77 protein-coding genes, 3 tRNA genes and 1 pseudogene (1 of these 81 cut by a window edge) are annotated in these 88,485 nt (G+C 54.2%); 35 read left to right on the top strand and 46 right to left on the bottom strand.

Annotation, left to right across the window (positions count from 1 at the left end):
* Positions 1 to 20: 20 nt before the first annotated feature.
* Positions 21 to 1,141, bottom strand: a protein-coding gene (locus JWF83_RS18220; protein WP_413647867.1) for an IS3 family transposase whose coding sequence is annotated in 2 segments (ribosomal slippage) — positions 21 to 883 and positions 883 to 1,141 — 1,122 coding nt in all. Because the reading frame shifts where the segments join, the coding sequence is not laid out codon by codon here.
* Between the two features lie 248 nt (positions 1,142 to 1,389).
* Between JWF83_RS18220 and JWF83_RS18215 the strand changes: the two genes are divergently transcribed.
* Positions 1,390 to 1,599, top strand: coding sequence for a helix-turn-helix transcriptional regulator (locus JWF83_RS18215; RefSeq protein WP_249481675.1), 210 nt, complete (start codon positions 1,390 to 1,392; stop codon positions 1,597 to 1,599).
* A gap of 223 nt (positions 1,600 to 1,822) precedes the next feature.
* Here the strand turns inward: JWF83_RS18215 and JWF83_RS18210 are convergent, their stop codons facing one another.
* Positions 1,823 to 2,431, bottom strand: a complete 609-nt coding sequence (locus JWF83_RS18210) for a DUF1062 domain-containing protein (RefSeq protein ID WP_413651813.1) — start codon at positions 2,429 to 2,431, stop codon at positions 1,823 to 1,825.
* A gap of 729 nt (positions 2,432 to 3,160) precedes the next feature.
* Here JWF83_RS18210 and JWF83_RS18205 point away from each other — a divergent pair.
* The 6 genes from JWF83_RS18205 to JWF83_RS18180 are packed head-to-tail and all read left to right on the top strand — an operon-like array spanning position 3,161 to position 12,170.
* A complete protein-coding gene (locus JWF83_RS18205) occupies positions 3,161 to 3,385 on the top strand; it encodes a helix-turn-helix domain-containing protein (protein ID WP_040077403.1) in 225 nt (74 codons plus the stop codon).
* Positions 3,385 to 5,700, top strand: a complete 2,316-nt coding sequence (gene hsdR / locus JWF83_RS18200; protein WP_413651812.1) for an EcoAI/FtnUII family type I restriction enzme subunit R — start codon at positions 3,385 to 3,387, stop codon at positions 5,698 to 5,700. The genes JWF83_RS18205 and hsdR overlap by 1 nt, the downstream gene beginning before the upstream one ends.
* Before the next feature lie 3 nt (positions 5,701 to 5,703).
* Positions 5,704 to 7,506: an AAA family ATPase gene (locus JWF83_RS18195; RefSeq protein WP_413651811.1), complete on the top strand. Its 1,803-nt coding sequence runs from the start codon at positions 5,704 to 5,706 to the stop codon at positions 7,504 to 7,506.
* A gap of 2 nt (positions 7,507 to 7,508) precedes the next feature.
* Positions 7,509 to 8,987, top strand: coding sequence for an N-6 DNA methylase (locus JWF83_RS18190; RefSeq protein ID WP_413651810.1), 1,479 nt, complete (start codon positions 7,509 to 7,511; stop codon positions 8,985 to 8,987).
* Between the two features lie 2 nt (positions 8,988 to 8,989).
* On the top strand, positions 8,990 to 10,135 hold the full coding sequence (locus JWF83_RS18185; protein ID WP_413651809.1) for a restriction endonuclease subunit S: 1,146 nt from the start codon (positions 8,990 to 8,992) through the stop codon (positions 10,133 to 10,135).
* 16 nt (positions 10,136 to 10,151) lie between these two features.
* Positions 10,152 to 12,170, top strand: coding sequence for an ATP-binding protein (locus tag JWF83_RS18180; protein WP_413651808.1), 2,019 nt, complete (start codon positions 10,152 to 10,154; stop codon positions 12,168 to 12,170).
* Positions 12,171 to 12,558: 388 nt separating this feature from the next.
* On the opposite strand, the pseudogene JWF83_RS18175 reads toward JWF83_RS18180, so the two are convergent.
* Together JWF83_RS18175 and JWF83_RS18170 are read right to left on the bottom strand one after the other, a co-directional pair.
* Positions 12,559 to 13,844 (bottom strand): annotated as a pseudogene (locus JWF83_RS18175) (tyrosine-type recombinase/integrase).
* 200 nt (positions 13,845 to 14,044) lie between these two features.
* Positions 14,045 to 14,129, bottom strand: a tRNA-Leu gene (locus JWF83_RS18170).
* 24 nt (positions 14,130 to 14,153) lie between these two features.
* Here JWF83_RS18170 and JWF83_RS18165 point away from each other — a divergent pair.
* The 3 genes from JWF83_RS18165 to JWF83_RS18155 all read left to right on the top strand — a co-directional run bounded on the left by JWF83_RS18165 (position 14,154) and on the right by JWF83_RS18155 (position 16,380).
* Positions 14,154 to 14,288 (top strand): hypothetical protein, encoded by a 135-nt coding sequence (locus tag JWF83_RS18165; protein WP_413651807.1) that lies wholly within the window; start codon positions 14,154 to 14,156, stop codon positions 14,286 to 14,288.
* A 131-nt stretch (positions 14,289 to 14,419) separates the two neighbouring features.
* A complete protein-coding gene (locus JWF83_RS18160) occupies positions 14,420 to 14,935 on the top strand; it encodes a DUF2501 domain-containing protein (protein WP_413651806.1) in 516 nt (171 codons plus the stop codon).
* Between the two features lie 167 nt (positions 14,936 to 15,102).
* Entirely contained in the window at positions 15,103 to 16,380 is a 1,278-nt protein-coding gene (locus JWF83_RS18155; protein WP_413651805.1) for a DUF445 domain-containing protein, read from the top strand.
* Positions 16,381 to 16,448: 68 nt separating this feature from the next.
* Here JWF83_RS18155 and JWF83_RS18150 read toward each other — a convergent pair whose 3' ends face one another.
* Positions 16,449 to 17,615, bottom strand: coding sequence for an ABC transporter ATP-binding protein (locus tag JWF83_RS18150; protein WP_413651804.1), 1,167 nt, complete (start codon positions 17,613 to 17,615; stop codon positions 16,449 to 16,451).
* Between the two features lie 196 nt (positions 17,616 to 17,811).
* Between JWF83_RS18150 and JWF83_RS18145 the strand changes: the two genes are divergently transcribed.
* The 7 genes from JWF83_RS18145 to JWF83_RS18115 are packed head-to-tail and all read left to right on the top strand — an operon-like array spanning position 17,812 to position 24,477.
* Complete coding sequence (locus JWF83_RS18145) at positions 17,812 to 18,528, top strand: GntR family transcriptional regulator (RefSeq protein WP_413651803.1); 717 nt, start codon at positions 17,812 to 17,814, stop codon at positions 18,526 to 18,528.
* Positions 18,525 to 19,478: an alpha/beta hydrolase gene (locus JWF83_RS18140; RefSeq protein WP_413651802.1), complete on the top strand. Its 954-nt coding sequence runs from the start codon at positions 18,525 to 18,527 to the stop codon at positions 19,476 to 19,478. The genes JWF83_RS18145 and JWF83_RS18140 overlap by 4 nt, the downstream gene beginning before the upstream one ends.
* Positions 19,479 to 19,533: 55 nt before the next feature.
* Complete coding sequence (locus tag JWF83_RS18135) at positions 19,534 to 20,751, top strand: ABC transporter substrate-binding protein (RefSeq protein ID WP_413651801.1); 1,218 nt, start codon at positions 19,534 to 19,536, stop codon at positions 20,749 to 20,751.
* Positions 20,752 to 20,808: 57 nt separating this feature from the next.
* Positions 20,809 to 21,720, top strand: coding sequence for a carbohydrate ABC transporter permease (locus tag JWF83_RS18130; protein ID WP_413651800.1), 912 nt, complete (start codon positions 20,809 to 20,811; stop codon positions 21,718 to 21,720).
* The gene (locus JWF83_RS18125; protein WP_413651799.1) at positions 21,720 to 22,550 is read left to right on the top strand and encodes a carbohydrate ABC transporter permease; all 831 of its coding nucleotides are present in this window, start codon (positions 21,720 to 21,722) and stop codon (positions 22,548 to 22,550) included. The genes JWF83_RS18130 and JWF83_RS18125 overlap by 1 nt, the downstream gene beginning before the upstream one ends.
* Before the next feature lie 17 nt (positions 22,551 to 22,567).
* Positions 22,568 to 23,455, top strand: coding sequence for a sugar phosphate isomerase/epimerase family protein (locus JWF83_RS18120; RefSeq protein WP_413651798.1), 888 nt, complete (start codon positions 22,568 to 22,570; stop codon positions 23,453 to 23,455).
* A complete protein-coding gene (locus JWF83_RS18115) occupies positions 23,452 to 24,477 on the top strand; it encodes a Gfo/Idh/MocA family protein (RefSeq protein ID WP_413651797.1) in 1,026 nt (341 codons plus the stop codon). The genes JWF83_RS18120 and JWF83_RS18115 overlap by 4 nt, the downstream gene beginning before the upstream one ends.
* Positions 24,478 to 24,551: 74 nt before the next feature.
* On the opposite strand, the gene lptG is transcribed toward JWF83_RS18115, so the two are convergent.
* Together lptG and lptF are read right to left on the bottom strand one after the other, a co-directional pair.
* On the bottom strand, positions 24,552 to 25,628 hold the full coding sequence (gene lptG / locus JWF83_RS18110; RefSeq protein WP_413651796.1) for an LPS export ABC transporter permease LptG: 1,077 nt from the start codon (positions 25,626 to 25,628) through the stop codon (positions 24,552 to 24,554).
* Entirely contained in the window at positions 25,628 to 26,728 is a 1,101-nt protein-coding gene (gene lptF, locus JWF83_RS18105; RefSeq protein WP_413651795.1) for an LPS export ABC transporter permease LptF, read from the bottom strand. The genes lptG and lptF overlap by 1 nt, the downstream gene beginning before the upstream one ends.
* A 265-nt stretch (positions 26,729 to 26,993) precedes the next feature.
* Between lptF and pepA the strand changes: the two genes are divergently transcribed.
* The 3 genes from pepA to JWF83_RS18090 all read left to right on the top strand — a co-directional run bounded on the left by pepA (position 26,994) and on the right by JWF83_RS18090 (position 31,943).
* On the top strand, positions 26,994 to 28,505 hold the full coding sequence (gene pepA / locus JWF83_RS18100) for a leucyl aminopeptidase (protein ID WP_413651794.1): 1,512 nt from the start codon (positions 26,994 to 26,996) through the stop codon (positions 28,503 to 28,505).
* Between the two features lie 112 nt (positions 28,506 to 28,617).
* A complete protein-coding gene (locus JWF83_RS18095) occupies positions 28,618 to 29,082 on the top strand; it encodes a DNA polymerase III subunit chi (RefSeq protein WP_413651793.1) in 465 nt (154 codons plus the stop codon).
* A 5-nt stretch (positions 29,083 to 29,087) separates the two neighbouring features.
* Positions 29,088 to 31,943 (top strand): valine--tRNA ligase, encoded by a 2,856-nt coding sequence (locus JWF83_RS18090; RefSeq protein ID WP_413651792.1) that lies wholly within the window; start codon positions 29,088 to 29,090, stop codon positions 31,941 to 31,943.
* 41 nt (positions 31,944 to 31,984) lie between these two features.
* On the opposite strand, the gene JWF83_RS18085 is transcribed toward JWF83_RS18090, so the two are convergent.
* Complete coding sequence (locus JWF83_RS18085) at positions 31,985 to 32,911, bottom strand: M48 family metallopeptidase (RefSeq protein ID WP_413651791.1); 927 nt, start codon at positions 32,909 to 32,911, stop codon at positions 31,985 to 31,987.
* 100 nt (positions 32,912 to 33,011) lie between these two features.
* Positions 33,012 to 33,326 carry a hypothetical protein gene (locus tag JWF83_RS18080; protein WP_413651790.1) on the bottom strand — a complete coding sequence of 105 codons (315 nt, stop codon included), beginning with the start codon at positions 33,324 to 33,326 and terminating at the stop codon, positions 33,012 to 33,014.
* A 494-nt stretch (positions 33,327 to 33,820) separates the two neighbouring features.
* Here JWF83_RS18080 and JWF83_RS18075 point away from each other — a divergent pair, with 494 nt between their 5' ends.
* The gene (locus JWF83_RS18075) at positions 33,821 to 34,324 is read left to right on the top strand and encodes a GNAT family N-acetyltransferase (protein WP_413651789.1); all 504 of its coding nucleotides are present in this window, start codon (positions 33,821 to 33,823) and stop codon (positions 34,322 to 34,324) included.
* 57 nt (positions 34,325 to 34,381) lie between these two features.
* Here the strand turns inward: JWF83_RS18075 and mpl are convergent, their stop codons facing one another.
* Positions 34,382 to 35,737 (bottom strand): UDP-N-acetylmuramate:L-alanyl-gamma-D-glutamyl-meso-diaminopimelate ligase, encoded by a 1,356-nt coding sequence (mpl, locus tag JWF83_RS18070; protein WP_413651788.1) that lies wholly within the window; start codon positions 35,735 to 35,737, stop codon positions 34,382 to 34,384.
* 167 nt (positions 35,738 to 35,904) lie between these two features.
* Between mpl and fbp the strand changes: the two genes are divergently transcribed.
* Positions 35,905 to 36,903, top strand: coding sequence for a class 1 fructose-bisphosphatase (gene fbp / locus JWF83_RS18065; protein ID WP_413651787.1), 999 nt, complete (start codon positions 35,905 to 35,907; stop codon positions 36,901 to 36,903).
* 725 nt (positions 36,904 to 37,628) lie between these two features.
* Here fbp and JWF83_RS18060 read toward each other — a convergent pair.
* Complete coding sequence (locus JWF83_RS18060) at positions 37,629 to 39,191, bottom strand: methyl-accepting chemotaxis protein (protein WP_413651786.1); 1,563 nt, start codon at positions 39,189 to 39,191, stop codon at positions 37,629 to 37,631.
* A gap of 167 nt (positions 39,192 to 39,358) precedes the next feature.
* On the opposite strand from JWF83_RS18060, the gene JWF83_RS18055 reads away from it, so the two are divergent.
* Together JWF83_RS18055 and JWF83_RS18050 are read left to right on the top strand one after the other, a co-directional pair.
* Complete coding sequence (locus JWF83_RS18055) at positions 39,359 to 39,775, top strand: lysozyme inhibitor LprI family protein (protein WP_413651785.1); 417 nt, start codon at positions 39,359 to 39,361, stop codon at positions 39,773 to 39,775.
* A gap of 65 nt (positions 39,776 to 39,840) precedes the next feature.
* On the top strand, positions 39,841 to 40,290 hold the full coding sequence (locus tag JWF83_RS18050; protein WP_413651784.1) for a DUF441 domain-containing protein: 450 nt from the start codon (positions 39,841 to 39,843) through the stop codon (positions 40,288 to 40,290).
* Here JWF83_RS18050 and JWF83_RS18045 read toward each other — a convergent pair whose 3' ends face one another.
* The 4 genes from JWF83_RS18045 to JWF83_RS18030 are packed head-to-tail and all read right to left on the bottom strand — an operon-like array spanning position 40,291 to position 45,327.
* Positions 40,291 to 40,908 (bottom strand): ANTAR domain-containing response regulator, encoded by a 618-nt coding sequence (locus JWF83_RS18045; protein ID WP_413651783.1) that lies wholly within the window; start codon positions 40,906 to 40,908, stop codon positions 40,291 to 40,293.
* Positions 40,905 to 42,074 (bottom strand): transporter substrate-binding domain-containing protein, encoded by a 1,170-nt coding sequence (locus JWF83_RS18040; RefSeq protein ID WP_413651782.1) that lies wholly within the window; start codon positions 42,072 to 42,074, stop codon positions 40,905 to 40,907. The genes JWF83_RS18045 and JWF83_RS18040 overlap by 4 nt, the downstream gene beginning before the upstream one ends.
* Before the next feature lie 44 nt (positions 42,075 to 42,118).
* Positions 42,119 to 43,834, bottom strand: a complete 1,716-nt coding sequence (locus JWF83_RS18035; RefSeq protein WP_413651781.1) for a nitrilase-related carbon-nitrogen hydrolase — start codon at positions 43,832 to 43,834, stop codon at positions 42,119 to 42,121.
* Complete coding sequence (locus JWF83_RS18030; RefSeq protein ID WP_413651780.1) at positions 43,834 to 45,327, bottom strand: purine-cytosine permease family protein; 1,494 nt, start codon at positions 45,325 to 45,327, stop codon at positions 43,834 to 43,836. The genes JWF83_RS18035 and JWF83_RS18030 overlap by 1 nt, the downstream gene beginning before the upstream one ends.
* Before the next feature lie 386 nt (positions 45,328 to 45,713).
* Between JWF83_RS18030 and ppa the strand changes: the two genes are divergently transcribed.
* A complete protein-coding gene (gene ppa / locus JWF83_RS18025; RefSeq protein ID WP_413651779.1) occupies positions 45,714 to 46,244 on the top strand; it encodes an inorganic diphosphatase in 531 nt (176 codons plus the stop codon).
* Positions 46,245 to 46,334: 90 nt separating this feature from the next.
* On the opposite strand, the gene JWF83_RS18020 is transcribed toward ppa, so the two are convergent.
* The 3 genes from JWF83_RS18020 to tamA are packed head-to-tail and all read right to left on the bottom strand — an operon-like array spanning position 46,335 to position 52,191.
* A complete protein-coding gene (locus tag JWF83_RS18020) occupies positions 46,335 to 46,682 on the bottom strand; it encodes a gamma-glutamylcyclotransferase (RefSeq protein ID WP_413651778.1) in 348 nt (115 codons plus the stop codon).
* A gap of 2 nt (positions 46,683 to 46,684) precedes the next feature.
* The gene (gene tamB / locus JWF83_RS18015) at positions 46,685 to 50,455 is read right to left on the bottom strand and encodes an autotransporter assembly complex protein TamB (RefSeq protein ID WP_413651777.1); all 3,771 of its coding nucleotides are present in this window, start codon (positions 50,453 to 50,455) and stop codon (positions 46,685 to 46,687) included.
* The gene (gene tamA, locus JWF83_RS18010; protein ID WP_413651776.1) at positions 50,452 to 52,191 is read right to left on the bottom strand and encodes an autotransporter assembly complex protein TamA; all 1,740 of its coding nucleotides are present in this window, start codon (positions 52,189 to 52,191) and stop codon (positions 50,452 to 50,454) included. The genes tamB and tamA overlap by 4 nt, the downstream gene beginning before the upstream one ends.
* A 490-nt stretch (positions 52,192 to 52,681) precedes the next feature.
* Between tamA and JWF83_RS18005 the strand changes: the two genes are divergently transcribed.
* Complete coding sequence (locus JWF83_RS18005; RefSeq protein WP_413651775.1) at positions 52,682 to 54,013, top strand: hemolysin family protein; 1,332 nt, start codon at positions 52,682 to 52,684, stop codon at positions 54,011 to 54,013.
* Between the two features lie 57 nt (positions 54,014 to 54,070).
* On the opposite strand, the gene JWF83_RS18000 is transcribed toward JWF83_RS18005, so the two are convergent.
* A complete protein-coding gene (locus tag JWF83_RS18000) occupies positions 54,071 to 54,277 on the bottom strand; it encodes a DUF1107 domain-containing protein (RefSeq protein WP_017801078.1) in 207 nt (68 codons plus the stop codon).
* Positions 54,278 to 54,604: 327 nt separating this feature from the next.
* On the opposite strand from JWF83_RS18000, the gene JWF83_RS17995 reads away from it, so the two are divergent.
* The gene (locus JWF83_RS17995) at positions 54,605 to 55,162 is read left to right on the top strand and encodes a YtfJ family protein (protein ID WP_413651774.1); all 558 of its coding nucleotides are present in this window, start codon (positions 54,605 to 54,607) and stop codon (positions 55,160 to 55,162) included.
* 70 nt (positions 55,163 to 55,232) lie between these two features.
* On the opposite strand, the gene cysQ is transcribed toward JWF83_RS17995, so the two are convergent.
* Both cysQ and fklB read right to left on the bottom strand, forming a co-directional pair.
* Positions 55,233 to 55,979 carry a 3'(2'),5'-bisphosphate nucleotidase CysQ gene (gene cysQ / locus JWF83_RS17990; protein WP_413651773.1) on the bottom strand — a complete coding sequence of 249 codons (747 nt, stop codon included), beginning with the start codon at positions 55,977 to 55,979 and terminating at the stop codon, positions 55,233 to 55,235.
* A gap of 340 nt (positions 55,980 to 56,319) precedes the next feature.
* The gene (fklB, locus tag JWF83_RS17985; RefSeq protein ID WP_413651772.1) at positions 56,320 to 56,940 is read right to left on the bottom strand and encodes an FKBP-type peptidyl-prolyl cis-trans isomerase; all 621 of its coding nucleotides are present in this window, start codon (positions 56,938 to 56,940) and stop codon (positions 56,320 to 56,322) included.
* 256 nt (positions 56,941 to 57,196) lie between these two features.
* On the opposite strand from fklB, the gene JWF83_RS17980 reads away from it, so the two are divergent.
* Positions 57,197 to 57,889, top strand: a complete 693-nt coding sequence (locus JWF83_RS17980; protein ID WP_413651771.1) for a LysM-like peptidoglycan-binding domain-containing protein — start codon at positions 57,197 to 57,199, stop codon at positions 57,887 to 57,889.
* A gap of 56 nt (positions 57,890 to 57,945) precedes the next feature.
* On the opposite strand, the gene rplI is transcribed toward JWF83_RS17980, so the two are convergent.
* From rplI to rpsF, 4 genes are read right to left on the bottom strand one after another with little or no spacing between them, the layout of a single operon-like run.
* Positions 57,946 to 58,398 carry a 50S ribosomal protein L9 gene (rplI, locus tag JWF83_RS17975; protein ID WP_413651770.1) on the bottom strand — a complete coding sequence of 151 codons (453 nt, stop codon included), beginning with the start codon at positions 58,396 to 58,398 and terminating at the stop codon, positions 57,946 to 57,948.
* Between the two features lie 39 nt (positions 58,399 to 58,437).
* On the bottom strand, positions 58,438 to 58,665 hold the full coding sequence (gene rpsR / locus JWF83_RS17970; RefSeq protein ID WP_000135199.1) for a 30S ribosomal protein S18: 228 nt from the start codon (positions 58,663 to 58,665) through the stop codon (positions 58,438 to 58,440).
* Positions 58,666 to 58,669: 4 nt separating this feature from the next.
* Positions 58,670 to 58,987 (bottom strand): primosomal replication protein N, encoded by a 318-nt coding sequence (gene priB / locus JWF83_RS17965; protein WP_413651769.1) that lies wholly within the window; start codon positions 58,985 to 58,987, stop codon positions 58,670 to 58,672.
* 6 nt (positions 58,988 to 58,993) lie between these two features.
* Positions 58,994 to 59,389 (bottom strand): 30S ribosomal protein S6, encoded by a 396-nt coding sequence (gene rpsF, locus JWF83_RS17960; protein WP_413651768.1) that lies wholly within the window; start codon positions 59,387 to 59,389, stop codon positions 58,994 to 58,996.
* Between the two features lie 359 nt (positions 59,390 to 59,748).
* On the opposite strand from rpsF, the gene JWF83_RS17955 reads away from it, so the two are divergent.
* Positions 59,749 to 59,955, top strand: coding sequence for a hypothetical protein (locus JWF83_RS17955; protein ID WP_413651767.1), 207 nt, complete (start codon positions 59,749 to 59,751; stop codon positions 59,953 to 59,955).
* Positions 59,956 to 60,005: 50 nt separating this feature from the next.
* On the opposite strand, the gene yjfP is transcribed toward JWF83_RS17955, so the two are convergent.
* The gene (yjfP, locus tag JWF83_RS17950; RefSeq protein ID WP_413651766.1) at positions 60,006 to 60,755 is read right to left on the bottom strand and encodes an esterase; all 750 of its coding nucleotides are present in this window, start codon (positions 60,753 to 60,755) and stop codon (positions 60,006 to 60,008) included.
* Between the two features lie 90 nt (positions 60,756 to 60,845).
* Here yjfP and bsmA point away from each other — a divergent pair, with 90 nt between their 5' ends.
* Positions 60,846 to 61,172 (top strand): biofilm peroxide resistance protein BsmA, encoded by a 327-nt coding sequence (gene bsmA / locus JWF83_RS17945; protein WP_413651765.1) that lies wholly within the window; start codon positions 60,846 to 60,848, stop codon positions 61,170 to 61,172.
* Here the strand turns inward: bsmA and JWF83_RS17940 are convergent.
* The 15 genes from JWF83_RS17940 to nnr form a co-directional block, all read right to left on the bottom strand.
* Positions 61,146 to 62,774 (bottom strand): isovaleryl-CoA dehydrogenase, encoded by a 1,629-nt coding sequence (locus tag JWF83_RS17940; RefSeq protein WP_413651764.1) that lies wholly within the window; start codon positions 62,772 to 62,774, stop codon positions 61,146 to 61,148. The genes bsmA and JWF83_RS17940 overlap by 27 nt on opposite strands.
* A 114-nt stretch (positions 62,775 to 62,888) precedes the next feature.
* Complete coding sequence (rlmB, locus tag JWF83_RS17935; RefSeq protein ID WP_413651763.1) at positions 62,889 to 63,626, bottom strand: 23S rRNA (guanosine(2251)-2'-O)-methyltransferase RlmB; 738 nt, start codon at positions 63,624 to 63,626, stop codon at positions 62,889 to 62,891.
* A 67-nt stretch (positions 63,627 to 63,693) separates the two neighbouring features.
* Entirely contained in the window at positions 63,694 to 66,171 is a 2,478-nt protein-coding gene (rnr, locus tag JWF83_RS17930) for a ribonuclease R (protein WP_413651762.1), read from the bottom strand.
* Between the two features lie 16 nt (positions 66,172 to 66,187).
* Entirely contained in the window at positions 66,188 to 66,634 is a 447-nt protein-coding gene (gene nsrR, locus JWF83_RS17925; protein WP_413651761.1) for a nitric oxide-sensing transcriptional repressor NsrR, read from the bottom strand.
* 222 nt (positions 66,635 to 66,856) lie between these two features.
* A complete protein-coding gene (locus JWF83_RS17920) occupies positions 66,857 to 68,155 on the bottom strand; it encodes an adenylosuccinate synthase (protein WP_413651760.1) in 1,299 nt (432 codons plus the stop codon).
* Between the two features lie 123 nt (positions 68,156 to 68,278).
* Positions 68,279 to 68,479 (bottom strand): DUF2065 domain-containing protein, encoded by a 201-nt coding sequence (locus JWF83_RS17915; protein WP_413651759.1) that lies wholly within the window; start codon positions 68,477 to 68,479, stop codon positions 68,279 to 68,281.
* A gap of 72 nt (positions 68,480 to 68,551) precedes the next feature.
* On the bottom strand, positions 68,552 to 69,556 hold the full coding sequence (gene hflC, locus JWF83_RS17910) for a protease modulator HflC (protein ID WP_413651758.1): 1,005 nt from the start codon (positions 69,554 to 69,556) through the stop codon (positions 68,552 to 68,554).
* A 3-nt stretch (positions 69,557 to 69,559) separates the two neighbouring features.
* Positions 69,560 to 70,822: an FtsH protease activity modulator HflK gene (gene hflK, locus JWF83_RS17905; protein WP_413651757.1), complete on the bottom strand. Its 1,263-nt coding sequence runs from the start codon at positions 70,820 to 70,822 to the stop codon at positions 69,560 to 69,562.
* A gap of 68 nt (positions 70,823 to 70,890) precedes the next feature.
* Positions 70,891 to 72,171 (bottom strand): ribosome rescue GTPase HflX, encoded by a 1,281-nt coding sequence (gene hflX / locus JWF83_RS17900; RefSeq protein WP_413651756.1) that lies wholly within the window; start codon positions 72,169 to 72,171, stop codon positions 70,891 to 70,893.
* An 86-nt stretch (positions 72,172 to 72,257) separates the two neighbouring features.
* Positions 72,258 to 72,569, bottom strand: a complete 312-nt coding sequence (hfq, locus tag JWF83_RS17895; protein ID WP_413651755.1) for an RNA chaperone Hfq — start codon at positions 72,567 to 72,569, stop codon at positions 72,258 to 72,260.
* 103 nt (positions 72,570 to 72,672) lie between these two features.
* A complete protein-coding gene (gene miaA, locus JWF83_RS17890) occupies positions 72,673 to 73,623 on the bottom strand; it encodes a tRNA (adenosine(37)-N6)-dimethylallyltransferase MiaA (protein WP_413651754.1) in 951 nt (316 codons plus the stop codon).
* The gene (mutL, locus tag JWF83_RS17885; RefSeq protein WP_413651753.1) at positions 73,616 to 75,481 is read right to left on the bottom strand and encodes a DNA mismatch repair endonuclease MutL; all 1,866 of its coding nucleotides are present in this window, start codon (positions 75,479 to 75,481) and stop codon (positions 73,616 to 73,618) included. Before mutL ends, miaA begins: the two co-directional genes overlap by 8 nt.
* Before the next feature lie 64 nt (positions 75,482 to 75,545).
* Positions 75,546 to 77,225 carry an N-acetylmuramoyl-L-alanine amidase AmiB gene (gene amiB, locus JWF83_RS17880; RefSeq protein WP_413651752.1) on the bottom strand — a complete coding sequence of 560 codons (1,680 nt, stop codon included), beginning with the start codon at positions 77,223 to 77,225 and terminating at the stop codon, positions 75,546 to 75,548.
* On the bottom strand, positions 77,222 to 77,698 hold the full coding sequence (gene tsaE / locus JWF83_RS17875; protein ID WP_413651751.1) for a tRNA (adenosine(37)-N6)-threonylcarbamoyltransferase complex ATPase subunit type 1 TsaE: 477 nt from the start codon (positions 77,696 to 77,698) through the stop codon (positions 77,222 to 77,224). Before tsaE ends, amiB begins: the two co-directional genes overlap by 4 nt.
* Complete coding sequence (nnr, locus tag JWF83_RS17870; protein ID WP_413651750.1) at positions 77,695 to 79,218, bottom strand: bifunctional ADP-dependent NAD(P)H-hydrate dehydratase/NAD(P)H-hydrate epimerase; 1,524 nt, start codon at positions 79,216 to 79,218, stop codon at positions 77,695 to 77,697. Before nnr ends, tsaE begins: the two co-directional genes overlap by 4 nt.
* Between nnr and queG the strand changes: the two genes are divergently transcribed.
* Positions 79,217 to 80,356, top strand: coding sequence for a tRNA epoxyqueuosine(34) reductase QueG (gene queG / locus JWF83_RS17865; protein ID WP_413651749.1), 1,140 nt, complete (start codon positions 79,217 to 79,219; stop codon positions 80,354 to 80,356). The genes nnr and queG overlap by 2 nt on opposite strands.
* Positions 80,357 to 80,669: 313 nt before the next feature.
* Here the strand turns inward: queG and JWF83_RS17860 are convergent.
* The 4 genes from JWF83_RS17860 to JWF83_RS17845 all read right to left on the bottom strand — a co-directional run bounded on the left by JWF83_RS17860 (position 80,670) and on the right by JWF83_RS17845 (position 83,552).
* A tRNA-Gly gene (locus JWF83_RS17860) sits at positions 80,670 to 80,745 on the bottom strand.
* A 39-nt stretch (positions 80,746 to 80,784) separates the two neighbouring features.
* Positions 80,785 to 80,860: transfer RNA gene (locus JWF83_RS17855), tRNA-Gly, on the bottom strand.
* 264 nt (positions 80,861 to 81,124) lie between these two features.
* Positions 81,125 to 82,441, bottom strand: coding sequence for an LLM class flavin-dependent oxidoreductase (locus JWF83_RS17850; RefSeq protein ID WP_413651748.1), 1,317 nt, complete (start codon positions 82,439 to 82,441; stop codon positions 81,125 to 81,127).
* 37 nt (positions 82,442 to 82,478) lie between these two features.
* Positions 82,479 to 83,552, bottom strand: coding sequence for an iron-containing alcohol dehydrogenase family protein (locus JWF83_RS17845; RefSeq protein WP_413651747.1), 1,074 nt, complete (start codon positions 83,550 to 83,552; stop codon positions 82,479 to 82,481).
* A gap of 379 nt (positions 83,553 to 83,931) precedes the next feature.
* On the opposite strand from JWF83_RS17845, the gene purB reads away from it, so the two are divergent.
* From purB to JWF83_RS17825, 4 genes are read left to right on the top strand one after another with little or no spacing between them, the layout of a single operon-like run.
* Complete coding sequence (gene purB, locus JWF83_RS17840) at positions 83,932 to 85,314, top strand: adenylosuccinate lyase (RefSeq protein WP_413651746.1); 1,383 nt, start codon at positions 83,932 to 83,934, stop codon at positions 85,312 to 85,314.
* Positions 85,311 to 85,865 carry a GNAT family N-acetyltransferase gene (locus tag JWF83_RS17835; protein WP_413651745.1) on the top strand — a complete coding sequence of 185 codons (555 nt, stop codon included), beginning with the start codon at positions 85,311 to 85,313 and terminating at the stop codon, positions 85,863 to 85,865. Before purB ends, JWF83_RS17835 begins: the two co-directional genes overlap by 4 nt.
* Before the next feature lies 1 nt (position 85,866).
* Positions 85,867 to 87,027: an amidohydrolase gene (locus JWF83_RS17830; protein WP_413651744.1), complete on the top strand. Its 1,161-nt coding sequence runs from the start codon at positions 85,867 to 85,869 to the stop codon at positions 87,025 to 87,027.
* A complete protein-coding gene (locus JWF83_RS17825; RefSeq protein ID WP_413651743.1) occupies positions 87,024 to 88,349 on the top strand; it encodes an MmgE/PrpD family protein in 1,326 nt (441 codons plus the stop codon). The genes JWF83_RS17830 and JWF83_RS17825 overlap by 4 nt, the downstream gene beginning before the upstream one ends.
* Here JWF83_RS17825 and JWF83_RS17820 read toward each other — a convergent pair.
* Positions 88,339 to 88,485, bottom strand: partial view of a molybdopterin-dependent oxidoreductase gene (locus tag JWF83_RS17820; RefSeq protein WP_413651742.1) — the 3' end only. The gene runs 2,157 nt beyond the window's last position; 147 of the gene's 2,304 nt are visible here — the last part of the coding sequence; its start codon lies beyond the right edge, outside the window; its stop codon occupies positions 88,339 to 88,341. The two genes, JWF83_RS17825 and JWF83_RS17820, sit on opposite strands and share 11 nt — an antisense overlap.

Below are 88,485 nucleotides of genomic sequence, written 5' to 3'. Positions count from 1 at the left end.
CCCAGTATTAGATACAACCTTCAGTTAGTAATGTCGGTTGGTTTTTCTTCATGTTTCCCGTTTCGCCAGCATGCTGCAAATTCAAACGGCGTCTGGTAATTCAGCGATGAATGAGGTCTGGACTCGTTATAGTCCTGCCGCCAGTCACTAATGATTTTCCGGGCATGAAGAATATCGCTGAACCAGTGCTCATTCAGACATTCATCGCGAAAGCGTCCGTTAAAACTCTCAATAAACCCGTTCTGTGTTGGCTTACCCGGCTGGATGAGTCGCAGTTCTACGCCATGCTCAAAAGCCCACTGATCGAGCGCACGGCAGGTAAACTCCGGGCCCTGATCGGTTCTTATCGTTGCCGGATAGCCACGAAACAGCGCGATGCCGTCCAGAATACGCGCGACCTGAACGCCTGAAATACCGAAAGCAGCGGTGATCGTCAGACACTCCTTCGTGAAATCATCCACGCAGGTCAGGCACTTAATCCGGCGGCCGCTGGCAAGTGCATCCATGACAAAATCCATCGACCATGTCAGGTTCGGCGCATCCGGGCGGAGAAGCGGAAGCCGCTCAGTCGCCAGACCCTTACGGCGTCGCCTGCGTTTTACACCCAGACCGTTAAGATGATAGATGCGGTAAACCCGCTTGTGGTTGACGTGAATGCCCTCCCGACGCAATAACTGCCAGATGCGCCGGTAACCAAACCGGCGACGTTCAAGTGCCAGCTCTGTGATACGCAGAGATAGCTGCGCGTCAGCAGCCGGACGCTGAGCCGAATAACGGCAGGTTGAAAGGGACAGACCAGCCAGCCTGCAGGCACGGCGTTGCGACAGACCCGTTGTCTCACACATGACTTCCACGGCTTCCCGCTTCTGGTCTGTCGTCAGAACTTTCGGCCCAGAGCCACCTGAAGCGCCTCCTTATCCAGCATGGCTTCAGCGAGCAGCTTCTTGAGGCGGGCATTCTCCTCTTCAAGTGACTTGAGCCGCTTCACTTCGGGGACTTCCATGCCGCCAAACTTCTTGCGCCAGGTGTAGAAGGTAGCGTCTGAAATAGCATGCTTGCGGCAGAGTTCCCGGGCCGAAACCCCGGCTTCGGCCTCGCGGAGAATACTGATGATCTGTTCGTCGGAAAATCGTTTCTTCATGGGGATGTCCTCATGTGACTTATGAAGACATTACTAACATCGCGGTGTATTAATCAACGGGGAGCAGGTCACGGTCACTATCACTACGGAGCCAGTGAGGTACCGCCACCCAGTGGACTGGGGCGTCCTCGCACGGTGTAACACACGATCTGCACTTTTTTACGTATCAATCCATTGATGTGGAAGGGCTGGTGGTAACGAGCAATCAACCACCAACTCAGGATAATCCCACAATGGAAGACAGCATTATGACAGAACAAATTTCTTTGCTTGATGACCAACTAGTGGATATGCGGTTCATTACGAAGCTAACGGGGCTTACTGATAAATGGTTTTATAAGATGATTAAAGACGGACTGTTCCCGAAGCCAATTAAGCTGGGCCGCAGCTCCCGCTGGAAGAAAAGCGAAGTCGAATTATGGTTACAGCAACGCATTGTCGATTCACGCAGCCAATGATACAACCCATTCAATTAAGTTACGCCTTTCCCAATATACCTATCGTTTAAAGCAGCATTCTGGCCTAAAACAATTCACGCGATATTATTTATCAAGCTTAATCGCGACGGCTCTCAGTTCAGATTCTGAAAAACAGAAGCCCCACCCTTTCCCTGGCCTATCCGTCATTATGTTCAACCGCTGCCGCACGGGCGTTTATTACATCAGGGTGAGCTTCATATTTTTAACGATACGTCAGATCGATCCTTCGCCGAGCATATAACGTTTCCGAAGACAGCTGAAAGTTATATTCCACTGCCTTCAGCTTTCTCGATTTGAGCATCTTCATCGTAACGCCGTAAATCTGCCTTGCTTCCACCCTTCTCTGAATTTCACCAGTGCTCAGCATGAGCTGATGCTTCAAAATCGACAGCAGGCTGACCTGAAATGAACGGAAGATCCTGACACTAACGCGGAACCGCTGGTGGGTGGTGATGCTTACCGGCCAGCGCTCCTGAACGGTAAAATCAGGCCAACCCGATAGCTCCGCATTGTTCCGCTTCAGCATCGCGATATCACTTGCAAAGTGCTGTACCGTGGCGGCATCGTTTGTCATTAGCCGATGATAAAGCTGACGGTCGATTTTGCTGACGTGCAGGCGCGAAAACAGGGAGATATTCCAGGTGTAATCACAGTGTGTGCATTTATAGATACTCCACACGTCCAGCACCTTCTTTTGCGAATTAACCCGAAATGCACCTGACGGCGTGAAGTCCCGTTTAATGTTGCATGAAGGGCAGCGTTTCGCAATCCGCTGATACCCCACAGGCGTGACAACCCATGTGACTTTCATAACGTACCTTTTTTAACCCATACAAAACCAGATCCGTACTGAACGGACCATGAATGTTTATGTATGAAAAATATTTAAGAGATATTTTTCAGGGGGTTAAAAAAAGATTTCCAACGTTACAATCCTGTAGATGGTCAACGAGATAAGTCGAGACTATCAAAATGGCGCTTATCGGGTAAATGAGTTCAATCAATATTCATGGTGTTACAGCAGGGGGTTATTGCTCTGACCCGCTAAAGACCGTGCAGTAAGTTTGTATGTTTAGCAGACAATCAACTGACTGAAGGAGCACATGATGACACAGCACGAGCGGTTTTATCAGGCCTGTGCAATGGCGATGTATTCACCCTATGCACATAATGACAATAATAACGTACTGCTGCGACCGAAGCGGTAATCTAAAACACTGGTCAAAGGCGATACAGGGTTTCCTAGATTGCTGGCAAAAAGTCGGGCACAAAAGCAGACAAAACATTACCTGACGGTAATGCCAGCCAGGGAATTTCCAATCTAAATGGTTATCAGCAGGTGGCCCTTAAAAGGAATTCCACATTGGATAAGCCAACTCGACAATCTCCAATATGTGTCATTTCTTTACCAGATCAATTGTTACTAATGTCAAAAAACGAAATTTGAACGGCAAAATTCAACTTCAACTCACAAAATACTATGTAAATCAGCAAGTCGTGGTATTATCTTGCGTTACCCCCTATACCCAGAGTCACAGCCATGATCCGCTGCCACCTCGCCAGAATGATGGGCGAACACAAATTGCGCATTGCAGACGTTGCCAGGGAAACTGGGCTCAGCCGCGCCACAGTGACCTTGCTCTATAAAGAGACGGCACAAAAGGTAGATCTAAATGCCATTAAGCAGATCTGCGTACTGTTTGATTGCACTGTTGGTGAGCTATTGGAATTGATACCAAGCCCAAATGACCAAGGAGCGACCTAATGGCCTCTGAAGCAGATACTCGAGCGAACTATATTGATCCAGCTTTGGTTTCAGCTGGTTGGCTATCGAGCAACATCAGCCGGGAGCATTACTTCACCGACGGTAGAAAGATGGCAGGTGGTGTGCGTGGGCGGCGTTGTTTTGTGGATTATCTGCTTCATAAAGACAGTCGCTATTTGGCAGTGGTGGAAGCTAAAAAAGAATCCGAGCATCCTACGAAAGGCCTGCAACAAGCCATCGACTACGCTAAGAAGCTTTGCGTTCGTTTCGTCTATTCAAGCAACGGTAAGCAAACCTACGAATTCGATCTGGAAACAGGCAAAGGCGACTATATTGAGTTCTATCCAACACCTGTAGAGCTAGAAAAACGCTATACAAGTGAAACTACGGGATTAAGTCAAGAACTAAGAAACATCCCGTTTCACTTGGAAGGAGCAATGCAACCACGTTATTACCAAGAACTGGCAGTCCATTCCGCTACAGACGCAATCGGTGAGGGTAAATCCCGAATCTTGCTCACACTAGCTACTGGCACTGGTAAAACATTCATTGCCTTCCAAATCGTTCATAAAGTATTTCAGGCTCGCTGGAACCGCGACAACCCCGGTTCGCGCAGACCGCGCATTCTGTTTCTGGCCGATCGTAATATCCTTGCTGACCAAGCCATTAACACCTTCAACTCCTATGAAAAAGATTTGATTAAAATTAATGGGGAGGAAGTTCGCAAGCGCAATGGCGTGGTGCCCACCAACGCACACATCTTTTTTGCGATCTATCAGGCGATTGCGGAACGGGAAAACATTGATGGCTACTATAAAGCCTATCCCAAAGATTTCTTTGACATGGTATTGATTGATGAATGTCACAGAGGTGCTGCCAATGAAGCAGGTTCCTGGCGAGCCATTCTTGATCACTTCAGTAGCGCTGTGCATTTGGGTTTGACTGCCACACCAAAACGCACAGACAATGTGGACACCTATGAATATTTTGGCCAGCCTGCCTATGTGTATTCACTAAAGGATGGTATCAACGACGGTTTTCTCACACCATACCGGGTTAAGCGCATTAGAACTAATTTGGATGAATTAGTTCTCACCAATGATGATGTAATCATCGAAGGTGAATCTAGTCAAGATTTATATCAGGTCGAAGATTACGACCGCAAAATCATTGTAGATGAACGCACTGAGTTGGTTGCGAAAGCAATTTTGCAAAACATCAACCCGCTGGATAAAACTATTGTCTTCTGTGAAAACCAAAATCATGCGCTGACCATGCGCGACATGATTAATAAAAACAAATCAGTTAAAGATCCGCATTACTGTGTACGGGTCACCAGTGACGAAGGCAAGATCGGTCGCGAACTGCTGGAAAAATTTCAGGACAATGACAAAAACATCCCTACCATTATTACCTCATCACAAATGCTCACTACCGGCGTTGATGCCCGTAACGTACGCAACGTAGTGCTGGATCGAACCATAGACTCAATGGTGGAGTTCAAACAGATTGTTGGTCGTGGTACTCGAGTGTTCGACGGTAAAGACTACTTCACCATCGTGGATTTTCGTGGTGCGACTAATAACTTCTATGACGAAGAATGGGATGGCGAGCCCCAAGCCCCCGAGCCGGGTGGCACCAGAGAACCTACGCCGCCACCCTATTCACCCGAGCCACCAGTAGGCGGCGACAGGCCAGAACCCGAACCAGGCGAGCCACACCCACGACTGAAAGTAAAACTAGGTAAGTACCGTGAGTTCAAGGTCATTGATATAGAAACCCGCTATATCGACGAGAATGGTAAGCCTCTCTCGATTCAGGAGTTTGTCGAACGGCTAATTCAACAATTGCCAGGGCTATTCAAAAGCGTCGATGAACTCAGAGACATCTGGTCAGACCCAGACCTACGCGAACAACTGCTGGCCAAACTGATACAAGCCGGCTTTGACAAAGAGCAGCTATCCGCACTGCGTCGAATGTTCGAGGCCGAAGACTGCGACATATTCGATCTACTAGCATTTTTAGCGTTTGAACAACCCATGGCTACACGCAGATCCAGAGCTGAGGCTGTACGGACTAATAACGCCTTTTTTGATCAATACAAAGAGGCAAAGGCCAAGCAATTCCTGCATTTTGTCCTGAAACGCTATGAACAAGACGGCACTACAGAGTTGGCGCGTGAGCGCCTGCCAGCCCTAATTGAACTATCCGGCCTCGGCACCACCAAAGATGCTTCTATGGCATTTGGCGGCAAACCTGCGCAATTGCTCGCCGCATTCAAACAACTACAACACCAGCTTTACCAAGTGAGCTAACCAATGGAACTGAACTTAAAGCCTAACCCATTACATCAGCAAGCACAGACCCTACGCATTGATAAAGTTGCGACGCTGATAGGTGAAAACGGCTCCGGCAAATCCAGTATTTTACAGTCAGTTTTTGAACAACGATTAGCAGGAAAAGACCATGGGAATCTCAAGGTCGTGTGTTTCTCTTCCGGCCAGAACGAAAGCTACTCGGCAAAGTTCAGTGCCTATCTAAATAGAGAGCGGAAAGCCGGTCGAGGATTGAGCCTTGAGTGTTTTTATTATGATAAATCTTGGTCTAAAATATTGATTTTTTTGGCCACCACAATCAAGCGTAAAGGAAAAGTTCGGGCTTTTTTGGCTGAACGTAATTATGTTGCTGAGACTGTGATTGAGGAAGGAAGTGATCGAGAAAAAGACGATCTAAGCACAACCTTGAAATGCACCTTTAAGGTTGATAAAAACTACATCGCACGTGTGCAAGATGCACTTAGTCGTGAAGAACGTGGTGAATCGGACACACTGCGTGCAACGCCATACTTTCGTTCACTGGAAAGCTTTATTACTAACCTGATTTCCCGTAACTATGAGTTCGAAGAGCCCCTTCGAAAGCAAACCATCAATATCACAGCCAATGGGTTAATCCAGGTTTCTTTCGACTACCCTAGGCAAGTTCTGGCTGGGGATGACGAAGCCGGTGCGTCTGACGCTCAAGCCATGGCAACCAGTTGGGACCCGGAAGTGGCCTTTTTTACTCAAGCCGCCGATAACAACTACTTTATCGATAAGTCACGTTGCAAGCTGGTATTCAACAGCAGTATCGAGCTGGATCAGCTCAGCGATGGCGAATACCAGCTCCTGTTCCTGTATGCGCTAATTGACCTTTTCGACTCTGACAGCACCCTGTTCTTATTCGACGAGGCGGACTCCCATCTTCACTATAAAAATGTTGAAAAACTTTGGGCTCTACTGCACGGCATAAAAGGGCACGCCATCACCACCACACACCTACTCGACTCCATTTCGGCCAAAGAGAATCGTATCGAACACCTGAAGGTCGTGGAAAAAGGTCGGGTCAGCGAAGACAATAAGGTCAAACAGTTGATCAATCGCTTGAGTGTGCTTTCGCGTGCAAAATCCGTTGAGTTTGAGGTATGTGGCAAGCTACCAAATATAGCGTTGTTAGATGATTACAACGACTGGGTTATCTTCACCAAACTTGCCGCCCGAAAAGGCTTGGACGTATCTCTATTGGCGCACGTTCACGCCATTGGTAAGCCATCCAGTCGTAACGATGATAATGAGCAAATCGGAAAAGCCAAAATCGACTGGACTCAATCGCTAAGTAAAGCAGAAACAGAGTTTGAGACACTAAACGTTTTTCTTGTATGTGACCGTGACAATTCAAACCCACGCTGGCATGAAAATGGTGTGTTGCTAATGGGGGCTCCAAGGGAAGAAGTTAGTAGAATACGCTGGCCGGGAAATAGACGTATTCAAACTTTCTTGCTTGCGTGGCGCAGACGTGAAATCGAAAATTACCTACTGTCCTTCAGCGCCCTGACACATTTTGGCGTCATAGGTGCAATAAACAATAATCAGCTCGGTCAAGATTTACATTTGAGGGATGGAGATCCAGGGGATAATGACGGGATCAGAGTGCTTGATGTCAAACAAGTCGTTAATCCATTGATAGAAACTCAAGGTATTGGCAAAGATTTAACCAAAATTGAGTTCTATGTAAATCAAATGAAGCCAGCCGAAATCAGCGAAGACATCACTAATATGTACAATTTTATTATCGGAAAACTCTAACCATGTCACTACAACAAAAAATTGGCCGCATTACCGACATTCTGCGCCGTGACGATGGTATCAGCGGTGCCATGCATTACACAGAACAAACCTCTTGGGTATTATTTCTAAAGTTTCTCGATGATTACGAGTCCGAAAAAGAAGATGAAACGATATTGTCCGGCAAAGACTATCAACCCGTACTGGATAAGGAACACCGCTGGACAACCTGGGCTTGCCCAAAAACTGCCGATGGTAAGCTGGATTTGGCGCGTGCTAAAACAGGAGATGACCTGACCGATTATGTGAACAGTCAGCTTTTCCCTTACCTGAAAAGCTTCGCCAACGTAACAGTAAATGGCGTAAACCCAAAATCCTTCACCTACAAAATTGGCGCGATATTTCAATATCTGGATAACAAAGTGGCCTCTGGTCATACTCTGCGCGAAGTGCTGGATATTGTGGATAGTCTGAACTTCCAGTCTGAGTCCGATTTATTCGAGCTCTCATTGGTCTACGAAGGCTTATTGCAAAACATGGGCGATGCTGGTGGCTATGCGGGTGAGTTTTACACCCCTCGCCCTGTAGTGCGAGCTATGGTGCAAGTGATAGACCCCAAGCCCGGTGAGAGCATTTACGACGCGGCGGCAGGTTCATGCGGTTTTTTGGTTGAAGCCTTTGAGCACCTGAAGAGCAAAAAGAATGAACTCTCCACCGAGCAATGGGATTTCATTCAGCGCAATACTTTCTTCGGCTATGAAAAAACCTCGCTGGCCTATGTCATGGGTATGATGAATATGATCCTTCATGGCATCGAATCACCCAATCTGTTCCGTGGTAACACCTTGACCCAGAATATTCGCGATATTCAGGAAAAAGACCGTTACAACATTATTCTGGCCAACCCGCCGTTTGGCGGCAAAGAAAAGTCGCAGATTCAGCAAAACTTTCCCATCCAAAGCAACGCCACCGAGCTGCTGTTTTTACAGCATTTTATGAAGACCCTGAAAAGCGGCGGCAAGGCGGCGGTTGTAGTGCCAGAAGGTGTCTTATTCCAAGCCAACAGTGCATTTAAACAGGTAAAACAAGAGCTGCTTGAAAACTTTAACCTACATACCATTTTAAGTTTGCCTGCTGGGGTTTTTTTGCCGTATTCCGGCGTAAAAACCAACGTGCTGTTTTTTGAACGCAGCGGCTGCACCAGCGATGTTTGGTATTACGAGTGCGAACCAGAGCAAAAACTCACCAAAAACAAACCGATCACCGATGATCACCTGAAAGAGTTTGTTGCGCTTTATAGCAGACGGGAAACCACAGAGAATTCGTGGACGGTTTCAGCCAGCAAGTTGACAGAAGAGTATGATCTATCTGCCAAAAACCCAACCAAACAGAAAGATGCCGAACACTTAGCGCCAAAAGATATCCTTAAGAAAATTCGCACCAAAGAAAAACTGGTATCTGGTCTGCTGGATGAAATTGAAATGCTGCTGGCGGAGAAATAACCATGGAACAGATTGAAGTTAATGTTCCAAACGGCTGGAGTTGGAAAAAATTTGAGGATGTTTGTGTCCTTAAGAGAGGCTATGACCTTCCAACACATGCAAGGTCGGTAGGTAATATCCCTTTATATAGCGCAAACGGTGTCACTGATTACATTGATCAGTTTAAAGTTGAGGGACCTGGAGTTATTACTGGGCGAAGCGGTACGATCGGTAAAGTGCATTTTGTTGAGAGTGATTACTGGCCACTCAATACAGCACTGTATGTGCAGAAGTTCAATGGAAATTATCCACGCTTTATAAAATATCTCCTTGAATTCTTTGATTTAACTCGTTTTTCATCTGGGGCAGCAGTACCTACTCTAAATCGAAACTCTTTTAGTTCAGAGTTGGTATGTACACCAGACAGCATCGATGAACAAAAACGCATCGTCGAAAAACTCGATGCACTACTCACCCGCATCGACACAGCCATTAAGCTTTTAGAGGAAAGTATTGTACAGGCTGATGCTCTATTGAAGAACGGTCTTTCAGAAATATTTAAAACGCTAAAATTAAATCATCAGGTCGTACCTCTATCCTCTGTTGTGATGATAAATAGTGGAATTGCGCTACCAACTGTTTTCAAGAATGGTTTTAGTAATGGTGAAATTCCATTCTTTAAAGTTGCTCAAATGAACAACCATCATGAGAACATGATTGGGCCGGAGATCACATTTAATCAACAGATTTCTAAAGAACATAAAATAAAAATCTTCCCTAAAGGTAGTACACTCATACCTAAAAGGGGAGGTGCCATTTTGACCAACAAAAAAAGGATGTTGTTAGAGGACGCCTCTTATGACAGTAACATCATGGGCCTAAAAGCAGATGAATCCAAAATCAGGGATGATTACCTTTTCGCGTTTATGCGCACTATCGATTTAGCTAATTTCGTCGATGCAAGTACAATTCCACAGGTAAATAACAAACATATTGACCAAATGCAAATTCCATTGGCATGCTTGCTGGAACAAGCCACGACAGTTGAACGAGTAAATTCACTCGTAAAGAAAACTGAGCGATTAAATATTAAGATTCAGAGCCAATTAAAGGATTTGTTTTCTTTGAAAAGTTCGATTCTTGATTCTGCATTTAAAGGCAAGTTATAAATAAATGGAGTGAAAGATGAGTTTACAAACCAACTTGCAAGGTCGCTTACGTAACACCTCTTTACCCAAGAGTCACGGCCTTATGCCAGTATTTGAGGCGGTAGTAAACTCCATTCACTCTATTGAGGAAATGGATGATGCTGTCGACGGAAAAATTGTTCTATGCATTAATCGTGCCACTCAAGACAGTCTGGATTTAGATGCAAAATTGCAACCACCAATTATAGGATTTACTATAACCGATAATGGATGTGGTTTTGACGAAACTAATTTTAAGTCATTTGAAACCCTCGATTCTGACCATAAAATTAACAAAGGGTGTCGGGGTGTTGGCCGCCTGATGTGGCTGAAAGTTTTTGATCTGGTCGAGGTGGAAAGCCATTTTTTCGATATTGATGGTGAGCTTAAAAAGCGCATATTCCGCTTCAACGATAAATCGGGAGTTCATAGTGAAAAAGTTGTAGAAACCACATCTAATAAACCCGGCACCCTTATCAAGCTGGTTGGTTTTGATGAAACTTTTCGAAAACAAGTTCCTGTAAAAGGTCACTCCATAGCCAATCAGCTGCTTGAACATGTGCTCTGGTATTTTGTGCGGCAGGGAAGCGCCCCAAAAATACTTTTAGAAGATGCGAACGAGGTGTTTGACCTTGATCATCTGCTCGAAGAACATATGCATGCCAGCGCATTTCTCGAAACAATTACAATTCGTGACCACCAATTTGAATTAACTCATATCAAATTTCGTGCATCCATTAACAAAAAACACCAGTTAGCACTATGTGCAGCAAATAGACTCGTTAAAGAAGAGTCCATTCAGGGAAAAATTCCAGGCCTATACGGAAAAATTTCTGACATTTCCGGTGAATTTACTTATACCTGCTATGTATCATCCGACTATCTTAACCAGCACGTGCGCAGTGAGCGTACCTCGTTTGATATTGCTGAAGATGTTGAGGACATGCTCAACGAAGTAAGCTTCAAAGATATTAGAGAAGCCGTGTTGATTCGTACCAAAGAGTACCTGCAAGATGTTCTGGCAGAAAACGTGTCGGCTGGCCGCAGACGAGTGGATGATTTTATCGACAATCATGCTCCACGCTATCGCCCCATTGCCAATTATGTTGCAGAAGAATTTTTGATCGTTGACCCAGAAAAATCAGATAAAGAACTGGAGTTACACCTGCATGCTCAGTGGTATGAGGTGGAGCGTCAGTTGGTGAGCGAAGGCCATGACATCATGCTGCCTCAAAATAAGGAGCACGTTGAAGAATATAAAGAACGGTTAGGCGACTATCTACGTAAAGCAGGGGACCTTAAGAAATCAGATCTTGCCAATTACGTTTCACACCGCAAGGTTATTATCGACCTGTTACAAAAATCTATTGAGCGGCTAGAGGACGGAAAGTACGCCCGTGAAGATATGATTCACGAACTAATCATGCCTATGCGCAAGGATTCCGTCGAGGTTTTCCTAGACTCTTGTAACCTGTGGCTAATCGATGAGCGCTTGGCATTTCATAACTATTTGGCTTCTGATAAAACGCTCAATTCGATGCCAATCACCGGCAATGAATCAACCAAAGAGCCAGACTTGCTCAGCCTAAGAGTATTTGATAATCCACTTCTTGTTAACGATCAGATCAGCTTTCCACTTGCAGCCATTACAGTAATCGAAATCAAACGCCCCATGCGTAATGATATGCGAGAAGGTGAAGATAAAGACCCTATTGATCAGGCGCTCAGTTATTTAGAGCGGATACGCGAGGGTAAGGTAACTACAAAATCCGGTCGCCCAATTCCGGGAAATAATGATATACCGGGCTATTGTTATGTACTTTGTGACCTTACTGAATCCATGCACCGGCGCTGCCGTCGAGCAAATCTACGGATCACATCTGATGGGATGGGCTATTTCGGTTATAACGAACCTTCCCATGCTTATATCGAAGTGATTAGTTTTGACCAATTAGTAAAAGCGGCCAGAGAGCGTAACCGGGCATTCTTCGACAAACTTGGATTGCCTTCCTCTTAGGATTGGTAGGGGGGTGAGCAATAGAATTTGCTGAATTGCTAATGTCAAACCGCACTGTTGGTACAGGATTACAAACTCTTGCATCCAGCTTTATTGAAATATTAGCCTTCAGCAATCGATATTTTGAAGCAAAAACTATGAAAAATTGAATTATTGCATTTCCCATAGTTAGATTTAGGCCTGAATTATCAATTTTTCCAAAAAATGACTTCATGCCTGAGCCACACCGCCTATGACTACAACTTATTGTAATAAGAAAATAAAATGTGAGGTGGAGATCGATGTCGCACAATATCGATCTTTATCAACCACAAAATCAAAAAGACGCTTAGCCATCTTTACGGCCAAGCGTCCTTTTATTTAGCTTCCCAACTTTACGAAGTAAATTTTACAGAGCGGAACTATCGCTCTGTCGATTCACTCTATCAATCTTCGAAAAATCAAACGGGCTAACCCCCTTCTCCCGATTCGCATCCAGATAATCTGCCCACCACTGCAGCATCAACCTGCGCTCTCCAAGATGTTCCGCCTTATGAATGTAAGCCGCCCGCACAAAGTTTCGTTCCTAGTGACTCATCTGCCGCTCTACCGCGTCCCTCGACCATAATCCCGATTCAATTAATGAACTACACGCCATCGTCCTGAATCCATGCCCACAGACTTCCGTTTTCGTGTCATAACCCATCACTCTCAGCGCCTTGTTCACCGTGTTCTCACTCATCGGCTTACGCGGATCGTGATCGCCAACGAAGATCAGCTCTCGGTTCCCATTCATGCTTTTGATATTTTCCAGAATAGCTAAGGCCTGACGCGATAAGGGAACAAGATGCGGCGTCTTCATCTTTGAGCCACGCTGAGAATATTTAACACCTTCCAGTAGCTCACGCTCTCCCGGAATCGTCTACATAGCCGTTTCAAAATCCACTTCTGTCCAGCGAGCAAAACGTAGCTCACTCGATCGGATGAAAACTAGCAAAGTGAGTGCCACGGCCAGCCTAGCTAACGGTCTGCCGGAGTAGTGATCAATGCGATAAAGTAATTCAGAAATGCGATTAAGCTCTGGCGCAGCACGATGCTGTCGTTTAGCCGTAGCTACTGCACCGGCTATCTCTTGTGCAGGGTTATAATCGATTAAACCGCTCTGCACGGCAAATCGCATAATTGCTGTTGTTCTTTGTTGTAGACGTGCCGCCACCTCAAGACATCCAGACATCTCTACGGCTTTAATGGGAGTGAGTAAATCTCTGGTCTTTAGCTCAGCAATATTCCGCTTACCTATAGCAGCAAAGAGATTATCTTCCAGACTTTTCAATACACGAGCACTATGCGATGCCGACCATTTCTGATTGCTGGCGTGCCAGTCTCTGGCGACCACTTCAAACGTTATCGCTTCCTGCTCTTGTTCTACCTTGACGACTTTCTTATTTTCGCTGGGATCAACGCTGTTAGCTAAGAGCTTACGCGATTCGTCCCGACGTGCCCTGGCATCCGCCAGCGAAACTTCAGGATATTTCCCCAACGCCAGCATCTTCTCTTTGCCGCCGAAACGATAACGAAGCCGCCAGTACTTTGAACCGTCAGGATGAACCAGCAATACCATGCCGTCACTGTCTTTCAGTTTATAGGTTTTACTTCAGGCTTGGCCGCACGAACCTTCACATCACTCAGAGCCATGATGAGTATCCTTTCAAGGGTTCTGTGTGGGTACAAACAAATCGAGCCGGGATATATCCGCAGTTGTACCCACATCAGTAAGTTGAAGTAGATTGGATCAGGTTGATTTAGGTTGAATGAAAAGCGGAGCAACACCTTGCGGATACTGAATTTCAGACACAAAAAAAGCCGCCCTTAAGCGACTTAATTTTCATACCATTTGGTGCCGAAGGCCGGAATCGAACCGGCACGCCTTGCGGCGGTTGATTTTGAATCAACTGCGTCTACCGATTTCGCCACTTCGGCACGAAGAGGTACGCGGAAAACGTTGTGGATTATACCGTTACCCAAGGTCTGCGCAACCTTAATCCTCCGGGTTGCGATCTGAGTGCTGAAAAAAACAGCGCCACCGTGCGTGCCACCACACTCTCCCGGCTTTCCGCCTGCGCTGCGGATGCAGATTAATCCCAATTCAGCCCATTTCCCGTAAGGCAAATCCTGCAGCCGGAACTTCTGCACATCGGCAAAGTCCGAAGGTCACTAATGTCAGATGTTTTGCAGTTTTTACCCATAATAAAGTAAACAGGGGTTTTCCAATGAAGCATACCACTCAGCGGGTGTTACTGGCTCTGAGCATCTCTTCAGCACTGCTGGCAGGCAATGCCGCTGCGGCCAGCTGGCAGGATCAGCTGAATAGCGCGGCAACGCAGCTCGGACAGCAGAACAACAGCAACAGCAACACCACCAGCAACGCTTCACAAGGCGGTATGTCGCTCTCTTCCCTCTCCGGTCTGTTAACCGGTGGCGATAAAGCGGTCAGCGCCAACAGTATGACCAACGCCGCCGGGGTGCTGGAATACTGTGTGAAAAACAATGTGGTGGATAACAATGTCTCCGCGGTTAAAAACCAGGTGCTGAGCAAACTGGGTATCGATACCCAGCAGGAGAAAACCAAACAGACCGATTATCAGCAGGGTCTGATGGGCTTGCTGAATACCGGTAACGGTCAGCAGCTGAATCTGAAGAGCCTCGGCGATACCGAACTCGGCAAAAAGGTGAAAACCAAAGCCTGTGATGTGGTACTGAAACAGGGTAAAAACTTTATCAGCTAACCGCCCTGCGCTGGCATAGTGGGTCAGCCATTGCTGGCCCGTTTCCCCTTATCTCTGCCCTTTTCCCGCTATCCACCCGCTATTCCTGTCGCAGGTTGCTATTCTTATTCAGGTTAATCTATTACACCAGGCAGTATCACGGAGGCCGGAAGCGCTAAGCGATATTTATGGATAAAGAGAGCGAGTTAAAAAAAATAAAACGTATCGCCCTGCTGTTGTTGTGTACTGCAGCGGGCGTATTTATCACCACCCTGTTCTTTCCCGCCAATTTCTGGGTCAGTGGGATTAAAGCGATTGCCGAAGCGGCGATGGTCGGCGCGCTGGCCGACTGGTTTGCGGTAGTGGCGCTGTTTCGTCGGGTGCCGGTGCCGTTTATCTCGCGCCATACGGCGATTATTCCGCGTAACAAAGACCGTATCGGCGAGAATCTTGGCCGCTTTGTGCAGGAGAAATTCCTCGATACCCAGTCGCTGCTGGCGCTGATCCGCCGTCACGATCCGGCGCAGATTATTGCCAACTGGCTGAATACGCCGGGTAATGCGGAACGGCTGGGGCGCCATCTGTTGCAGGTGATGCGCGGCTTTCTCGATCTAACCGATGACGCGCGCATTCAGCGCTTTATCCGTCGCGCGGTGCATAAGGCCATTGATAAGGTCGATCTGACGCAGTCCGCCGCCATGCTGCTGGAGAGCCTGACCAAAAATAACCGTCATCAGGAGCTGCTGGATGCGGCGATTGAACAGGTACTGCAGCTGATTAACAAACCCGGAACCCGTGAGTTTATCGCCATGCAGCTGGTGCGCTGGCTAAAGCGCGAGCATCCGCTTACCGCCAAAATGCTGCCGACCGAGTGGCTGGGCGAGCACAGTGCTGAGCTGGTGTCGAATGCGGTGAACTCGATCCTTGATGATGTCGGTCAGGATCGCGGTCATGAGCTGCGGCTCGGTTTTAACCGCGCGGTTGAGCGGCTGATCGACAAACTAAAGCAGGATCCGGAGATGGCGCAGCGTGCCGAGAGCATCAAGTCCTATCTGAAAGAAGATGCAGCGCTGAATAACTATATCGGCGAGCTGTGGGGCGATCTGCGCGGCTGGCTAAAAGAGGATTTAAGCAGCGATAACTCCGCGGTGCAGGCGAAGATCACCGCCGCCGGTCGCTGGTTTAGCGAAACGCTGATTAACGATGCCAGTCTGCGCGCGTCGCTGAATCAGCATATGGAGCAGGCGGCCAGTACCGTGGCGCCGGATTTTGCCGCCTTTCTTACCCGCCATATCAGCGATACGGTAAAAAGCTGGGATGCGCGCGATATGTCACGTCAGATTGAAGTGAATATCGGCAAGGATCTGCAGTTTATCCGCATTAACGGTACGCTGGTTGGCGGTACCATTGGTTTGATCCTTTATCTGTTGTCGCAGTTGCCGATATTGATCCCGTTATTGAAATAGGGATGGGCGGCATTAATGCCGCCCGTACGGTTGGGATTGCGTGATGCCGGGATTACAGTTAGTGCAAATTATTGCGGTATTCCGTGCGCATTTTGCAGCGGGCTGTATTCGGCGCTGTAAAGAAACGGGTTACTGATGCGGTCGTCAGGCCGTTCAAACAGCACATTATTCCCCTGCTGATCAAACAGATGGATCTGCGTCGGATCCAGCGACAGCTCGACAAAGTCCCCCGGCTTGCTGACGCGGCCCGGGGTCAGGCGCGCAGTGACCTCCTGGCCTTCAACATGGCACAGCGCCAGGGTATCCGAGCCTAACGGTTCAATCACGTCCGCCAGCGCCGGTAGCGGAATACGGTTATTGCGCAAGCCAAAACGCGGCGGCTCCAGATGCTCCGGACGTATCCCCATTAACAACCGGCTGCCGGGCGCCGCCGACACCGATTTCAGCGGGATTTCACAGCGGCCAAACTTCAGTAACGGCCCGTGCGGATGGGCGACCACCTCCACCTGTAACATATTCATCTGCGGCGAACCGATAAACTCGGCGACAAACTTATTCACCGGCTGGTTATACACCTCCATCGGCGTTCCCACCTGCTCAATACGCCCTTCGCGCAGGATCACCACCCGATCCGCCAGCGTCATCGCCTCTACCTGGTCGTGGGTAACGTAAATGGTGGTGGTCTTCAGCAGCGCATGCAGGCGTTTAATCTGCACCCGCATATCGACGCGCAGTTTGGCATCAAGGTTGGAGAGCGGTTCATCAAACAGAAACGCGCGCGGCCGGCGGATAATCGCCCGCCCCATCGCCACCCGCTGGCGCTGGCCGCCGGACAGCTGGCCGGGTTTCCGCGCCAGCAGCTGGGTGAGTTGCAGCATGCTGGCCACTTCATCCACCCGCTGACGGGTATCCTGCGGGTCGTTATTTTTCATCTTCAGACCAAAAGCGATGTTCTCAGCAATGGTCATATGCGGATACAGCGCGTAATCCTGGAACACCATCGCAATCTCACGTTCGCTGGGTTCAAGGTGATTCACCACTTCATCGCCAATACGCAGCAGGCCGCCAGAAATCTCCTCCAGTCCGGCAATCATCCGCAGCAACGTGCTTTTACCACAGCCGGAAGGGCCGACAAAGGCGACAAACTCGCCATCATTAATCTGCAGGTCAATGCCGTGGATCGCCTGAATGTGATCGTAACGTTTAACGATTTTTTCCAGTGAAATTGTTGCCATGGATGTTGCCTCATAGTCCGGGTCATGGCCGGGATACCGCACTCTTCCAGACGACCACGCAGAGTTAGGGTGTGTGAAGGCCGGTTAATCAGAAATTTTCCCGCGCCGGTCACATTTTCGAAACTGCGTATTGCATGTTTTTTGTTCAGACGTATAAATATCGTTATCGATAACGTTAAACAAGTGTTAATGAAAAATGGCGATTGAAACTTTTAACCTCAGCACACTTCCGGGAAAAATAGTCGATATTGGCCGCCGAAGCAGCGTGCTGTTCGAGCTGTTGCAGCAGGAGATCGTGCTGGGGGTGTTGCCGCCGATGACGGTGGTACTGGAGCTGGAACTGGCGCAGCGCTTTGGCTATAGCCAGAGTACCGTGCGTGAAGCGCTGCTGGCTCTGCAACAGGAAGGTCTGGTTCATCGCCAGCCACACCGGGGAACCCAAATTTCGCCCTGCACCGAACAGGAAGCGATTGAGATGATCCATATCCGCCATGATATCGAGTGTCGCGGCGTCACGCGGATACTGGAGATGACGGAAAAAGCACGCGGCCAGCTGCGTGAATTATTACTGAAAGATATTGAGGCGATGGTCAGGGCGGCGCGCGATCAGGATGAGTATCTGCTCTCCTGCTATGACCGCGCCTTCCATCTGCGGCTGTACAGCTGTGCCCAGCTGCCCAATGTCGAGCCGATCCTTAAGCGCTGTCTGGTGCATAACCATCGCTACAAAATCCTTAACTGCGGCGGCGATGTGTCGCGTCTGCACGCCAGCGCCGAACGGCACTACCTGCTGATTGATGCCATTGATAGCGGCGATCGCGAGACGCTGGTCTCGTGCCTGTCGCACCATATCCGTACCGCAGTGAACTTCGGCCCGGACCTGACGCAACCGGAAGTGGGGCAATCCGCATGATGCCGCTCGCCATGCTGTCGCCGGAGATGGCCGCGCTGCTGGCAGAGCTCCAGCAGCAGGATGCCGGATTAGCCGATCCCACCACCCTGCCCGCCGCTCAGGGGCGCGCGCAGTCGGAGCAGAGTAATGTCCGCTGGAATCAGCAACTGCCGCCAATGGCGGAAGTGACGCCCTTCAGCGTGAGCGACGGCCGGTTGCCCGCGTTATCCGGTACTCTCTATACGCCGGAAAATGCCGGCGCCGGGGCGATTATCTATGTCCATGGCGGCGGCTGGGCGTTCTGCAGTGCGGCCACCCACCAGCGCAGCGCCAGGCTACTGGCGCAGCTTAGCGGCGTACCGGTGTTGCTGTTTGATTACCGACTGGCGCCAGAGCATCCATGGCCTGCCGGGCTGGAAGATACCCGGCGGCTGTGGCAACAGCTGACCAGCGGTAAGCTGTTCCCGCATCTCGATCGCCATAAGCTGGCGCTGGCCGGTGACAGCGCCGGGGCCAACCTGGCGCTGGCGCTAATGCTGGCGCAACAACCTGACGACATCCGTCCGGTGTGCGGCCTGCTGTTTTATGGCGTCTATGGCGCCGACTTTACCACCGCCTCTTACCGCCAGTGCGCCAACGGCCCGGGGCTGACGCGTGAAAAAATGCAGCGCTACTGGCAGTGGTATCAGCCCGATCATCAGCAGCGTCTGCACCCGCTGGTGACCCCGCTGAATGCCAGCGATCAGGCGCTAATGGCGCTGCCGCCGCTGTGGATGAATGCCGCACAGGTCGATCCGCTACGCAGCGACAGTGAAAATCTGGCGGCGAGGCTGCATCAGCTTGGCCGTCGCGACCGGTTACAGATCGTTCCCGGCGTGGTGCATGGCTTTATGCAGATGACGCTGCGTCTCCCCGCCGCCGTAACGGCTCATAAGGAGGCAGCAGATGCCTGGCATAACCTGACCCGATAACTCTCCCTGACCCTACAGCTATCCTGCAAACCTAAAATATAATCAGGAGCAAAGCATGAAAAGAGTAATGTCATCGCTGGCATTAGCGCTATCCCTGTGCCTGTTAAACCCGCTGGCGCAGGCCGCAACCGTGCATTACTGGTATCACTTCGATAATGCCGATAACACCATGACGGATTTAATTGCCCGATTTGAAAAACAGAATCCCGATATCCGGATCGCGGCGGAGAATATTCCGTGGAACAGTTATTACGATAATCTGTATACCGCGCTGGTCGGCGGCAGCGCGCCGGATGCCGCGATGGTGAAAACCTTTGCCCTGCCGCGCCTGCAGCAGATGGAGGTGCTGGAACCCCTTGATGACTATATTAATCAATGGGACGGCAAAAATAACCTGCTGGAGAACACGGTAAAAATTGCCCGTGGCGGCATGGATAAACACTATTTTTTGCCGGTGCAATATATCGTCTCCTATCTCTATTACCGTACCGATTATTTTCAAAAAGCCGGGCTGACGCCGCCGAAAACCTGCGACGATTTTTATGCCGATATGAAAAAGCTGACGCAGGATACCAATGGCGACGGTAAAACCGATATTTACGGTTTTGGTTTTCGTGGCGGCGTTGGTGGCCAGGATATGTGGGCGCCGTTAATTATGCCGTATGGCGGTGAATTTAAAGCCGGCGGCCTGACCAAACCCGCGGTGTTACAGGCCAGCCAGCGGATTGTTGATGCCTGGAAAGCCCGGCTGTTTCCCCCTTCCGCCACTACCGATGGCTTTAAGGATGTGATCGGCGCCTTCAAGGCCGGTAAAACCGCCATGACCATCCACCATATCGGCTCCGCCAACGATCTGAATGCGGTGCTGGGCGATAACGTTTCCGCCGTACCGCTGCCGGTCTGTAACGGCAAACGCTGGGCGCCGATCGCCGTTGAATCCAACGCCATCTTTACCACTGCCGCGGATAAAGCGGCCACCTGGAAATGGATCGCCTTTCTCTCCAGCGCGGAAAACAATGCGCAGTTTAATCGCGCCACCGGTCAGCTGCCGGTGACCAAAAGTGATACCCAGGCGTGGCATGGCCACCCGAAACGTTTTCTGGATGCCACCGTCAACTCGCTGCCGGACGCCGAGGACTATCCCAACACGCCGCAACTCTCGGATTTTGTCAATACCGTCTGGCCGGTGAATATGCAGCAGGCGTTGTTAGGGCAGATCAGCGTTGAGCAGATGAACAGCAAAATCGAGACGCTGTTTAGCGCGCAACCGTAAATTTCCCCGCGCCGCCCGCGGGCGGTGCCGTCAACGACCCTGAGGTGCATGATGGTAATGGAAAATTCACTCGCTCCGCCGCAGTTGCGCAGATCGGCCCTCGCCCGGCGGGTACTGCCCTACGCCCTGCTGTCGCCCGCGGTGCTGATCACCCTGGCGATTGTGTTTCTGCCGATGGTGCAGGCCACCTGGATGAGCTTTCACGACTATGTGTTATGGAAGCCAAAGGCCGCCACCTTCACCGGCCTGCATAACTGGGTGAAAATGTTCGACGATGAGGTGTTCTGGACCGCACTGAAACATACGGCAATCTGGATTGGTATCACCATTCCGGCGCAGTTATTACTCGGGCTGGTCACCGCCCTGCTGCTTAATCAGCGGTTTTTCTGGCGACCGCTGGCACGCGCGCTAATTATTATCCCGTGGGCGCTGCCCAGCGTGGTGATCGCGCTGATGTGGGCGTGGATTTATGATGCTAACTACGGCGTGCTGAATGATTTTCTGCTGCGCATGCAGATCATCAGTTCCTCTATCTCCTGGCTGTCGAACCCGGATACCGCGCTGTATGCGGTGATCCTGACGCTGACCTGGCAGGGCTTTCCGTTCTTTACCGTAATGATTCTGGCGGCGTTACAGTCGATTCCGCACAGCTATTACGAGGCGGCGTCGCTGGATGGCGCCAGCCACTGGAAACAGTTCTGGCATATCACCCTGCCGGGCATCTCCGGCGTGCTGCTCACCGCGGTATTGCTGCGCATTATCTGGGTGGCTAACTCGATTGATGTGATCTTTGTGATGACCGGCGGCGGTCCCGGCTATGCCACCTATACCCTGCCGCTCTACTCATTTATCAAAGCGCGCACCAATCTCGACTTCGGTTACGGCTCGGCGCTGGCGGTAAGCTTTACCCTGATGCTGCTGGTACTGGTGGTGATCTACCTGCGGCGTACCATGCGGAGGGTCGCATAATGGTGAGAAATAAATCGCTGCCGCGCCGCCTGCTGACGGTGGATCTGCCGATGCTGCTGATCCTCGCGTTTACCCTCGGCCCGTATATCTGGATGTTTTTCACCGCCATTACGCCGAAAAACCTGCTGTTCAGCCGTGGGCCGGGGATTAGCCAACCGACGCTGGAGAACTTTATCAATCTGTTTTCCCGCGTCGGCTTTCTCGACAATATGCTGCACAGCGCGATTATCGCCGGCGGCACGGTGGTGCTCGGCCTGCTGCTGAGTATTCCCGCCGCTTACGCCTTTTCGCGCTTTAACTTTCGCGGCAAACGTCTGCTGCTGATGCAGTTCCTGGTGATCAATATGTTCCCGGTGGTACTGCTGATCCTGCCGCTGTTTGTGTTGATGAAACAACTGGGGCTGCTGGACTCGCATCTCGGGCTGATTATCGCGAACTCCACGGTCGCCATTCCGTTCTCCATCTGGATGATGACCAGCTATATCAACGGTATTCCGCGTTCGGTGGATGAAGCGGCGATGACCGACGGCTGCAGCCGCCTGCAGGCCATGTGGAAAGTGGTGCTGCCGCTCTGTACGCCGGGAGTGATCGCCACCGGTATTTACATCTTTATTACCGCCTGGAACGAATATCTCTACGCGCTGACGCTGGGCGGGCGTAACGTCAAAACCATTACCGTCGCCATTCAGAAGCTGATTGGCGAGTATCAAATCGAATGGGGTCTGCTCAGTGCTGGCGGCATTATCGGCGCGTTACCCGCTACGGTGCTGTTCCTGATCGTGCAGAAACGTTTAATCAGTGGCCTGACACAAGGGGCCGTCAAAGGCTAACGGCTCGGGAGAAAACAATGAATAATCCGGTTGGCATAATCTCAATGCAGTTTGTCCGCCCGTTTCGCATGGAAAATCTGGCGCTATTCAGCCAGATACGCGAGCTGGGGTTTGAATTTGTCGAGCTGCTGGTGCCAGAGCCAGAGGATCAGCTTAACCTCGACGTCGTACGGCTGGCGCTGGCGGATAGCGGCCTTGATGTGGTGCTGGCGGCGCGCGTTAATTTGCAGCGCAGCATCTCCAGTGAGCTGACGCAGGCGCGTCAGGGCGGCGTGGACTATCTGCGCTACTGTATCGAGTGCGCTGAGCAGCTGGGGGCAAAGATCGTCGGCGGACCGTTGTACGGTGAGCCGCTGGTGTTTGCCGGTCGCCCGCCCGCCCCGGCGAACGATGCGCAGATCGCCCGGCGTCTTCACCATACGGTTGAAGGCCTGCAACAGGTGACGCAGCAGGCGCGGCACAGCGCGGTGACGCTGGCCCTTGAGCCACTGAATCGCTTTGAAACCGATATTGTCTGCTCTGTCGCCCAGGGGATTGAAGTGGTGGATGCGGTGGATAGCCCGGCGCTCGGTCTGCTGCTGGATACCTTTCATATGAATATCGAAGAGAGCAGCCTGCCGGCGGCGATTCGCGCCGCCGGTTCACGCATCGTGCATTTCCAGGCGAACGAAAACCACCGTGGCTTTCCCGGCACCGGCCATCTGGACTGGACCGCGATAATGCATGCGCTGCATGAGGTTGATTATCGCGGCCCGGTCTCGCTGGAGCCGTTCCGGCGCGATGACTGGCGCGTCGGGTTACCCATCGCCCAGTGGCGTGCGCCCCATGAAGATGAATCAGAAAAGTTACGCGCCGGTCTGGCGCTGGTGAAATCCTCTTTAACGCTGGCGGGAGTCGCAGGATGAGCTTCAAAATTGGCTGGGTCGGCTGTGGCCGACATGCAACACAGATGCTGCTGCCGCAGCTGGCGCCGAATAACGTGACCTTAGCCGCCGTCTGCGATGTGAATCCGCTGGCGGCGCAGGCCGCCGCCACCCACTACGGCGTCAGCGCGGTGTATAACGATTATCGGCAACTGCTGGAGCATCCGGGTCTGCATGCTATCGGGATGGCGGTCGGGCCGGAGCTGCATCAGACCATCGCCATTGCGGCACTGCAGCGCGGTTTACCGGTGTTTATTGAGAAACCGCCCGGCGGCAGCGCCAAAGCCGCCAGAGAGATCGCCGCCACGGCGCATCGTGCCGGCGTGCCCGCCTATGTTGGCTTTATGAAGCGCTATTCCACCGGCAATAAAATCGCCGGCAATATTCTGCGCAGCGGCGATTTCGGTCCGATCCTCGGCTTTCAGGGCAACTATCTGACCGCCCCCGGCTACTTTAGCGGCGCGGTGGATTACAGCAGCTTTTACCTGCATCACTGCGTGCATTATATGGATTTAATGCCGTGGCTGGTGGGGGCAGAGATCAGCGACCTGCAGGCGCGCGCCTTTGAGCACCAGCCGGGGCGGCTGCTGGCGCATCTGAATATGACCTTTGCCAACGGCGCGCTGGGAACGCTGGTGATGGGCACCGTGCAGTCGCGCGGTACGCCGATGGAGAACATCACGGTGATGGGCGATCATCAGCGTATTGAAGTGAATAATGTTATCAATGTCGCCTGGCATCGCGATCCGCCATTTAAAGCTGAGGATGATGCGGCACGACTGGATAACAGCTGCGATACCCTGTGCTGGAGCCCGAACTTTACCGCGGCCGCCAACGAAGATCACAAAGGCTATCATGCGCTGTTGCGCGATGTGTTTCGCGGTATGAAGGGGAAAAGCAGCCAGGCGCCGACCATTGAAGATGGCGCGCAGGCGATGCTGAATCTGGAAAGGATGATTGTCGCGATTGAGCAGCAGCTGCATAACCCGTCGCTTAGTCATTGATACCGGCGGCATTACGCCTGGTGTAAATCATCGGTACGGGCGGCATTTATGCCGCCCATACCGTGGGTTGCCCGTTAGCGCCGCTTCAGCAACATGTAGATGCTGACCGCCAGGAACGCCGCGCTTGGCAGCACTGCGCCGAGGAACGGCGGCATGCTGTATACCAGACTTAGCGGGCCAAAGATCTGATCGAGAACGTAGAACACAAAGCCAAAACTGATGCCGGTCACTACCCGCACGCCCATTGAGACACTGCGCAACGGGCCAAAGATAAATGACAGCGCCATCAGCATCATTACCGCCACCGACAGCGGCTGGAAGATTTTGCTCCACATATTCAGCTGATAACGCCCGGCTTCCTGGCCGCTCTGCTTAAGATATTTCGAGTAATTATACAGCCCGCTAATCGACAGCGCATCCGGGTCCAGCGCCACTACCCCCAGTTTGTCCGGGGTCAGATTGGTCTTCCACTCGCCGCTGACTGTCTGGCTGCCGGTCACCTGCAGCGGATTGGTCAGATTGGACTCATCCACCTGCGACAACTTCCACGCCTTTTTTTCCGCATCATAAGTGGCGGAAGCGGCATAGCGTACGCTCTGCAAACGACGCTGGTCGTTAAATTTATAGATACTGATGCCGCCCAGCTCGTTGTCGTCTTTAATCCGCTGGATAAAGATAAAGTTATTGCCATCTTTCGCCCACAAGCCATTCTGCGTCGACAACAGTGAGCCGCCGACCAGCTGCTGCGCACGATAGTTACGCGCCATCTGCTCGCCATTCGGCGCGACAAATTCGCCGATCACCATGGTAAGGATCACCAGTGGGATGGCGGTTTTCATCACCGAAAGCGCAATCTGCAACCGGGTAAAACCCGACGCCTGCATCACCACCAGCTCACTACGCTGGGCGAGAGTGCCAAGGCCGAGCAGCGCGCCGAGCAGCGCCGCCATCGGGAAGAAGATCTCAATGTCTTTTGGCACGCTCAGCAGGGTAAAGATACCGGCGCCCAGCGCGGTATAGGCGCCTTCACCGGTTTTACGCAGCTGGTCAACGAATTTAATAATGCCGGAGAGCGACACCAGCATAAACAGCGTCATCATGATGGTGTTGAAGATGGTTTTACCGATATATCTGTCGAGTACGCCAAACATTACACGCTACCTCCCTTATTGAAGCGTGCACGGATGCGGCGCATTGGCACCGTGTCCCACAGATTGAGTACAATTGCCAACGCCAGATACAGCAGGTTAACCGCCCACATCCACAGCGCCGGATCCAGACGCCCTTTCGAGCCATTGGATTTTAAGGAGCTCTGCAGCAGGAAGAAAATCAGATACAGCAGCATCGCCGGCAACATTGACAGCACCCGCCCCTGACGTGGATTGACCACGCTGAGCGGCACCACCATCAGCGCCATGATCAGTACCGAGAAGATCAGCGTCAGACGCCAGTGCAGTTCGCTACGAAAATCCGCGCTGGTGGATTTCAGCAAATTGTCAAAGCTCGCCTGCGCCGAGTCATTCGGATCGATCACCACCTCTTTATAGCCAACAATCGCCTGGTAGTTCTCAAAATCCGTAATGCGGAAATCACGCAGTAAAGCGGTGCCTTCAAAGCGCGTGCCTTTATCCAGCGTCACCACCTGGGAGCCGTCATGACGTTGTTGCATATGGCCGCTGTCAGCCAGCACCACGGAAGGGCGGGCATTGCCGCTGGGGCGTAGCTGGGCAAGGAACACGTGGCCGAACTGGTCGCCTTTGACGTTCTCAATAAACAACACGGAGTTGCCGTCGCTGGACTGCTGGAACTGCCCTGCCGCCAGCGCCGCGGCGCCGGGGTTAGCTTTAGCGTTCTGCGTCACTTCGCTTTGATAGCGTGACGACCAGGGGCCCAGCCAGATAACGTTTACCGCCGCTACCAGCGAGGTAAACAGCATCAGAATCATCGCCGCCTTCACCAGCACGGTTTTGCTTAAGCCGCAGGCATGCATTACCGTAATTTCGCTTTCGGTGTACAACCGGCCAAGCGTCATTAAGATGGCAAGAAACAGACTCAATGGCAGAATAAGTTGTGCCATTTCCGGCACGCCAAGGCCTAACAATGTCAGAACTAAATTTGTCGGAATTTCGCCATCCACTGCGGCTCCCAGGATCCTGACTAACTTCTGACAAAAGAAGATCAATAGCAGGATAAAGAGGATTGCCAGCTGGCTTTTGAGCGTTTCCCGAACCAGATATCTAATGATAATCACGCTTAGTACGCCTGTGAAAACTTGTCTTTTTGCAGGAAAATCGATAGTTTCAACGCTTGTTCGCCATTTTTTCTCATCAATGGCCGTCGTCATAGCTAATATTGTATGACACAAGCGTTTAGATGACACAAAAAACCACCATGGTCATCGAAACTCAATCTGACGTCCGTTTACTAAACGTCGTTACGCAACGGCCTTAAAAGTTACGAAAGCGCTACATTCTAGCCGTAGCCGACGCCGTTGTCTTTAAGATTCAGGAGAGTACATGGAGTTCAGTGTAAAAAGCGGTAGCCCGGAAAAACAGCGCAGTGCCTGTATTGTCGTTGGCGTCTTTGAACCGCGTCGGCTGTCACCGATTGCTGAACAGCTCGACAAGATCAGTGATGGCTACATCAGTGCCCTGCTCCGCCGTGGCGAACTGGAAGGCAAAGTGGGCCAGACACTACTTCTGCATCATGTGCCGAATATCCTGTCTGAGCGTATTTTATTGATTGGCTGCGGTAAAGAGCGCGAACTTGATGAGCGCCAGTACAAGCAGGTGATCCAGAAAACCATCAACACCCTGAACGATACCGGGTCGATGGAAGCGGTCTGTTTTCTGACCGAACTGCACGTTAAAGGGCGTAATACCTACTGGAAAGTGCGCCAGGCGGTGGAGACCTCGAAAGAGTCGCTGTACAGCTTCGACCAGCTGAAAAGTAATAAGATCGAACCGCGTCGTCCGCTGCGTAAGATGGTGTTTAATGTGCCAACCCGTCGCGAACTGACCAGCGGCGAGCGCGCTATCCAGCATGGTCTGGCGGTGGCTTCCGGCATCAAAGCGGCGAAAGATCTCAGCAATATGCCGCCAAATATTTGTAACGCCGCGTATCTGGCGTCGCAGGCGCGCCAGTTAGCCGACAATTACAGCAAAAATATCACTACCCGGGTGATCGGCGAGCAGCAGATGAAAGAGCTGGGTATGAACGCCTATCTGGCGGTCGGCCAGGGTTCGCAGAATGAGTCGCTGATGTCGGTGATTGAGTACAAAGGTAATCCGGATCCGGACAGCAAGCCGATTGTACTGGTGGGTAAGGGCCTGACCTTTGACTCCGGCGGCATCTCGATTAAGCCGGCGGAAGCGATGGACGAGATGAAATACGATATGTGCGGCGCCGCCTCGGTGTATGGCGTGATGCGCATGGTGGCGGAACTGAATCTGCCGCTCAACGTGGTGGGGGTGCTGGCTGGCTGTGAAAACATGCCGGGTGGGCGCGCTTTCCGTCCGGGCGATGTGCTGACCACCATGTCCGGTCAGACGGTAGAAGTATTAAATACCGATGCGGAAGGTCGTCTGGTACTTTGTGATACCCTGACCTACGTCGAACGTTTCGATCCGGAAGTGGTTATCGATATCGCCACCCTGACCGGCGCCTGCGTGATCGCCCTCGGCCATCACCTTAGCGGCCTGATGTCGAACCACAATCCGCTGGCCCATGAGCTGATTGGCGCCTCGGAACAGGCGGGCGACCGCGCATGGCGTCTGCCAATGGCCGATGAGTATCAGGAGCAGCTGGAGTCCAATTTCGCCGATATGGCCAATATTGGCGGCCGTCCGGGCGGAGCGATTACCGCTGCCTGTTTCCTTGCCCGCTTTGCGCGTAAGTATAACTGGGCGCACCTGGATATCGCCGGTACCGCGTGGCGCTCCGGGAAAGCCAAAGGGGCAACCGGGCGTCCGGTCGCGCTGCTGTCGCAGTTCCTGTTAAATCGTGCCGGCCTAAACGGCGACGATTAATGCGCGCGAAGGGGCGCATTAATGCGCCCCCTACGGTGTTTCAGATACCCCGTGTTTACAGAGGCGGCAGTGATGCCGCCGATTGCTGGTTAAACAGATTCAGGCATCACCCATGAAAAACGCGACCTTCTATCTGCTGGAAACCGATACGCCGGTTGACGGACTCAATGCTGTTGAAGCGTTAGTGTGCGAACTGGCGGAAGAGCGCTGGCGCGCCGGGAAGCGTGTACTGATCGCCTGCGAAACGGAACAACAGGCCATTAAGCTGGATGAAGCCTTATGGCAGCGTCCCTCCAGCGCCTTTGTGCCGCACAATCTGGCTGGCGAAGGGCCGAAATATGGCGCGCCGGTAGAGCTGGCATGGCCGCAGCGACGGGGTAACTCGCCGCGTGACCTGCTTATCAGCCTGCTGCCGCAGTTTGCAGATTTTGCCACTGCTTTCCATGAAGTGATAGACTTCGTTCCTTACGAAGATTCTCTCAAACAGCTGGCGCGCGACCGCTATAAAGCTTATCGCAGCGTCGGATTCCACTTGAATACGGCAACGCCGCCTTTGCCCAGAACGACAACGACATAGCAGAAATGGAAAAAACATATAACCCGCAAGATATCGAACAGCCGCTTTACGAGCACTGGGAAAAGCAGGGCTACTTTAAACCGAATGGCGATACCAGCCAGGAGAGCTTCTGCATCATGATCCCGCCGCCGAATGTCACCGGTAGCTTGCATATGGGTCACGCCTTCCAGCAAACCATCATGGATACCATGATCCGCTACCAGCGCATGCAGGGTAAAAACACCCTGTGGCAGGCCGGTACCGATCACGCCGGTATCGCGACACAGATGGTGGTTGAGCGCAAGATCGCCGCTGAAGAGGGCAAAACGCGCCAGGATTACGGTCGCGATGCGTTTATTGAAAAAATCTGGCAATGGAAAGCCGAATCCGGCGGCACCATAACCCGCCAGATGCGTCGTCTGGGTAACTCCGTGGACTGGGAGCGCGAGCGCTTCACCATGGATGAAGGTCTGTCGAATGCGGTGAAAGAGGTGTTCGTTCGCCTGCATAAAGAGAACCTGATTTATCGCGGCAAACGCCTGGTGAACTGGGACCCGAAACTGCGCACCGCGATTTCCGATCTGGAAGTGGAAAACCGCGAGTCCAAAGGTTCCATGTGGCATCTGCGTTATCCGCTGGCTGACGGCGTGAAAACCGCCGACGGCAAAGATTACCTGGTGGTCGCCACCACCCGTCCGGAAACCGTGCTGGGTGATACCGGCGTAGCGGTCAATCCGGAAGATCCGCGTTATCAGGATCTGATTGGTAAATTTGTCGTGCTGCCGCTGGTTAACCGCCGGATTCCAATTCTTGGCGACGAACACGCCGATATGGAAAAAGGCACCGGCTGCGTGAAAATCACCCCGGCGCATGACTTTAACGACTATGAAGTGGGTCGTCGTCACAAGCTGCCGATGATCAATATTCTGACCTTTGACGGCGATATCCGTGAAACCGCTCAGGTTTACGATACCAACGGCGAAGAGTCTGCGGTATATGACGGCACGATCCCGGCAGAATTCCGCAATCTGGAACGTTTTGCCGCGCGTAAAGCAATTGTCGCCGCCGTTGATGCTCTGGGCCTGCTGGAAGAGATCAAACCCCACGATCTGACCGTACCTTACGGCGACCGTGGCGGCGTGGTTATCGAACCGATGCTGACCGATCAATGGTACGTGCGTACCGCGCCGCTGGCGAAAGTGGCGGTAGAAGCGGTTGAGCAGGGTGATATCCAGTTCGTGCCTAAGCAGTACGAAAATATGTACTTCTCCTGGATGCGGGATATCCAGGACTGGTGTATCTCGCGTCAGCTGTGGTGGGGACACCGTATTCCGGCCTGGTATGATGAAGCGGGCAACGTTTACGTCGGTCGTAACGAAGAAGAAGTGCGCGCGGAAAATAGCCTTGGCGCCGATATTGCTCTGCGTCAGGACGAAGACGTGCTGGATACCTGGTTCTCCTCCGGCCTGTGGACTTTCTCCACGCTGGGCTGGCCGGAAAACACCGAAGCGCTGCGTACTTTCCACCCGACCAGCGTGCTGGTCAGCGGCTTCGATATTATCTTCTTCTGGATTGCGCGCATGATCATGCTGACCATGCACTTTATCAAAGATGAAGACGGCAAGCCGCAGGTACCGTTTAAAACCGTCTATATGACCGGTCTGATCCGCGACGAAGAAGGACAGAAAATGTCCAAGTCGAAGGGTAACGTGATCGATCCACTGGATATGGTTGACGGTATCTCGCTGGAAGCGCTGCTGGAAAAACGTACCGGCAATATGATGCAGCCGCAGCTGGCGGAGAAGATCCGTAAGCGTACCGAGAAGCAATTCCCGAACGGCATTGAACCGCACGGCACCGATGCGCTGCGCTTTACCCTGGCGGCGCTGGCGTCGACCGGTCGCGATATCAACTGGGATATGAAGCGCCTGGAAGGTTATCGCAACTTCTGTAATAAACTGTGGAACGCCAGCCGCTTTGTGCTGATGAACACCGAAGATCAGGATTGCGGCCAGAACGGCGGCGAAATGGTGCTGTCACTGGCCGATCGCTGGATCCTCGCGGAGTTCAACCAGACGGTGAAAGCCTATCGTGAAGCGCTGGATAGCTATCGCTTTGATATCGCTGCCAATATTCTTTACGAATTCACCTGGAACCAGTTCTGTGACTGGTATCTGGAGCTGACCAAGCCGGTAATGAACGGTGGTTCCGCAGCGGAACTGCGCGGCACGCGCCATACGCTGATTGAAGTGCTGGAATCGCTGCTGCGCCTGGCGCACCCGATTATTCCGTTTATCACGGAAACTATCTGGCAGCGGGTGAAAGTGCTGAAAAACATCAGCGACGACACCATTATGCTGCAGCCGATGCCGGCGTTTGACGCGGCGAAGGTCGATAGCGCGGCGCTGGCCGATACCGAGTGGCTGAAGCAGGCGATTATCGCGGTACGTAATATTCGTGCCGAGATGAATATTGCGCCGGGTAAATTGCTGGATGTGCTGTTGCGCGGCGCCAGTGCGGAAGAACAACGCCGTGTAACCGACAACCGTAGTTTCCTGCAGACGCTGGCGCGTCTGGAGAGCATCACTCTGCTGCCTGCCGATGACCAGGGTCCGGTTTCCGTGACCAAACTGATTGACGGCGCCGAGCTGCTGATCCCAATGGCCGGTCTGGTGGATAAAGCCGCCGAACTGGATCGTCTGGCGAAAGAAGTCACCAGGCTGGAAGTCGAGATTGACCGCATCGCCGGTAAACTGTCGAACGAAGGTTTTGTGTCACGCGCGCCGGAAGCGGTGGTAGCGAAAGAGCGTGAGCGCATGGAAGAGTGCGAACAGGCTAAAGTGAAATTGATTGCACAGCAGGCGGTTATCGCCGCGCTGTAATCTGTCAGCATCGTGACCGGGTTCGCCTGGTCACGATGTAATTAATGCCCTTCCGCCTCGCGGATAGCTTCAATTCTTAATGGCATATCGCTATCGCTGCTCAGCCAGTGCGGCAACGCCAGCCCGCGACTCCGCGGCCCCCCTTGCTGGCGAATTAATTCATAGATGTTTGCCATCGCTTCCAGCGAGCGTCCCTGCGCCTGCATTTGCATCATGGTCCACTGATCGGCATCACGCTCCATCGCCCGCGTAAAGTGCATCTGGTGCAGAAAAGACGCCTGCTTTAATAACTTATCGTCGATTCCACTGATATCGCCGATCAGCCACATATAGCACAGTGAGAACAGCGAAGAACGCACCAGCAAGCGCATTGGGTGATGCCAGTGATGATGCGCGATTTCATGCAGCATCATTGCCGCCAGCGCATCATCCCCCGGCGCCAGCTTTATCAGCTGGTCGCAGAGGATCAGGTTGCCATCCGCCAGCATAAAGGCGCCAGGCGCGCCGGGACACTGCATCAGCGTCAGCCGGACTGGCACCGCCCCGCGCGGCGAGGTTGCCGCCAGCACCACGGAAAACAGCCGACTGACCCGCTGCTGCTGCGCAGCGGGAAGCTGACTGTCCTGAAAACCATTCTGCCGCAGCAGATGCAGAGTCTGCCGGCCGATCTGCTGTTCCACATAGTCGGGGATCAGCAACGCCAGATAACGAATGGTCAGAGGCTTTAAGACGCCGATATACAGTACCATCAGCAACAGCGTCGCCAGCAACACGGCAAACACGCTATGCTGATGGCGCTCGAAGCTACGCAACCAGCCAAGACGCCGGTGTTCCGCCACCCACTTACGTAATCTGGCGTCATCTTCAGGAACAAAGCGGCTGCCATCAGCAAAGATAATGGTCAGCGGAATAGTGCCTGACGCGTCCGACAGGGTGACCTCTTTCAGCCGAAAGCGGGTCTCTGCCACCGGGAGATGCAGCGCAAAATGAGACGGATGTAAGCTGAGGCAGGCAGCCTCGCGAGCGACCCGTCCGGGGGGCTGATAATAGCCGCGCAGATGCACTGACTCAGATCCCGCCGCTAAGGGTGAAACTCAGCGCAACATCTTCCGTTACGGCGGCGTGCTGCGAATCTGAGTTAAGTTGAATATTACCCCGGCAACGGCGGTTTCCGGACAGATAATAACCCTGCCCTATCGCCAACCCGGAGATAAAAAGTAATCCGCAGGAAAATATTATCATAAAGTCAAATATCACCCTGATGTTCTCTTCCAGTAACAGGTTATTTATCATCTTTATCTCACCGCTCAAAACGCCGGCAAAAAATAGTAAAGAAAACGGCAATCCATTCAATATCATTTTTATATAAGTTTTCTTTCTCAAATTTGCCTTAAGGTAAAATCACTGATTACCATATTTTCGCCATGGCAATAAGACGGAGGGAACAGCTTCCCTTCGCCATTAAATCCAGTCTAATCAAATAAATAATTATCACAACCACGCCAGAGACGAGAAGATAGTTTCCTGGGTTACAATATTCACCGTTCTGTTAACTCACCAGCGTGAAAGATATTTCACAAAAATTTCCGTTAAATAAACCAATTCATAGACCATGTATTCAGAAATTAATTTTTCATAAATTCTATTTATGAAAAATGATGCCGTCAGAAAACGGCTGGCCGGAGGGTGGTTATTATTTATGCGTATATTTAAACATGGACGCCAGCCACGAACAATATGTAATTTCATTAATGTCCGGGCAACGGCTGACAACGCTGGCGCGGCGAATTAATGCACCAGGATACGCAACAGCATTGCATCCACCGCGCGGCGATGTTATTACACTCCTTCATCAACATTTCTATTGAGTGAGCAGCATGATAACCGCAACTCAGGCTGGCGTTCGGGTACGCCCGATTACGCCGACAGATAATCCACTTATCGCCCGGGTGATCCGCGAGGTTTCCGCCGAATTTGGCCTGACGGCGGATAAAGGCTATACGGTATCCGACCCGAATCTGGATCGCTTGTTCGAGCTCTACAGTGAAGCCAACAGCGCTTACTGGATTGTCGAACTTGATGGTGTAGTGGTCGGCGGCGGCGGCATAGCGCCGTTGCTCTGCAGCGAACCCGATATCTGTGAGCTGCAGAAGATGTATTTTTTGCCTGCGGTACGCGGTTTGGGTCTGGCGCGCACGCTGGCGCTACAGGCGCTGGACTTTGCGCGCGAACGGGGATTTAAACGCTGTTATCTGGAGACCACCGCTTCACTGACGCGCGCCATTAAACTGTATCAGCAGTTGGGTTTCCGCCATATCGATGGCCCGATGGGTTGTACCGGACATGTTGACTGCGAAGTGACCATGATGCTGGATCTGTAGGGGCGGCAAAGCGGCAGCGACCGTAAGGGCGGCATTAATGCCGCCCTGGCAACCGGCTTACTTCTGTAACCGGTCCAGCAGCTTCTGGTGAATACCACCAAAACCACCGTTACTCATCACCAGCACGGTATCGCCGGGCTGCGCCACTTTGGCGACCATCTCCACCAGCGCGTCGACATCGGAGCTCCAGTGCGCCGGCTGCATACAGGCGTCGGCAACTTCAGAAACCTGCCACGGGATATGGTGCGGCTGTAGCAGAAACACCTCATCGGCACGGGCTAAAGCGGGTGCCAGATCATCCTTGCTAATGCCCATTTTCATGGTATTGGAGCGTGGCTCCAGCACCGCCAGGATGCGTGCGGTACCGCCGACTTTGCCACGCATCGCCGCCAGCGTCGCCAGAATCGCCGTCGGATGATGGGCAAAATCGTCGTAGACTTTAATGCCGTTGCTTTCCCCACGCAGTTCCAGACGGCGGCGCGCATTGATAAAGTTATTCAGCGCCGCCGCGGCATCTTCCGGCCGCACGCCGACATGGCGCGCAGCAGCAATCGCCATCAGGCCGTTATGCATATTGTGTTCACCCACCAGCGACCAGTTAACCTCAGCCACCGGGGCGCCGTCGAGCCACACTTCCCAGCGGGAGGCATCGGCTGACAGCTTCTTCGCCTGCCAGGCGCCGTTTTCACCCACATGCTCCTGTTCGCTCCAGCAGCCCATCGCCATCACCTGTTTCAGATGCGGATCATGCTCTGGCAGAATAATTTTACCCTGCCCCGGCACAATACGGATCAGATGGTGGAACTGCTTCTGAATCGCCCGCAGATCGTCAAAAATATCCGCATGATCAAATTCCAGATTATTCAGAATCAGGGTACGCGGGCAGTAATGGACAAACTTTGAGCGTTTGTCAAAAAATGCACAGTCATACTCATCCGCCTCAATAACGAAGAATGGGCTTTTTCCTAAATTTGCCGAAACGTCGAAATTTCCCGGTACGCCACCGATAACAAACCCCGGTTCCATGCCGCAAGCCTGTAAAATCCATGCTGCCATGCCTGCGGTGGTGGTTTTGCCGTGGGTTCCGGCTACCGCAATCACCCAGCGGTCACGCAGGACAAAATCATGCAGCCATTGGGGTCCGGACAGGTAAGGGATGTTGCGTTCCAGCATCGCTTCCACACAAGCGTTACCGCGGGTCATGGCATTGCCGACAATCACCAGATCGGGGGCGGGATCAAGCTGACTTGCATCATAACCCTGAATTAAATCAATGCCTTGCTTTTCCAGCAAAGTGCTCATTGGTGGGTAGACGTTCGCATCGGAACCGGTCACTTCATGTCCAAGCGAACGCGCGAGCATCGCCAGACCGCCCATGAAGGTACCGCAAATACCGAGAATATGAATACGCATAAAAGGTCCGTTACTTTAGAGTTCGGCGCACAGTTTAGCGCCGAGTCACGCCGGAAGAAATGGATTTGGACTATGGTCTTTGTTGTTCAATCGGCTAAACTGCGTACGAATACGTTAGCAGCGCGTCAAACATGCTGCTACTCAACCGCAGATTCAGGGATTGTGTTATGAAAACGTTAGGCGAATTCATAGTCGAGAAGCAACATGACTTTCCTCACGCCACAGGGGAACTGACGGCACTTCTTTCCGCGATTAAGCTGGGTGCTAAGATCATCCACCGTGATATCAATAAAGCCGGTCTGGTCGATATTCTCGGGGCCAGCGGCGCAGAAAATATCCAGGGCGAACAGCAGATGAAACTCGATCTGTTTGCCAATGAAAAACTGAAAGCAGCGCTAAAAGCACGCGGCATTGTTGCCGGTATCGCCTCTGAAGAAGAAGACGAAATCGTTATCTTCGAAGGGGTAGAAAACGGCAAGTACGTGGTATTAATGGATCCACTGGATGGCTCATCCAATATCGACGTTAACGTTTCGGTTGGGACCATCTTCTCTATCTACCGTCGCATTACCCCACCAGGTACGCCGGTCACCGAAGAAGATTTCCTGCAGCCGGGCAGCCAGCAGGTTGCGGCGGGCTATGTAGTTTACGGTTCTTCCACCATGCTGGTGTATACCACTGGTTGCGGTGTGCATGCCTTTACTTACGATCCTTCGCTCGGCGTGTTCTGTCTGAGCCAGGAACGGATGATGTTCCCGGAGAAGGGTTATACCTACTCGATTAACGAAGGGAACTATATCCGCTTCCCGCAGGGCGTGAAAAAGTATCTGAAATTCTGTCAGGAAGAGGATAAGGCGACCAATCGGCCGTACACCTCACGTTATATCGGTTCGCTGGTGGCAGATTTCCACCGTAACCTGCTGAAGGGTGGTATCTACCTCTATCCAAGCACCGCCAGCCATCCGCAAGGTAAGCTGCGCCTGCTGTATGAGTGCAATCCGATGGCGTTCCTCGCCGAACAGGCAGGTGGTAAAGCCAGTGACGGCGCCCGTCGCATTCTCGATCTGCAACCGGAAACGCTGCATCAGCGCAGCCCGTTCTTCGTCGGCAATGACGCGATGGTTGAAGACACGGAACGTTTCTTACGCGAGTTCCCGGACCAGTAGGGCGGCGTAAATGCCGCCCTGGGGTAGGGGAGCCATTTATGGCTCCCGTCCCGATGGCGACAACGGTGCAAACCATTGATACGGGCGGCATAAATGCCGCCCCTACAGAAGAATATCTGCCTCCTGATGTAGGGGAGCCATTTATGGCTCCCGTCCCGATGGCGACAACGGTGCAAATGATTGGCACGGGCGGCATTAATGCCGTCCCTACGGGAAAATATCTGAACCCCCGGATGTAGGGGAGCCATTTATGGCTCCCGTCCCGATGGCGACAACGGTGCAAATTATTGGCACGGGCGGCATTAATGCCGTCCCTACGGGAAAATATCTGCCCCCCCCCCGGATGTAGGGGAGCCATTTATGGCTTCCGTCCCGATGGCGACAACGGTGCAAATTATTGGCACGGGCGGCATTAATGCCGTCCCTACGGGAAAATATCTGCCCCCCCCCCGGATGTAGGGGAGCCATTTATGGCTCCCGTCCCGATGGTGACCACGGTGCAAATGATTAGCACGGGCGGCATTAATGCCGTCCCTACGGGAAAATATCTGCCCCCCCCGGATGTAGGGGAGCCATTTATGGCTCCCGTCCCGATGGTGACCACGGTGCAAATGATTAGCACGGGCGGCATTAATGCCGTCCCTACGGGAAAATATCTGCCCCCCGGATGTAGGGGAGCCATTTATGGCTCCCGTCCCGATGGCGACAACGGTGCCGCCCTGCGGTTACGCACTCTGTAGTTTAAATACCGCCATGCTTTCCACCAGCTGCTGCGACTGTTCTTCCAGTGACTGCGTTGCTGCCGACGCCTGTTCGACCAGTGCCGCGTTCTGCTGCGCCACTTCATCCATCTGCGTTACCGCCAGATTAACCTGCTCGATACCGTGACTCTGTTCCTGGGAAGCACTGGAAATCTCTTTCATCAGGGTGGTTACGCGCATCACTTCACTGGAGATCTCATCCATGGTCTCACCGGCTTGGGTTGCCATCTGGTTGCCTTCGCCGACCCGGGTCTGCGATTCTGCAATCAGCACGCGGATCTCTTTCGCTGCGTTGCCGCTCCGCTGTGCCAGTTCGCGGACTTCGGTTGCCACCACCGCAAAACCACGCCCCTGCTCACCAGCGCGCGCCGCTTCCACGGAAGCGTTCAGCGCCAGAATATTGGTCTGAAAAGCAATGCCATCGATAACGCTGAGGATATCGGCGATCCGCGATGAGCTGCTGGAGATCTGCTGCATCTTCTCGATAACGTAGCACACCACTTCAGCGCCGCGATCGGCGGTATCCGAAACGCTGCGCGCCAGCTGATGCGCGTTGCGGGCGTTGTCGGCATTCAGTTTCACCGTGGCGGTCAGTTGCTCCATACTGGCTGCCGTTTGCTCCAGTGACGCCGCTGACTCTTCCGTGCGCGCTGACAGGTTGAGATTGCCGGCGCTTAACTCACGGCTGCCCACCTCAATTTGCAGGCTGGCATCGCGCACCCGGCTGACCGACTCCTGCAGCGAGATCTGCATACTGTCTAAGGCGAAATTCAGCCGCCCCAGTTCATCGCAACCACCTGCCGGCACCGTTTGCGTCAGATCACCGGCCGCCACATGCTCCAGATGCGCCACCGCGTTATCCAGTGGTCTTAACAGCAGAGTACGCAACACAAACCACGCCATCACCACCAGCGCCACCGTCAGCAGACAGCAGAAAGCGATAAGCACTTTCATGCGGATTTCATTTCTCGCCGCTTCTGCCAGCCGGTCGGCGCTCACCTGATTGGTAAATTCACCAAAGGCCGCCACCGAATCGCTTAATTTGATGGTCAGCGCGGTAATATTCCCTTCCAGCACTGCGTAGTAGGCATCCACATCCTGCTTATGCAGAGCGTCCACCATCGGTGTAATACCGTTATCCATATAGTCCTGATAATTACGCAGTACCGTGTCGGCCAGAGTTTTAGCATGCGCGGTAACAGTACCGGCATCAATAAAGCGTTTCATATCAACCCGGGACTGATCCAGATAACCCATGGCACGCTTAACCTGCGCCGCCGCGTCATCTTTTAATCCAATTTCCATTTTACGAACAGCCAGCGCGGCCACAACACGTACACGTAACAGATTGCTATTACTCAGGTATAAACTATTCTGTTCGATACCCTGAATACGGTTAATCGCATCCAGAGATTGAGTTCCTTTGTTAATTGCGGTTATGCCCATGATGCTGACGACCAGCAGCAGAAGCGTCATTAAAGCCAGTAAAACCAGTAAAGCAGTACGAATTGAGATTTTGTTTAGCATGAGGTATTCCTGTTGCGGAAAAGGCAAAACTCCAGAAGCCTAAAACGCTAAGGTTATCGGTAACTCAGTGCTCAAACTTTATGCTGGCTAATGCTATTTTTATTGACCCCCGCCAACCGATAAAACATGCTTAATCGATATTGTTATGAGTCATGGCGGGAAAAGTAATGAAAAAATTACTGGTGATGATCAGCTTGTTGCTGCCTGCAAGCGGGCTGGCGGCGAATAACGTTATCGACAACGAGCTGGCAAGCTGCCTGAACCGCAATTCGTCCACCGTCGGGATGGCGCAATGTTATGACGCCGCCATGCAATCCTGGGACCAGGAAATGAACCGACAGTACAGCGCAGTAATGAAAAAATTAAACAATCAGCAAAAAGCCAAATTACGTGATGCGCAGCGCAACTGGCTAAAATATCGCGACAGCTGGCTGGAAGCGGCGCAAGCATGGTATCTGGCGGAACAAGGCACCCTCGCCGGCCTCTCCACAGCGGCGCAGGCGGTGCAACTGGTGAAGGGGCAGGCGCTGATGCTGAAATCACTTAATCAGGGGAGTTGTGCGAATCCTGATGATTGTCAGTGAGATACAGTGATAAGGTAACGGGGGCGGCACTTACCCGCCCTTGTTTACTTTTTCCGGAGCCACAGATGGCCGCGTACTCGTCGTTAATTATCCTGATTCTGCTCGGTGGGCTAAGTTTCTTTGTGCATAACACCGCTGTCACCGTGTCGATTCTGGTACTGCTGTTGATCAAAATCACCCCGCTGTCGCAGTTCTTCCCCTATGTGGAAAAACAGGGGATTACCCTGGGCATTATTATCCTGACCATTGCGGTCATGGCGCCGCTGGCCAGTGGTTCACTGCCCTCCAGTACCCTGCTGAAATCGTTTCTCGACTGGAAATCACTGCTGGCAATCGCGGTGGGGATTTTTGTCTCCTGGCTGGGTGGCCGTGGCGTCTCGCTGATGAGCAGCCAGCCGACCATTGTCGGCGGTCTGTTGATTGGCACCATTATCGGCGTATCGCTGTTTCGCGGCGTGCCGGTCGGCCCGCTGATCGCCGCAGGCATCGTCTCGCTGTTTCTGATTAATAAATAGTCAGGCGTCTGGCGTACTGAGCAGGGTTTTCGCCAGCGCCAGATAACCCTGACGATTCGCCAGCAAATCGATACTGAAGTGCTCAACGGTTTTTTGCTGCTGCATCGCCATGCTGCGTAGCAGGCTCCAGGCGCTCTCTTCATCCAGCGCCAGACTCTGCATCAGGTATAACTGGGCCGAGAACAGAAAGCGCCGCGCTTTCAGCCGCTCATTCTGACGTTGTAGCTGCGCGGTCAGCTCCTGCTGGCGGGCGTCAAACGCCAGCGCCAGCGTAATAGCAGTCATCACGCCGTCGAAACGCACCGGCTTGCGCAAATAACCGGATATTTGCTGATCAATAATCCACTGCAGACGCGATGGCGTCTCCATGGTGGTCAGCACAATTTTCGGTAATTCCGGCCAGGGCAGACGGTGCGTCGGATGGAACAGCTGCGGATTATCGCCATCAAACAGAATCATCTGCTGGCCGTCAAACGCCGCAGGAGGCGGAAAGTCGTCGTGAAAACCAGCCTCTACCCCGAGACGGGCAAACTGTTGCTGTAAATGCTGCGCATCGCGTCCATTACAGCCAATGGCGCATACCTTCAGACCACGCATACGCAGTTTAGCCCGACTCATCTGGCGCTGCCCTCTTGCGCCAGCAGCGCCAGATCAACCCAGGTTAACCAGGGATCCGGTTTCACCGCCGCCGGAGCCTGCCAGAAAGTTTGCAGTACCCCCTGTTCACAGCGCGCCATATGCGGCGTCAGCCAGGCATGGTTGTTATCGGCATCAATACGTACGCGCCCTGCCGGGCCGACGATCTCATCCTGCCATACCGCGGCGCGTACGCCATCCACTTCGTCGCTGCCGCTGCGATCAATGGCGCGCGCCAGAAATTGCCCCGCCAGCCACGCAGCCTGCGAATCGACCGAAGGCGAACTGTTTTCGCCAAAACGCTGACGATAGCGGTTAAGAAAACGCCGGTTCTCCGGAGTATCGATCGACTGAAACCAGACTGAAGAGACCAGATAACCCTCCAGGGCATCGGCGCCAATCAGTTTCACTTCGGGTTCACACAGTGTCAGGCTGAGTTTGATCAGGCTGTCCGAGGCAAGGAAAGGATGTTGCTGCGCAGCGGCGTGCCAGGCGTGGTAGAAACGGTAAGCCGAGACGCCGACCAGCGTCGCCAGCACTACTTTCGGCCGTTTGGCGATAATATCCTCGATAATCGCCTGCACCTCGGTCTCCCCCAGCGGCAATAACTGGCTGGCGACCAGTTCACCGCCTACCGGCTCGATCACTTCGCGGGTAATGCGATCAATTTCCCATGACCAGACATAGTTGGAACCGACATGGTAAATCTGCGGCTGATGGTGCGCCAGCAGCCAGCTCAGCATCGGGATCACGTGCTGATTAGGTGCAGCGCCGAGGTAAATAACGTTATTACTGCTTTCAAAACCTTCATAGCGCGCCGAATGCCATAGCAGGGCATTCGCCCCCTCAATCAGCGGCAACATCACCTTACGCGATGCCGAGGTGTAGCAGCCGACAATATGCCGCACGCCATGGCGATACAGCAGATCGTGGCAATATTCGTAATACTTATCCAGCGAACCGCCGGGATCGTAGACCACCGGCGCCAGGGTGAAGTTAAATGCCGGATCGGCATTGATCTCTTCAATCGACAGCATAATGCCATTGACCATTTCACGGCCAATTACCCCGTAATCACCGGAAACCGAGTAGAGAATACCCACCGGGATTACCGTTTTCTTATCGCAGGTATCGCCGTTTAACTGCATCTTGCTCTCCTGAAATGCGGCCCGCAGGCCGCCATTATGCTGATTCATTCCGTGCGCGTCGCTAGCAGTGCAGTGTAGTAGTGTGGCTGGCGCATCAGCACCAGATCTTTACGCCGTACTACGTGGGTCGGATATGGCGTGCTGCTGTCACCGGTATCGATGGTCAGGGTCGCCATCCCCTCCGCTTGCAATACTTTTGCTTCGCTGCGCGGGAAAGCAAAGGTGTCGGGGCCATAAATGCCGCTGATGCCGAAGCTGCCGGTTAACGCATCGCAGCTATTGGCAAATGCCAGCCACAGGTTATTCTCCCCGGCACGCACGCGCGGCAACAGGCAGTGCAGCGGATCGGCGCCGGTCGGGATCGGATAGTTATGCCCGATGGTCGTGCCGCTATGGGCCAGCGGCAGTGGCTCAGCGAGCGCCGCCGGACAGGCGATCAGATCGCAACCTTCCAGAGCCAGAATACGACCCGCTTCCGGGATCAGCAAATCTTCCCCCAGCAGCAGGCCGACGCGCCCGCACGGCAGATCTGCGCTGATCCAGCGCTCACCCGCCGTCGCCCACTGCCGATCGGCGAGGTTCAGATGGATCTGGCGGTAATTGGCTATCACGCCCTGTGGCCCCACCAGCAATGCGCTGTTATAGAAGCGATCCCCTTCCTGCTCAATCCAGCCGCTGAGCAGAGTCATATCCAGTGCCATCGCCAGCTGCAGGAAAGCAATAACCGCCGGATGACTGGCGCTAATCGCCTGTTCACGCCCGCCGCCGCCGGTTAACGCCTTCTCCGGAAACACCAGCAGTTCCGCGCCGGCGGCTTTCGCCGCCTGCGCCATTTCACGCATCTTTTGCAGGTTAGCTTCCGGCTGACCGCGCGGAGTAAACTGCGCCACCGCCACGTCGGAGCGCTTCCCTTGCGGCAGCGGATTCATGCCGTATAAGCCAAAGAAATCGCCGGGATTCCAGCTAAAGGTGTTGGTCATCAGCCGCTGATAGAGCTCCGGCCGACGTTTCGCCAGCGTCGGGTTATGCTGCGGCAGCTGAATTTCCGCTGCCACAATGCCATCCCCGCTGTCGCGCGCCGCCAGCAACCGGCCATCGCCATCCACCACGCAGCTGCCGCCACTGAACTGCACGCCGCGCTCCCAGCCCCAGCGGTTACTTTCAATCAGCGCGCAGCCGTTTTCCCATGCGCGCGTCAGCCAGTAAGGCGCTGGCGTGCGTTCCGCCAGCCAGTTACTGATATGGCAGATAATCTGCGCGCCGCCGACCGCCGCCAGCCGGGCGGTTTCGATAAAGTGGATATCCATGCAGATCAGCAATGCGATATTGCCAATCGGCGTGGCAAACACCTGATGCCCAAGGTCACCATTCGCCGCCCATTTCGGCTCTGAAATATAGGGATGGGTCTTGCGATGCACGCCAATCACTCCTGCCGGGCCGATCAGTACCGCACTGTTGTAGTAAAGACCGGTGGCGGCATCCTCCTCCGGCATTCCCAGCACCAGGTAGCAGTCGTGCTCCCGCGCCAGCGCGCTAAAGCGCCGGCAGGTCTCTCCGGCCACCGTTTCCACCCACGGCGCCACCTCTTCACGGTCGCGCCAGCAGTAACCGGTGGTGCCCATTTCCGGCATCACAATCAGCCGCGCGCCTCCCTGCGCCGCCTGCGCCGCCAGCGTCAGCAGCTGGCTGATATTCTCTTCTTTACGAAACTGCGTCGGTTCAAACTGAATCGCCGCTACCTGCAGGTGAGTCTCCGTCATTATTCAGCTTCCTTGTTCAGTTGCGGATTAAGTTGCGGTTTTGGACCACTGTAAGCATCAGACGGGCGCCAGCGGGTTGGCATATCGGTCGGGAAGGTTTTGAAGTAGTACTGCCCGCGGGTGGCGACACTGATAATCACGTGGATCACCGGCCCCACCAGCATGGCGATAAACGATGCGTAGACCATCGGATAAACGCCCAGCACTCCTGCGGCGCCAACCGCCACCGCCACTAACAGCGCGATAGTGCCTGACGGATTCCACATGCGCAGATACTCTTTGCGGTACTCAACAAAGTCGCTGGGCGCCAGTTTGAATAGCTTGCGGCAGATAAAGTAGTCAGCAAGGATGATAAACACCCAGGTATTGGTCAGAATGCCGGTAATTGACAGGAAAGTGCCGGTATATTGCAGGATATTAAACACATAGAAGACAACTCCCAGCGCCCACACCAGCACCATCCACCACTGCCGTCCCGGACGGTAGTTAAACGCCATATCCATGGTGTTCGACAGCGCAATCGACCCGGAGTAGAGATTCAGCACGTTAATGCGGATCTGGGTAATAATCGCAAATAGCACGCCGGTCAGGGCGATAATCAGCGGGAAGACAAAGCCCGGATCCAGCGCCAGCGCCCAGGCATCCCCCTGCGCGATATGCGGCATCAGGGTGTAAGCCATAAAAGCGCCGAACAGCATCACCACCACAATCGGGATCAGCATGCCCAGCATAATGGTGGCGGTGCCTTTATGCGTCACGCCAGGTTTGGCAAAGCGTCCATAGTCGGTCGCCATCAGGCCCTGAAAGACAATCTGTCCGTTAGCCATGTTCATCACCAGCCACAGCGCATTGCTGTCCACTTCCCCTTTCGCCTGCCAGCCGGAGAAACCTACCGGCTGATAGTGATGAGTCAGTTGCCAGATACAGAAACCAAACAGCAGGATAAAGATTGGTACCCCCCAGGTTTGCAGGAACTGCATCGAGGACATGCCTTTCCAGACAAACCAGATGGCGGCCAGACCGGTGACGGCGAAAATCGCCACGCCAGCCGGTGAATTCACCGCCACCCCGGCATAGTTGGCAATCGCATGCGACACGATGGTGCCTTCAAACAGGAAGTAAAAGATAAAGTTGATGGCGTAGATCAGCGAGGTAAACGCCGAGCCCATATAGCCGAAACCAAGGCCACGCGTCATCAGGTTTAGCGACAGCCCCTCCTTACTGGCCAGTTTCATAATGCAGGAGCCGATAAGGGTGGCAAACACCACCATATAGCCGATCGGCAGCAGCAGCGTTGGCCAGCCGACCTGATAACTCATATCCGCGCCAAGGCTAAACCAGAACATGGCGGTAGAGTTGCCCAGCAGAACCAGGATGATGGCCGGGATCGGCCAGCGGTAATGGGTGGGAACGCGGCCAACCGCATAATCCTCTACCGCTTCAGCTTCGGTAATATCCTGTGGTCCCTGGAACCACTCTTGCAGTTTTCCCATGATGACTCTCCAAAAATGAAAAAAGCCCCGCCGACTCTGAGAGTCGACGGGGCTTCTTTGCCTGATGATAAATTGTATGCGCCCTGCATCGCACAGCGCTGATTGTCTGACCGCAGCAGGCGACGTTGCCTGTATCAGCCGGGGCTGACTATAGCGGTAATTAACCACAGCAAACTCTGTGCCAGTTCTTTGCCAGCTGATTTTGCGGGCTTTTCAGCTGCAGAAGAGGCGGACCGGCCCGGGCTGCGCACCATCAGGGTGCAACGCTGCACCACTCAATGGTATGAGCATGGAGCATTCTGAAAGCAGAAAAAGAGGGAATACTTTCATAACCAGTTGGCTATAATAGCCGTCACTCGACTTAAGACTATATGAAGGAATACGAGATGAGTTTGAACCATGTTCCAGCGGGTAAAGACCTGCCAGAAGATATCTATGTGATCATCGAGATCCCGGCAAACGCCGATCCAATCAAATATGAAGTGGATAAAGAGTCTGGCGCGCTGTTCGTTGACCGTTTTATGTCTACCGCCATGTTCTACCCGTGCAACTATGGTTATATCAACCACACTCTGTCTCTGGATGGTGATCCGGTTGACGTGCTGGTACCAACCCCATATCCACTGCAGCCGGGCTCAGTTATTCGCTGCCGTCCGGTTGGCGTGCTGAAAATGACCGACGAATCCGGTGAAGATGCGAAACTGGTTGCGGTACCACACACCAAGCTGTCCAAAGAGTACGATCACATCAAAGATGTGAACGACCTGCCGGAACTGCTGCGTGCACAGATCACTCACTTCTTCGAGCAATACAAAGCGCTGGAAAAAGGCAAATGGGTGAAAGTTGAAGGCTGGGATAATGCTGCAGCGGCTAAAGCTGAGATTATCACCTCTTTCGAACGCGCTAAAAATAAGTAAATCACCCCCGACCAGCGGGGCGGCGGCATCTGCGTCGCCCGTCTGACCGATAAAAAAACACCGCTCAGTGAGCGGTGTTTTTTTTTACTGTTAACTGACAGAATCGCGCTGCAGCCAGTCGCCACTTTCGATACGCCGTTTGTCGGCAACGGAACGCTGATAGACATACAGCCAGGCACTACCGTACGGCGTCTGCACTAGCTGACGCTTATACTCACCGCCCCTGGTACGCAGGGCATCCAGCTCGCCCAGCGTGCTGGCATCAATCCGGTAAACTTCACAATAAACATGGCCCGCTCCTGCCACCACGCCAGGGTAATGTCCAAGGCTGTAAAGCTCATAGCCTTCGATCTGATGATCGCCGAGCCACTGGCCGTTGGTCATCCAGTGACTGTTACCCTGCTTGCGCCGTAAACTGCCATAGACAATTATTCGCATTGCTAAAACTCAAACTGATAGAGCACATCTAATGCCTGGTCAATGCCAGACACCGCTTCCAAATAGAGTTTGGGCATAAGGCGATAACGCAAGGTTAAAGTCGCCAGTGAATCAAATATGCCAACACCATATTTTACTTGTAGACCCGGCAGCACATAGCCACTGACCTGCACCTGCTGGCTGTCGCCAACACCTGCGGTATCAAGCGCCAGATTGCTGACGCCGAATGTCTCGCCGATTTTACCCACAACCTGACCACTTTGTGCAACCCCTAAACCAACCAATGCTGAAGTTAGCGCGTTACCATCGCCCTCGGTTCCCAGACCCTGACCGCGTAACAGGTAGGATAATGCCTCCTGCTGCGACATGGCTGGATCGGAGAATACCTCTGCTTTTGGTTCGTCGGCAAGGCCGGTGACGCGTAAACCGGCAGTAACATCATCTTCCGTGGCCTCCGGATTACGGATCGCTTCGAGGTTCAGATAGGGCTGGTCCGGCGGCCCGGCAAACTGCAACTCCCCTTTGCGCACAATCAGATCCTGTCCGTAAGCATGGAAACGGCCATCCAGAACATTGATCTGGCCATTCAGTCCCAGCCCGCGCTTATCCTGCACCAGCTTCAGATCGCCATTCAGTCGGGCTTTCAGACCAAAGGCGCTGAGGCGCACATTATCGCCAATATGAATCACCAGATTGCTGTTAATCGGGATGGCGGTCGATTTGTCGGCAATCGGCTGCAAATTCTCATCCAGCAGCACCTCATCAGACGAGACGCCAACCGCGCTCTCCGGTACTTCCTGCACCGTGATACGCGCCCAGGGAATATCGACCCGGCCATCAAGATTAAACATCGACGGCGTCGCCTGGAACACCAGGTCCGGTGACACATCCATCCGCACCATCGGCGGTACGGTGACGCGCACTTTGTCCCCCTTCGCCGCCACTCTGGCGCGCCAGTTGTCGAGCTGACTCCAGTCGGCGTCGCCATTCAGGTTAATCTGCCCCTGTGAGGTCTGAATCAGTCCCTCCAGCGTCGAGCTCATGCCGTTAAATAACATCGTCAGGTTGGCGCTGGTGAGATCCACCGGCATAAAGTTACCTTCAACATCCACATTACGCAGCGCCAGCTGGCCAAACACCTGCGGCCGTTGCAGATTCCCGCCGAGTCGCAGGCTGGAATTGAGCACCCCGCTAACCTTTTCCCCCTGCATCAGCGCCGGATTGAACATCGCCAGCGACAGATCGGTAATATTGACGTTGCCGGACAGCGTTCGCCGCCCCTGCGGATCGGCAATTTGTACATTGCCGTCCAGCTGACCGTTATTGGCGATGCGGATCAGCCAGTCAAGCTGGGCACGACCATTACGCAACGCCGCATTCAGCGTCAGCGTATTAAAGGCTACCGGCAGGGTATTACCGTCGACATCCTGTTCTACCCTGACGCCATTGCCTTTCAGCGACACCCGTCCCTGCGGCAACCCACCGTCTGCGGTCCAGCTCATCTCGGCATCGCCGTTAAAAACGCCGCTCAGTTTCGTTGCATCGGTGAGGAAGGGTGTTACCATCGCCAGGTCAAAACGGTTTAACACCACCCGCGCATGACCGGCGGGACCGGCTTCTACCGGTTGCGGCACACAGAGTTCAGCATTCGGGTTCAGCCAGCAGTGCGCGCCGATAGTGGCGGTCTGGCGGCTGTTGAGATAGTCGATGCTCATCGCCCGCGACAGACGCCACTCACCGACCGGGGTATCAAAGCGGGTGTTGTTCAGCGTGCCTTTCCAGCGCTGCTGCTGGCGATCAAAGCTGCCAGTCAGCGCCAGCTGGCCGGAAACCGGCTCGCCCTGCAGATTCAGCTTCAGCTGGTGCTGCAGCTCATTACCTTCCGCATTCAGCGTCAGCAGATTAATCGCCAGCGCATCCTGTTTCAGTTGCTCGACGCGCAACTGAAGTTTGCCGGCAATCTGATCGCCGGAGTGGATATCGCCGTCAAGCTTCACCCGACCGATGCGCATCTGCTGCCAGCGCAGGCCGCTGGCGGTCAGATCGGCCAGCAGCTGCGGCGTCTGCAGCTTGCCGCGCGCCTTAATGCTGCCTTTCGCCACCCCGCCCAGCCCCGGCAACGCGTTATCCAGATGCTGCGCATCTATATCCGCATCCAGATTCAGCGTCTCGCCGAGCGTGCCTTTCACATTGACATTGTTGCGCCCCAGCACCAGTTTGATGCCGGGAATATTCCACTGGTTATAGCTGTTGCCATACAGAGAACCATCAGCCGTGACTGCGTTCTGCTTCACATTGCCGCGCAGTGCCAGTTCCGGCACCCGCAGCTGCCAGCTGCCGCCATACAGGCTGCCGCGCGTGGTGATTTTACCCTCCAGCTTCGCCGGCCAGTCAGGGTACTGTCTGGCGGTATTGATGCCAGACAGCTGCAACTCGCTGCGCCAGCTAATCGCTTTGCTCCAGTCGACCACTGCGCTGAGGTCAGCAGTGCCCTGTAGCGCCGCCAGCCGCAGCTTATCAAGGGTAAACTGCTCAATATTGCCTTTGCCGTCGAGGCTGATCGCGGCCGGAGGGATCGACTCCCCTTTAACGGCAGTTCGCAGGGACATCACATAGTCGGTCGCTTTGCCGCTAAATTTGAAGTTGAAATCATCCGCCTGATACTGCACCGCGCCGGTCAACGGCCAGCGGAACTGGGGACTGGTCAGGGTCATCTCCAGCGGTAAACCCGCCTCGGCCAGCCGGGTTTGCGCCGCTATCTGCGCCTGGAGCGGACCGGAGAGATTAAGCGCCAGTGTCAGCCGATCGCGCATGCCGCCGCCAAGGTTGAGTTTAATTTTCTCCCCTTTTAGCGGGTCGATATTCAGTATGCTGTTAACGGTAAAGTCGACCGGCCAGCTATCGCCCAACTGCGCCTGACCGCTGGCATTCAGCTGCCCTTGCGGCGAATCCACTGCCAGCGTTTCCAGCCGCAGCAGGCGTTCTTCGGTTCTGGCTTTGATCCGCAGGCGATTGACCACAATCTCACTGTCGCCGGTGATACGCAGCTGCTCGCCAACAATCTCCTGCACCTCGACATCCAGCGGCATACGGAAATCCGGCAGATCCGGCAACAGCGGTTTGGCAAACATGGCGCGCAGGCTTTCACCCAGCGGCGCTTCTTCGGCCTGCGGCGGCGTCGCTTTCGGCTGCGCCAGCTGCCGATCCGCGACTTGCGCCGCCTTCGGCAGCGCCACCAGCAGGCTCTGAATATGGGTTGGCGTTAAGGTCATGGCGCGACCCTGCCAGTTGATGCCGGTGGAGAAATCCAGCAATGAAATAGTGGTATCGTCGATCTTCACGTTGATGTTTTGCAGCGCCAGATGACGTAACCTGACCGGATACGGCGTCGAGAGGTCGCCGTTTCCACTCTGCTCCTCTGGCTGCGGCGCTGCGGCTGGCGGCATTTTCTTGCTGTCGACCACCAGGTTAACGTCTTTCAGCGACAGATCGTTGACGCAAAACGCCGACTGTTTCAGACACCCCAGTTGCACCGCGAGGTGGAATTCACCGGCGTTCAGCGTGAGGCCGGGCATTTCATACCGGATGCCTTTGAGCGTCAGATTGCGCCAGCCGCCTGCGACCTGTTTGATCTCAAGGCCCGGCACCCAGCGCGCGGCGCCATTAAGCAGCAGATGTAAACCGCTGGTGGTGCCAATTAAAAATGCCACGCCGCTCAGCAACAGCAGCATAAAAATCAGGATGCCAGTCAGAACCTTTTTCCAGCGACTCATAATTCAGGCCCCAGGCCAACGTAAAACTGCACTCCATGCTCCTCTTTATCGCCTATCGGACGGGCAATATCGAATTTGATCGGTCCCACTGGCGACTGCCAGCGCACGCCAAAACCGGCGCCGGTTTTAATGTCACTCTGCTTAATGTCATTCACCGCTTCACCGGAGTCGACAAACACCGCACCCCACCACTTGCCTGACACATTGTATTGATACTCCAGCGAACCGGTCGCCAGTTTCGAGGCGCCGGTCAGCTTGCCGTCAGCATCGCGCGGCGAGATACCTTTGTATTTATAACCCCGAATGCTGCGGTCGCCACCGGCGAAGAAACGCAGATCCGGCGGTACGCTTTCAAAGTCGTTGGTCTCAATCCAGCCGAGATTGCCGCGCGCGACAAAGCGGTGTTTGTCCGCCAGGGTGCGGATCCAGACGTTTTGCGCCTGCACTACGGCGAAATCGACATCCGAACCCCAGCTGGTATCGGAAACGTCCAGCGAGTAGCGCTGGGAATCTCCCCAGTTCGGCATCAGGCCGCCGCGTGAACGGGTGCGGTTAAGGCTGACGCCCGGATAGATCAGCATGGTGGTGTTGGTGACGCTGGCCTGGGTAAAGTGGTCAAGGCTCCAGCGCAGGTTAATCGCTTTCTGCCAGCCGCTGCTGTTTTCCCAGTAGCGTGATACCGCGAGGGTCGAGGCGTCGGATTTGGTGTCATTAAGATCGGTGCGCTTTACGCCGCCCTGCAGCAGGTAGTACTGCTCCAGCGGGCTCTTCAGCAACGGCATTTTATAGCTGAAATCCAGCTGCTGTTCCGGCGCGGAGATATTGGCGCTGGTGGTCAGACTCTGACCACGCGAGTTCACCCACGGTTTTTTCCATGTCGCCTTAACCCGCGGACCAACGTCGGTGGAGTAGCCGAGACCGGTTTCAATGGTGTTTTCCGTGCGCGGCGTCACCACGCCACTCAGCGGTAAGATTTTGGTTTTGCGCGCCTTATCAAAATCGGGCGCGACCACCACCGAATTAAACCAGCCGGTGGCCGACAGCCGCCGGTTCAGCTCCGCCAGATCGCGCGAACTGTAATAGTCGCCCTTTTTGAACGGCACCAGGTTTTGCAAATACTCTTCGCGGATCTGCGAGCCTTCAAAACTAACGTCGCCAAAGCGGTAACGCTGACCGCTGTCATAGTCGATATCCCAGAACGCTTCGCGGCGTTCCACTGAGACACCCAGCTGGCTTTTACGGAAATCACCGTCAAAGTAGCCGTTGCGCAGGGCAAGATTGGTGAGGTTACTTTTGAAGCTGTCGTATTTACCGTGATTAAGGATGGTACCGATGGCCGGTTTGCCGTCGTGCACCAATTTCTGGTAGTCCTCATCATGGCGCGCATCACCGCGCAAAATTACCGTCGTACCGGCGATTTTCACCGGTTCACCCGCCTTAATGCGGGCAATTAACACCGGGCGTCCCCCCTGCGCAGGCGCAGGTCGCGACTCAAAATCGATCTCCGGCTCATAATAGCCCAGCGCGCTTAGCCCCTCTTTTATCGCATTCGATACCCTGGCGCGGAAACGTCCATCAGCGGAGATCTCATCGCTGCTGATGGTCGAAAGGCGCGCCCTGACGTTTTTCTGTAAATCCCCTGATAAACCTTCAACCTGTAAGCGGACAGTCGCAGCCTGGGTCACAGGCGCGGCAATCAGCAGACAGTAAATGCAGTACACATGAATTCGTGGCACGCTTACTCCTGTTTCTCTTGCCAGCCCTAATTCCTGATGGGCAAATGGTTTTCTGAATGGCAAACCTCTGTAAAACAGCAGGCATTGACGCCCCCCCCAACCATTGTCGGTAAAGTTTACACCGAAAAAAAACAGCGAATTTCAATCAGCAGTTAACAGGAGTGTAACGTGGCAGAGCTATTAGACAAGGTTGAAAGTCTCGCTTTAAGTGATGTTTTGCGCGCAAAATAACATTATCGTCTATTTTTTCAGCATTCTTCTAACCACTAGCCGCCTGATATCGGCTGCTGCTATAATGCGCAGCGAAGGCCAGACGTTTAGCCTTGATATATGGATTCTGCTCCGACGCTTTGTGTTATGTTGTCGTCGTACTGACGCAGACATTTTTGGCATGGATAGCCTTGCCCCAATGATATGTACATGATGTACACAAACGCCCGCGCTACACCCAAGCCAAAAATGACAAGAGAAACAAACCTACGGAAACCCTATGTTAGATAGCATGCTTGTCATACTAGCGCTTATTGCAATCAGTGCCTTTTTCTCCCTGTCAGAGATTTCGCTGGCTGCCGCCCGCAAAATCAAACTTAAACTGTTGGCCGATGATGGCAATATCAACGCGCAACATGTGCTGAAAATGCAGGAAACGCCCGGTATGTTCTTTACCGTGGTACAAATTGGTCTGAACGCCGTCGCCATTCTCGGCGGTATCGTCGGTGATTCGGCTTTTTCTCCGGCATTTCGCAGCCTGCTGATTCGGGTGGTCTCGCCGGAACTGGCCGATCAGCTGAGCTTTATCTGCTCGTTTACCCTCGTTACCAGCTTCTTTATTCTGTTTGCGGATTTAACGCCAAAACGTATCGGCATGATTGCGCCTGAAGCCATTGCGCTGCGCATTATCAATCCGATGCGCTTCTGCCTGTTTATCTGCCGCCCGTTGGTATGGTTCTTCAACGGCATGGCCAATATGATTTTCCGCCTGTTTAAAATCCCGATGGTGCGCAAAGACGATATTACCTCTGATGATATCTATGCGGTGGTGGAAGCCGGTGCGCTGGCCGGGGTGCTGCGTAAGCAGGAACACGAGCTGATTGAGAACGTGTTTGAACTCGAATCACGTACCGTGCCCTCGTCGATGACTTCACGCGAGAACATTGTCTGGTTCGATCTGCATGAAGATGAAAACAGCCTGAAAGAGAAAATCGCCCGCCATCCACATTCGAAGTTCCTCGTCTGTAACTCAGATATTGACCATATTGTGGGCTATGTCGATTCAAAAGAGTTGCTGCTGCGGGTACTGGGCAATCAGAGTATGGCGCTGAACAGTGGCGTGCAGATCCGCTCCGCCCTGATCGTGCCGGACACCCTGACGCTGTCGGAAGCGCTGGAGAGCTTTAAAACTGCCGGTGAAGATTTTGCGGTGATTATGAATGAATACGCGCTGGTCGTGGGGATTATCACCCTGAATGACGTGATGACCACGCTGATGGGCGACCTGGTTGGCCAGGGGATGGAAGAGCAGATTGTCGCACGTGACGAGAACTCATGGCTGGTAGAGGGCGGTACGCCGATTGACGACGTGATGCGCGTGCTGCATATCGACGACTTCCCGCAGTCCGGCAACTACGAAACCATCGGCGGCTTTATGATGTATATGCTGCGCAAGATCCCGAAACGTACCGACTTCGTCAAGTTTGCCGGTTATAAGTTCGAAGTGGTGGATATCGACAGCTATCGCATCGATCAGCTGCTGGTGACGCGCCTCGTTGACCGTCCGCCATCGGCGATTACCCTGCCGAAAGCGGTTGAGGTGGAAGAGTAAAAATGTAAAGGGAGCCATTAATGGCTCCCTTACGGTGTTCCGGTAAACCTGCCGCGCTTAATTAAATTCGGTCTGCAAACGCAGCACCTGGCGGTTAACTTCCGACATCACACTGAAATGCTGTCTATCCCTGATCCGCGGAAGCAGGATTTTGCCCTTATCAAACTCAAACGCCCCCACATCCTTGATATACAGCCTTCCTCTGAACAACGTTTTGACGTACTTCGCCACTTGTAATGGGTTGTAACGCTGGAATATTTTCATTCTTTATAACTCCTGAGGGTTAAATCCTTCACTACGCTCCGCCGTTGCCAAATTCGGTACGAACTATTGAAGCGCAAATTGCCGATAAACTATAGAACACCTTTTCCTTCCATGGTTCCGAAAATTGAATCTTTTTACTGAGCTGACATAACATTACAGAATAGTCTGTTATTTACGTCATGTTATTCAGTATAAACCTTCAGTTATCGGGGATTTGTGCTATCAGCCGCAAAGCTGACAGTCCAGGGCGACAGATGCATCATCCATGCTTATTATTGCAGGAACATGACCAGGAGGTCGGATCACCTCTGCTCAACCGGAGTCACTATGACAACTGCCCGCTATCTTGCCATCACGCTCTCGCTGTTAATGCCGCTGACTGCCGTCGCCCATAATTTTGTTGAAGGGCAGCGCGTGACGCCCGTGGGCATTGCCGACCGGGGAGAACTGGTTTACCAACATGAAGAGTTTAGTTATAAAAACTGGAATAGCGCCCAGCTGACCGGAAAAGTACGCGTTATTCAGCACATTGCTGGCCGGTCGTCAGCTAAAGAGAAAAATGCCGCCCTGATTGAAGCGATTAAGGCAGCGCAATTCCCGCATGACCATTATCAGACCACCACGCTGGTCAATACCGATGATGCGATTCCCGGCACCGGGATGTTTGTCCGCAGCAGCATTGAGAGTAATAAGCAGCAGTATCCGTGGTCGCAGTTTATTGTCGACAGCCGTGGCGCCGCGAAAAAGGCCTGGCAGTTAGACGACGGCGGCTCGGCGATTGTGGTGCTGGATAAACAGGGGCAGGTGCGTTTCGCCAAAGATGGCGCGTTAACCCAGCAGGAGGTGAAGCAGGTGATTGCGCTGCTGCATCAGTTACTGAAATAATTTTGCCGCGGTTTAGGCGGCATCCGGGCGGAATAACCCCCGCCCGCAGCATTGATGCCGCCCCAGGCTATCAGAAAATCGATACGCGAAAACCAGGGTTTAAAAACGATTCACGCGGCGTATAGTTCAGCGGCTGACCTTTCCAGTCATGAACATGGGCGCCCGCGGCAATCGCCACCGCATGACCGGCACCGGTATCCCAGATATTGGTCGGTCCAAAACGCGGATAGAGCTGCGCTTTACCTTCCGCCACCAGACAGAATTTCAGCGAAGAACCAATCGCGGTGGTCTGATGCTCACCCATCTGTTTCAGATACTCTTTCAGTTCCTCATCAGAGTTGGCGTGCGAGCGGCTGATCACCACCAGCGGCGGACGGGCATCACGCACATGAATAGCCACTTTGTGGCCGCCCTCTTCTTTCCACGCTTTGCCTTCCGCGGCTGAATACATCACGCCAATCGCCGGCGCATACACCACGCCCAGAACCGGTTTGCCCTTCTCGATCAGCGCGATATTGACGGTAAATTCGCCATTACGTTTAATAAACTCTTTGGTGCCGTCCAGCGGGTCGACCAGCCAGTAGCTCTGCCAGTGCTGACGCACCTCCCAGGCAGGCGGATCCTCTTCCGACAGAATCGGCAGATCCGGCGTCAGGGCAGCCAGTCCCTGCACAATAACTTTATGCGCCGCGATATCCGCAGCAGTGACCGGAGAGTCATCAGACTTGTGAGAAACGTCAAGCGGTGCCTGGCTATTATAAACCGTCATAATAGCCGCGCCCGCGTCACGTGCCAGCTGGCAAATTTGCTGTAACATTCTTCACCTCATAGTTTGATTCGTCATGGCGATACCGCTGGCAAGAGCCTGCACCAGATAAGTACCGCTTTATTAGATCATAGCAGTTTGTCACCACCCGCCCGCAAAGTCAGCTAAATCTGGTCTTATTGCCATAACATAATAATTTAATATCAATAGCATAATTGAATGCGCCACGGCGGACTCCCGGTTTACAGCTTACAGGATAACGCCAATCTGCAGGGCAAAGTTACCGTAAAGGATATCACTGAAACCACAGGTAAATGGGTGCCGGAGATGCGTAAAACGGGGAGCGGAGATACGAGGATTTAGCAGGGGCGGCATTTCGCCGCCCACACCGTTACAGAATTTCTAACAGCTCAACTTCAAACACCAGGGTGCTCAGTGGCGGGATAGAGGCGCCAGCGCCACGCTCGCCGTATGCCAGGTTGTGAGGGATCACCAGCTCCCATTTGGAGCCCACTGGCATCAGGGTCAGTGCTTCGATCCAACCGGCGATTACGCCGCTGACCGGAAATTCAGCCGGTTCGCCACGCTGTACCGAGCTGTCAAACACCGTGCCATCGATCAGCTTACCGGTGTAATGCACACGTACGCGATCCTGACGCGATGGAATCGCACCTTCGCCCTGCTGAATCACGCTGAACTGCAGGCCTGACTCGGTGCTGCTGACGCCTTCACGCTGCAGGTTCTGTTCAAGGAACTTCTGACCTTCCACAGCCATTTCCTGCTGGCGTTCGCGACGAACCGCATCCGCACGCTCGTGAACTTCGCGCAGCGCACGATGAACCACATCAACAGGTACCGCGGGAGCATTCCCTTCCAGCGCATCGCGCAGGCCGGCCAGCAATGCTTCTGGCTGCAGACCCTGCAGTCCGGACTCCAGCAATTGCTGGCCAACCTGTAAACCGATACCGTAACTTGCTTGCGCTTCGACGCTGTCAAAAGAAGGGGTTGTCATGGATTTTCCTTTCATCATTGATAAAAACTGAAGGCAGAGCATAACAGCGCAAGGCGTGAGGGTAAAATCCCGTGTATCGGTGGATGACTTTTGCGCCAGAAACAGAAACAATAGCCACTCATCTAATTAATAACGCCCATAGCGTCACGTATCTGACTGGTTCTTTACACATCAAACAGTTAGCAGACTATGATAGAAATTCGCTATTTCTGATGTCTGAATACGGATGTCGTCTGGGGTTAACGAGGTTATTTACATGGGGAGAATTGCCCCCCGGCAAAGGAAACGCCTGCCGTTTTACCATCCGGTACTGAAGATGTGGATGGCAAGCCGCAGACCATCATCAGCACCTGATGCGCCACCGGCGCCGCAGGAGGATGAAATGATGCCAGAAGGAACATCATTACGCAGCAAGCTGTCTGCCCGCAAAATCTGCAGCAAGCTGTTTGCCGGCAAAATCTGGCGTTTCGTAGATGACGCGCGCTGGATGGATCCGCTGCCGACCTTACATCGCCGCGGCATTGTGCTGGCGCTGCTGGTGATGCTGCTGGCAATTCTCTGGCCCGCCCCTCAGTCCAACATCCCGCAGCCGCCGGTGCTGCAAAGCGGCAGCGCCGATGTTCCGCTACAGGCAGAAATCTATAATAACGACAGCACGACAACACCGGCCAGCAAACCGAATTCAGCGGGAGAGTGGCGCAGCTATCAGGTGGCATCCGGCCAGACCATGGCGCAGCTATTCCGGGATAATAATTTGCAGGTGAATGATGTGTTCGCGATGGCGCGCGTTGAAGGCGATGATAAGCCGCTCAGCAATCTGCATACGGGTCAGAATGTCAAAATACGGCAAGATGCCAATGGTGTGGTGACCGGATTAACGGTGGAGACCGATAACGGTCCGGTGCTGTTTACCCGTCAGACGGATGGCACCTTTATCCGCGCGCAGTAATTGCCTGGAAACAAAAACGCCGGCACAAGGCCGGCGTTCTCGCATCACTGAATCAATTAAGCTTCAGCAACGATAATCACGGTCAGTTTCGCGAATACTTCGCTGTGAACCTGGAAGTCCACTTCGTGCTCACCGATAGTACGCAGAACGCCGTTCGGCAGACGAACTTCGCTCTTCGCCAGATCAACGCCAGCTGCAGTTACAGCATCAGCGATATCACGGGTACCGATGGAACCGAACAGTTTACCTTCGTCGCCTGCTTTAGACGCGATGGTAACATTGCCCAGCGCATTGATTTTCTCAGCGCGTGCATTAGCTGCAGACAGAACGTCAGCCAGTTTGGCTTCCAGTTCTGCACGACGTGCTTCAAAATATTCAACGTTTTTCTTGGTAGCAGGAACAGCTTTACCCTGTGGCACCAGGAAGTTACGAGCGTAGCCCGCTTTAACGTTAACCTGATCACCCAGGCTGCCCAGGTTTGCTACTTTATCAAGCAGAATAACTTGCATTACCTTATCCTCTCAAAGTCGTTAATGGACAGTGGCCAATTACTGATGACGATCAGTATATGGCAGCAAAGAAAGGTAGCGCGCGCGCTTGATAGCACGAGCCAGCTGACGCTGGTATTTGGCGCGAGTACCGGTGATACGGCTCGGTACAATCTTACCGCTTTCAGTGATATAGTTTTTCAGCGTTGCGATATCTTTATAATCGATCTCTTGAACGCCTTCCGCGGTGAAACGGCAGAACTTGCGACGACGGAAATAACGTGCCATTTGGCTAGTCTCCAGAATCTATCAATTCAATCTGCTCGGCATGTAACACAATCTTACTCAGGCCATTGCGCCCTTGATGGCAACTAATGAAACCTTCGACGATGAGTTGCGTGCCGACCGTTATACTTTGAGTAATGACCTGATGTGTCTTGCCACTTAAAATGATCGGCATACGACACCAGGCTTGCCGGATAAATCCAGCTTCTTCCTGCTGCGAGCGGTGCTCAAGCACAAACTGGCAGTGTGGAATACCTGACGGGCTGGTTTTTCGAACCGGTGTCTTGCACACAGTGCCAGACAGGCGCAGCCGATTGACCGTCACGGTTGATTACTCTTCAGAATCCCCAGCATCTGCATCATCAGAGGTTTCGTTAGCAAAATCTTCACGACGCTCACGGCGCTCGTCTTTCGCTTTAACCATCGGAGATGCTTCGGTAACCGCGTGCTTAACGCGCATAACCATGCTGCGGATAACGGCGTCGTTGAAGCGGAAGTTAGTTTCCAGCTCATCGATCACTTCCTGCGGAGCTTCAACGTTCAGCAGAACGTAGTGTGCTTTGTGCAGTTTGTTGATCGGGTAAGCCAGCTGACGACGGCCCCAGTCTTCCAGACGGTGGATCGTGCCTTCTGCACCAGTGATAGCACCAGTGTAACGCTCGATCATGCCCGGAACCTGTTCGCTTTGGTCAGGGTGAACCATAAAAACGATTTCGTAATGACGCATCGAAATTTGCTCCTTACGGATTATTCAGCCTCCTGTCAGGGTCAGCCGTGGCCCATGGAAGCAAGGAACGTTGTTTAAGTACGGCTGAAAAATTGACGCGTAATCATACTGGCGCACCCCAGGAAACTCAAGGAAGAACGTGAATTAAATATTACCGGGGATGTGAAAGCGCTAAGCGATTTGTGCTTAATCAGTTATTTCATCAGGTTAGGGCAGGAAGGTTCAAAATTTATGATGACCATCATCAGAGATGATCACTTTTTAAATTCGCTACAGGGCCTAAACTATAAACAGTGAAATTAAACGGCCCTGACCAGCGGTCAGGCGCAATAAGTCAGTACTGTACTGTGGAGTCGATTATGAAAAACATCGCAATCGCCACTTTACTCGGTCTCTTCCTGTCTACCACCGCCCTTGCCAGCAACACTGACTGTGCGCAGCAGATTAGAAGTAACAGTAGCAAAGCGGCATCAACTTATATCTATATTAACCGTATCGCCACGCCGACCGGTAGTCCGGCCAGCGCTGATGTCTCCGCCGCCCGGCAGTTATCGCAGCAGTTGTGATTTTGGCGGCGTAACGGCCGGAACTGTCCGGCCTTTTTATGGCCGCGGATTTACAGATGCTGGTTAAAAAACGCCACGCCCGCACTTAACGCCAGCGGCGTAATCCGGTGTCCGACACCGGCTTCGGTTAAAAAGGTCAGATGACTGTCAAGAGAGGCCTCACGCAGTGCGCGTGCCAGCCGCACGGTTTCTGCCGCCGGCACCACATCATCCGCCTCGCCATGCCACAACAGCAACGGACGATTAGCCAGCGACGCCAGCTGATGGCTGACATCATAGGCGGCCAGCGGCGCCAGCCGCTGCGCTAAGCGCTGCTGTTGCTCCGGGGTATCGGCCACCAGCGGTGGAAACAGCGTCTGACTGAGTGACATAAAATACCCCGACCCCATCAGACAGGCCACGCTGTTAATTTGCGGGTAGCGCGCCATCGCCCCCAGCGCCGTCATTCCGCCCATTGAGGCGCCGGCGACGGCAAAGCGCCCGTCAGCCACCAGCCCGCGTTCACGCAGCGCGGCTTCCAGCGGCGGCAACTCATCAATACTGCTGCGCAGGATTTCCCAGAAATGGCCTAGCCGCTGTTGCGCATCGCCGTTATAACGCGAACCATGCTGTGCGGCATCGGGCAATAGCACGCGAAAACCAGCCTGCGCCAGCGCAACGGCAAACCATGAGTACACCTCTTTTGATGAGGTGAAACCATGATAAAACACAATGGTGGGTAACGGCTGCCGCCACTGACCTGCCGGCACCGCATGCAGACATTCAATGCCCGCAACGCTCTCCGTCACAATCTCAATCATTCCGCCTCCGTTCCGCGTATTTGCACTAAAAGGATAACCGCAGCAGCGGGATGGCGTAAACTGTTGTTATTCCCGTTCGGAGCTTGCCTGATGCGCATAACAATCACTTTTCTTCTGACGCTGTTGCTGACTGGCTGCAGTGTATGGCAAACCACCCCACAGGCGCCTCCTGCGGCAACCTCACAGGCGCAGGAGATCAGCCGGGCACAATCTATCGGTCTGACCAAAGTGGGCACCATCAGCGCCACAGAGCGTGGTTCGCCGGATGATGTGCAGCGTGCCATTGCGGCGAAAGCCAATGCCGCCGGCGTGCCCTACTATCAGATAATTATGGTCAGCGAAACCGTGGTGCCCGGCATGTGGTACGCCACCGCCGTGCTGTTTACTGGCTCAGCCGCCGGTCGCGCGCAACAGTAAGCGTGTCGTGACATCCTCGCTGAGCGGAGTGACCCCGCGCGCATCGAACATCTGACGACACCAGGCATCCGCCAGCGGCGGTTCGAGAAACCTCAGCACCTGAACCGCTGTCGCCAGATGAAACAGCCGCGTGGTGATATCGCGCGCCTGCGCCTCATGCACTTTCCCGAGGCGTAATTTCAGCTGCCGCCAGTGGCGATCAACGTGGCGATTCACTCCCCTTACCGTGTCAAACTGCTGGCAAAGCATCTCCATTACCCCCGGCTGCTTCGCCAGTACCCGCAACACATCAAGGCACATAACGTTACCTGAGCCTTCCCAGATACTGTTCACCGGCATCTCGCGGTACAGACGTGGCAGTTCGCTCTCTTCGCAGTAGCCAATCCCGCCGAGCGTCTCCATCGCTTCGGCCACAAACGGAATACCGCTTTTACAGATGACATATTTTGCCGCCGGGGTGAACAGGCGACAAAACGCGCGTTCGGCCTCATGCTGCGGCGTTGACCAGGCGCGAGCCAGCCGCATTAACAGAGCCGTCTGCCCCTCCAGCTGTAGCGCCTGCGCACTCAGCAGCTGGCGCATCAGCGGTTGATCGACCAGATTTTTACCCATCACCTGACGCTGATGGGCATGGTATAGCGCGACCGACAGCGCGCGCCGCATCAGGCCATGGCTGCCCAGCGCGCAGTCAAAACGGGTATAACCGCCCATTTTCAGGATCTGGCGGACGCCATCCCCCTCTTCGCCCAGCAGCCAGCCGCTGGCATCGCTGAACTCCACTTCACTACTGGCGTTCGAGCGGTTACCCATTTTATCTTTTAAGCGCTCAATGCGAATGGCATTACGGCTGCCGTCCGGCAACAGACGCGGCATAAAGAAACAGCCGAGGCCGCCTTTACTTTGCGCCAGGACCAGATGGGCATCGCTTTGCGGCACCGAGAAAAACCATTTATGGCCGGTCAGCCGGTACGCTTCGCCATTGCCGCGTGCGGCGATCGGCTCGGCACGGGTGGTATTACTCAGTACGTCGGTGCCCCCCTGTTTTTCGGTCATCCCCATACCAATCAGCAGTCCGCGCTTCTGCTCACCGGGTTGCTGATGGGGATCGTAACGGTCTGACAACAGCCCCGGCAGCCAGTGGTGAAATAGCGCCGGCAGGCTCTGCTGTAATAACGGGATGGCGCCAAAAGTCATGGTGACCGGACACAGGGTGCCGGCCTCCACCTGTGCATGCTGAATAAAACGCGCCGCGCGCGCCACCAGTGAGCCTGGCCGGGCATCGGGCTGCCAGCCGAGGTTATGCACCCGATTGGCGCACAATCCCTGCATCAGCAGATGCCAGGCAGGATGAAAGCGCAGTTCGTCAATGCGTTCGCCACAGGGATCGTAGCGCAACAGCTCGGGCGGGCTGGCGTTTGCCAGACGTCCCAGTTCGAGGGATTCCGCGCTGCCCAGCTGTTGCCCCACCGATGCCTGTAATTCCACATCCCACTCCGCTCCTTCGCGGATCAGCGCTTCACGCAGCGGCGTATCGGAGAGAAACAGGTTGCTGTTATTCAGCGGGCGTGGCTGATTAAAAACCGTATGGGTGCTCCAGGACATATTTTCTCCAGCGGACGGCATCAATGCCACCCTGATGGTGTAAGTATGTAGCCGGTAAGAAAATATGCCTGAAACGGCAGAGAATTTCGGGGCATTGGTCACGCCCCGGAGAGATTACTTAACGCTGCGTTGACGTACCGCTTCAAACAAGCAGATACCGGTGGCAACCGAGACATTGAGTGAAGAGACACTACCCGCCATCGGAATGCTGATCAGCTCGTCGCAATGTTCACGCGTCAGGCGACGCATGCCTTCACCTTCCGCGCCCATCACCAGCGCCATCGGGCCGGTCATCTTGCTCTGGAATACGGTGTGGTCCGCTTCACCTGCGGTGCCGACAATCCAGACGTTGGACTCCTGCAGCAAACGCATGGTGCGCGCCAGGTTGGTCACGCGGATGAGCGGAACATTTTCCGCCGCGCCGCTGGCCACTTTTTTCGCCGTGGCATTCAGCTGAGCAGAACGATCTTTCGGCACGATAACCGCATGCACACCCGCGGCATCGGCGCTACGCAGGCAGGCGCCGAGGTTATGGGGATCGGTGACGCCATCGAGGATCAGTAACAATGGCTGATCCAGCCCGGCGATCAGATCCGGCAGATCGTTCTCCTGGTACTGGCGACCTGGCTTCACATTCGCCACAATCCCCTGGTGCACTGCCCCTTCGACTTTACTGTCCAGCCACTGGCGGTTTGCCACCTGAATGACAATACCCTGCGCTTCCAGCGCTTTAATCAAAGGTTGCAGGCGACGGTCATCACGTCCTTTCAGAATAAAGACTTCCAGAAAACGCTGCGGATCGGTGTCAAGCAGCGCCTGCACGGCGTGAATCCCAAAAACAATTTCACTCATGTATTAAACCTGATAATTAAAATTCTGCATTGCGGGCGGCATCAATGCCGCCCGGGGGTTTCAGAGGTTATTCACTAACCGGGGTTTTCTTTTTCGCCCGCTTCGCTTTGGTGGCGGCGGCGATTTTACGGGTTTTATCCGACGGCGCTTTGGCTTTTTTCTCTTTTTTCACCTTGTCATCGTCGCTTTTCGCTTTCGCCGCAGCGGGTTTGGCCGCGCCATCTTTAGCGCCGCGGAAAGCAGCATCCGGTTCGAAATTGGCCCCTTTACGCATTTCACGACGACGGTTGCCGCCGTTCTTTGGCGCGCTATTTTTGCTGCGATCGCGTTCGGTTTTACCGGCGCCGCGCACTTTACGCTGGCTGGAGATCAGCGCGAAATCAATTTTCCGCTCATCCATATGCACCGCTTCCACCCGCACTTCAACGGTATCGCCCAGACGATAAGTCTGGCCGCCGGACTCGCCAATCAGGCGTTGTCCTACCGCATCAAAGCGATAGTAGTCATTATCAAGGGTCGAGACATGCACCAGACCGTCGATAAACAGATCGATCAGCCGCACAAAGAAGCCGAAACCGGTCACGCTGGCGATCACGCCGGTAAAGGTCTGGCCAACCTGATCCTGCATAAAGTCACATTTCAGCCAGTCAGCGACATCACGCGTGGCTTCATCGGCACGACGCTCTGCCATCGAGCAGTGCTGGCCCAGTTGCAGCATCTGGTTAAGTTCATAGTGATAACCACCGTTTGGCGTGGTATTGCCGGTCAGAGTGCCCTGCTCCTGCGCCAGCAGATACTTAATCGCCCGGTGCAGCAGTAGATCGGGATAGCGGCGGATCGGCGAGGTAAAGTGGGCGTAAGACGCCAGCGCCAGGCCGAAGTGGCCACGGTTTTCCGGATCGTATACCGCCTGCTTCATCGAGCGCAGCAGCATGGTTTGCAGCATTTCACTATCGGGACGGTCGGCAATCTGCGTCAGTAGTTCCGCGTAGTCAATCGGCTGTGGCTTCGCGCCGCCCGGCAGCGTCAGTCCCAGCTCATTCAGCACGCTGCGGAAACCGGTAATGCTGTCGTCGCTTGGACGATCGTGATCGCGGAACAGAGCCGGTTCGTTATGCTTCTCAACAAAACGCGCCGAGGCGATGTTAGCCAGGATCATGCACTCTTCGATAATTTTATGCGCATCGTTACGCACCGTATGCTCAACGCGTTCAATACGGCGTTCGGCGTTAAAAATAAATTTCGCCTCTTCCGTTTCAAACGAGATACCGCCGCGCAGGGTACGTGACTGTTCCAGCACTTTATACATGCTGTACAGCTCTTCGAGATATGGCACCTGCGTATGGTACTGCTCGCGCAGCGACTGTTCGCCATCGAGGATATGCCAGACCTTGGTGTAGGTCAGACGGGCATGTGAGCGCATTACCGCTTCATAGTGCTTATAGCTGGTGAGCTTGCCCTGGGCGGAAATGGTCATTTCACACACCATACACAGGCGGTCAACCTGCGGATTAAGCGAGCACAGGCCGTTTGACAGCACTTCCGGCAGCATCGGCACCACTTGCGACGGGAAGTAGACCGAAGTACCACGGTTAACCGCTTCGGTGTCCAGCGCCGTACCAGGACGGACATAATAGCTGACATCAGCAATCGCCACCCATAAACGCCAGCCGCCGCCACGTTTTTTCTCACAATAGACCGCGTCATCGAAGTCGCGCGCATCTTCACCGTCAATGGTGACCAGCGGCAGGTCGCGCAGATCCACACGCCCTTTTTTCGCTTCTTCCGGCACTTCTTCGCTCAGTATCGCCACTTCGGCGTCCACCGCCAGCGGCCAGACATGCGGGATCTCATGAGTACGCAACGCCATATCCACAGCGAGGCCGGTGCCCATATTGTCGCCCAGCACTTCAACAATCTTACCAATGGCTTTGGTCCGGCGCGTTGGCCGCTGCATCAGCTCGACCACCACCACCGACCCCATCCGCGAGCCGAGAATCGCCTCTGGCGGGATCAAAATATCAAAGCTCAGACGGCTGTCGTCCGGCACCACAAATCCGGCGCCGGCATCGGTAAAGTAGCGGCCAACAATCTGGCTGTTGCGTGGCTCAAGCACCCGTACCACACGCGCTTCACGACGACCTTTACGATCCGCGCCCATCGCCTGCGCGAGGATCACATCGCCGTGCATGCACATCTTCATCTGTTCGGCGGAGAGATAGAGATCGTCTTTCTGCCCTTCAATGCGCAGGAAGCCGAAGCCATCGCGATGACCAATAACTTTGCCGCGCAGTAAGTCGAGACGTTCCGGCAGCGCGTAGCACTGACGGCGGGTAAACACCAGCTGTCCGTCGCGTTCCATGGCGCGCAAACGGCGGCGCAGGGCTTCAAGTTGTTCTTCTCCAGCCATACCCAGTTCATCCGCCAGCTCTTCACGGCTGGCCGGTTTTTCGCGTTTATCTAAGTGCGAAAGAATAAATTCACGACTGGGAATGGGGTTTTCGTATTTTTCAGCTTCTCGTTCCTGAAAAGGATCTTGTGACATATCGGTTCCTCCGTTGTCATCGACTGCTGATTGACGGTTGGTCAGTCAGCAGTAATTTGTAGAGCGGATGATTATCTTCCACGAGGTCGGCGAGGGTATATTTGTCCAGTTCCTGCAGGAAACACTGTATCGCATCATACAGTGCCTTCTTCAGCCGGCAGGCTGAGGTGATATGGCAAAATTCGCTGGTGCAGTTAACCAACTGCAGCGGTTCCATCTCGCGTACCACCTCACCAATAATGATCTCTCCGGCCGGTCGGCCCAATCGGATACCGCCGTTTTTACCGCGCACTGCGGCAACATAACCTGAACGGCTTAGTTGATTGATGATTTTGACCATGTGGTTACGTGATACGTCGTACGTCTCGCTCACTTCAGTAATGCTGGTCATTTGTTCAGCAGGCAAGGACGCGAGAAAGATCAACGCGCGTAAGCCGTAATCTGTAAAACTGGTTAGCTGCACATGTACCTCAGTGAATCACCGACGTGGCATCGTCCGCTCCGATGCATTTTCTTTAGATGATGATAAACCAGCCCGTCGACTTCAGGGCAATTTTTTAAACAACTATACCTGACATACTTCAGGGGGTATCGATAACGAAAAGAAAAAAGGCGGGAACCGGGATCGGCAGGAAGCAAGAAGTCTGACAGATAAAGGCCGGACAGTGTCCGGCCAGCACGAAGGTTATGCGTCAAACGGGTCGCGCAGAATCATGGTTTCGCTACGGTCCGGGCCGGTAGAAATAATATCAATCGGCACCCCGGTGACTTCTTCGACGCGTTTGATGTAATCGCGCGCTGCCTGTGGCAGACCGTCTAAGGTCTTCACGCCAAAGGTGCTTTCGCTCCAGCCTGGCATGGTTTCATAAATTGGCTCAATGCCTTCCCAGCCATCGGCTGCCAGCGGCGTGGTCGTCACTTCGCGACCATCAGGCATGCGGTAGGCGATACAGATTTTCACTTCTTTCAGGCCATCCAGCACGTCCAGTTTGGTCATGCAGAAACCTGACAGCGAGTTAATCTGTACGGCACGGCGAACAGCAACCGCATCCAGCCAGCCGGTACGACGACGACGACCGGTGGTGGCGCCAAATTCGTTGCCTTTCGCACACAGGAACTCACCGATGTCATCAAACAGTTCGGTAGGGAACGGACCGGCACCGACACGAGTAGAGTAGGCTTTCACGATGCCCAGCACATAATCAACATAACGCGGGCCGAGACCAGAACCGGTCGCCACGCCACCCGCGGTGGTGTTAGATGAAGTCACATACGGATAGGTACCGTGGTCGATATCCAGCAGGGTGCCCTGCGCGCCTTCGAACATCACCAGATCGCCACGCTTACGCGCGCCATCCAGCAGTTCAGAAACGTCAACCACCATGCCGGTCAGGATGTCGGCAATCGCCATCACATCATTCAGCACGGTATCGTAATCAACCGCTTCTTCTTTGTAGTAGTGCACCAGCTGGAAGTTGTGATATTCCATCACTTCTTTCAGTTTGGCGGCGAAGGTTTCTTTGTTAAACAGGTCGCCGACGCGCAGACCGCGACGCGCTACTTTATCTTCGTAAGCCGGGCCAATGCCGCGACCGGTGGTGCCGATAGCTTTGGCGCCGCGCGCTTTTTCACGCGCCACATCAAGCGCCACATGATATTGCAGAATCAGCGGACAAGCTTCAGAGAGCAGCAGACGTTCACGTACCGGGATACCACGATCTTCCAGGCCTTTCATCTCTTTCATCAGCGCAGCAGGAGACAGCACAACACCGTTGCCGATGATGCTGGTGACGTTTTCACGCAGGATGCCTGATGGAATCAGATGGAGGACGGTTTTTTCACCGTTGATGACTAGCGTATGGCCAGCGTTATGACCACCTTGATAACGTACAACGTATTTTGCACGTTCAGTCAGAAGGTCAACAATCTTACCTTTACCTTCGTCACCCCATTGGGTGCCCAGTACGACGACGTTCTTACCCATTTCTCAAAATCACCGATTGCTTAAAAATGGATTCTACCATCGTAATTTTCGTCTTTCAGCACTTTTAGCATACGATTGCGCAGTTTTTTTGCGCAGGGTGCATTTAGTAGCGTGGTGTGCAATTCACCCCTGGATATGGGCACTGATCATATAATAAATCACCACACCGGCCACCACCAGGCCACCGCCAAAGCGGCGTAATAAGTGATCCGGCAGTTGCGTCATTGACTGAATCATCGCGCGCCATACCCGGGGTAACAGCATCGGACCCAGCCCTTCCAGTACCAGCACTAATGCCAGCGCCATCCATATGGTTGCGTTCATTTTTTATTATTTCCATAAAAAAAGGCGGCATAAATGCCGCCCCTGGTGAGCCACTAATGGCGTCGCGGCTAATTAACGCGTCACGTTAGCAGGTGATTTCATATAACGGAAGAAATCACTATCCGGGCTGAGGACCATCACATCCTGATTGCTATTGAAGCTGTTATCGTAGGCACGCAGACTACGAATAAACGAATAGAAACCAGGATCCTGACTAAAGGCATCCGCAAACAGTTTGGCTGCTTCGGCATCGCCTTCACCACGGGTAATCAGCGCCTGACGCTGCGCTTCTGCCAGCGTACGGGTCACTTCGTAATCCGAGGTGGCGCGCAGTTTTTCTGCTTCTTCCTGACCTTGTGAACGCTGACTACGCGCTACCGCTTCACGCTCAGCGCGCATACGGTTGTAGATCGCATCCGAGACTTCCGCCGGCAGGTTAACCTGTTTGATACGTACATCAACCACCTGAATACCTAACGCCGCCATACTGTTCGGGTTAATCGCCGGCTCTTTGCTGTTGGTTTCGCTTTCCACGCGCTTGGCGACCGAAGCAATCGCATCATCCGCCGCCGGAGTGGCAATCTCATCATCAGAACCGGCACTACCGGTATTCAGCGCATCACGCACGTCGGTGGTCAAACGGCCACGCGAATCGGTAACGATGTCTTTTAAATCCAGACGGCCCATTTCAGAACGCAAACGGTCGCTGAACTTACGTTTTAACAGCACTTCCGCCTGAGAAACGTCACCACCACCGGTTGCCAGGTAGTAGCGGCTGAAATCACTGATACGCCATTTGATATAGGAATCAACGATCAGGTCTTTCTTCTCTTTGGTGATAAAGCGGTCAGCCTGGTTATCCATGGTCTGGGTACGGGCATCCAGCGTCTTCACCGACTCCAGGAATGGGATCTTAAAGTGCAGACCCGGCGCAAATACCTGGGGTTTATTCTCATCGTCGCGCAGAACCTTACCAAAACGCAGCACAATGCCGCGCTGGCCTTCCTGCACAACAAACAGTGACGCGTAAAGCACCACCAGCACAACAATCAATACTACGATTAATGGCTTACGCATCGCTTACTCTCTCCCTTCGCGCTGGGTATCGTTGCGCTGAGCATTCGCCCGGCGCTGATCCATGATGTTGTCTGGACTGAACGACGAACTGCTGCTGGCGCGGTCATTACTGCTGCCGGACGCTGGCGGCAGGCGCAACAGGCTGTTTGTGCTGCTGTCCTGAGTATTATTGGCTGAAGAGCCAGACTGACCACCGCGCATCAATTGATCCAGCGGTAGCACCATCAGATTGCCGCCCTTATCGTTAACCAGCACCTTGCGGGTATGGCTCAGAACACGTTCCATGGTTTCGATATACAGACGTTCACGGGTAATCTCCGGCGCCGCTTTATACTCCGGCAACAGTTTGGCAAAACGCGCCACTTCACCCTGCGCTTCCAGAACGGTACGTGCTTTATAAGCACGCGCTTCTTCCAGAATACGCTGCGCCTGACCGTTAGCACGTGGCTGAACTTCGTTAGAGTAGGCTTCAGCTTCACGCACATACTGTTCACGGTTTTCACGTGCGGCGATGGCGTCATCAAATGCCGCTTTCACCTCTTCCGGTGGACGCGCCGCCTGGAAGTTAACGTCGAGCAGGGTAATCCCCATATCGTACGGGCGAATCGTCTCTTCCAGTTCGCGCTGAGTTTCGCTACGAACCACGGTGCGCCCTTCCGTCAGGATACGATCCATGGTCGAACGCCCGATCACGCCACGCAGGGCGCTGTCCGTTGCCTGGCTCAGGCTGTCATCGGCATTCGTCACCGCAAACAGATAACGTTCCGGATTGGTCACGCGATACTGCACGTTCATCTCAACGCGTACCACGTTTTCGTCAGAAGTCAGCATCACACCTGATGCCGCCAGCTCACGTACCGCTTCGACGTTAACCGCACGTACCTGATCGATAAAGGTGGGTTTCCAGTTCAGACCAGGCTCGACCTGATGGTCGAATTTACCGAAGCGGGTAACCACGCCACGCTCGGCTTCTTTAATGGTATAGAAACCGCTGGCCGCCCAAACGACTACGGCAGCCACGGCAACGATAGTCACCAGGCGGCGCCCGCCGCGCCCTGGCGTTCGCTGACCGCCACTGTTGTCGTTGCTGCTTTTACCACCGCCCAATCCACCAAGCTTCTTGCTCAGTTTACGGAAGATATCATCAAGATCAGGAGGTCCCTTATCGCGCCCTCCCTTGTTTCCCCCAGAGTTGCCGCCTTGATTATTGCTGCTTCCCCACGGGTCGCGGTCCTGTCCGTTATTCCCGGGCTGATTCCACGCCATGTTTATACTCCATTAATTGTGTGTGCGGTGGTATCCCAGGCCGGGATACGCGTCTCAGGCAAAATCAGTTAAACAATGTAATCCACCAGCGCCGGTTCCTGTTTACATAACCGTCGCCAGTCAATAATCGGCATGCGTACATGTAAACCTACGCTGCCGTCATCTTCATTCCACTCTTTTTCTATCGCCTGCAACTGATAAAAGCGGCTACGTAACCGTCCCGCTTCCGGCGGCAGGCGTAAATCATACTGCGCGATCTCACCGGCCAGGCGCTCGGTAAGAGCCTGGAAAAGCAACGGTACGCCAACCCCCGTCTGCGCCGATAACCAGACCCGAATCGGCAGATTTTCATCGTTGCGATCGATACGTGGTTCAAAATCCTCCAGCATATCGATTTTGTTCATCACCAGTAACGTCGGGATTTCGTCAGCTTCGATCTCTTCGAGGACAATATCAACCGCTTCAATGTTTTCATCAACGCGCAGATCGGCAGCGTCAATGATGTGCAGCAGCAGCGCCGCCTGACGCGTCTCCTGCAGAGTGGCTTTAAATGCCGCGACCAGATCATGCGGCAGGTGGCGAATAAAGCCCACGGTATCCGCCAGCACGACTTCACCGACGTCCGCGACGTCGAGACGACGCAGGGTTGGATCGAGCGTGGCAAATAACTGGTCGGCCGCATACACATCGGCCGCCGTAATACAGTTAAACAGTGTGGATTTACCGGCGTTGGTATAGCCCACCAGCGACACCGTCGGCACATCGGCCTTGGCGCGTGCTTGTCTGCCCTGATCGCGCTGTTTTTCCACGCGCTCAAGACGAGAAAGAATCAGGCTAATGCGGTTACGCAGTAAGCGACGGTCAGTTTCCAGCTGAGTTTCCCCCGGACCGCGCAGACCGATACCGCCTTTCTGCCGTTCAAGGTGCGTCCAGCCGCGTACCAGACGCGTGGCAAGGTGGCGCAGCTGTGCCAGCTCGACCTGCAATTTACCCTCATGGGTGCGGGCGCGCTGGGCAAAAATATCAAGGATTAAGCCGGTGCGATCGATCACGCGACACTCGCACAGACGCTCAAGATTTCGCTCCTGAGCCGGGGTTAAGGCGTGATCAAATAACACCACCGATGCGCCACTGGATTTTACCGCATCGGCAATTTCGACTGCCTTTCCTTCACCGACAAAATATTTGGGATGTGGAGCCTTGCGACTGCCTGTAATCACATGCAGCGCTTCGACGCCAGCGGAAGAGACCAGAGTTTCAAACTCCATCAGGTCTTCCATATCTTTGTCTTGCGAGAAATAGATGTGAACCAGGACGGCCTGCTCACCGGCATCGTAACGGTCAAACAAGCGTAGGACCTCTCATTATAAATAGGACCGGGACGGGGACCTCAGTCAATATAGAACTCCCCGTCCAGGCTGAACGGCAAACGCGCTTACTCAGCGTTCTCACCGTCTTGTTGTGGCTGCGAAGGTGCAGTCGAAGTACCGCCGTGATGATAGCTGCTGCTGCTTCCGCCACCGGCATTGTTGCTATGGTGGGAAACAGGACGGGACGGAACAACGGTAGATATCGCGTGCTTATAAACCATCTGGCTGACCGTGTTTTTCAATAAAATAACAAACTGATCGAAAGACTCAATCTGACCCTGCAGTTTGATACCATTCACCAAATAAATCGAAACCGGAACACGTTCACGACGCAGTGCGTTCAAGAACGGGTCTTGCAATGATTGCCCCTTAGCCATTCTGTCTTTTCCTTATATGCTTGTTGTTTGTTACTTAAGAACCCTGAGGCTCTGAAATACTACGTAAAAAATTCGCGCACGATAACGCACCAATTGTACACAATCACCCATGCTTCGCACTAAGAACCTGTAATACCGCATCACGGGCTAAATCAGGCTGTTCGCTATCAAGCCAGTGAACATTCTGCCAGCCACGTAACCAGGTTAACTGACGCTTGGCTAACTGCCGGGTCGCGCAAATTCCCCGATAAACCATATCGTCGTAATCGATTTCACCAGCCAGGTACGACCACATCTGGCGATATCCAACACAACGAATGGAAGGCAAGTCCGTATGCAAATCTTCTCGTGCAAACAGTGCCCGAGCCTCCGCTTCAAAACCTGACGCTAACATCTGCTTAAAACGCTGTTCAATACGTTGGTGTAACAATTCGCGACTCGCGGGGGCGATGGCGAACTGACTGACCTCGTAAGGCAAAGCTTCGCCCGATGTTTTTGTCAGCTCCGTTAAAGTTTTACCCGAAATAAAAAAAACTTCCAGTGCTCGCGAGAGTCTCTGGGGATCATTCGGATGAATACGACTACCAGCAACGGGATCTATTTCACATAATTGACGGTGTAAGGCTTCCCAACCTTTTTCACTCGCCATCTGCTCAATACGCTGACGCACTTCCGGGTCGGCCGAGGGCAACGGCGACAACCCATCCAACAACGCCTTGTAATAGAGCATAGTACCACCAACAAGCAACGGAATTCGGCCTTCACGACTAATCTCCGCCATTTCTGCTAATGCTGCTCGCCGAAACTCCGCTGCCGACCAGGCTTGCGAAGGATCCAGCATATCCAGCAATCGATGAGGCGCCTGCGCTAACTCCTCTGCGGACGGCTTGGCGGTGCCAATATCCATCCCGCGGTAGATTAACGCAGAATCAACGCTTATCAGCTCAACCGGCAGATGTTTGCGTAACTCAATGGCTAACGCCGTCTTACCGGAGGCCGTCGGCCCCATCAAAAAAATTGCCTTAGGCCGGCTTACCATGGTTCTGTCACTCATGCTTCAGGGCGTTCAGCGCCGTATCAATATCGATCGGTTGCACTAATCCGGAAGGTGGCGATTTAATCAACGCCGGACAGAGTCGTTCGACCTCTGCCAGCAACGCAATCGCCTGCGAGTGATTCCAGTGCGGATGTTCTGCCATTGCGTGGCGTACCAGCCATTGTGCAACCGAGGCTGGCGCAACATCCTGCTGCCTGGCGAGATAGCCTAACAGTTCTGGAATCAAGTTTTGTAAATTTTGTTGGCGTAATGGTAAAGGCACGGCGCGTAACGTCACATGCTGCGCCTCAACCTGCAAATCAATGCCCATCATGGTTAATAATTCGGCAAAACGGCCGCTCGCCTCGCGTTCCGGCTTCGCCATTTTTAACCGCAGCGGAATTAATAACGGCTGAGGTTTTAGCCCGTCGCTGCCGGGATCGAGCTGCGCCTGCTTCAGCCAGCGCTCGGCGATCGGCAGCGCCAGCAGAGCCAGTCCGCTGCCGCGCTCAATCAGCGCATACTGCTCGCGCACCACCGTCAGCACCCGGCCAAAGCTCTGGCTGTGGGCATCCAGCGGTTGGTCCTGCGCCGTCGCCGTGGGCGCCGCCGCTTCGCGCGCGCGCGCTGGTTGCGGGGTTTTCAGCAGTTGCTGATATACCGCCCCTTCGCGCGGCTGATACCCCGGTTCCTGACGTTGCCAGTGACTGTGGCCCGCGCCACCACCCGCGTTTTTCGGCGCGGCGGCAGCGGGGGACGGCGTGGCCGGGACGGGAGACGGCGTGGCAAAGTGATTCGTCCCGGCCGCCGGACGGTTTTCCGCCTGCCAGCGTTCTGGCGGCGTTTCCGCGGCGCCCGCCAGCGTCAGGCGCTCCGCGCCGCTCTCCTGCAGTACACTCAGCACGCCCTGATAGATAAAATCATGTACCAGCCGCGACTGATGAAAGCGCACCTCATGCTTGGCCGGATGGACGTTAACATCCACCTGGTGCGGGTCAATCTGCAAATAGAGGACATAAGCCGGCTGATGGTCGTCGCCCAACTTATCCTGATAGGCCTGACGAATAGCGTGGTTAATTAACCGGTCGCGCATCATGCGGCCATTGACGTAGCAATACTGCAGTTCCGTCACCTGACGTGAGCCCGCCGGATCGGCGACCCAGCCACGCAGATTCAGATCGCCATGCTGCCACTCAATTGCCAGCGCGTGCGTCATAAAGGCGCTGCCGCAGATGGCGCCCAGCCGCCGTTCCTGCTGGCTGGTGTCGGTGACGCCACGATACTGACGTACCAGTTTGCCGTTATGGGTCAGCGCAATGGCAACATCAAAACGCGCCAGCGCGATACGCCGCACCACTTCATCAATATGGGCAAACTCGGTTTTCTCGGTGCGCATAAACTTGCGCCGCGCCGGGGTGTTGTAAAACAGATCCAACACTTCCAGCGTGGTGCCCACCGGATGCGCCGCCGGCTTCACCGTTACCGCCATCTCGCGCCCTTCGGCATACGCCTGCCAGGCTTCGCTTTGTGCTGCGGTACGTGAGGTTAAAGTCAGGCGTGAAACCGAACTGATACTGGCCAGCGCTTCGCCGCGAAAGCCAAGGCTGACAATCGCTTCCAGATCGTCGAGGGTGGTGATTTTACTGGTGGCATGACGCGCCAGCGCCATCGCCAGCTCATCTTTATTAATACCGCAGCCATTATCGCGGATGCGAATCAGTTTGGCGCCACCCTTTTCGATATCAATATCGATGCGCGTGGCCCCGGCATCCAGGCTGTTTTCCACTAACTCTTTAACCACCGACGCCGGACGCTCAACGACCTCGCCCGCCGCGATTTGGTTAGCCAGTTGAGGAGGTAACACCTGAATGGGCATAGTTTATCCTTTGGGAAAATGGCGCGCCGGGCAAGACGGGAGGCATTACTGCCTCCCCTGCGGTTTATGATGCGGGAATGGTCAGCGTCTGTCCCAGCATCACATTGGAACTTTTCATATTATTCGCCTGCATAATGGCTTTCGAGCTCACGCCATAACGGGCGGCAATGGTGGTCAGCGAGTCGCCGCGCACCACTTTATGTTTCTTTGGCTTACTGTTGTCCGCCGTCGAACTGTTGCTGGCGCCAGCCGGGACTTTCAGCCGCTGCCCGACCCAGACCACATCCTTTTTCAGTTTATTCAGTGAACGCATGGTCGCCATACTGACGCCATAGTGCTCAGCAATTTCTGATAAGGTTTCGCCGCGTTGTACCACATGGCGCTTTGTTGCGCCGCTATACAGCGTGGGTTCCGCAGCGACGTTGGCTTCGACGTTAACTGCCGCTGCGGATTGCAACGGCCGGTTTTCCTCCTTTGGGGAGGACTGTAGCGGGTGTGACAGAAAGTAGTTGCGTAGTCCCTTATAAATCGACTCGGCAATCTTCTCCTGATACGCGCTACTGCCAAGCAGTCGCTCCTCCGAAGGGTTACTGATAAAGCCGGTTTCCACCAGCAGAGACGGGATATCTGGCGAACGCAATACGCCAAGGCTGGCATGCTCCGGCCGACGTTTATGCAGCGAACCGACGCGTTGTAACTGAGCAATCACTTTCACCGCCACGTCATAGCCGACGCGCTGCGAGTGACCGAACTGCAAATCCAGCACCGCCTGGCTCAGATACGGATCGGCCTGACTGTTGGCCAGCAGATCGCCGGCGCCGCCCAGTAGCTCTGACTGCTTCTCATGCTGTTCCAGCCAGCCTGCCATCTCACTGTTGGCGCGCCGGTTCGACAGTACCCAGACTGACGCCCCGGTAGCGCTGCGATTCGGCGCGGCGTCGGCGTGAATCGAGACCAGCACATTGGCATTCTGTTTACGCGCCACGTCTGAGCGGCCCATCACCGAAATAAAGTAGTCGCCATCGCGGGTCAGCACCCCTTTAAAAATCGGGTCGTCATTCAGTAAACCTTTCAGCTTACGGGCGATGGCGATAGTGACATTCTTCTCTTGCAGACCGTTAGGCCCAATCGCCCCCGGATCCTGACCACCATGTCCGGCATCGATCGCCACCACCACCGTGTCATCAGCGCTAATACTGCGGCCTGGCGCCACGCGGGTGCTGCTGCTCACCGCCGTCACTTTATTGCCATCAAACGGATTCCCTGCCGGTTCATTCGGCACGCTGGAGGTCACCGGATTGGCACGGGATACGCTGCTGATTTCCGCCGGGGGCGGACTGCTGCGTTTGGCGGCTTGCGTACCACTGATGGTAAACACCACCTTGTAATTACTGCCGTCGCGCTGGGTAACCGCGCGGGTATGCGCCGGCTGAGTCAGTTCCAGCACCAGCCGGATGCTCTGGCTATCTTTGGCGGTACTGGAGCGAATACGGCTGACGATATTGTTGCCGCTAAAGTTCAGCGGCAACCCTTTAATCACCCCGCTCTGACGAATATCCAGCACCACCCGGTCGGGCCTGCTCAGCGGAAAGAAGCCATAAACCGGTTGTCCGTTAAAGCTCAGAGTCACCGTCGCCTTACTGTCGCCATTCGAAACCTGAATATCCGACAGATTGGCGGCAAAGGACGACCATGAAACCAGACAACATGCCAGTATCAACGCTAATTTAACGCGAAACATCATGAGCGATCCTTGTTCGCGGTAAACCGCTGCAGCATAGCGGCTCCGGCAGGAGAGACGGCTGTGATTTCAGCCCGCCGCGCCTGCGCCTGATAGTGCAGATGCAAAGCTAAATCTGGCGGCGGCAACACGCCTTCCCCCTGTTGCGGCCATTCAACCAGACAGATAGTGTCTTCAGCAAAATAGTCACGAATGCCCATGAACTCCAGTTCTTCCGGATCGGCCAGGCGGTAGAGGTCAAAATGATAAACCGTACGCACTGGCAGCGTATAGGGTTCAACCAGCGTATAAGTCGGGCTTTTAACATTGCCCTGATGGCCCAATGCCTGTAAAAAACCGCGACAAAAGGTGGTTTTCCCGGCACCTAAATCGCCATAAAGATGGATGACCGCCGCGCTGTCGCAGACGCGGGCCAGTCGGGCCCCCAGTTCGAGGGTTGCTGCCTCATCGGGCAATGCGATAACACTGGTATTCATGCTTTAGTATTCGAGATCTCAGGATTAACAAACAGGTACAGCTCGGAAAGCAGATCGGTTGCTAACATCCCGCGCATGCCATAACGCGCGGCTCTGGCGTCAGCGGCGGCGCCATGCACCACACAACCGGCGCAGGCAGCATCATACAATGAGAGTTTTTGTCCTGACAGTGCGCCGATAATACCGGAAAGCACATCGCCCATGCCGCCGCTGGCCATACCGGCATTGCCGACATCGGCAAAGGCGATATCGCCCTGCTCGCTGGCGATTATGGTGCCGGCGCCTTTCAGCACTACCACGCCGCCATAGCGTTTTACCAGGCGCTGCGCCGCATGTAAGCGGTCACTCTCAATTTCAGCTGTTTTGACGTTTAGCAACCGTGCGGCTTCGCCCGGATGCGGCGTAATCACCCGATTCTGACGCTTATCCGGGCTGATTGCCAGCAGGTTAAGCGCATCTGCGTCCCAAAGCATCGGTTTCTGGCTATTTTCCACCTTTTTCAGCGCCTTCTTACCCCATTCCCCCTGGCCAAGACCTGGACCGATAACAATCACATCGGCCCATTCCAGCCCGTCATCCAGGGTTTGGCCGTTGAGATCCTGCACCATCAGTTCCGGCCTGGCGGTCAGCAGCGGGGCAATATTCGTTTGGTGAGTAAGTACTCGCACCAAACCAGCGCCGGCGCGCAGCGCCGCCTCTCCAGCCATGCGAATCGCGCCGGCCGTGCCGTGGTCGCCGCCAATAATCAATAAACGACCATTATCGCCTTTATGTGAAGTGGCGCGCCGTGGTTTTAGCCAGCGGGATAATGACTGCGCATCGTAACGCGCCATCGGCGCCAGCTGTGTCGCCAGCCATGGCGCCAGCCCCAGCGCGTGATAGTGCAGTTTGCCGACATAATCCCGCGCTTTACCGGTCAGCAAACCCGGCTTAAGCGCGATAAAGGTTAAGGTCTCCGCCGCCTGCATCACTTCCCCGCAGGCAGAACCCGTAGCGGCCTGCAGACCTGAAGGGATATCGACGGCAAAAACCGGCGCATGATGCCGGTTAGCTTTGACGATTAATCCATCGTAAGGCGCCTGCGCTGGCCGATTTAAACCGGTGCCCAGCAGCGCATCGACAATCACCTCCACCTGCGCCGGCCACAGGGCGTCGGCGGCATGAATCAGTCCTCCCGCCGCCAGCCAGGCATCACGCGCCGCCTGCGCCTCTTCCGGCAGCGCTTTGTTGCCTTCGCAGGCCAGCAGCGTCACCGTCAGGCCCGCCGCCTGCGCCAGCCGCGCCACAATATAGCCATCGCCGCCGTTATTGCCGTGACCGCATAGGATCAGCCAGTGCCTTGCCGCAGGCCAGCGCCGGTGAATATGCTCAAATGCCGCGCCACCGGCGCGTTGCATCAGCTCAAACAGCGTAATGCCGAGGCCATCGGCAGCCGATATCTCCAGTTGGCCCAGCGCCTGCGCAGGCCAGACAGAGTGTGGTAAACTGGATTGATTTTCTTTTTGGTTATGGTCAGTCATGTCGCACCCTCTCGATCTCCATCAGCTTGCTCAGGATATAAAACAGTGGGGACTGTCGCTCGGTTTTCAGCAGGTCGGTATTTGTGATACCGATTTAACGCCGGAAGAGCCCCGCCTGCAGGCATGGCTGGACAAACAGTACCATGGCGAAATGGACTGGATGGCGCGCCATGGCATGATGCGTGCCCGTCCGCATGAACTGTTGCCCGGCACGCTGCGTGTTATCAGCGTGCGGATGAACTATCTGCCAGCCAAAGCGGCTTTCGCCAGCACGCTGAAAAACCCGCGTCTGGGCTATGTGAGTCGTTATGCGCTGGGCCGTGATTATCACAAAGTATTACGCAATCGCCTGAAAAAGCTTGGCGATATGATACGCGAACGCTGCGGCGACACCCAGTATCGCCCGTTTGTCGACTCGGCGCCGCTACTTGAGCGCCCACTGGCGGCCAAAGCAGGTTTAGGCTGGACCGGCAAACACTCTTTGATACTTAATCGTGAAGCAGGTTCCTGGTTTTTTCTTGGCGAGCTGTTAGTCGACATTCCCCTGCCGGTGGATCAGCCACAGCAGGAGAACTGTGGTCGTTGTGTTGCCTGTATCACCACCTGCCCGACCGGCGCGATTGTCGAACCCGGGGTGGTCGATGCGCGGCGCTGTATCTCTTACCTTACTATTGAGCTGGAAGGCGCCATTCCGCAAGAGTTTCGCCCACTGATTGGCAACCGGATTTATGGCTGTGATGATTGTCAGCTGATTTGTCCATGGAATCGCTACGGCCAGCTGACTGATGAAGATGACTTTAGTCCACGCGCAGTGTTGCATGCTCCGCCGCTGACTGAGCTGTTTGCCTGGGACGAAGCCACCTTTTTACGCATTACGGAAGGTTCTGCCATTCGCCGTATTGGTCATCTGCGCTGGTTGCGCAATGTCGCCGTAGCGCTGGGTAATGCGCCTTATGATAAGGAAATTACCACGATACTGGCGTCGCGACTGGGCGAAAACCCGATGCTGGATGAACATATCCACTGGGCGGTAAGTCAGCAGCAGGACAAACGCGCCGCATACGCGGTAGAAGTGCAACGCCCACAGCAAAAACGACTGGTTCGCGCCATTGAAAAGGGATTACCGCGTGATGCATAAGCGTACAATTAATTACGCAACTGACAGAAAAACGTTTTCCACACGCTGTGAATAAAAATAAAAAATCGTTGTCATTCAACCGTCACAGACACCACAAGTGATCCAGGTAACAAATTGGAATAATAATTTTTATTATAAATTCAACACTTTATAAAGAATATGTAAGAAAATGCTGATAAGTTCAATCGCGAAGGAAAACAGCGTGCCTGTGGATAACTCTGTTTAAAACATTTTGACAATCTGGAAACGTGACGATACGCAGCTGAGCTATCTCTGTGGATAAATCACCTGGATATGAGAAATGAAAAAAACTTGGAGCGGGAAACGAGACTCGAACTCGCGACCCCGACCTTGGCAAGGTCGTGCTCTACCAACTGAGCTATTCCCGCTTAGGAACTGGCGTACTGTAATGCAGCAAAATCATATTTTGGAGCGGGAAACGAGACTCGAACTCGCGACCCCGACCTTGGCAAGGTCGTGCTCTACCAACTGAGCTATTCCCGCTTAGGAACTGGTTGCTGTAAACAGCGAAAATCTTTTTTTACATCCTGAGGCGCTTTTTCAACCTCTAACCTTTTGATTAAGAAAGGTTTTTATCCATTCCCCTATCAGGAATGGACGCTATTATGGCCTTGTTCGAAAATGATGGCAAGCCCTTTGTTCAGAAAGGTTGTCCGAACGCCTAAAAGTTCGTCACAGCCGCCGCGCGCGCCCTCAGGCACTGACGCTTAACGGCGGCAGAATCATAGGGTTATGCGCAAGCCGCCATCAAACGGCAGCGTCAGGCTCAGGTAAGCCGAGATTTTCCCGTAGCGTACTGTACTGATACTCTTCGCGGAACAGTCCGCGTTTTCTTAATTCCGGGATCACCAGCTCAACAAACAGCGACAGCTGCTCCGGCATAATCGCCGGCATAATATTAAAACCATCGGCGCCGCCCTGCTCCAGCCAGCGCTGGAAATCGTCGGCAATCTCTGCGGCGGTGCCGACCAGCACCCGGTGCCCACGCGATCCGGCAGCGATCGCCGCCAGCTCACGCAGCGTAAGATTTTCGCGCTCGGCTAAATCCGTCAGCAATTTCACCCGGCTCTGGCCGCCTTCGATGTTCGGCGCTTCCGGAACCGGGCCATCCAGCGGGAACTGACTTAAGTCGATGCCAAAACGGGTGGAGAGCTGTTTGATGCCGTTATCGATATCCACCAGCTGGTTAAGCTGACGCCATGTCTCCCAGGCTTCTTCACGGGTGCGGCCGACAATCGGCATCACCCCCGGCAGGATCAGCACATGATCGCGATGGCGTCCGGCCTGTTCCACCAGCTGTTTTTGCGCACGGTAGAACCCCTGAGCCTCTTCCAGCGTGGCCGCGGCGGTAAATACCACTTCTGCGGTCACCGCCGCCAGTTTTTGCCCATCGGCGGACGAGCCGGCTTCAATGATCACCGGACGTCCCTGGGGCGAACGGGAAATATTCAGCGGTCCCTGTACCTGGAAATACTCGCCGCGATGATTGATCGGCTGGATCTTGTCATCGACAAAATATTGTCCGCTGGCCTGATCTGCCAGCACCGCACCTTCCTGCCAGCCCTGCCACAGCTTAAATGTCACCGCAAGAAACTCATGAGCGATGGCATAGCGCTGCGCGTGGTCCGGCATATCATCCCGGCTAAAATTACGCGCCACATCGGTGGAGAATGAGGTCACCACATTCCATGCCGCACGACCATGGCTGATATGATCCAGCGAGGAGAAGATGCGCGCCAGATTAAACGGATCGCTGAAGGTGGTTGAGGCAGTGGCGGCCAGCCCGATATGTTTAGTCTGTACCGCCAGCGCGGATAACAGCGTCAGCGGCTCAAAGCGCGCCATGGTCGACGGCAGGCGATAGACGCTGGTTGCCAGCGCATCGCCGACAAAAAACATATCGAAGGTGCCTTCTTCAGCTTTACGGGCAATCCACGTCAGCCATTCAATATCGGTCGGCGAGCCCTGTTGCTGCGCCAGACGCCAGCCGCTGACATGATGCCCGAGCGGCTGAACAAAAAGGCCGAGGCGCAACTGCCGGCGGCCTGGCGAGGTATCAGACATATTTGATCCTTAACTGATGTACAGTGCGCGGCACAAACTAAAAAGCGCGGTCGGTTGCCAGCAGCGCCTGTTCAATAGCGCTGGCAGCGAGTGAAAACGGCAAACGGGCGGCATTCGCGGCAGAGAATTTCACTTCCCGCGCAATCGCCGCAAAGGTCGCCGCCCGATCGCCACGAAGCGGTGACAGCGTCAGTGGTGCGTCGTACTGGCGCAGCAGCGCCAGCAGTCTGGCATCTGGCTGGCCGTTACCGCTTTCCAGCAACGATTGCACCAGCAAACAAAAACCGACTTTTTCGCCATGCAGCCAGTGATGCAGTTCCGGCTGGTGCGTCAGACGGTTATGGATGGCATGCGCCACGCCGGGGGCGGGCGTCTCATCGCGCATACTGTTGGCCATACCGGCCAGCGCGATATTGGCATCAATCACCTTAATCAGCGCAGGCGTCACTTTCTGCTGCTGATTATCGCCTACCGCCTCAGCACCATATTGTTCAAATGTATCGACCGCCATCCGTGCCGCCTGCACTTTCAGATTCATCGCCAGGCTGTCGGCGTTTTTCTGCTGATAAGGGATAAATTCGTACCATTTGGCCAGCGCATCAACGATGCCGGCTTTCAAATAACGCACGTCACTGTGGGCGATGACTTCACTGTCAACCAGCACCATCACCGGCATCCGCACTAAATCAACGCTGTGCTGCTGGCCGCCCTGCGCATTATAAATGATGCTGACCGGCGACCAGGCGGCGCAGGTGGCGGCCAGCGTGGGCAGCGTCACCAGCGCAACCTGATCGAGGTTGTTAGCCACCGCTTTCGCGGTATCCAGTACCCGGCCGCCGCCAATCCCCAGCACCAGGCTGGCGCCATACTGCTGTACGCGCGCCTGATGCTCGGCAATCGCCTCAGCGCTACACTCTGCGGCGAGGAAATCGACATGATACTCAATATGGTGCGCCTGCAGACTGGCTTCCAGCTGCGGGTTTACCGCCCGCCAGGCCTGCGGACTGCTGATAATCGCGATACGGGTCGCCAGTGGCGCAATATATTCCCCTACCCGGCCAGCAAGACCAGGCTGTTGCAAATAGCTGTGCGGTGATTTTATGGCAAGCACGTTAATTACCTGTTTATTTAATCAGAAAATAACGGGCGTAAAGAACCCGTTCCCGACGAACAGAAACAATATCATCACGGAAAAAGAGATCGCCTCGGCATGAAATTAGCCAGGGTAATAACCTTGTAATTAGAATAAGAAACAGTTCTTTTTCATTATGCTACGAGAAAATAAAAAATAAGCAACGCCAGACCGGTTATTTCATTTTCATAAATTAGCAAAAGCATAGATGAAATTTAGCTATAGCCAGCAAAAGACTTGCACGCTGTGCTGGATCAAAGAAATGATAGGGGCAACTGAGGCTAATTTCAGATAGCGAAATAGTGATATTTGCTATTTCCACACCCTGAAATTAACCCTTAAAAATAATGAGATATTAATGGCCTCACATCCAATAGATTATCTTTTAATTGGTAATAACTTCGGCACACCAGAAATGCGCGATATCTGGTCAGAGCAGAACCGACTGACGCAACAGGTCAGGGTTGAAGTCGCACTGGCCTTAGCAGAAGGTGAGCTGGGGGTTATTCCACAGCAGGCCGCCGAAACTATTGCCCGGCAGGCTGACGCCAGCCTGCTGAATATCGACGCCATTGCCAGCGCGGCGCTGGAGATGAAACATTCACTGATGCCGACCCTGAAAGCGCTGCAGCAGCAGTGTGGTGCAGCCGGTGAATATATTCATTACGGCGTAACCACGCAGGATATTGTGGATACCGCCACGGTATTGCAGCTGAAACAGTCGCTGGCCCTGATGGTGCGTGACTGCGTGGCGGTCAGCGAAGCCCTGATCCAGCTGGCAAAAGAGCACCAGTACACCCTGATGGCCGGGCGCACCCACGGTATGCAGGCACAGCCGACCACCTTTGGTTTTAAAATCGCGGTCTGGCTGGATGAGTTTATCCGCCACCTCGACCGCCTGAAACAGCTTACGCCGCGCCTGCTGACCGGCAATTTGAGTGGCGCCATTTGCACCCACGCCGCGCTGGGCGAATCCGGTCCGCAAGTCGAGCGCCTGGCGCTCAGCCGCCTCGGACTGAATACGCCGAATATTGGCTGGCAGGCGGCACGGGATCGCTTCTCCGAATTTGCCTCGGTGGCGGTACTGATTAGCGGTTCACTGGGTAAAATCGGTAACGAACTTTATAACCTGATGCGCAGCGAAATCAGTGAGATCGAAGAGCCCTTCAGCTTCGGTAAAATCGGCTCTACCACCATGCCGCATAAGCGCAATCCGGCCGCGCTGGAAGGATTAGCCAGCCTGACCGCACCGCTGTTAACCAGCGCCAGTCTGATTTATCACTCAATGCATGTCGAACATGAACGCGATGCCATGAGCTGGCGCGCAGAGTGGCTGGCATTGCCGGAAATCTGCATCTATTTATCCGCCCAGTTACAGAGCGCCCGCGCCATCCTGCCGGGGATCACCGTTAACAAACCCCGGATGCTGGCGAATCTGCAACTGCAGGATGGTTTATTACTCTCGGAAAAAGTGATGTTTGAACTAGGAAAAAAACTGGGAAAACAGAGCGCCCATCATCTGGTTTATCAGTGCGCCATGCAGGCATATGAACAGCAACGCGCCTTCCAGACGGTACTGCTGGAACACCCGGTTATCGCCGCCAATGTCACGCAAGCCGAGCTGGAAAACTGGCTCAATCCGGCAAATTACCTTGGTAGCGCGCCGCAAAAGGTGGATGAGGTGATTCAGTTTGCCCGCCGCTCCGGCCATTTATCGCCGCAAGAGGAACTGACGACATGACAGCACACTACCGTGCGCTAACCCTCGCTGACCGTGATGATTACCTGGCATTGATGCTGGCGGCTTACGCCCCGGTCAGGGCGCTGGGTATTCACTTTGATGCTGCCACCGCGGACCTGGCGAAAGTCAGCCGTCATTTGCAGCAACATGACGTCTGGGGGCTGTTTATCGATCGGCAAATGGTGTCGTCGGTAACCCTTCGCTATCCCTGGGGACCGCTACCGGGACCTTTTGGCTTGCCGCATATCGGCTGGTTTGGCGCGCATCCGGCGTTCAGCGGCAAGGGCTATGGCAAACAGCTGCTCGACTGGCTGGAACAGGAAATATTGCGCGCCAGGCTGAAAGCGCCAGCGGTGTCGCTGGGCACCGCCACCAGCCACCCGTGGCTGCGCGCCATGTATCTGAAACGCGGCTTTCAGCCGATGCACGAAACCGATCTGGGTAAAGGGCATATCACGCTGTATATGAAGAAAGTGCTGGATGAAGCCAGCCATGCCGAGTGGCTGGCGCGCCAGTCGCTGCGCGCCGCACGGACATTAACAGGAGCTTAAAATGTTAGCCATTCCCTCGCAATATCAGGATCTGGCACGGTTTATTCAGGACTTCCGCCACGAAATGCATCGTTATCCGGAGCTGTCCAACCAGGAGTTTGCCACCACCGCGCGGATTAAAGCGGCACTGGAAAACCATCAGATCCGCGTGCTGGATCTGCCATTAACCACCGGTCTGGTCGCGGAAATCGGCGACCCGCTGGCGGAGCCGCTGGTGGTGCTGCGCGCCGACATTGACGCCTTACCGATTGAGGAAAAGTCGGCCGTCGATTACCACTCGCAGTACCCTGGGGTGATGCATGCCTGCGGACATGACTTTCATACTTCGGCCGCCCTCGGCGCCGCTATTATGCTGAAACGCCGTGAACAGAGTCTGCCGGGCCGGGTGCGTATCCTGTTCCAGGCGGCAGAAGAGACCGGACATGGCGCACCGACGCTGCTGGCCACCGGCGCGCTGGATCATGCCGCAGTGATCTTTGGCATTCATAACGATCCAAGCCTGGCGGTAGGCGTGATCGGCAGTAAAGCCGGCGCGCTAACCGCCGGGGTCGATCGTTTCGCGATCGGCGTCGCCGGTACCGGCAGTCATGCGGCACGGCCTCATGAAGGCAACGACCCGATTATTATCGCCGGACAACTGATCGCCGCACTGCAAACGCTGATCGCGCGTAATGTTCAGTCGAGCCAGAATGCCGTGGTCTCGATCACTCAGATCCACAGTGGCAGTACCTGGAATGTGATCCCGGATGGCGCCTGGCTGGAAGGCACGGTACGCAGTTTTGATCAGGCCACCCGTGAACTGATCGAGCGCCGTTTCCGCGAGGTGGTTCAAGGTATCGCCAGCGCTTTTGCCAGCGAAATCACCCTCGACTGGCAACCTGGCCCCCCGTCGGTGGTCAACGATGCCGACTGGGTCGACTTCGCCCTGCAGCAGGGCGAAGCCGTCGGTTTTACGCCGCGCCGGGTAGAAGCCAGCCCGATTGGCGAGGACTTTGCCTTTTACCAACAGCAAATTGCTGGCGCCTTTATCATGGTCGGTTCCGGTGGGCCTTTTGCCCTGCATCATCCGCAGTTTCGCGTTGACGATCGCGCCCTGTTCCCGACGGCAAACTACCTGCTACAACTGGCGGTGGCGGCGCTGGCAAGGCTGGCGAAAGAATGAGCTTAGCGCAGCAACTTGCCGCGCTGATTGTCAGCGCGCGCCCGTCAGCGGAAGCGCGGGAGAAAGCCCGACTGGGGCTGCTGGATTTCCTTGCTGTGACGTTGCCGATAGTCAGTGGCGCGCTTGCCGACGCCGGTCTGAGGAGTTTGCGTCAGATCTATCACGGCGAAGATAGCCTGACGCAGGCGTTACTGTTGGGTTACGCCGGACATGCGCTGGACTTTGATGATTTCCATGCGGACTTTCGCGGCCATCCGGGCACGGTGATCCTGCCGGCATTGTTGGCGTTAGCCGCAGAGCGCCCGCAGCTGAGCGGCGAGCGTTTTCTTGATGCTTACGTGGTGGGTGTCGAAGTTGCCGGTCGTCTCGGGCTGGCCGCCGGTTCACAGCACTACACGCTGGGTTTCCATAATACCGCCACTCTCGGCACCATCGCCGCCGCCGCGGCCGCCGCGCGTCTGCTGGCCGCCAGCACGGATGACACCGCGCGCATTCTCGGCATCGCCGCCACCCGCGCCGGCGGCCTGCGGGCGCAGTTTGGCAGCGCGGTAAAGCCGCTGCATGCCGGTCTGGCGGCGCAGGCGGCAGTCAGCGCCGCCCTGCTGACGCTGGCCGGTTTTCACGGTCAGACACAGCAGGTGCTGGAGAGCTTTTTCCGCGCTTACTGCGCCGGGCAACAACAGCCGGAAAAACTGACTGCCGGCTGGGGAGAACCCTGGCGGGTTATCGCGCCGGGACTGGAATTCAAACCTTACCCCACCTGTTCCGGCACCCACAGCGCGGCCGACGCGGCGCGCCAGCTGCGCCGCCAGTGGCTGCAACAGGGGAACAGTATCGACGCGCTGCATCAGGCGATCCTGCGTATTGAAATCGCCTTCCCGCCAGGTGGCGATATTGCCGCCTTTATCCGTCGTCCGGCCAGCGGTATTGAAGCGCGTTTCAGTCTTGAGTATGTGGTGGCCATCGCCCTGCTACGCGACAACTTGCGGCCAGAGGATTTTGCCGAAGGTCCGGTCGATAGCGAGATTGCGGCGCTGGCAGACCACGCCGTGCGCTGCCCTGACCAGAGTGCCCCGGCGGATGAGCTGAATCCCGCCGCACGCTTCCATCAGGTGACGCTGGTTTTGCGCAACGGCGAGCGCCGGCAACAGCGTGTTACACGCCAGCAAAGCCTCGCCATCCCGCTGGATTTAACGCAAAAGCTGCGCGCCTGTTTACCGGCAGCCACCGCCAGCCAGCTACAACAGATTGTCGTCTGCAGTCAGCTGCAACAACCTGGCGATCTGCAGCAATTGTGTCAGCTTACGCGCATCAGCGGCTAAGCCGCGCGGCCACCGGCGGCAGGAAAGCCTGCACCTCCGGCGGTTCGCCGCAAAATGGCAACACTTCCACCACGGTAATTTGTCCGCTACAACCCTGGCTTAAAGCCGAAGTCCCGATATCCAGCGTCAGTACATT

This window comes from Pantoea sp. B65 (genome assembly GCF_047308185.1).
GTDB lineage: Bacteria > Pseudomonadota > Gammaproteobacteria > Enterobacterales > Enterobacteriaceae > Erwinia.
This window is presented reverse-complemented; position numbering and strand designations above follow the sequence as displayed.

Excerpts from the sequence above, each read along its gene's own strand:
- JWF83_RS18045 (WP_413651783.1), bottom strand. The coding sequence starts at position 40,908 with ATGAGTCGGGCTAAACTGCGTATGCGTGGTCTGAAGGTATGCGCCATT.
- JWF83_RS17920 (WP_413651760.1), bottom strand. The coding sequence starts at position 68,155 with ATGGGTAAGAACGTCGTCGTACTGGGCACCCAATGGGGTGACGAAGGT.
- JWF83_RS18035 (WP_413651781.1), bottom strand. The coding sequence starts at position 43,834 with ATGACGGAGACTCACCTGCAGGTAGCGGCGATTCAGTTTGAACCGACG.
- cysQ (WP_413651773.1), bottom strand. The coding sequence starts at position 55,979 with ATGTTACAGCAAATTTGCCAGCTGGCACGTGACGCGGGCGCGGCTATT.
- rplI (WP_413651770.1), bottom strand. The coding sequence starts at position 58,398 with ATGCAAGTTATTCTGCTTGATAAAGTAGCAAACCTGGGCAGCCTGGGT.
- JWF83_RS18185 (WP_413651809.1), top strand. The coding sequence starts at position 8,990 with ATGGAACAGATTGAAGTTAATGTTCCAAACGGCTGGAGTTGGAAAAAA.
- JWF83_RS18005 (WP_413651775.1), top strand. The coding sequence starts at position 52,682 with ATGTTAGATAGCATGCTTGTCATACTAGCGCTTATTGCAATCAGTGCC.
- JWF83_RS18040 (WP_413651782.1), bottom strand. The coding sequence starts at position 42,074 with ATGCAGTTAAACGGCGATACCTGCGATAAGAAAACGGTAATCCCGGTG.
- JWF83_RS17825 (WP_413651743.1), top strand. The coding sequence starts at position 87,024 with ATGAGCTTAGCGCAGCAACTTGCCGCGCTGATTGTCAGCGCGCGCCCG.
- JWF83_RS18120 (WP_413651798.1), top strand. The coding sequence starts at position 22,568 with ATGAATAATCCGGTTGGCATAATCTCAATGCAGTTTGTCCGCCCGTTT.
- mutL (WP_413651753.1), bottom strand. The coding sequence starts at position 75,481 with ATGCCCATTCAGGTGTTACCTCCTCAACTGGCTAACCAAATCGCGGCG.
- lptG (WP_413651796.1), bottom strand. The coding sequence starts at position 25,628 with ATGTTTGGCGTACTCGACAGATATATCGGTAAAACCATCTTCAACACC.
- JWF83_RS18000 (WP_017801078.1), bottom strand. The coding sequence starts at position 54,277 with ATGAAAATATTCCAGCGTTACAACCCATTACAAGTGGCGAAGTACGTC.
- fbp (WP_413651787.1), top strand. The coding sequence starts at position 35,905 with ATGAAAACGTTAGGCGAATTCATAGTCGAGAAGCAACATGACTTTCCT.
- hflK (WP_413651757.1), bottom strand. The coding sequence starts at position 70,822 with ATGGCGTGGAATCAGCCCGGGAATAACGGACAGGACCGCGACCCGTGG.
- JWF83_RS18190 (WP_413651810.1), top strand. The coding sequence starts at position 7,509 with ATGTCACTACAACAAAAAATTGGCCGCATTACCGACATTCTGCGCCGT.
- yjfP (WP_413651766.1), bottom strand. The coding sequence starts at position 60,755 with ATGATTGAGATTGTGACGGAGAGCGTTGCGGGCATTGAATGTCTGCAT.
- hsdR (WP_413651812.1), top strand. The coding sequence starts at position 3,385 with ATGGCCTCTGAAGCAGATACTCGAGCGAACTATATTGATCCAGCTTTG.
- JWF83_RS18210 (WP_413651813.1), bottom strand. The coding sequence starts at position 2,431 with ATGAAAGTCACATGGGTTGTCACGCCTGTGGGGTATCAGCGGATTGCG.
- rnr (WP_413651762.1), bottom strand. The coding sequence starts at position 66,171 with ATGTCACAAGATCCTTTTCAGGAACGAGAAGCTGAAAAATACGAAAAC.
- rpsR (WP_000135199.1), bottom strand. The coding sequence starts at position 58,665 with ATGGCACGTTATTTCCGTCGTCGCAAGTTCTGCCGTTTCACCGCGGAA.
- JWF83_RS18180 (WP_413651808.1), top strand. The coding sequence starts at position 10,152 with ATGAGTTTACAAACCAACTTGCAAGGTCGCTTACGTAACACCTCTTTA.
- pepA (WP_413651794.1), top strand. The coding sequence starts at position 26,994 with ATGGAGTTCAGTGTAAAAAGCGGTAGCCCGGAAAAACAGCGCAGTGCC.
- nnr (WP_413651750.1), bottom strand. The coding sequence starts at position 79,218 with ATGACTGACCATAACCAAAAAGAAAATCAATCCAGTTTACCACACTCT.
- JWF83_RS17980 (WP_413651771.1), top strand. The coding sequence starts at position 57,197 with ATGGGGAGAATTGCCCCCCGGCAAAGGAAACGCCTGCCGTTTTACCAT.
- JWF83_RS18020 (WP_413651778.1), bottom strand. The coding sequence starts at position 46,682 with ATGCGAATAATTGTCTATGGCAGTTTACGGCGCAAGCAGGGTAACAGT.
- JWF83_RS18150 (WP_413651804.1), bottom strand. The coding sequence starts at position 17,615 with ATGGCAACAATTTCACTGGAAAAAATCGTTAAACGTTACGATCACATT.
- JWF83_RS18050 (WP_413651784.1), top strand. The coding sequence starts at position 39,841 with ATGGCCGCGTACTCGTCGTTAATTATCCTGATTCTGCTCGGTGGGCTA.
- JWF83_RS18055 (WP_413651785.1), top strand. The coding sequence starts at position 39,359 with ATGAAAAAATTACTGGTGATGATCAGCTTGTTGCTGCCTGCAAGCGGG.
- JWF83_RS18060 (WP_413651786.1), bottom strand. The coding sequence starts at position 39,191 with ATGCTAAACAAAATCTCAATTCGTACTGCTTTACTGGTTTTACTGGCT.
- bsmA (WP_413651765.1), top strand. The coding sequence starts at position 60,846 with ATGCGCATAACAATCACTTTTCTTCTGACGCTGTTGCTGACTGGCTGC.
- JWF83_RS18030 (WP_413651780.1), bottom strand. The coding sequence starts at position 45,327 with ATGGGAAAACTGCAAGAGTGGTTCCAGGGACCACAGGATATTACCGAA.
- rpsF (WP_413651768.1), bottom strand. The coding sequence starts at position 59,389 with ATGCGTCATTACGAAATCGTTTTTATGGTTCACCCTGACCAAAGCGAA.
- hflC (WP_413651758.1), bottom strand. The coding sequence starts at position 69,556 with ATGCGTAAGCCATTAATCGTAGTATTGATTGTTGTGCTGGTGGTGCTT.
- JWF83_RS18125 (WP_413651799.1), top strand. The coding sequence starts at position 21,720 with ATGGTGAGAAATAAATCGCTGCCGCGCCGCCTGCTGACGGTGGATCTG.
- tamB (WP_413651777.1), bottom strand. The coding sequence starts at position 50,455 with ATGAGTCGCTGGAAAAAGGTTCTGACTGGCATCCTGATTTTTATGCTG.
- mpl (WP_413651788.1), bottom strand. The coding sequence starts at position 35,737 with ATGCGTATTCATATTCTCGGTATTTGCGGTACCTTCATGGGCGGTCTG.
- rlmB (WP_413651763.1), bottom strand. The coding sequence starts at position 63,626 with ATGAGTGAAATTGTTTTTGGGATTCACGCCGTGCAGGCGCTGCTTGAC.
- JWF83_RS18115 (WP_413651797.1), top strand. The coding sequence starts at position 23,452 with ATGAGCTTCAAAATTGGCTGGGTCGGCTGTGGCCGACATGCAACACAG.
- JWF83_RS18130 (WP_413651800.1), top strand. The coding sequence starts at position 20,809 with ATGGAAAATTCACTCGCTCCGCCGCAGTTGCGCAGATCGGCCCTCGCC.
- ppa (WP_413651779.1), top strand. The coding sequence starts at position 45,714 with ATGAGTTTGAACCATGTTCCAGCGGGTAAAGACCTGCCAGAAGATATC.
- purB (WP_413651746.1), top strand. The coding sequence starts at position 83,932 with ATGGCCTCACATCCAATAGATTATCTTTTAATTGGTAATAACTTCGGC.
- JWF83_RS18155 (WP_413651805.1), top strand. The coding sequence starts at position 15,103 with ATGGATAAAGAGAGCGAGTTAAAAAAAATAAAACGTATCGCCCTGCTG.
- JWF83_RS18075 (WP_413651789.1), top strand. The coding sequence starts at position 33,821 with ATGATAACCGCAACTCAGGCTGGCGTTCGGGTACGCCCGATTACGCCG.
- miaA (WP_413651754.1), bottom strand. The coding sequence starts at position 73,623 with ATGAGTGACAGAACCATGGTAAGCCGGCCTAAGGCAATTTTTTTGATG.
- JWF83_RS18095 (WP_413651793.1), top strand. The coding sequence starts at position 28,618 with ATGAAAAACGCGACCTTCTATCTGCTGGAAACCGATACGCCGGTTGAC.
- fklB (WP_413651772.1), bottom strand. The coding sequence starts at position 56,940 with ATGACAACCCCTTCTTTTGACAGCGTCGAAGCGCAAGCAAGTTACGGT.
- JWF83_RS18135 (WP_413651801.1), top strand. The coding sequence starts at position 19,534 with ATGAAAAGAGTAATGTCATCGCTGGCATTAGCGCTATCCCTGTGCCTG.
- JWF83_RS17995 (WP_413651774.1), top strand. The coding sequence starts at position 54,605 with ATGACAACTGCCCGCTATCTTGCCATCACGCTCTCGCTGTTAATGCCG.
- JWF83_RS18160 (WP_413651806.1), top strand. The coding sequence starts at position 14,420 with ATGAAGCATACCACTCAGCGGGTGTTACTGGCTCTGAGCATCTCTTCA.
- JWF83_RS17940 (WP_413651764.1), bottom strand. The coding sequence starts at position 62,774 with ATGTCCTGGAGCACCCATACGGTTTTTAATCAGCCACGCCCGCTGAAT.
- JWF83_RS17915 (WP_413651759.1), bottom strand. The coding sequence starts at position 68,479 with ATGAACGCAACCATATGGATGGCGCTGGCATTAGTGCTGGTACTGGAA.
- JWF83_RS18140 (WP_413651802.1), top strand. The coding sequence starts at position 18,525 with ATGATGCCGCTCGCCATGCTGTCGCCGGAGATGGCCGCGCTGCTGGCA.
- JWF83_RS18205 (WP_040077403.1), top strand. The coding sequence starts at position 3,161 with ATGATCCGCTGCCACCTCGCCAGAATGATGGGCGAACACAAATTGCGC.
- JWF83_RS18195 (WP_413651811.1), top strand. The coding sequence starts at position 5,704 with ATGGAACTGAACTTAAAGCCTAACCCATTACATCAGCAAGCACAGACC.
- JWF83_RS17955 (WP_413651767.1), top strand. The coding sequence starts at position 59,749 with ATGAAAAACATCGCAATCGCCACTTTACTCGGTCTCTTCCTGTCTACC.
- JWF83_RS17835 (WP_413651745.1), top strand. The coding sequence starts at position 85,311 with ATGACAGCACACTACCGTGCGCTAACCCTCGCTGACCGTGATGATTAC.
- JWF83_RS17830 (WP_413651744.1), top strand. The coding sequence starts at position 85,867 with ATGTTAGCCATTCCCTCGCAATATCAGGATCTGGCACGGTTTATTCAG.
- JWF83_RS17850 (WP_413651748.1), bottom strand. The coding sequence starts at position 82,441 with ATGTCTGATACCTCGCCAGGCCGCCGGCAGTTGCGCCTCGGCCTTTTT.
- queG (WP_413651749.1), top strand. The coding sequence starts at position 79,217 with ATGTCGCACCCTCTCGATCTCCATCAGCTTGCTCAGGATATAAAACAG.
- tsaE (WP_413651751.1), bottom strand. The coding sequence starts at position 77,698 with ATGAATACCAGTGTTATCGCATTGCCCGATGAGGCAGCAACCCTCGAA.
- amiB (WP_413651752.1), bottom strand. The coding sequence starts at position 77,225 with ATGATGTTTCGCGTTAAATTAGCGTTGATACTGGCATGTTGTCTGGTT.
- JWF83_RS18090 (WP_413651792.1), top strand. The coding sequence starts at position 29,088 with ATGGAAAAAACATATAACCCGCAAGATATCGAACAGCCGCTTTACGAG.
- hfq (WP_413651755.1), bottom strand. The coding sequence starts at position 72,569 with ATGGCTAAGGGGCAATCATTGCAAGACCCGTTCTTGAACGCACTGCGT.
- JWF83_RS18215 (WP_249481675.1), top strand. The coding sequence starts at position 1,390 with ATGACAGAACAAATTTCTTTGCTTGATGACCAACTAGTGGATATGCGG.
- JWF83_RS18145 (WP_413651803.1), top strand. The coding sequence starts at position 17,812 with ATGGCGATTGAAACTTTTAACCTCAGCACACTTCCGGGAAAAATAGTC.